Source organism: Phytobacter palmae, from assembly GCF_039409775.1.
GTDB lineage: Bacteria > Pseudomonadota > Gammaproteobacteria > Enterobacterales > Enterobacteriaceae > Phytobacter > Phytobacter palmae.
Genome location: NZ_JBCIVJ010000012.1, coordinates 1 through 115,343, shown reverse-complemented (window position 1 = coordinate 115,343; position 115,343 = coordinate 1). Strand labels below are relative to the sequence as shown.

Genomic DNA, 115,343 nt, shown 5'->3' with positions numbered 1-115,343 from the left:
CGGGTCATCATAAGCGGTGCCCGGCTCTGCCATTGAGCGCAACCCCTTGCCATTGATACCTGCGGCTAATAGACCTTCGCCGATAATCCAGTCCGCCTCTTCTGCGGTCTGTTTGTGCAGATACTGTTTCACCAGCGAGCCAAACACATCGGACAAGGATTCATTTAGCGCCCCGGACTGTTCAAAATAAATCAGCCCGGCTTCTGTTTCCGTTACCCCGTGGCTAAGTTCATGGGCCACAATATCCGGTGCGATAGTGAAACGGTTAAAGATCTCGCCGTCACCATCGCCAAATACCATCTGTTGACCATTCCAGAAAGCATTCTGGTATTCGCGGCCATAGTGAACGGTACCGATTAGCGTCAGACCTTTATTATCCAGTGAATCACGTTGATAAATTTTCCAGAAAAAATCATGCGTCACTCCCAGATATTGCCATGCTTCATCCACGGCGACATCGCCATTTGATGACTGCCCTTCAAAGCGCACCAGAGTTCCGGGCAGCTCCTGAGTCTGTTTCGCATCATAAATGTCCCGCTGCAACATGCCAGCTTTCGCAACATGCGGCGCAGCAGGTTTGCCCGGCGTATGTGCCATGAGCGTCTGGACATGGGTCAGAGTCTGGCGGGCGCACTTTTGTTGTACTTCGGAGCCGTTATCAATAATGCGGCGCAGGATGTAGGGCGGGATAACATTGTGAAGTCGTGTCGCTGTCATACTGCTCTCCTGATTGTTGGCAAGGCTGACTACAAGTTTATGTGACATTCGGCTTTTTTACCCCCTTAGCGGCAAAACTGTCGGTTTCGACCATCATTAATTGCTCTGTCAGAAATGAGGGTCTGGTGTGGATAAAACGATTTCAACGCTTGCGATAACCGGGTTTTGGCTTATTGCCGTGACGTATGGCATGGCGCGTTTCGCCTGGGGTCTGATGCTGCCGTCGGTAGGACAGGATATTGAACTGAGCTCACGGGCGGCGGGTGTTATCGCCGCCTGTAGCTATATTGCTTACTGTTTTTCTTCGATCGGGGCTGCATGGGTCATCGGGCGTTATGGCGCTCGTATCACCGCGATCGTGTCGGCATTCTGCGCTGCATTCGGCTTATTGCTCCTTGCGTGCGCTGCGGGGGTGGTACACATTGCGCTGGGGCTGTTTATCGCCGGGTTAAGTTCAGGACTGGCGTCGCCATCACTGGCTGCGGCCGTAAGCCTGGCGGTGGCAGAACGCCGACAGTCCACCACTAACACCTTTATAAATGCCGGTACTGGCGGCGGCATTATTCTTTCCGTACCGATACTGCTTTTCATCCCCTTCGGGTGGCGCGGAGCCTGCGTTGCGTTCGCGGTATTTGCGCTGCTTTGCCTGCTACCAGTGACGCGCTATTTACCCGCATCCCGTTCGCAGGGGGCGAAAAATGAACAATCCTGGCGGCAGCTCTTACAGGCACGGGCAATGCGGCGGCTGGCGCTGATTGCGTTTATCTGCGGAATCGCGAGCGCTGCCTGGTGGAACTTCGGACCCGATATCCTGCAAAATCATCTGCATGTTGCAAAAGAGACGACCAGTATGCTGTGGCTGGTAAGCGGTGGAGCGGGGATTGCTGGTGTCTTTACCGGCGCGCTGGCCGCCCGGACAGGCTGGAACCTGGTTTACTGGCTGTCGCTGCTTTTTATGGCTGCGCCGCTGGCGCTACTGGCGGTAAGTCATGGTTATAGCGGGTGGCTGATTCCGGCGGCTGCCCTCTGTGGCGTAGGTTATATCACGCTTTCTGGCGTACTGCTGGTCTGCGGCGCAGCCGCCACAGCGAATGCCCCCGCCGCAGGGGTGGGCATCGTCTTCTTTATGCTGGCGGTAGGGCAGGTTGCGGGGGCAATAATTTTTGGACAACTCTATGCATTACTGGGGGCGGCATGGTCGCTTTTGATTTTTGCCGGGCTAGCTCTTTTCACCATGTTTCTGACCCCGACGAAGCTGTGAATTAGCCTGCGCTGCGTGGTTTAGACGCGCGCGTTTTTTTCGCGGGCATGACCCTTTTCACTTCACTTTCTACCCAGCCATCTGTGAGACGGGTAGTAAGTGTATCGCCCGTTTTCACCTGCTTCGCCTGTTTCAGCACATTGCCATCGGCAGCAGTGGTGACGCTATAACCGCGGGCCAGCGTGGAGAGCGGGCTGACCGCCTCCAGGTGAGTCACCGCCTTGCCAAAACGCTCTCGCATCACGCCCAACTGCGCACGGAGGTTTTCCGCCAGTCGGTATTCAAGTTGCTGAATTCGGGTCTGCGCGCGCCAGATTCGCGGTTGCGGGTTTTGCTGATTCAGACGCTGGACGACGCGGCGTTGACGCTGCGTCGCCTGTTTAAGCTGGTTGTCCAGGGCGACACGCATCCTCTGGCGAAGTTTTTCCAGTACGGTTTGCTGACGGGCGAGGCGCAGTTGTGGATGCTGCTGTTGCAGCCTGTGGTTAAGTTGCGTAAATCGCCGGGTGCGGTTAGCAATGAAAAAGTCCATGGCCATCTCAAGACGTTGCTGAGAAGACTGGATCTGGCGCAGTAGCTCCGTCTGGTTGCGACTGACGATTTCCGCTGCGGCAGAAGGCGTAGGGGCACGTAAATCCGCGACAAAATCCGCAATAGTCACGTCGGTTTCGTGGCCGACGGCGCTGACCACCGGAATGCGGCTGGCAAAAATAGCGCGCGCAACGCGTTCGTCGTTAAAACTCCATAAATCTTCCAGCGAACCACCGCCGCGCCCGACGATCAGCACATCACACTCCTGGCGCGCGTTCGCCAGTTCTATGGCGCGCACAATTTGCCCCGGCGCATCGTCACCTTGTACGGCGGTGGGGTAAATGACCACCGGCAAAGAGGGATCACGTCGTTTCAGAACGTGGAGGATGTCATGCAGCGCAGCGCCGGTTTTTGAGGTGATGACGCCAATACAGTGGGCCGGTTGCGGAAGCGATTTCTTGAACTGCTGATCGAAAAGCCCTTCCGCTGAGAGCGCCGCTTTCAGTTGTTCATATTTCTGTTGCAGCAACCCTTCACCGGCGGGCTGCATGCTTTCAACGATTATCTGGTAATCGCCGCGCGGGTCATAGAGCGTGACGGAGGCGCGAACCAGCACCTGTTGACCATGCTGCGGACGGAAGGTCACGCGACGGTTGCTGTTACGGAACATCGCACCGCGAACCTGCGCCGTGTCGTCTTTAAGCGTGAAATACCAGTGACCAGAGGCAGGCTGCGAGAAATTGGAGATTTCACCTGTGATCCAGACCTGGCCCATTTCACGTTCCAGCAGGCTACGTACTGTCTGATTCAGGCGACTAACGGTAAAAATTGCGGGGCTTTGAAGAGATGACATGTGAGCTGGATCAAATTCCAAATCAGCAGGTTATTCAGTCGATAGTAACCTGCTCAGAGATGAGTGCAAGTATTTTTCGCAAAAAAATGTGGAAGCAATCGGTTACGCTCTGTATAATGCCACGGCAATATTTAACCACCCAGGTCAGAGATATTGCCCATGCTACGTATCGCTAAAGAAGCCCTGACGTTTGACGACGTCCTCCTCGTTCCCGCTCATTCAACCGTTCTGCCGAATACTGCCGATTTGAGTACTCAGCTCACTAAGACCATTCGTCTGAATATTCCGATGCTCTCCGCAGCAATGGACACCGTTACGGAAGCGCGCCTGGCAATTGCCCTGGCACAGGAAGGCGGCATTGGCTTTATTCATAAAAACATGTCCATCGAACGCCAGGCTGAAGAAGTTCGCCGTGTTAAAAAACATGAGTCCGGCGTGGTTAAAGATCCGCAAACCGTTCTGCCAACCACTACCCTGCGCGAAGTGAAAGAACTGACTGAGCGTAACGGTTTCGCCGGTTACCCGGTGGTTGCCGAAGATAATTCACTGGTGGGCATCATTACTGGTCGTGACGTTCGCTTTGTCACCGACCTGAACCAGCCTGTTAGCGTATACATGACGCCGAAAGAGCGTCTGGTCACTGTTCGCGAAGGTGAAGCGCGTGAAGTTGTGTTTGCGAAAATGCATGAAAAACGCGTTGAGAAAGCGCTGGTTGTCGACGATAAATTCCGTCTTCGCGGCATGATCACCGTGAAAGACTTCCAGAAAGCGGAACGTAAACCTAACGCCTGTAAAGATGAGCAGGGCCGTCTGCGCGTAGGTGCTGCGGTTGGCGCAGGTGCAGGCAACGAAGAGCGAGTGGATGCGCTGGTTGCGGCAGGCGTTGACGTTCTGCTGATTGACTCCTCTCACGGCCATTCCGAAGGTGTTTTGCAGCGTATTCGTGAAACCCGTGCAAAATATCCGGATCTGCAAATCATTGGCGGCAATGTCGCGACGGGCGCAGGCGCACGTGCGCTGGCGGAAGCCGGTTGCAGCGCTGTAAAAGTCGGTATCGGCCCTGGCTCCATCTGTACCACGCGTATTGTTACCGGCGTGGGTGTTCCGCAGATTACGGCTGTCTCTGACGCGGTTGAAGCGCTGGAAGGAACCGGCATTCCGGTTATCGCTGACGGCGGTATCCGCTTCTCTGGTGATATTGCCAAGGCGATTGCTGCTGGCGCGGCAGCGGTGATGGTCGGCTCTATGCTGGCAGGTACCGAAGAATCACCGGGCGAAATCGAACTCTACCAGGGTCGTTCCTACAAATCTTACCGTGGTATGGGGTCTCTGGGCGCGATGTCCAAAGGTTCCTCTGACCGTTATTTCCAGACCGATAACGCCGCAGACAAACTGGTGCCAGAAGGTATCGAAGGTCGCGTGGCATATAAAGGTCGCCTGAAAGAGATCATTCACCAGCAAATGGGCGGTCTGCGTTCCTGTATGGGTCTGACTGGCTGTGGTACCATCGACCTGCTGCGCACCAAAGCGGAATTCGTGCGTATCAGCGGTGCGGGCATTCAGGAAAGCCATGTCCACGATGTGACCATCACCAAGGAATCCCCGAACTACCGTATGGGCTCCTGATTTTTCTTCGCCCGACCTCGTGTCGGGCAATTTATTTAATCTGTTTCACTTGCCTCGGAATTAGCGTCAATGACGGAAAACATTCATAAACATCGCATTCTCATCCTGGACTTTGGTTCGCAGTACACTCAGCTGGTGGCGCGTCGCGTACGTGAACTGGGCGTTTACTGTGAACTGTGGGCGTGGGATGTCACGGAAGCACAGATTCGCGAATTCAATCCAAGCGGCATCATCCTGTCCGGCGGCCCGGAAAGCACCACTGAAGATAACAGCCCGCGCGCGCCGCAGTATGTATTTGAAGCTGGCGTGCCCGTATTTGGCGTCTGCTATGGCATGCAGACCATGGCGATGCAACTGGGCGGCCACGTAGAAGGCTCCAGCGAGCGTGAGTTTGGCTATGCGCAGGTTGAAGTGGTTAACGACAGCGCCCTTGTGCGCGGTATCGAAGACTCCCTGACCGCAGACGGCAAACCGCTGCTGGACGTGTGGATGAGCCACGGCGACAAAGTCACCGCTATCCCGTCTGACTTCGTGACCGTTGCCAGCACCGAAAGCTGCCCGTTTGCCATCATGGCTAACGAAGAAAAACGCTTCTACGGCGTGCAGTTCCACCCGGAAGTAACCCATACCCGTCAGGGGATGCGCATGCTGGAGCGCTTCGTGCGCGACATCTGCCAGTGTGAAGCGCTGTGGACTCCGGCAAAAATCATCGACGACGCCGTTGAGCGTATCCGCCAGCAGGTTGGTGATGACAAAGTGATCCTCGGCCTCTCCGGCGGCGTGGACTCCTCTGTGACCGCAATGCTGCTGCACCGCGCCATCGGTAAAAACCTGACCTGCGTCTTCGTGGACAACGGCCTGCTGCGTCTGAACGAAGCTCAGCAGGTTATGGACATGTTCGGCGACCACTTCGGTCTGAACATCGTTCACGTGGAAGGCGAGCAGCGCTTCCTGGACGCGCTGAAAGGGGAGAACGATCCGGAAGCGAAACGTAAGATCATCGGTCGCGTGTTTGTGGAAGTGTTCGACGAAGAAGCGCTGAAGCTGGAAGACGTGAAGTGGCTGGCGCAGGGCACCATCTACCCGGACGTGATCGAATCTGCCGCATCCGCTACAGGTAAAGCACACGTGATTAAGTCTCACCACAACGTGGGCGGCCTGCCGAAAGAGATGAAGATGGGCCTCGTTGAACCGCTGCGTGAGCTGTTTAAAGACGAAGTGCGTAAGATCGGTCTGGAACTGGGCCTGCCGTACGATATGCTTTACCGCCATCCGTTCCCGGGGCCAGGCCTTGGCGTTCGCGTTCTGGGCGAAGTGAAGAAAGAGTACTGCGACCTGCTGCGTCGCGCAGATGCCATTTTCATCGAAGAGCTGCGTAAAGCTGACCTGTACAACAAAGTCAGCCAGGCATTTACCGTCTTCCTGCCAGTACGCTCCGTCGGTGTAATGGGCGATGGACGTAAGTATGACTGGGTTGTCTCCCTGCGTGCCGTTGAAACCATCGACTTTATGACCGCGCACTGGGCGCACCTGCCGTATGACTTCTTAGGCCGCGTGTCTAACCGCATCATCAACGAAGTGAACGGTATTTCCCGCGTGGTATATGACATCAGCGGTAAGCCGCCAGCCACGATCGAGTGGGAATAATGCCCCTGTAAGAAAGTCAGGCATTAACAAACACTAAATGATATCTAAGCCCGCGTAATAGCGGGCTTTTTTGTTTTTAGCTTAGCCACTTTTGGCAATGTCTGGTAACGTCAAGCTTGATGGGTCAGAATTTTAAATTTTATATCTGTATGTTTTATAAATATTAATCCCTAATGATTTAGAGTTTTTTAGCGGTGGTGGTTTACTGAATTTGGCCAGCTTCACAGAGATGGGCCGAGTGAATAAGTGAATGTTATTCAAAGATCCCTTAAATTTGATCGAATGCCTCTATTGAGTTTACGCATGATCAAATCAAAGCCCCGGAAAATAGCTATAAGCTCGTCCAGCGAGTAAAATGCGGGGCGTGGATAGGGCGGTGTTCGGCTTTCACAGCCAGAGACTTGCAATAAGTCTTTGCAGAGAATGGCGAAAGATCCCTCTTGAGTAATTCCATCAGCGTCAATTCGAAAATGTGTCTCGACGATCTGACGCCCTTGAATAATAAAATTCAAACCGACACCATCAGGTAATGCCAGTAGCTTATAAACCGAGCCAGGGCCGGACAATTTTTCCAGCGGAATGAGTCCGGACGTTGCCGCCATAATGTTTTTAGCAGAAGTTTCGATCCGGGGAGCTTCGGAACGAAACGGATAAGCATCGCAAAGGGCGTAATATGACTCGTGTGTGCCGACTTCAATGGCAGTCTTGAAAAACTGGGACACGTTAACTCCTTCGGTCATTAATGTTACGGTGCATTGTCTGTCTGGAGGTAAAGGCACTCAAACTTTAATCTTCGGCGCGATGGTAAATCGCCGCTCAGGCCAGGAGGCTATCCGTTTCAACGACAAGGAAATTCTCTCTGTTATTCCTCTCCATCTTATTTTTATCGCTTTGATGCGCAAAGAAAATGTCGGATATAAAATAATCGAGTGGGAATGAGCGCTTAAGCATCTGCTTATAAGCGGTGAAATCAAAGACACCATGCCGGTATTTTTTTACAGGCGTACGTTACGTTATCGGGTGAAAAGGGAAGATGCGCTGCATCATTTAACGCGCCTGTTGACTGGACATTTTAAAGCGTGCCGTTATATACCAAAATAAATATTTGAAGACCGGGGGCGTGCTGTATGCAGTCTGTATGTTTAATGGGCGATGGATATGAACCTCATGTGGAGCAATTGGGCGAGCAGCTGAGCTATTCATTGCCTGTCGACTCCGGATTTCTCAGCTTTAGTTTCACCTTCGTTATCCACCGGGCCGATCTCGATGTCCTGCTTTCTGACGACTACCGACGTGCGGTACTGGAGGTCATTGCACATACGCTGCTCCAGCGTTCAACCCTCCCCGGCAATGCTCGTTTTACCCAAAGCGATTTCGATACTCTTGTTGCAGATACGCTCCATTCATCGCGCGATTGTCTCGAAGCTTTCATCGAACAGGTGAGCCACGAAAATCACATTGTGATTAAAAAATATGTGCACGATATTTTGCACAGGCGCTTAAACCTGCAACCGTCAGACTCCTGACCCCACTATTCCAGGCATTAGACGAGGCAGGCATTTTATGCCAACCTTTTGGCTTTGTGTGTCCTGGAGCGGGAACTTTGCTGACAATCTGGCAAAAGTGTTTGCTAAGCATGGTGATGATGACCGTGCCGATGAATTGCTCTGGCAGATTATCGAAGCCGATCCAAATTCCGGTAACGGGTTGCTCTGGTCTATGAGTATGAAGCAGGCGCGTGAAAGGGAAGAGGGATATGTCGTGAGGCTGGGGGACCGTTGTGGCGCTGCCCGAAGCCTGGTTATGCACGACGACTCTGGCTGTGGAAGATACGACGGCCCTTACACTGCCGATCTGGTATAACGGGCTGAGTATGCCGACAGGCTTTTTGAGTTCAGCGCCGGGCAGCAACATGTACCTGCGCAAACCAGTCTGGCCTATACTGAGTGGCTTACTCGCATTGCTGAAAAGTTGCCGTGTCGAAGATAAGAATAAGGTAAGGAGGAGGGAGAGATGACAACGCGGGATATTGAACAACGCTTCTGGCGCTCTCCGCTTGTACCGTGGATTGAATGGCGTTCTACCGCACATAGTTCGCAGGCCTACAAACTGCACCAGCACCCTCAGTTCTCCATTGGCGCGATTATCGATGGTGAGACCGTCACATGTTGCAGTGGCCGTGAATATCACCTTTATCAGGGTGAGATGGTGCTCATCGCTCCCCGTGAAGCGCACAGCTGCAACCCGGCCGGTAATCGTTCGCGTAGCTATCATATGTTGTACCTTGATGAGGCGTGGTGTCTGCAACAATTGGGGTTTGCGCCGGGAGAACATCTTCACTGTACACAGACGGTATTACGCAGTCCCTCGTTCTTCACAGCTTTTATGCACATTATCTCCCTGATGGAAGATAGCCGGACTGAGGCATTACAGGAGGCGGTACGTGCACTGCTTGTCAGCCTGCCCGGCCTGCAGACTGCGGAGAAACCTGCTGAATTTTGCAACCATATGCAAACGACGTTACTGGCCGATATTCAACAACCCCCCTCTCTGGATTGCCTGGCGCAGCGGTACACGCTGCGTAAAGAGACGCTGATTCGCCAGTTCAAACTGGCAACAGGACTTACGCCCGCTGCCTGGGTCAATAATGCCCGCGTGGAATTTGCCAAAGCACAGCTGCGGGCGGGCAATGAAATTGCGGATGTAGGCTATGAAAGTGGTTTTGCCGATCAAAGTCATTTTCATCGTACGTTCGTCAGTTTTACCTCTTCCACTCCCCGGCAGTATGCGCAGGGGCGATCAATATCAGACAATAAGTAAGTCCGCTAACGCCATAAAGTGAGCTCGTCTTTTACTGATGAGGTCGCTATGTCTCTGTTACCCGAATTTATTCCCGCTGCGTTTCCACTGCTCGCGCTTTCACACTTTGTGGCCCTGGTCAGCCCAGGCCCGGATTTCTTTTTGCTTGCCGGTTATGCCATCCGTTATCGCCTGCGGGGAAGCGCCTGGATTGGGCCGGGGATCGCCCTGGGAAACGCGGTCTATATTGTGGTGGCGATGTGTGGCTGGCGGTTGTTACAGGATTATGGGTTGCTGTTTCGCCTGATTGAAGTTGCCGGTGCGCTGTATTTAATCTGGATTGGCGGGCATCTGTTGCGTAGCCGTAAGCAGGTTCTGGCGCTCAACGCTACCCGGATGGCGTGCCCGTCATGGCGAAAGCAATTTCTGCTTGGGCTGGGTTCTGCATTGCTTAACCCCAAAAATGCGCTTTTTTACCTGGCATTAATGACCTCAATCCTTGGCGCAAACGTCACGTTTCCACAGCAGATCTTTTCCGGCGCATGGATGAGTCTGGCGGTGCTTGTATGGAATCTGGCCATCGCAGCATTGATTGGTTTGTCTGCTGTGCAGATGCGTATCACATCATATGTGCATATTATTGAGCGCGTAGCCGGAGCCATTCTCGCCGGATTTGGCGTGGTGATGATCCTGACGATGGTGCGTCATGCTGTGATGTGACAAATCCCACGTAAAGACGTGTGCGAATAAAAACAGTACGTTAGCGTTGTGCAGAGGAATCGATAGTCTGGCTTACTTGCTGTGACTGGAGCTTATCCTGATGATGATACCAGGCACCAATTGAGGAATAGATAAAACGACCAAAGAAAAAGATAAAGCTGATAAGAAGTACGATACGGGTCATGCGACTGTCAAATCGATGTCGTTTTCGCATAGGGGTTGCCTGACTCACAAAAGGTTCCTTAAGGTTTACCCTGAATAAAGGGCGACTGTCACATTAAGGCACAGAGTGCGGATAAGGTCAATTCTTCGCCAGATAAAATTTCATAAGCAGAAAATATTAATCAATTTTATACAAAATAAATTAAGTATTTAAGCTATGAATGCTAATCTGCATCTCTTTTTAAAAAGCGTAAAAATTAATTAATTCGGCGAGTTTTATTTGATGTGCATCAATCACTAGTTGACCTACAGAACTAAAATTCACGCTCATTTGCTATTTACACGCGTACAGTCAGGTTGGATGCCTGCCTGAAATACCCATCGGGATTCTGGGTTTTTTTGTCGAGCATCTATGACTCCGTTGAAAAAATATCATCAGCATAAAGATAAATGGTGGGCATTACCGCTTGTACTGCCATGTTTTTTGCTGCCACTGTTTAACCTGGCAAATACCTATACGCATGTCGCAGGGGAAACGGTTGTACTTTTCTCTCTGCCAATGGCGCTGATGTTCAGCCTGATGGTGGTCTTTGGCTGGGCAGCCCTACCCGGTATGGTTCTTGCGCTGGTACTGAATATCGGCATGCATGATATCTCTGAACTTGTCGCGCAAATCTTTCATTTAGTTATTCCCGTGGTAATCAGTTGGGGCGGTTATCGTGTTTTCGTTACGCGTCGGCAAAATATTGCCTACGGAAATGCCGCCTTTATTGCCCAACGCATGTTCTGGCAGGTCTTTTGCCCGGCAACGATTTATTTGATTATTCTCGAGTTCGTTATCTGGCTGGCGTTGTATGAAACGGATTTTAGTAAGACTGATATATTGTCGTTAAATATTCATTTACTGATTGATTATCAGGCATTACTGGTCGGTACGATGACCGGCATTCCGCTCTGCTATTTGGTTGTTCGTATCATTCGCCATCCACGTTATCTGCGTAGCTGGTTATCGCAACTGCGGCATGAATTCGATCCGAAAGTGACTCGCTTTGAGATGGTTATATGGCTGAGTATCCTGACTGGACTGGTCACACTCCTGCTCATGCCACTGAATGAAAATAGCTCCATTTTCAGCACCAACTATACACTCTCTCTGGTGTTACCTGTCATGCTGTGGGGAGCGTTGAGCTATGGATACCGGTTTGTCTCGGTGATCTGGACGCTGCTATTGATTGTCTCGGTACACTATTTTTATCACTATCTTCCCGTCTACCCGGCTTATGAAATTCAGTTGGCTATCGCTTCGTCGAGCTACCTGGTTTACTCGTTTATCATTCTTTGTGTATCGGTACTGGCAACCCGGCAACGGCATGTTCACGCCCGTGCTCGTCGTCTTGCCTATCTTGATCCCGTTGTTCAGATACCCAATCTGCGCGCCCTTAATCGCGCGCTGGCGGGTTCGCCCTGGTCTGTGCTCTGCTATTTATCTGTGCCAGAACTGGAAGTCCTGGGGCGTAACTATGGCGTGATGCTGCGCATTCAGTACAAGCAAAAATTGTCAGACTGGCTTAAAAACAGGCTTGATGATGATGAACGTGTCTACCATCTTTCTGGTCATGATTTGGCTATTCGCCTTAACGCACAGTCGCACCAGAGCCGTATAGACGCGCTGGATGCCCATATTAAGGCGTTTCGTTTCTTCTGGGATGATATGCCGCTGCAGCCACAGGTAGGTATGAGCTATTGCTATGTACGCTCACCGGTGCAGCATCTCTACTTGCTGCTTGGTGAATTGAGTACCATTGCGGACTTGTCCCTGGCGACAAACCATCCGCAAAGTCTGCAGCATCGTGGGGCGGCTAATCTCCAGCGTAGCCTCAAGGATAAAGTGGAAATGATGAACCGCCTGCAGCTGGCGCTTGAGGAGAATCGCTTTAGTTTGCTGGCGCAGCCCATCGCCGGGATGCGCGGCGACAATTATCATGAAATTCTGCTACGAATGAATGAAGAGAATGGCCAGTACATTACGCCGAATGATTTTCTGCCTGTAGCCCATGAGTTCGGCCTGTCGTCACGTATCGACCTTTGGGTTGTGGAGCATGTTCTGAGTTTTATGTCTGCTCATCGCGCAATGCTACCTGCGCAACGTTTCGCTATTAATCTCTCGCCTGCCTCCGTGTGCCGGGGGAAGTTTTCTCTGGAAGTGGGCCGCCTGTTAAATAAATATGGCGTTGAGGCATGGCAGTTGATCTTCGAAGTTACCGAAAGTAACTCGTTAACGAATATCGAGCAGGCAAATCAAACCCTCGGCCAGCTGCAAAAAATGGGCTGTAGCGTAGCGATAGACGATTTTGGCACCGGCTATGCCAGCTATTCGCGGCTGAAAAATGTGAATGCCGACATCCTGAAAATTGACGGTAGTTTTATCCGCAATATCGTTTCAAATAGTCTGGATTACCAGATTGTCGCCTCTATTTGTCATCTGGCGCGCATGAAAAAGATGCGGGTTGTGGCGGAGTTTGTCGAGAATGAAGAGATACGCAGCGCAGTGGTTGCGCTGGGTATCGATTATTTACAGGGATATTTGATTGGCAAACCAGAGCCGCTGGAAAATCTGCCAGAGCAGATCCAGGCGGCCTGATTTTATGCCGCCACGCCTGGCGATTGTTCTTCTTCGACTTTGAGTCGCCAGCCGGTGACGGCCTCCCAGTATTCCTGTTCCCGTTCCAGATCGAACAGAACCAGTGCATTCTGGCTGAACCAGTCATGCGGGAAGCTCAGTGTCCAGTGGCTATCATCGGTCTTAAGGCGTAGCGTCGGCGGCGTCGTTGTCGCCTGACGCTGGTTGTTAAGCAACACCCCAAGGCGCAAAAGCTGAATTAACGGCAGGTAGTGTTTTTTCTTGAATAACGCGAAGCGCGGTAAATCATCCAGCTTGATCGCCTTACGATGATAGCGCACCAGTGTTGCCATCATCAGCTGCTGCTCCTGGTTATAACCGGGCAGATCGCTGTTTTGCAGGATATAAGCCGAGTGGCGATGCATACCGCTGTGGTTAATATTTAAACCGACTTCATGCAGCATGGCTGCCCATTTCAGTAGCGCCGCCAGTTGCGGGTTGACGAGCTTCGGATTTTGCGCCTGCCACTGATCGTACATATGCATGGTGGTTTCCAGTACGCGACGCGCCTGTTCACGATCGATGTTGTACTGATTGGCAAGGCTCTGCGCCGTGCGGCTGCGGATATCCTGATGGCGAAAACGGCCTTCCATTTCATACAGCACGCCTTCGCGCAGCGCGCCGTCTGAGAGGCGTAACTCATTAATCGCCAGCGCGTCAAATACCCCGCAGAGAATGGCCAGACCAGGGGCAAAGACCGCTTTACGCTCTTCAGAAAGACCGGGGACATTCAGTTCGCTAAAGTTTTTGAACTTCACGACTTCGGCAACCAGTTTTTTGAGGCGCTCAGGGGTGATAGAACCATCCTTCTCCCCTAATGCCAGCAGAACTTCGTGAGCCGCTTTAATGGAGCCAGAAGCGCCAAGCGCGACATCCCAGCCCTGAATTCGGAACTGCCAGGCCAGTGTCTCCAGTTTCTGCGTTGCCGCAACGCGGGCGCGCTGGAAATTTTCCGCATTGATGGTTCCGCCAGGGAAGTAAAGCTGCGCGAAGCTGACGCAGCCCATACGACGGCTTTCCACCAGTTTGGGCTCAAAATCTTCGCCAATGACCAGTTCAGTTGAACCGCCGCCGATATCAATAACCAGCTTGCGGCCTTTTTCCGGCTGCGTGTGTTCGACACCCATAAAAATCAGGCGCGCTTCTTCGTTACCAGAGATGATTTCAATAGGGTAGGGAATAACCTTTTCCGCCCGTTTGAGAAATTCCGGTGCGTTGAGCGCCTGACGTAACGTGTGGGTCCCTACAATACATACGCTCGAAGGATCAAAACCCTGCAGGCGTTCTGCGAACAGCGACAGACACGCGAGACCGCGCTCCATAGCCTCTTCACTCAGCATATTATTGCTGTCTAGGCCATCCGCCAGATGGACGCGTTGTTTCAGACGGCCAATGATCTGCATTGCGCCATCAACAACGCGGGCAATCACCATATGAAAACTGTTCGAACCCAGGTCGACCGCAGCAAATTCCTGCGGTCGTGCTGTCTTTTCGTTTATCGGCATAGATTAGTCAGACTGTTCAAGTGATGTCAGATATTCATGAATCGCGAGCTGTGCGCGTACTTTACGGCGGTTGCCGCGCGGCACGTATCGATTACTCAGCTCTTTATCAACGTAGCGTGCTTTGACGGTATCACTGAACAGAAGATCAATGATATCCAGTACCTGCTGTTTAAGGCGCGGATCGAGCAACGGCGCCGCTACTTCAATACGGTAATCGATGTTTCGCGTCATCCAGTCAGCAGACGACAGATACACTTTTTTATCGCCGCCATTCTCAAAAATATAGATGCGATCGTGTTCAAGGAAGCGGTCAACAATGCTAATTACACGAATATTATCGCTGATACCTTCCAGTTGAGGGATAAGCGAGCACATACCGCGCACCAGTAAATTGACCGGCACGCCAGAACTGGAGGCCGTATACAGCCGATCAACCAGACCTTTATCTACCAGGTTGTTGATTTTAAGAGTAATTCCTGACGGATTGCCTTTCTGGGCATTAGCAATTTCGGTATCGATCATTTTGTACAGTAAGTCGCGCGAGTTTTGCGGAGATACTAACAAATAATCGAAATTCACCGGACGGTACGGGTTCTCAATAAAGTTAAACACCCGGCGCACTTCATTGGTGATACGCGCATCGGCGGTCAGCAACGAATAGTCAGTATAGATACGTGCGGTCTTTTCATTAAAGTTGCCGGTACCGATGTGAGCGTAACGCACCACTTCGTCGTTTTCCATACGCGACACCAGGAATAGCTTGGCGTGAATTTTCAGACCTGGCGCCGAGAAGATAACCTGCACGCCGGCTTCAGTCAGACGCTTCGCCCAGTGAATATTGGCTTCTTCATCGAAACGAGCCTGTAACTCTACCACCACAGTCACTTTCTTGCCGTTATGGGCGGCGTGGATCATAGAGTCGATAATGCGCGAGTCTTTCGCCACACGGTAAATGTTGATTTTTATCGCCAGTACGCTGGGGTCAAACGACGCCTGGCGCAGCAGCTCAAGCACATGCTCAAAGGTATGATACGGGTAATAGAGCAGCACATCGCGCTCGCGAATGGCATCAAAGCCGTTGCGGAACTTATCAAACCAGACATGGCGCAGGCGCGGCAACGGTTTGTTCACCAGGTTCGCTTTCCCGACGTTCGGGAAGCTGATGAAGTCTTTAAAGTTATGGTAGCGGCCGCCCGGAATAATGGAGTCATAGCGGGAAATGGTCAGCTTCTCACGCAGCATCTCAACCATGGCATCGGGCATATCACGCTGATACACAAAGCGTACCGGCTCTGCTGTCAGACGTTGTTTCAGGCTTGAAGACATGAGCTCCATCAGGCTCGATTCCATCTCGTGCACCAGATCATATTCGGCGTCACGGGTCATTTTCATCGAGTAGGCGTTCAGCGCGTCATAATCAAAGAAGCCTTTGAAGATATCATCCAGGCAATAACGCAGAATGTTATCCAGCAAAATCATTGGCTTGCGGCGGCGCGGCGCTTCCGGCGGCAGGTTCACGAAACGCGGCACTTTATCGGACGGAATCTCCAGCAGGGCGTAGCGAATATCATCGCCACGGATAATTTCCACAGCCAGATAGGTATAGTCGTCTTTTAAGAAGCGAATCAGATTGGTTTCGCGATTAATCAGTGTCGGCGTGATGTGCTGGCGCAGGTACTGTCTGAAGTAGTGGCGCAGCCAGTTTTGCTGATTGGCGGAAAGCTGGCGTTCGTTAATCAAAAAGATTTGATTACGCGCCATTTCCAGCAGTAACTCGTTATACAGACCGTCAAATTCCTGATCGGCTTTCAGTACGCGAGACTGGATTTTACCCAGCAGGTGGCGTGAATGGGTGTTGGTTCCTTGTCCTTGTTCTTCGCTAATAATGATACGGCGTTTAAGTTCAGCGAAGCGAACTTTATAAAATTCATCAAGGTTGTTGGAGTAAATTCCTAAAAAGCGCATACGTTCGATGAGCGGGTTACTCTTATCCGCCGCTTCCTGCAGAACGCGCTCGTTAAAGCACAACCAACTTAGTTCTTTTTCCAGATATAGTTTTTCCTGACCCATTACAACTTACACTCCGGTTAACTCTCGGGACACGGCAATTCCTTCTCGTTATGGCAGTGTCCTCGTGTGCAGGTAAACGTGTTGGCGTTCGTTTGAGTGACACCCATATTATGGCGAGCTTTGCCATTAGATGTCCAACTGTGACAGATAAGTATGACAGTAATCCGGTTTTACCCGCAGAAAGGTGTTGCGCGCAACGCTATGTTACGCGCAGGCAAAGAAAAGACAGGATTACTCGGCTGCGTAGCCCTGTTCTGGCAGGCAAACGCCATCAAGCCAGGCTTTATTTTCTTGCATAGACAGACGGCCATCGACGAACCAGCTCACGACCAGTGGGTAAATCGCATGCTCCTGAGTCTGGACGCGGGCGGTTACGTCTTCTTCGGTATCGCCCTCAAACACCGGCACCTGCGCCTGTAAAATCACCGGGCCGCCGTCCAGTTCGTCAGTAACAAAATGCACGGTGGTGCCGTGAACTTCATCACCGTTCTCCAGTACCTGGCGGTGGGTATGTAAACCGGGATATTTAGGCAGCAGGGAAGGGTGGATATTGATAAGGCGACCGGCATAATGCGCCACGAAAGCCGGGCTGAGGATACGCATGTAGCCAGCCAGCACAACGAGATCCGGAGCGTAAGCATCAATCTCCTGCATCAGTTCGCGGTCGAATGCTTCGCGACTGGCAAACTGAGAGGCAAGAAGCGCATGGGCGGGAATATTCGCTTCCCGCGCGCGCTCAAGGCCGAATGCGTCGGCCTTGTTACTGAATACTGCCCGGATGGTGCCATTTATTTTCTTCTGCTTACAGGCATCTATTATCGCCTGCAAATTGCTTCCGTTGCCGGAAATGAGCACCACAATGTTTTTCATTCGATGACCACGCGTTCACTGGAATCGGATGCTTTGATAATACCGATTTTCCACGCGTTTTCACCTTTGTCATTGAGGAATGCGATGGCCTTATCTGCTTCATCAGCAGGCAGAGCGATAACCATACCGACACCACAGTTAAAGGTGCGATACATCTCATGACGGCTGACGTTGCCTGCCGTTTGCAGCCAGTTGAAGACCGCCGGCCATTGCCAGGAGGACTCGTCGATCACGGCCTGGGTGTTGTCCGGGAGTACGCGCGGGATATTTTCCCAGAAGCCGCCGCCGGTTAGATGCGCGATGGCATGCACGTCGACATTTTCAATCAGTTCAAGGATCGATTTCACATAGATACGGGTCGGGGTCAGCAGGTGATCGGCCAGGGATTTGCCTTCAAGCTGCGTGGTTTCCGGGTCACAACCGCTCACTTCGATGACTTTACGTACCAGAGAGTAGCCGTTGGAGTGCGGACCGCTGGACGCCAGTGCAATCAGGACATCACCGTCGGCTACTCTGGAACCATCAATAATCTCTGATTTTTCAACGACGCCGACACAGAAGCCCGCCACGTCATAATCTTCGCCGTGGTACATGCCTGGCATTTCAGCGGTTTCGCCGCCCACCAGCGCACAGCCTGATTGCAGACAGCCTTCCGCGATACCATTGATTACGCTTGCGGCGGTGTCGACATCCAGTTTACCTGTAGCGTAATAGTCGAGGAAAAACAGCGGTTCTGCGCCCTGAACGACCAGGTCATTCACGCACATGGCCACCAGGTCGATACCGATGCTGTCGTGACGTTTCAGATCCATCGCCAGACGCAGTTTGGTACCTACGCCGTCAGTGCCGGAAACCAGTACTGGCTCACGATATTTTTGCGGCAATGCGCACAGCGCGCCGAAGCCACCCAGACCGCCCATGACTTCCGGACGACGGGTTTTCTTCACCACACCTTTGATTCGGTCAACCAGAGCATTGCCTGCGTCAATATCAACACCGGCATCTTTGTAGCTAAGAGAGGTTTTATCGGTCACTGCTTGAGTCCCCACGCGTTTGCTTGCGGTTCACCCGTCATATTTCAGGCTGTTACCCGAACTAATCCGGTTTTGGAAATAAAATTCGGCGCAATTCTAACAGTGAAGGCAAACGTTTGCGAGTCCATTATTTCAGGCCGCCGAGGATTCTTACGGTATACTCTTTTCCAGTCTGTTTGATCCGGATCAACGCCGCACCTGTAGCATGGCGGAAAAAAAGCGGTATAATCCGGCGATTTTTTTTGTGGCTGCCACCGTTTTGGGGAAGGAGAAGAGTATGAAGGTCGTGGAAGTAAAACACCCACTCGTCAAACACAAGCTGGGCCTGATGCGTGAAAATGACATCAGCACCAAACGCTTTCGTGAACTCGCCTCAGAAGTCGGTAGTCTGCTGACCTATGAAGCGACTGCTGATCTGGAAACTGAACGTGTGACTATCGAAGGCTGGAACGGCCCGGTAGAAGTCGAACAAATCAAAGGCAAAAAAATCACCGTAGTCCCTATCCTGCGTGCCGGTCTGGGCATGATGGAAGGGGTGCTGGAACACGTTCCGAGCGCACGCATCAGCGTAGTGGGTATCTATCGTAATGAAGAGACCCTGGAGCCGGTGCCCTACTTCCAGAAACTGGTTTCTAACATCGACGAGCGTATGGCGCTGGTCGTTGACCCAATGCTGGCAACGGGTGGTTCTATGATTGCCACCATCGACCTGCTGAAAAATGCAGGCTGCCACAGCATCAAAGTGCTGGTGCTGGTTGCTGCCCCGGAAGGCCTCGCTGCGCTGGAGAAAGCGCACCCGGACGTTGAACTGTATACCGCGTCCATTGACAAGGGCCTCAATGAGCACGGATACATTATTCCGGGCCTCGGCGATGCCGGCGACAAAATCTTTGGTACGAAATAAATGCTTTAAAAATCAAAAGCCGACTTTGAAAGTCGGCTTTTTTTTGGCGTAAACCAGAACAGAATCCGCCTGATTGCATTACGCAGTCCACAAAACTGCGGGATGCGTGATGAGCGGAACATATACCCTGAACAATTCGAGTTGCAGATGGTGGCAAGCGAGCGAACCCTGATTATCTTACGCAGGTAAGTGATTCGGGTGGACGAGTACGGTCAACGCATCTGCGGCCAGAAGTGTAACGGGGATAAACAACAACACTCAGAGGAAAACACTATGACGCGCCGTGCTATCGGGGTGAGTGAAAGACCGCCGCTTTTACAGACAATCCCGCTTAGTTTGCAGCACTTGTTCGCTATGTTTGGCGCAACCGTGCTGGTGCCAATCCTGTTTCATATAAACCCGGCCACCGTACTGTTGTTTAACGGTATCGGAACGCTGCTTTATCTCTTCATCTGTAAGGGCAAAATTCCGGCTTACCTGGGATCGAGCTTTGCGTTTATTTCGCCGGTACTGCTGCTTCTGCCGCTGGGCTACGAAGTGGCGCTGGGTGGTTTTATCATGTGCGGCGTGCTGTTCTGCATTGTTTCTTTCATTGTGAAGAAAGCAGGTACCGGCTGGCTGGACGTGATGTTCCCGCCTGCGGCAATGGGCGCAATCGTTGCCGTCATCGGTCTGGAGCTGGCCGGTGTTGCTGCCAATATGGCCGGTCTGCTGCCTGCGGAAGGCCAGTCTGCTGATTCCAGAACCGTACTTATCTCACTGGTAACCCTGGGCGTTACCGTGTTTGGTTCCGTACTGTTCCGCGGTTTTATGGCGATAATCCCGATTCTTATCGGTGTGCTGGCTGGTTATGCGCTCTCATTTGCCATGGGTGTGGTTGATACCACGCCGATTGCCAATGCGCACTGGTTTGCGCTGCCAACCTTCTACACGCCGCGCTTCGAATGGTTTGCTATCTTCACTATTCTGCCTGCGGCGCTGGTGGTGATTGCTGAGCACGTGGGCCATCTGGTCGTTACCGCAAACATCGTGAAACGCGATCTGATCCGTGATCCGGGTCTGCACCGTTCCATGTTTGCCAATGGCTTCTCAACCATTATTTCCGGTTTCTTCGGCTCAACCCCGAACACCACTTACGGTGAGAACATTGGCGTTATGGCGATCACCCGCGTATACAGTACCTGGGTTATCGGTGGCGCGGCCATCATCGCAATTCTGCTCTCCTGCGTGGGTAAGCTGGCGGCGGCAATTCAGATTATCCCGGTACCCGTGATGGGTGGTGTTTCTCTGCTGCTGTACGGGGTAATTGGTGCATCGGGTATTCGCGTGCTGATCGAATCCAAAGTGGATTACAGCAAAGCGCAAAACCTGATCCTGACGTCCGTTATCCTGATCATCGGCGTCAGTGGCGCGAAAGTACACATCGGCGCGGCTGAACTCAAGGGTATGGCGCTGGCGACCATCGTCGGTGTTGCGCTGAGCCTGATCTTCAAACTGATCAGTGTCCTGCGTCCGGAAGAAGTGGTACTGGACGCCGAAGACAGCGAAGCAAATCAGCATTAATCGTTGCTCTGCAAACCGGGCGTCACGCCCGGTTCAAACGCGGTAAAGTTTTATGATAAACTTACCGCGTTTTGTTAAAGCCCTGTTGAGGTACGTCTGAACACACCGGCGCAACTTTCCTTGCCACTCTATCTTCCTGACGATGAAACTTTTGCGAGTTTCTGGCCGGGCGATAACCCTTCTTTGCTGGCGGCGTTGCAAAATGTCCTGCGCCAGGATCATAGCGGATACATCTATTTCTGGTCGCGTGAAGGGGCAGGACGTAGCCATCTGCTTCATGCTGCCTGTGCTGAGCTTTCACAGCGTGGTGATGCGGTCGGCTATGTGCCGCTCGATAAACGTACCTGGTTTGTGCCGGAAGTGATTGAAGGGATGGAACATCTCTCGCTGGTCTGCATTGATAACATAGAGTGTGTCGCAGGCGATGAACCCTGGGAGATGGCAATTTTCAATCTCTATAACCGTATCCTGGAATCAGGCAAAACGCGGCTACTGATCACTGGCGATCGTCCTCCGCGTCAGTTGAATCTGGGTTTGCCCGATCTGGCTTCGCGCCTCGACTGGGGGCAAATCTACAAGCTGCAACCGCTCTCGGACGAAGATAAAGTACAGGCGCTACAGCTACGGGCGCGCCTGCGCGGGTTTGAGTTACCGGAAGATGTAGGACGTTTTTTACTCAAGCGGCTGGATCGCGAAATGCGCACGCTCTTTGATACGCTCGATCAGCTCGACCGCGCGTCAATTACCGCCCAACGTAAGCTGACTATTCCCTTCGTAAAAGACATTCTGAAGCTGTAGGCCCGGCAAGCATCGTACCTCCGGGCCTGTGGCGTTAGTAGACGATCTCAAGGACCTGCTCTGGCGGACGACCGATACGCGCCTTCCCGTTCGCCACAACGATCGGACGCTCCATCAGTTTGGGATTATCAAGCAGCGCCTGTAACAACGCCTCTTCTGAAAGATGGCTATCTCCCAGCCCAAGTGATTTATAGAGATCTTCTTTCTGGCGCATCAGTTCCCGCGCGCTGGTCATCCCCAGCATCTTCAACAGCGCTTTGAGCGTGTCGGCATCTGGTGGTGTCTCCAGATACAGGACAACCTGCGGATCAATGCCATTGGCTTTCAGCAAGCTGAGGGTGTCGCGGCTCTTGGAGCAGCGAGGATTATGGTAAATTTTCACCGCGTCTGTCATCGGTTCTCCTTGTTACATCTTCTGATACGGGCGGAATGTTTTCTGCAACTGACGAAGCTGGTCGATACGCGCATCGTAACGGGCTTGCTGCAGACTGCCCAATTTGACCTGCGAACTGGCGCTTCCGAGTAATGTAATGGCCTGATCGAGCTTGCCCGTCAGCGCCAGCCCTTCGGCGCGCGCCGCCAGCTCTTCATCACGATGGCCTAATGTGGCCTCCGTTTGTGCCAGCAGCTCCCAGCCATTGACATCATCCTTCCAGTTAAAGGTGTAACGGTTGAGTATCGCCTCTGCTGCTGCAGCCTGACCGCCGGTCAGATAGGCGTTTGCCAGGTTGAGCTGCAATACCGGGTTGGTTTTGATCTCTGCTGCATTTTTGAGACGGTTAATCGCTTCGGTGCTTTTGTTCTGCCCTAAATCAATGTCGGTCGCCAGATCGAGATACCAGGCATTTGTCGGATTGGCACTCAGCAGGGGTTGCAGGGTTTTAGCCGCATCGGCGAAGTTCTTCGCCTCCATAGCCTGTAGAGCGCGACCATATTGCGCGGCATGCTGTTCACGCACATTGCCTTTCGCCCAGGCATCTAACAGATCGCTGGTGAGCTGATTACGCCCCGAGTTATACATACCCAACGCTCTGGCTTTGGCCAGGTAAAACTCTTCAGAGGATTGCACGACCACCGGGCGCATCTGATTGGCGCGGTTTCGGGCGTCGGCAAGACGGCTTTCCGGTAACGGGTGCGTCAGCAAAATTTCCGGTGGGCGTGAAGCGTAACGGGACTGATCAAGAAGCTTTTCCAGGAATGTCGGCATTGCCTGCGGATCAAAGCCGGAGCGTTGCAAAACCTGAATCCCGATGCGGTCCGCTTCCTGTTCGTTCTGCTGTGTAAAGGTAATCATACCCTGCTGTGTACCGGCCAGCGTGCCGGTGAGCGCTGCCATCCCGGCCTGCGGGCTTGCCATGGCTAACAAAATGGAACCCAGTGCGCCAGCCCAGGTCAGGGGAGCGCTACGTTTCTGGTCTTCCATAGCCCGTGCCAGATGGCGTTGGGTCACGTGGGAAATTTCGTGCGCCATTACCGACGCCAGCTGGCTTTCGTTATCCGCATAGCGAAACAGCGCCGAATGCAGTACTACGTTGCCGCCGAAGAAGGCAAAGGCGTTGATTTCGTCATTATTGACTAAGTAGAAATGAAACGGGGTCTTTACCGAATTTGCATGTGAGACCAGGCGCATGCCCAGTCCGTTGATGTACTGAACCAGTAAAGGGTCGTTGATCAGCGGCGCGCTGCCGCGCAACTGGCGAACATAATAGTCGCCCATCTGCATTTCCTGGCCAATGGACAGAGTGCTTCCTGCGGAGGTTCCCATATCGGGCAGACTGTCTGCAGAATCCGCAAACGCGGGGATCATCTGGCCGAGCGTCAGCGTGGCGATAAGGGTTGCGACCAGCGTTTTTTTCAACTGCCTGAACATAACCTCAATCCTGTAATTTTTGGGGTAATCATTTGACCTGAGGCGCCGGGGTTCGTTCCGGCGAAATAAAACAGAGAGTTTATCCGCCCTGATGAGGGAATGACACTGTTTTACCCGCTCACCATGTTTCCTGTAAAGGCGACGAAAAGCGAAGTCTTTTTTGTGTCATTTCGATACAATTCCTGAACTCACACCGGTCAATCCGGCTCCTGGAAGGAACATATGCTTGAATTGTTGATGCAGTGGTATCGCCGTCGCTTTAGCGACCCGGAAGCGATCGCGCTGCTGGTCATTTTAGTGGCAGGTTTTGTCATTCTCTTCTTCTTTAGTGGTCTTCTCGCCCCGCTGCTGGTCGCCATCGTGCTGGCTTATCTTCTCGAATGGCCAACCGTTCGTCTGGAAAGAATCGGTTTCTCCCGCCGCTGGGCAGCAACAATGGTACTGCTGCTGTTTGTCGGCATCCTGATGATTATGGCCTTTGTTGTGATGCCGGTTGCCTGGCAGCAGGGGATGAATCTGATTCGCGACATGCCAGGGATGCTCAATAAACTGTCCGATTATGCCGCCACGCTCCCCCGACGTTATCCGATGTTAATGGATGCGGGCATCATTGATGCCATGGCAGAAAACATGCGCGCCCGAATGCTGGGCCTGGGGGATTCGGTAGTGAAATACTCCCTTGCATCCCTTGTCGGATTGCTGACGCTGGCGGTCTATCTCGTTCTGGTACCTCTGATGGTCTTCTTCCTGGTGAAGGATAAAGAACAGATGCTCAATGCGGTGCGCCGCGTGTTGCCGCGTAACCGTGGGCTGGCGGGGCAGGTCTGGAAAGAGATGAACCAGCAGATAACCAACTACATTCGCGGCAAAGTGCTGGAGATGGTTGTCGTCGGTGTGGCGACATGGTTAGGTTTTCTGCTCTTTGGTCTTAACTATTCATTGCTGCTGGCGGTACTGGTGGGGTTCTCGGTGCTGATCCCTTACATCGGCGCATTTGTGGTCACCATCCCGGTGATTGGCGTGGCACTGTTCCAGTTTGGCGCGGGCACCGAGTTCTGGAGCTGTTTTGCCGTCTACCTGATAATCCAGGGGCTGGATGGAAACCTGCTTGTGCCGCTGTTGTTCTCCGAAGCCGTTAACCTGCACCCGTTGGTCATTATCCTGTCAGTGATTATCTTTGGTGGCCTGTGGGGATTCTGGGGCGTATTTTTCGCCATCCCGCTGGCGACGCTGGTGCAGGCAGTCATTCACGCATGGCCGGATACCGTGGTGGTTGATGACCATCACGTCTGATCTGGTATCTTCCCCGCTGGCGCTATGCTTAGCGGGGCTCCCCCCCGTAGCCCGGATAGACGCAGCGCTATCCGGGGCGCGTTTAGTGCGCGTTATTTTGATTACGTAAATAGATAATCCAGTAGGTAATCCCAACCAGCAGTCCGCCGCCAATAATATTACCGATAGTCACCGGAATCAGATTGGCAGTGATAAAATTGCTCACCGTTAATGCCGGAAAATTTTCCGGACTGGAATGAATACTGGTCCAGAATCCTTCGGGTGCAAAATAACGAATAACAACAGAAAGCGGGATTAAAAACATATTCGCAATGCTGTGCTCGAAGCCGCTGGCGACAAACATGCCGATCGGCAACAGCATCGCCATGATTTTATCGGTTAGCGTATGTCCGGAATAACTCATCCATACGGCCAGACACACCATTAAATTACATAATGTCCCCAGGCAGACGGCTTCAACGAATGTATGATGCATTTTATGGTCAGCGGTCTGTAATACATTTAATCCCCAAAGACCGTTGCCACTCATATATTGACCAGCAAACCAAATCAGGGCGACAAAAAAAAGCGCACCGACAAGGTTACCCAAATAGACGATTATCCAGTTGATAATTAACTGTCGCCAGCTTATTAACCCGCTGGCTTTTGCCATTACCGTCAATACTGTCGATGTGAACAAATCAGCGCCACAGACCACAACCAGAATGAGGCCCAGCGAGAAGCAGACGCCGCCCGCCAGTTTTGCCAGTGCGGTTGCCGGGGCAGGCCCGGTCGTAACGGTAATATAGAAAACGAACGCGATGGAAATAAATACACCAGCCGTGACCGCGAGAAAGAATGACAACTCTTTCTTCTTGCTGACTTTATATAAACCTGCCTGTTCGGCGACCTTTGCCATTTCTGCGGGAAGGCGCAGATCAAAAGCATTGCTGGTATCCATGAGAATCTCCTGAGTCTATACATAAATGTGGGAGCTATATCGAGACCCGCATTTATATGCATAGGGCGTACCAGCTATATTGCTGGTATCGCCTGTAAAGCGTTAATTCGCTCACAATTAAACTCAGGAGTAAAATTACAATACTTCCCGCACGCTAATACCCAGACGCTGCATACGTGATAATAGCGTGGTGCGTTTCATTCCTAATTTTGACGCTGCGCCGCGCGGCCCGGCGACAATACCGTTTGTTTCCCGCAATACCTGAATAATGCGCTGACGTTCCTCTTCATCGTTTTCCGGCGGTTCGGTATGCATCATTTCCGCCACGCGGGGGAGGGGAAAAGGAAAAGGATCATGGGCCACGGGCTGTACCATGCTGCTGGGTTGCGCATTTAAATGCAGGCTCAGCGTATTATCGCGTGAGAGCAACACCGCACGTTCCAGGATATTTTCCAGTTCGCGCACATTGCCGGGCCACTCGTAGCGCATCAACTGACGCATTGCATCGGCAGGAATGGTGTCGATTTGACGGTTCAAACGGCGCGCCAGCTTTTGCGTGAAATACCTTACCAGCAGAGGGATATCCTCCGGGCGATCGCGCAGCGGCGGCAACACCAGCGGGAAGACATTCAGGCGATAGAACAGGTCGTTGCGAAACTCCCGGTCGATGACCATCTGTTTCAGGTCGCGGTTAGTCGCGGCAATGACCCGGACGTTAACGGGAATGGTGCGGGTGCCGCCAATGCGCTCGATCTCTCGCTCCTGGAGCACACGCAGTAATTTAGGTTGCAGTTCAATCGGCATATCGCCGATTTCATCAAGGAACAGCGTCCCCCCATCCGCCATTTCAAAGCGTCCACGGTGAGTGTTGATCGCCCCGGTAAACGCCCCTTTATCGTGACCAAACAGTTCGCTTTCCAGCAGGGTTGATGGAATAGCGGCACAGTTGATTTTCACCAGCGGTTTATCTTTACGCAGACTCATCTGGTGAATGGCGCGGGCGATAACCTCTTTCCCTGTACCGGTTTCGCCAAGGATCAGCACTGTACTGTCACTCAGGGCAACAATATTGACCTGCTGGAGCACATCACGCATGGCGTCGCTCTGATAAATAATGTCGCCAAAGCTCTGACTGGAAAGAATTTGCTCGTTAAGTTTGTTGTTCTCGTTTTTAAGATTTTCTTTCAGATGCGTCACTTTGCGATAGGCATCGGCATTATCGACAGCAATGCCAATTCTGTCGGCAATCTGTCGAAGTAATCGACAGTTTTGCGCGTTAAAAATCGACAAATCCCGATGCGCCAGCACCAGCACACCGGTGGACTGATGGCTAAAGGCCAGCGGCAGAATAAAAACCGTCTCCAGACCTTGCGCATCGAGTTGTTGCAACAGGGGATCAGTTAGCCACTTTTGCGGCTCGTCTTTTTTTTGCAACAGGGTTGCATGATTTTCATTGAGCGCTGTATGCAGCAACTGGCTCTCACTGCGTAACAGGTAGTGCTGGCTTTCCGGCGGTTGCACCTTGAAATCCGTCGCGTTCCACATAAGCTGGCGCGAGCGCAGGGCATCACGAAGCACCATTGCGACCGTATCCACGCCAAAGAAGCGGTGAATTTCACGCGATACATCCGCTACCAGTTCATCGATATCCAGATGCGACAGCACTGAGTTGGTGATATCGACCAGCACCCGGTCATGGTCAAGTTCCTGGCGCAACAGCGAAACGGATTGTTCCAGCTTGTCGCGTTCGATATCGCCCTCTAAACCTTGCGCCGCGAGGCGTGCCAGCCAGGCAAACATGGTGCTGTCTTTTTCGCAAAATTTACCGCCATCGGTGCGCACAAAGCGCAACTCGGCCATGGTTTCCCCGGCAAGTAAAATCACCTGTTTTGAGCTGTCGCTGATTGAACCGGCATATTCACTGGTGCAGAACTCAACGCTTCCGTCATCAAAACAGCGGTAGAATCGCGAATTACTCAGGCGAAGTTCGACAAACTGAATGGGGCTGAACGGAGGGGGTAGAGGAATGAACGCCCGCAGGACGGACGCCTTATCTTTCTGTTCCAGCAAATGCTGTAAAATCATGGATACTGCATCCTTCCAGAATCAATTGTGCAGAAAAGCAGACAGAAACAGCCATAAATCAACATAATGTGACTTCCTTATCCGTTTTTTCATATCAAGTGATTGTGCTTCGGTAAGAGAGCGGGCCACCCGGTATACTACTATATCCCCTTATTTTGTAGTGTTACCCGCTTCACGTATAGCTAATTGTCATACGAATTGACGTTTTATTGATATCACTAATGGTTAATCCAGTCGCCGTACCATCAGATAGATCGCCGGCTCACCGGCAATATCCTTCAATTGTTGCAATATGAGCTGGCTCCAGCCGCGCCAGGGATCATCCGCTTCTTCCACCAGTTTAGCAAATGCCGGGGCCAGTTTATTGACGTGACTGGCATCAATGATGATTTCGCCAAACGTCAACAGCCCCTGCATTTTCTTGCGAGCGCCCTCTTCCAGTAGCGCAAGCCAGCGCTCGTAGTCGGCAAGCGGACATTCCAGTACCACGTTGAGGCAGTCGATTACCCCCACATGGTGACCAATGGCCAGTGAGTAGTACATCACCTGGCGACTCTTTTCCTCGATATTGACGCTGTCATCAACAAATTTCTGCCGCAGCGTCCAGAACATCACTTTACTGCCCTTCTCAGACATGCTTTCCCTCCATCTCGGCCCGCAGTTGCTGCACGATGGTGTCCAGGCGCGGGTCGGCAGCCTGCTGCAGCCAGGCATTAATTCGCGCTGCGCTTTCGCGCGGATCGCCTTCGGTCAATAGCGCGAAAAAGTGATCGGCAATTTCACGTCCCTGGCGATAGCCTGCCAGACGACGCGCCAGACGTTCGAGGTTGACGCGCATTGCCAGCGGTACAGCAGGCCAGCGGACGGTCGCCGTTTCATTTTCAGCCTGGTGGTGATCTTCTGCGTGCAGTTTCTGCTCCAGCAGGCCGAGCGCGACGGCGAAACCATGCACCGTTGCCGCCGGGGTCGGCGGGCAGCCTGGGATCCATACGTCAATGGGCACGATGGTATCGCTGCCGCCCCAGACGCTATACAGATCGTGAAAAATACCGCCGCCGACGCCACATGCGCCATAGGAAATCGCGATTTTGTGGTCAGGAGCGGAATGCCACGCACGCAGCGCGGGCATACGCATGGCGCGGGTGACCGCGCCGGTAAACAACAAAATGTCGGCATGGCGCGGCGATGCAACGACTTTAATGCCGAAGCGTTCGGCATCGAACAGCGGGGTAATCGCGGCGAAGATCTCAATTTCACAGCCGTTACACCCCCCGCAGTCCACGCGGTAAACATAGGCAGAACGTTGAATATCGCGAAGCAGCACTTGCTTGAGTTTTTGCGCTTGTTCATCCAGCGTTATGGGCTGACTGACATGCTGCTTTAACGTCAGGGAATGGGCGCTCATGCTTGCTCCTCAATATAATAATGAACGTTGGTGCTACCACGATGCTCCAGTGCTGCCCGACGTTTGCATGCCGGGCAGACATTCGCCTGGGCGCGCAGTGTTTCCACCTGTGCCGGGTTCGATTGGTGAAGCGCCAGCAATTCAGCCGCCAGGGCGACAGATTTTTCCGGCGCAAACGGTGCATGGCACTCACTGCAGTGCTGTAACCGAAAGGTCGCGCGCACATAGAGATCTTCTTTGCGGGTCACCGCCAGCTCAAACTCTTCTGACAGGCGAATGGCGTGCGTTGGGCACACCTCTTCGCAGCGGCCGCAATAGATACAGCGGCCGATAAACAGTTGCCAGACGCGGGCGTTGTCATCCGGATGGGTTTCCATCGTCAGCGCGTTGGCCGGGCAGGCGGTGGTACAAGCGCCGCAGGCGATACACTGCTCGGGATTGAGTTCGGGTTTCCCACGAAATCCAGGGCAGACATCCAGCGGCGCAAACGGATATTTCACCGTGACTTCGCCCGCTCTGATAATGGTTTTCCACAATTTAAGCATCGTATCTTCCTTATCTCAGCGGCGAATTGCGACGTTCAATACTGTAACGCTCGATCTCTTTGTACGGTACGGTTGTGGACTTGCGCTTACGCACATCCACCAGCGTGACGCGGTCCGTACAGGAATAGCAGGGGTCGAGGCTACCGATAATCAATGGCGCATCGGAAACGGTATTGCCGCGCAGCATGTAGCGCAGCACCGGCCAGTTGGCATAGGTCGCCGCACGGCAGCGCCAGCGGAACAGTTTCTGGTTGTCGCCGAGCATGCTCCAGTGCACATCCTCGCCGCGCGGCGCTTCCACGTAGCCCAGTGCGAATTTATGCGGCTTGTAGCTGAATCCTTCGGTCAACAGCGGGGTATCCGGCATATTGTCGAGGGCAAATTCAATCATCGAAAGAGAGTCAAGCGTCTCTTTGATACGCACCATCACGCGTGAGAAAACATCCCCCGCAGGCCAGCTAAACAAGGTTTTCGGCAGATTACCGTAGTCGGCATAAGGATGATCAAAGCGCAGGTCACGATGAAAACCACTGCCGCGGATCAGCGGGCCGACCGGGCTATAATCGCGCGCAATCTGAAGGTCCAGCACCCCGACCCCCTGAGTACGCTGTGCCATATTCGGCGTAGAGAGCAGCATATCTACCAGTTGGATCACTTCCGCGCGCATCTCTTTTACCAGTTGGATGGTTTTAATGCGCTGCTCTTTAAGGATGTCGCGCCGCACGCCGCCTATCAGGTTCAGGCCGTACGTTTTACGCGAACCGGTGAGCAGTTCAGCCATAGTCATCGATTTTTCGCGGATGCGGAAAAATTGCATAAAGCCGGTATCGAAGCCGACAAAGTGGCTGGAAAGGCCAATGTTTAACAGGTGGCTGTGCAGACGTTCCACTTCCAGCAGCACCGAGCGAATGGTGTGCGCGCGTTGCGGTACGACAATGCCCAGCGCGTTTTCCACCGAGGTGGTGTAAGCCACGCTGTGGGCGAAGCCGCAAATCCCGCAGACACGGTCTGACAGGAAGGTCACTTCGTTATAACCCATGCGTGTTTCCGCCAGTTTTTCCATACCGCGGTGAACGTAGAACAGGCGGTAATCGGCATCGACAATACGCTCGCCATCAACGAACAGGCGAAAGTGTCCCGGTTCGTCCGAGGTGATATGCAGCGGGCCGATGGGCACGATACGCGCCGAACTATCGCCATCATTGATAAACGGATAGTTTTCCGAATCACTGGTCGGTTCCGGGCGAAGACGATAATCCATGGTGTCTTTACGCAGAGGATGTAAATCGTCCGGCCAGTCGTCCGGCAGTACCAGACGGCGCTGATCCGGCAAGCCCACCGGAATCAGACCGTACATGTCGCGAATTTCACGCTCGCCCCAGACGGCGGCAGGTACCTTCGGGGTGACGGAGGGGAATTCACGCGTATTGGCATCAACCAGCGCTTTTACCACAATCCAGCATTTCTCCGTCCCTTCCATGGAAAGGGCGTAGTAGACCGCGTAATGACCATTAAGAGTACGTTCATCGTTACCGAATAACACCGGTAACCAGCCGTCATGCTGGTAATAGAGATAATGAACAATATCCGGCAGCAGATTGAGTTTTACCGTAATGGTGGTCTGTTCAAAGGTTTGCCGCTCTTCTTCAAGAATGGCACCGGGAAATTGCGCGTTTAACGCCGCAAGGCAGGCACCGCCACGAGGGGCATCGAGACTGACACTCTCTAAATAACTCACTTTAACTCTCCCTGAACCCGCGCGGGTGTTGCGGTTGCGGCGGTGGTGTCAAACGACGCCCACAGCCAACTGAATTGTGTTGATTGTTCATCATTACCGGACATCACAATGGCCGAGGCATTTGCCAGCATTTTGCTTACCGGTTGCGGAATATGGGTCCCCATCACCAGCATCATTACCAGCAAAATGACCATTGGCAGCGTGGTAAGCCAGCCCAGCTCACCGCTGGTGACTTCCTGAGGCGGCGCGGCAAACAGCGCTCTGGCGACCATACGCACCAGTCCACCAAGTACAATCGTCAGCAACAGCAGCAGAACGATGGTTACCAGCAGATGATCGGCTGCCAGCCCGGCGGTGACGGTCATAAACTCGCTGAGGAAAATATTGAAAGGGGGCATTCCGCCCAGTGCCAGTGCGCCGCCGCCAAGCAGGACAGCGGTAAACGGCATGACTTTCAGCATGCCGCACACCACATCCAGATTGCGGGTGCCGTATTTCAGCAGCACGTTGCCGGAACCGCAGAACAGCAATGTTTTGGCCAGACTGTGGTTCATCGTATGCAGCAGGGCGGCGAGAATACCCAGCGGGCCACCGATACCGAGCGCCACCGCCACCAGCCCCATGTTTTCCACACTGGAGTAGGCAAGCAGACGTTTCATATCCTGCTGGACAAGGATAAAGAACGCCGCCACTGCGACAGAGAGCAGGCCAAAGATCATCAGCAACGTATTGGGGAACGTGCTGCCGATGGCGTGGCAGATGATGATGTAATAGCGAATCAGCACCAGCAGTGCGCAGTTCAGCAGCACCGCTGAGAGCAGGGCGCTTACCGGACTTGGTGCTTCACTGTGGGCATCCGGTAGCCAGGCGTGCATCGGGAACAAGCCGGTTTTAGTACCAAAACCGATCAGCACGAAGACGAATGCCAGCACCATCAACGTTGGATCGAGTTTGCTGCTCTCTTTAAGGACTTCGGTCCAGAAAATCGCGTGATCAGGCTCAGCCATAAAGCTGGCAGCGTTGGCGTACACCAGTACAGTACCAAACAGACCAAATGCGACACCCACGGTACAGATGATGATGTATTTCCATGCGGCTTCCAGCGAGGAACGTTGGCCGTAAATCCCCACCAGAAACGCTGAACTCAGTGTGGTGGCCTCAATGGCTGCCCACATGACAATCAGGTTGTTACTGGTGACTACCAGCAACATGGTGAAGAGAAACAGATGGAAGAAACCGTAGTAGTTGCACAGGGTACCGACGATAATTTCCCCGTGATCGACTTCATGGCGCATATAGCCAATGGAGTACAACCCGGTGATAAAACCGATAATCCCGAGAAGCGACAAGAACAACCCGCTTAAGCTGTCGATATGTAACCAGCGATGGGCGGCAAAAATCTCGCCCGCAGTCACGGCCTCTGCGACCGTCCACAGCGCCACGACCATCAGCACGGCGATACCGACGAAATGGACGGCGGTGACCAGACCGCGCGCGGCATTTCCTCCCATACGGCACAGGAAGCAGAGTGCGGAAATGACCAGCGGCGTGAGCAACAGCAAGGTGAACATCAATGCGTGACTCATGTTGTTATCCTTTCAGCGCCGTAAGGTTATTAACGTCCAGCGTGCCGTGGGTACGCCAGATTTTTCGCGCCAGTATTGTCATTACGATCACCGCGAAAATGGCGTCGGTGGCGATACCGATTTCAACCAGCTCCGGCGCACGCCATGCCAGCAGCGCCAGCACCAGATGCGAGCCGTTCTCCATCAGACAGTAGCCAAACACCTGGCGCAGGATATTGCGCTGGCTAATGATGCACAGCAGCCCCAGCAGGAAGTGACCGAGCGCCACCGCCAGCGCGGGCTTAAGTTGCGCGACCAGCGGCAACTGCACCGGACGCACCACAAACCAGCACAGCAACACAATTGCTGCGGCCATCAGCACCAGTGCGGCAGGGCCAAACAGGCGTTCCCCCTGGCCCTCTGGCGCCATTTTGCGAAACGCATAGCCCATAATCAGCGGCACCATCAGAACCTTAGTGAAGAAGGCGCTGATGGACCATATCCGCAGTTGTTCTGCATCCAGCAGCTGCGCAAGGGTGAAAAATATCGACACCAGCACCAGTGATTGCAGGGCGTACAACCAGCAGGAGACGGTGTAGCGTCTGGCGCAAGTGACCAACAACGAGGTGAACATCATCAGCCCCGCCAGATTGTTAACGATCAATGTTCCCGTCATCTTCGACTCCCTTTATCCAATCCACGCTGCGGCAATGACGCTTGAGCACAGCGACATCACCACCAGAATCACCAGTACCAGTTTCATGGCATAAGGCAGCGGTGCCGCCTGTGCCACCTCTTCGCTGGGTTCCCCCGGCACTACGCGCCCGAACCAGTAGATAAACCAGCCGAAGCTGGCGACCGATTCCACCAGCGCCAGGATCATTACCGCGAGCAGAATAGGGTGCTGATCGGAGAGGGCGAACCCGGCGGCAAACAGGGGAAACTTGCTGAAAAAACCGTTGAACGGCGGGACACCAGTAATGGCGAGTGCCGCAACGCAAAAGCCGATCCCGGCAATGGGCAGCGTGCGCATTACGCCACGAAGACGTGGCAGCATACGCGTCCCGCAGCTGTAGCTGAGTGCCCCGGCCACCAGGAAGAACAGGCTCTTGGCGAAGGCGTGGTTAAAGATGTAAACAATCCCTGCGTTGAAGGCCATTTTCGAACCGAAAATCGACATCGACAGGGCGAGGAAAATCCATGCCAGTTGAGAGATGGTCGACCAGGCGAGCAGACGCTTCATATCTTTTTGCGGCAGGTACATCAGGAAGCCGTACACCAGAGTGATTGTCGCCATCGTAACGCCGACCCAGCCAATGATATGCGGGATCTGCCCACCTTCTGAAATGGCGCGGGCAAAGATGTAAACCCCCACTTTCACCATTGACGCAGCGTGCAGGTATGCACTGACCGGCGTCGGCGCTTCCATCGCATCCGGTAGCCAGGCCTGCAAGGGCAGTTGCGCTGATTTACCCCAGGCGGCGAACAAAATCCCGCCGTAGACGATTAATGCGGCGCTACCGTTTAACTGGCTCATCGCGCTGAGCGCAAAGGTGCCGGTTTGCAGGAACAGCGTTGCCGCTGCCAGATACAACCCCAGCGAACCGACGTGGGTGATAAGCAGCGCTTTCATCGCCGAACGTTGGGATTTCTCAGACTGGTAATAGCTGATGAGCGCCCAGGAGCAGCCACCGGTGATTTCAAAAAACAGCAACTGGCCCAGCAGTGTGGAGGAGAGCACCAGACCGGACATTGCGCCGATGAAAATCAGCAAAAATGCGTAGTAGCGATTGCTGCCGTCATGCGGGTGCTCCTTATTACCACGGGTCAGATATCCCGTGGAATAGAGCGATACCAGCAGGCCGAGGAAGACCACCACAAACAGTATCAGGGTACTGATTTTGTCTACCGTCATGCCGAACAACGCTATCTGTCCGGCGCTAAGCAGTGGGATCTCTACGACCTCGCTGCCGGCGGCATGAAAGCCCGCTGCCAGCGATACCGTGGCGATAGTTGCCAGCAGTGCAAACAGCGTGGCCAGCATGGGGGCGGTCTGTCTGGGGGCCAATGAGACGACCAGCGCGCCGATAAACGGCAGCAGCAGGGTCGTCAGGGCTAGAGTTTCCATAGTAATTCAGCGCTCCTTACAGACCGGTTAACCAAAGAACATATGACAGCGCGGCGAGACTAAAACCGAGCCAGGTAAGGTGGTGTGTCAGTAAAAAGCGCCCGCGAGCGAGCGAGTTTTCGACCACTGACGCAATAACAAACACCACCAGTAATTTGACCAGCGTGAGGACCAGCGAGAGCAGCATGGCCCCGATAGTCAGCGAGCCGGCATTGCCGAACGGGAAGAAGAGCGCCACGAACAGCGAGGCCATCACCACCTGTTTCAGACCGATCCCCCATTTAACCAGCGCCAGCCCGGCCCCGGAGTATTCGGTCAGCGGCCCTTCCTGTAACTCTTGTTCCGCCTCTGCCACATCGAAGGGGATTTTGCCCATCTCGATAAAACAGGCGAATCCGCAGGCGAGCATCGCCAGCAGCGTGGCAACCGGGGAGACCCAACCGGCCGCCAGCGTGGTGCTGATAGCGCCGATATTGGTCGACCCTGCCAGCAGCGCCAGCACCAGCAGCGAGAGAATCAACATCGGTTCCACCAGGATGCCGAGTGTCAATTCGCGGCTGGCGCCAATGCCGGAAAACGGACTGCCGGTATCGAGGCCGGAGAGGGCAAAGAAGAAACGGAATAAGGCGAACAGATAAATCAGGGTGATTAAGTCGCCCGCACCCGCGAAAGGCGAGGTACGCACAAACAGCGGTAGTGTCATTGCCACCACCAGCATGCTGCTCAACAGCACCCAGGGCATGACGCGGAACATCATGCCGGACGAGGCCGGAGCCACCTCCTGGCGCTTAAGCAATTTTTGTAGATCGCGGTAGTCCTGTAAGAGGCCCGGACCCTGGCGAGAGTGCATCCGCGCGCGGATCTGCCGGGAGATCCCGGTAAATAGTGGCGTTAGTGCCAGCAGAAACGCCGCCTGGCAGAGGGCAAACAGACCCAGTGACCAGTCAGGGGTTGGTTGTATCATCTTCTCTCCCTCCTTAGACGGCGATAGTCAGCAGCAGGATCACCAGCGCGGCAATCACATACAGGCAATAGAGACGGAAGTCGCCGCTTTGCAGATACTGCACCGCACGGGCAATACGTTTGGTTATCCCGACCAGAGGCAGGATGATTTTGTCGTCCCAGAACGGCTCTGTGCAGGTCGCAGCAACAGTCACACCGTCCAGGCTGCGCTGTAGCGGCTGGGCAGGATCGAGCTGTTTACGCATGCGATACAGCGGGCCAAAGACCACGCGCAGGGGCTGTGTAAAGCTACCGGCAGACGGCGCCATGCCTTTTTCCCAGGCGTAACCGCATGCCCATGCATCACCGGTGCGCCGGAAATTGCCACGGGTGTGACGATTGATATACCAGAACAGGCCCGGCAGCACGGGCATCGCGATAAGCAGCAGGAAGACCACCGATGGCGTCAATACTGCCTGCTGCGCGTCGCCTGGCATCAGCGTTGCGCCTTGCGCCACGGCCAGCGTTTCCTGAGAGGAAAGCGACTGGGCAATGTGCAACAGGTGTGGTGCAACGAGATTTGCCCCGACACCTGCCAGTACGCAAAACAGCGCCAGCAGACACATGGCAATCACCATCGGCCAGGGCACTTCCCGGGCATGGTCGGCTTTTTCGCTGCGGGCGTTACCGCAAAAACTCACACCGTAGACTTTGACGAAGCACATCGCGGCCAGCGCGCCAGTGATAGCCAGCATAACGATGGCGATGGGGCCTGCCAGCCGGGGAATAATGGCGTCCACGCGGGTGAGGGAGAAAAGCGACTGGTAGGTATACCATTCACTGATAAAGCCATTGAGCGGCGGCATGGCGGAAATCGCCAGACAGCCAATCAGGAATGCACCTGCGGTCCACGGCATCCGTTTGGCCAGTGCGCCCATTTTTTCCATATCCCGCGTGTGCAGGCGGAAAATAATCGCTCCGGCGCCGAGGAACAGCAGCCCTTTAAACAGCGCGTGGTTGAGCAGGTGGAACAAGGCGCCCAGCAGACCCACGGCGGCGATAACCGGATGATGGAGCGCAATGCCAGCCATGCCGACGCCAACGCCCATCAAAATGATGCCGATGTTTTCAACGGTGTGCCAGGCAAGCAGGCGTTTAATGTCATGCTCTGCCAGCGCGTAGAGGACACCCAGCACCGACGACACTGCACCAAAGGCCAGTACCACCACACCCCACCACAGCGGAATACCGCTATGCCCGAGCAGGTCGATACCGACTTTGATAATCCCGAAGATGCCGATTTTGACCATCACACCCGACATTAATGCCGACGCGTGTGACGGCGCTGCCGGGTGTGCGCGCGGCAACCAACTGTGCAATGGCAGCATCCCCGCTTTAGCGCCAAAACCAAAGAACGCCAGCAGGAAGACTGCGGAGGCAACACCCGGTGACAGCGACAGTTCGCGGAAACTGGCGAAATCCAGGCTGTTGCTCTGTCGCCACATCAGGAAGAAGGCAACCATAATCAGCACCGAACCAGCGTGGGCGATAAAGAAATAGAGCAGGCCGGCGTGAATGGATTCGTCGTCCTGCTCGGTGATGACCAAAAACCAGGAGGCCAGCGACATCATTTCAAACAGCACGATGAACCAGAATGCGTTGTCCATCACCACCAGGCCGACCATCGATGCGATGAACAGATTCATAAAGAAGCCCATCGCGCCGACGCCTTTGCCGACATACTCGCGCACGTAGGAGAGCGAATAGAGGCCGCAGACGGTCACCAGCAGGGAAATCACCAGCACCATAAAGGCGGCGAGGCTGTCCATGCGCACGATAAAGTGGGCAAATGCGAAGGGGCCGATGGCCTGCCAGTGCAGCGTTTCCGTACCCGTTAACGCAGTGACGGCGCTCGCCAGACCGAGTAATCCGCCGGCCATTGCCGACAGACCGGCCACCTTAATCGCCAGTTCTTCTTGCCGGGCCAGTAACAATGACGCGACGCCGCCAGCGACATATAACAAGATTGACCACATCAATAATTGCAGGGCATCCATTAGCGTTGCTCCGGCGTGGGTGAAGAAGAGTCGAAGGTCATATCCGTCGTGTTGAGCGCGGCCAGGAGCCTGCGTGCTTTCAACTGTTTGTTGATTGCATCTTCCTGCACCAGATGCAGCGCATGTGTCGGACAGGATCTGACGCAGGCGGGGCCTTCTGGAAGGAAGTGGCAGAGGTCGCATTTGACGGCGATGGTCTGCACGCCCGCGTTCCAGCGCAAAAACGGCTGCATGGTTTGCGGACTGGCAGGAACATCCCGGAGCTGTTCTTCCGGAACGAAGTTTTCGTAGCGTGCAGGAATATTGACCGGGCGGCTTCCTGACGGGGTAATCGCACCGAACGGACAGACCAGACCGCAGAGTTTGCAGCCGATACAGAGCGTTTCGTTGAGATAGACCGCGTCATCCTTAAAGGAAATCGCGTTTACCGGGCAAACCTGTTTGCAGGGGGCATCGTCACAGTGTCGGCACATGACCGGCGCGGTTTTGGTGTCCGTTTTAACCAGCGTTAATCGTGGGTGGTACTGCAACCCTTCAATCTTATGAACATCCGAACACGCAGCAAGGCAGGTATTGCATCCTATACACCACTCGGGATTTGCAATCACAAAGCGGTTCATGTCGGCTCCTTGAGAAGAAAGCAAGAAAATCGTTGAGCCTTCTTAAGCACAAGTCATGCCAGATGTTAAAATCTTTATTTATCAGATGGTTGTTATAATTTCAGGTGGCGAGTCAACAAAAGTGATGGTCAGGGCTGAACGAGAAGTAACCCGTTGTCGGCACTAGTGTCGAAATGAATGATAAAGTGTGATCAACTTCAAATAATTGCCGGGGAAGGCAAAGGCGAGAGGCAGGGAAAAAGGGCGGCCATAGACGGGACGCCCGAAAGAGTGGTGGCGCAATATGAGCCCGCTCAGGGGTTCTCTTTCAGCCAGTTGAGCACGATGTCGTGATGATTGCTGGTTTTGAAATCATCAAAAACATGCTCGACTTTGCCATCCGCGTCGACAAGGAAACTAATGCGGTGAATGCCGTCGTAGGTTTTGCCCATAAAGGACTTCTCACCCCAGACGCCAAACTGTTCGCAAATTTGGTGATCTTCATCGGACAGCAGCGTGAAGTTCAGCAACTCTTTTTCGGCGAAACGGGAAAGTTTTTCCGGTTTGTCAGTGCTGATACCCAGTACTTCAACGCCCGCTTTCTTCAAATCATCCATGTTATCGCGCAGGCCGCATGCCTGTACGGTACAGCCTGGCGTCATAGCTTTCGGGTAGAAATACACCAGAACACGCTGTCCCTGGAAGTCGGCCAAATTTACTTGTTCTCCGTCTTGATCCGGCAAGCTAAATTTCGGTGCGATATCACCGGCTTTCAGTGGATTCATTACTTAACTCCATCCTGTTCATCATGCTGTGAATAGTTGACCACGTTTATACTGCCTTGTGCATTCAATTCTGTACATAGGGCTTTGAATGCCTGGTCAATGTTTGATGCGTCCTGCGACGCAGGACTGTGAGCGGTTATCTGAATAAAAAGCTGCGCGGCCCTGGTGTCGTCACCCGGTTGTGTGCGGGAGACCAGCTCAGCGATGTTCATCTGAAAGGTGTCGAACAAGGCAGTAAAACGCTCAATCAGATGCGGCGAATCAGGCACTTCCACCTGAACCCAGACGGTGGCAGGCATGGCAGGACGGGGGCGAGCGGCGGTACGCTTCATCACGATCAATAAATCCAGCTCCGCGCCTTTAAGCGGCAATGTTGATTCAATCAGCGTAATGGCATTCCAGGAGCCAGAGAGCAGCATAATAAATGTGAACTCTTCCCCCAGCATGGCCAGACGACTGTCTTCAATATTGCAACCGCAACTGCTGACGTGGCGCGTGATGGTATTAACGATACCCGGCCTGTCGGCACCCAGCGCAGTAATAACCAGAAAATGTTGTGATGAGGCAGTCAAACCTGTGCTTCCTGTCAAACCTGAGATAATCATAAGGAAAGCATAAAAAAAACCGGCATACAACCGCCGGAACGCCTCACGTCACTTGCTTTTATTACAGCACCACACGTACCATTGAGATTCTTGTTTGCACAGAGGATGGCCCATGTTCACGGGAAGTATAGTCGCGCTTGTTACGCCAATGGATGATAACGGTAAAGTCTGTCGGCCAAGCCTGAAAAAACTGATTGATTACCATGTCGCCAGTGGAACATCGGCGATTGTTTCTGTAGGAACGACCGGGGAATCCGCCACGCTCAGCCATGAAGAGCATGGGGATGTGGTGATGATGACGCTGGAACTGGCAGACGGGCGTATTCCTGTCATCGCAGGTACTGGCGCAAACGCCACCGCGGAGGCCATCAGCCTGACTCAACGTTTCAATGACAGCGGCATTGTGGGCTGTCTGACAGTAACCCCTTATTACAACCGTCCGACACAGGAAGGCCTGTTCCAGCACTTCAAAGCCATCGCTGGACACACCGATCTGCCCCAGATTCTGTATAATGTGCCATCGCGCACCGGCTGCGATTTGCTGCCGGAAACCGTGGGTCGTCTGGCGGAAATCAAAAATATTATCGGTATTAAAGAAGCAACCGGGAACTTAAGTCGCGTTCATCAGATCAAAGAGCTGGTTTCAGATGACTTTCTGCTGCTCAGCGGCGACGATGCAACCGCGATGGACTTTATGCAACTCGGTGGTCACGGCGTTATTTCCGTTACCTCGAACGTGGCGGCACGTGACATGGCCGACATGTGCAAACTGGCAGCGGAAGGGCAGTTCGCCGAAGCGCGCGTGATCAACAAGCGCCTGATGCCGTTACATAACAAACTATTTGTCGAACCCAATCCTATCCCTGTGAAATGGGCATGTAAGGAGTTGGGGCTTGTGGCAACCGATACGCTGCGCCTGCCGATGACACCGATCACCGATCACGGTCGTGAAGTGGTTCGCTCCGCGCTTAAGCATGCCGGATTGCTGTAAAGTTTAGGGAGATTTGATGGCTTACTCAGTACAGAAGTCGCGCCTGGCGAAGGTGGCGGGAGTTTCATTTGTGATGTTACTCGCTGCCTGCAGTTCGGATTCACGCTACAAACGTCAGGTCAGTGGTGACGAGTCCTATCTGGATGCCGCGCCGCTTGCGGAACTTCATGCGCCTGCTGGCATGATCCTGCCGGTGCAGAATGGCGAATATAACATTCCTGCCACTAACGGCAGTGGTGCTGTGGGTAAAGAGCTGGATATTCGTCCGCCGGCACAGCCGCTGGCGCTGGTAACGGGTGCGCGCACTCAGTTTACTGGCGATACGGCAACCCTGTTGGTTGAAAATGGCCGCAACACAAACCTGTGGCCGCAGGTTGTCAGCATTATTCAGGCGAAAAACTACGCCATCGCGAAGCGTGACGACGCCAGCCAGACCTTAACGACTGACTGGGTTGACTGGAACCGCCTCGATGAAGATCAGCAGTATCGTGGCCGTTATCAAATCTCGGTGAAACCGCAGGGTTATCAGCAGGCGGTGACCGTTAAACTCGTAAACCTGGAGCAGGCGGGTAAGCCGGTTGCAGATAGCGCATCGTTACAGCGTTACAGTACGGAAATGCTGAACGTTATCTCCCAGAGCCTGGATAAAACATCCACTGACGCACAGGCAGCTGCCGAAAACCGCAGCGTGAAGTCGCTTGATGTTCAGTCTGGTGCGGATGATACCGGTCTGCCGATGCTGGTGGTGCGCGGTCCGTTCAACATCGTATGGCAGCGTCTGCCGACAGTGCTGGAAAAAGTGGGCATGAAGGTGACCGACAGCACGCGCTCTACCGGCAGCGTTGCGGTAACCTATAAACCGCTGTCCGATAGCGCATGGCGCGATCTGGGCGCGCGTGACCCGGGCCTGGCGTCTGGCGACTACAAACTGCAGGTAGGTGATCTGGATAACCGCAGTAGCCTCCAGTTTATCGACCCGAAAGGACATACGTTAACCCAGTCGCAAAACGATGCCCTGGTGGCAGCGTTTGAGGCCGCGTTTAACAAGTAAGAATAAGGGCCGGAAATTTCCGGCCTTTTTTTATTTGGCTGACGCAAACGTGTGCGTCGGTGTAAAATAGCTTTTTTTAGTTAAATCATCACACCTGGAGTGACAAAGATGCAAAAGCAAGCTGAGTTGTATCGTGGCAAAGCGAAGACCGTATACAGCACGGAAAACCCGGACCTGTTGGTGCTCGAATTCCGCAATGATACGTCAGCAGGGGACGGCGCGCGTATCGAGCAGTTCGAGCGTAAAGGCATGGTTAACAACAAATTCAACCATTTCATTATGAGCAAACTGGCAGAAGCGGGCATCCCGACTCAGATGGAAGCGTTGTTGTCCGATACCGAATGCCTGGTGAAAAAGCTGGACATGGTACCGGTAGAGTGTGTGGTGCGTAACCGTGCTGCGGGTTCGCTGGTAAAACGTTTAGGGATTGAAGAGGGGATCGAACTGAACCCGCCGTTATTCGATCTGTTCCTGAAAAACGATGCCATGCATGACCCGATGGTAAACGAGTCCTACTGCGAAACGTTTGGCTGGGTGAGCAAAGAGAACCTGGCGCGCATGAAAGAGCTTACTTACAAAGCGAACGATGTGTTGAAAAAACTGTTTGATGACGCAGGCCTGATCCTGGTCGACTTCAAACTGGAGTTCGGTCTGTTCAAAGGCGAAGTGGTTCTGGGCGATGAGTTCTCTCCGGACGGTAGCCGTCTGTGGGATAAAGAAACGCTGGCAAAAATGGACAAAGACCGTTTCCGTCAGAGTCTGGGCGGCGTGATTGAAGCATACGAAGCCGTTGCCCATCGTCTGGGTGTTAAACTCGACTAAGCGATAATACGTTGTAAGCCAGAGGGTGTCCGCATCCTCTGGTTCCCGCCTCTTTTTCTTATGGTAATCCTCCCCGCAACCGCCTACGATCATTATTAATACGTTAGATAATGAGGTGGTTATGCGCTGGCAAGGGCGTCGTGAAAGTAACAATATTGAAGATCGGCGCGATGAATCGGGTGGACCCGTTATTCGGGGGCCAGGATTTCGCCTGCCGGGCGGTAAGGGCGGCATTATTCTGTTGGTGATTGTGATTTTCGCCAGTTACTACGGCGTGGATTTAACGGGCCTAATCACCGGGGAACCGGTTAATACCAGTTCTCAGCAGCGCTCCATCAGCCCGCAAGAAGATGAAGCGGCGAAATTCACCAGTGTTATCTTTGCGACGACCGAAGACACCTGGGGACAGCTTTTTGAAAAAATGGGGCGCCATTATCAGCAACCCAAACTGGTTATGTACCGTAACCGGATTACAACAGGCTGCGGTACCGGGCAATCCGTCATGGGGCCGTTTTATTGCCCTGCCGACAGTAAAGTCTATATTGATCTCTCCTTTTATGACGACATGAAGCACAAACTTGGGGCGAACGGTGATTTCGCTCAGGGATATGTTATTGCTCATGAAGTCGGACATCACGTGCAAAAATTACTCGGTACTGAGGCTAAGGTACGCCAGCTCCAGCAAAACGCGTCGCAAACCGAGGCCAATGCGTTATCGGTACGTCTGGAATTGCAAGCCGATTGCTACGCCGGGGTCTGGGGACACAGCATGGAGCAGCAAGGCGTGTTAGATGCAGGCGATCTGGAAGAGGCGTTGAATGCGGCCACCGCAATGGGTGACGATCGCTTACAGAAACGCAGCCAGGGGCTGGTTATCCCCGATACGTTCACACATGGCACCTCTGAACAGCGTTATAACTGGTTCAAACGCGGAATGGACAGCGGCGAACCGGCTCAGTGCGATACGTTTAGCGGTAAGCTGTGATATTGCAAGCCAGGACATGTGAATGTCATTAGCAGCCTTATGCGCCCGCATGGCAGACGAGGGGATCCGACGTTTGCTGGTTATCGCGGATGAGGATGAGGTGTGTCTGCAGCAGGCTAATGATCTTCGGGTTTTATTACCCGGCGACTGGCTGTGGGTGGGTGAAGCAACCGACTGGCCTCTCCACTGCGCGCCGCGGGCGCTAACCACACTGCTTGGCCGCGAATTCACCCATGCCGTGCTGGATGCCCGTTACGGTTTTGATGTCGCCGCGCTGGCAGCGCTCAGTGGTACGCTGAAACCGGGCAGTTTTCTGGTCTTGCTTACACCGCCGCTGGATGCATGGGCGCAACGGCCTGATAACGACAGTTGTCGCTGGAGTGATACCGCCGAGCCGATTGCCACACCGCGCTTTGTTGAACACTTTTGTCGGGCACTGCGCCAGGACGAAAATGTCATTCTCTGGTCACACTCATATTCATTCTCTTTGCCTGCGTTTTCTGCGCGTCCTGCCTGGCACGCAGCGACAGGCGCACCCGAACGGGAACAGGCGGAGGTTCTGGCTGAACTTGCCGCTATGCCGCCAGGCGTTATGGTAGTGACGGCACCGCGCGGGCGAGGGAAATCAGCACTGGCGGGTATGCATCTTGCGCGTCTGGCGACGCAGGCCATCGTTACCGCGCCGGGGCGTGCTGCAACCGATGTACTGGCATCCTATGCCGGAGAGATTAATTTTATGGCTCCGGATGCCTTACTGGCACACATTATCCATGGTCAGCCTCTGGCCGACTGGTTAATTGTCGATGAGGCGGCGGCCATTCCTGGGCCGCTGCTGACAACGCTCGTTTCAGCTTTCCGTTATGTATTGTTAACCACCACGGTACAGGGTTACGAAGGTACCGGGCAGGGCTTCTTACTGAAATTCTGTGCTGGTTTTCCTCATCTCATTCATCGCGAGTTGCATACACCACTGCGCTGGGCAGAAGGCTGTCCACTGGAAGCGTTTATCAGCACGGTATTGTTGTTTGACGATGCGTCGGCGCTGGCGCAACCGGTGGGCGAGGCGACGACCCTTTCGCTCGAACAATCTGCGTGGTCTACGCAACCCTCGCTTCCGGCGGCGCTCTATCGCCTGCTTACCAGCGCCCATTACCGCACCTCTCCTCTGGATTTGCGTCGTATGATGGATGCGCCGGGGCAACATTTCTGGCTCACGAAAACCCCTGGTGCATTACTGGCAGCGCTCTGGCTGGTGGAAGAGGGGGGATTGTCCGCCGGACTCAGTCGGGCGGTCTGGGCGGGATTTCGTCGTCCTCGCGGTAATCTGGTGGCGCAGTCGCTGGCAGCCCACGGTGGCAGTCCGCTTGCGGCGACGTTGCGCGGCTTACGCGTGAGCCGTATTGCGGTCCATCCGTCACGTCAGCGGGAAGGGCTGGGGCAGGCATTAATTGCGCATGCCCGTCAGCATGTGACGGGTTGTGATTATCTCTCGGTGAGTTTCGGCTACACGGCCGCGCTGTGGGATTTCTGGCAGCGATGCGGCTTCCACCTTGTCAGACTTGGCAGCCATCGGGAGGCCAGCAGTGGCTGCTATACCGCCATGGCCCTGCTACCGCTGACGGCAGCAGGGCAGGCACTGGTAGACAATGAGCAGCGCAGACTGGCGCGGGATTTACCCTGGCTTGATGCCTGGAGAGGGGAAAAGTTACCGCTGGCCGTCAATCCACAGACTACCCTTAATGATGATGACTGGCTGGAGCTGGCCGGGTTTGCGTTTGCCCATCGCCCGCTTTCTTCGGCAACAGGGGCGTTGCAACGATTGCTGGTGCAGGTTGATTTGCCCCTCAACGCATTACGGATGCAGCTTACTGAGAAGCGCAGTGAGGCAGATATCTGTCGTGTACGGGGCCTTTCGGGGCGTAAAGCCTTACTTGTAACGCAGCGCCAGGAGGCCGCTTCGGCGCTGTCTTTACTCGACCCTGAGCAGACAATTTTGCTGAAAGAGCAGGTTCGCCAACTGCAATTTTTTTAACTAACTCATTCAGTTAAATGGCATGGTGATTATTCCTCCCCGGCGTAAACTGCAGGCAACGAATTAAGGAGACCGCCATGAAACATGACCATTTTGTTGTTCAACAACCGGAAAGCGCCGCGAAACAATTATTGCTGTTCTTTCATGGCGTTGGCGATAACCCGGCGAACATGGGGCAGATAGCCCGCTACTTCGCGCCGCTGTTTCCGGAAGCGATGATTGTCAGCGTCGGGGGGACAGAACCCTGTGGACCGACCGGACGTCAGTGGTTCTCTGTGCAGGGTGTTACCGAAGAGAATCGTCAGGCGCGTATTGATGCCATCATGCCGGTATTTATTGAAACGGTTCGCTACTGGCAACAGCAAAGCGGCGTCAGCGCACTGGCCACCGCCCTGATTGGTTTCTCGCAAGGCTCCATCATGGCACTGGAAGGGGTTAAAGCGCAGCCCGATTTGGCATCCCGCGTAATCGCTTTTAATGGTCGCTACGCCAGCCTGCCGCAAACGGCCTCGACGGCATCGACTATCCACCTGATTCACGGTGGTGAAGACCGTGTTATTGATTTGGCGCATGCGGTTGCCGCTCAGGAAGCGCTACTGCGTGCAGGCGGCGATGTGACGCTCGATATTGTTGAGGATTTAGGGCATGCGATAGACGATCGTAGTTTACAGTTCGCCCTCGACCATCTGCGTTATACCGTACCTAAGCACTATTTTGATGAAGCGCTGAGCGGCGGTAAACCGGACGATGATGACATTATTGAATTGATCTAATTAAAACATGCCCGGCGCGCACTGCGGCCGGGCAGATCAGGCGGGGTTACTTTTTCTGGTCTTTTTTTGGCCAGTCGTCCTCATCATCCCACTTATCGTTAAAATCACGATGCGGCGGTAGATCGGGTTTGTTGGCGAGAAATTTTTTGTGATCGACACGTTTGAGATCTTTGATCACATTCAGCAGTACGCCGAGTAAAAAAACCAGCACCAGAATCCACCAGTATTTCGCTAGCCAGTCCATGCGTCCCTCCCCGTCAGGCGATGAGTTGTTCCATAATGCGTTGATACATACGCGCGAGCAGCTGTAAATCGGCAGCGTTCACACATTCATTGATTTTATGAATAGTAGCGTTAACCGGCCCCAGTTCCACGACCTGTGCACCCATACGCGCAATAAAGCGACCATCTGATGTACCGCCAGTGGTTAACAGCTGCGGTTTAATCTCATTATAGTGCTCAACGGCGTTAACCACCGCATCCACCAGCTTGCCGCGACCGGTAAGGAAAGGCTGACCAGAAAGCCACCAGTCAATGGTGTAGCGTAACTGATGCTTCTCCAGCAGTGCGGCAACGCGTTCTTTGATCATCGCATCGGTAAGCTCGGTGCTAAAGCGGAAATTAAACTGCAGGTAAAGATCGCCCGGAATTACGTTGTTGCTGCCGGTGCCTGCCTGAATATTCGCGACCTGCATGCTGGTCGGCGGAAAATATTCATTCCCCTGATCCCATTCGATCGCCACCAGCTCATTGAGCATCGGCGCCGCGCGATGTACCGGGTTATCGGCCAGATGCGGATAGGCGACATGGCCCTGCACCCCGTGAATGGTTAAGTTACAGGTCAGCGACCCGCGACGGCCATTTTTGACCACATCGCCCACCACTTCGGTACTGGATGGTTCGCCCACCAGACAGTAGTCCAGGCGCTCGTTGCGCGCCATTAAGGCTTCAACCACTTTCACCGTGCCGTTTGCAGCGCTGGCCTCTTCATCAGACGTGATGAGAAACGCCAGACGGCCTTTGTGATTTGGGTGAGTCGCAACAAAACGTTCAGCGGCGACAACCATGGCCGCCAGTGAGCCTTTCATGTCGGCCGCGCCGCGACCAAACAGCATGCCATCGCGGATGGTCGGTTCAAACGGTGGATTGATCCAGCGGTCTGCATCACCGGAAGGCACAACGTCAGTGTGTCCGGCGAAGGCCAGCGTTTCACCTTGTCCACGCCATGCCCAGAAATTCAGTGTGTCGCCAAAATTCATCGGCTCAATGGTAAAACCGATGGCGCGAAGACGTTCGATCATTAACGCCTGACACCCTGCGTCATCGGGGCTCAGAGAAGGGCGACGAATAAGCTGTTGCGTCAGCTCAATAACCGGGCACGACATAAACTACACCTCGTTGATAAACGTCTCATAACTGGATTCATTGAAACCCAGCAGCATAGGCTTACCGGGCGCGCAGAGCAATGGGCGTTTGATAATTGCCGGCATTTCTAACATCAGCGCGGCTGCGGAATCCGCGTTTGTAATGGTTGCGCGCAGCGATTCATCCAGTTTGCGCCAGGTGGTCCCCCGGGTATTCAGCAACGCTTCCCACCCCAGTTCTGCAATAAATTGCTGCAATAGATCGGCATCAAGGCCGTCTGCGCGGTAGTCATGGAACCGATAATCGACCTGATGCGCTTCCAGCCAGCGACGGGCTTTTTTGATGGTGTCGCAATTTTTGATGCCAAACAGAGTGAGCATAGTGAATCCTTTTGTCTTATCTTTGGTTAATTGCCCAATAAATTAGAATAATGTTGGGCGAAGAAACATATAATATCATTTCATTCGCAGGGTAATCATACTTCCGGTTATTAAATTTAGCCGCCAGGGTTTGCCATCAGCAATATGTACTAGTTTGAAGAAATACTAAGGGTGATAATTAATATCGTAAAAATGATCTCATCCGAAAGCCTAACCAGGTGGTTAAATAAACAAAAAATTCACCTGATGGCAAAAAATCATCTAATTGGCTACTCCAGAGATACATTCTGACTACAGCGTAATGACGCTGTGGCCCAGCGTACATCAGGGGTGAGGCGAAATGTTTCTGAATGTTGCTATTGCTCACATTAAATAGCCGAATATTGGTGCATAGTTATTTCGTCGATGCAAATACTATGAGAGGCCAATCAAAGTAATTGGCTGAAATATCTTCACAGCGATGTCGGGTTCTCGTAGAATACGCATAATAATAAGAGAGGTAGTTATGATTGAACGTGAACTGGGGAACTGGAAAGACTTTATCGAAGGCATGCTTCGTAAATAATTTCCAGAGGAATCATAAAAGCAGTGATTGCTTAAAACGATAAAAGTGTGAAATTAATCACGCAGTAAAAGGCGACCTCATCAGGTCGCCTTTTTATTTGATCATTATTCCTGACGTTCTTTCAGCGGGAAGCGCCGTCTGACCAGCACAAAGAACAGAGGAACAAAGAAGATAGCCAGCACGGTTGCTGAAATCATCCCGCCCATTACCCCGGTGCCCACTGCATGCTGGCTACCGGAGCCTGCGCCTGTACTGGTTGCCATTGGCAAAACGCCAAAGACGAAGGCCAGAGAGGTCATCAGGATAGGGCGCAGACGCTGACGGCAGGCATGCAGTGTGGCAGAAAGCAGATCCTGACCTTTCTGGTTCATTTCGTTGGCGAACTCGACAATCAGGATGGCGTTCTTCGCCGACAGTCCGATAACCGTCAACAGACCCACCTGAAAGTAGACGTCATTTTCCAGCCCACGCATCCAGGTGGCGAGCAGAGCACCAATGACCCCGAGCGGCACGACCAGCATCACCGAGAAGGGCACTGACCAGCTTTCATACAGCGCGGCCAGACAGAGGAATACCACCAGCAGAGAGATAGCATAAAGCGCCGGTGCCTGTGAGCCTGATAAACGCTCCTGGTAGGACATTGCCGTCCACTCCAGACCGAAGCCTCCGGGAATCTGGCTAACCAGTTTTTCCATGGTATCCATGGCCGTACCGGTACTGATGCCTGGTGCCGCTTCACCCACAATCTCTACTGCCGCATAGCCGTTGTAGCGTTCCAGACGCGGAGAGCCGGTTTCCCAGTGTGACGAAGCAAAGGCAGAGAAGGGCACCATACCGCCGCTGCTGTTGCGTACATACCAGAGGTTAATGTCACCCGGCAGCATGCGGTATTTTGCTGCTGACTGGACGTAGACTTTCTTCACGCGGCCGCGGTCCATAAAGTCATTCACATAACTCGAACCCCAGGCGGTTTGCAGCGTGTCATTGATATCATCAATTGAAACCCCCAACGCCTGCGCTTTACGTTGATCAATATCTACCTGTAATTGCGGGCTGTCATCGAGGCCGTTGTGACGCACGCGAGTCAGCATCTTATTGCTGTCGGTCATTTGAATCAGTTTGTCGCGCGCCGCCATCAGCGCGTCGTGCCCGGCCCCGGCGTGATCCTGCAATTCCATATCGAAACCAGCAGAGCTGCCCAGCCCACTGATTGCCGGAGGGCTACTGGCAATGACACGGGCCTCCTTGATATCGCGAAACGCTTTGGTGGCACGTTCAATGATGGCAAAGGAGCTTCCTGTTTTTGGATCGCGTTCATCCCAGTCTTTCAGGCGTACAAACATACGTGCGACGTTCTGGCCGTTACCACCAGGGCCTGAACCGACGGTGGCGAACACGGAGGCGACATTGTCCTTCTCGTGTCTGAAGAAGTAATCTTCAACCTTTTGCACCACCTTGAGTGTCTGCTGCTGCGTTGCGCCGCTTGGCAATTGGATGGATGCCAGAAACATCCCACGATCTTCAAGCGGTAAAAAAGACGTTGGCAGGCGCAGGAATAAAAACACCATTGCGCCCAGCAAAAAAACGTAGAGCAGGATCCAGCGCAGGCTACGATGCAGAATTTTCGCTACGCCATTTTCGTAACGATCGGCATTGCGGTTAAACATGCGGTTAAAGGCGCCGAAGAAACCTTTTTCCCCATGGTGCTCGCCTTTATGCAAAGGTTTTAGCAGCGTGGCACACAGGGCGGGCGTGAGGATCATCGCCACCAGTACCGATAGCACCATGGCTGAAACGATAGTAATGGAGAACTGACGATAAATCGCCCCGGTGGTACCACCGAAGAACGCCATGGGGACAAATACCGCCGAAAGAACCATTGCGATGCCCACCAGAGCACCCTGGATTTGCCCCATCGATTTTCGTGTCGCTTCCCTGGGCGAAAGGCCTTCCTCGCTCATGATACGTTCAACGTTTTCCACCACCACAATTGCATCATCCACTAACAGGCCGATGGCGAGGACCATCGCAAACATGGTGAGGGTATTGATGCTATAGCCAAAGCCGTAGAGAACGGCGAATGTCCCCATCAACACCACCGGGACGGCAATGGTAGGAATGAGCGTCGCGCGGAAATTCTGCAAAAACAGATACATCACGAGGAAGACCAGCGCGATAGCTTCAAGCAGCGTTTTCACTACGTCGATGATAGATTCTTTAACGAAAGAGGTTGTCTCGTAGGCGACACGGTATTCCAGGCCATGCGGAAAATATTGCGACAGTTCATCCAGCCGTTTCAGCACTAATTCCGAGGTCGCCATCTCATTCGCACCGGAGGCCAGCTTAATCCCAAGTCCGGAGGCGGCGAGACCGTTAAAGCGGCTCAGGAAGTCATACTTCTCCGCGCCCAGTTCAACCTCTGCGACATCGCCAAGGCGGACTTCTGAACCATCCTGATTGACCCGCAACGTGATATTACGAAACTGCTGCGGTGTCTGGAGTAGCGATTGTGAGTTAATCGAGGCGTTCAGCGCCTGACGGTCTACCGATGGTGATCCGCCAAGCTGACCAACAGCGACCTGGGCGTTCTGGGATTTAATCGCGCTGGTCACATCGTCGGTGGTCATCTGGTAGCTGTTAAGCTTCGCTGGATCGAGCCAGATACGCATAGCATACTGCGAACCGTAGGCGTCGATATCGCCAACACCATTCACACGGCTTATGGGATCCTGAATATTACTGGCGACATAGTCAGCGATATCTTGTTTATCCATCGAGCCGTCGGTGGAGACAAACGCCAGCGTCAGGATGTTGGTATCTCCGGTTTTTCGTACCGTCACCCCCTGGTTCTGCACTGCCTGAGGTAGCTTACGCAGGGCAGATTGCAGCTGGTTTTGTACCTGCTGCACGGCCTCATCGGGGTCTGTGCCGGCGGTGAAACTGAGTGTAATCGTGGCCTGCCCGGCGCTACTACTCTGTGATGACATATACATCAGATTATCGAGGCCGGTCATGTTCTGTTCGATAACCTGCGTTACGGTGTTTTCCAGCGTCTGGGCTGAAGCGCCTGGGTAGTTTGCGGTAATACGGACATTAGGCGGGGCCAGGTTAGGGTATTGCTCTACCGGCAGAGAAATAATGGCAAGGGTTCCGGTCAAACAGATCAGGATCGCCAGTACCCACGCAAAAATGGGGCGATCAATAAAAAAATTCGCCATCAGAAACAAGACCTCGTTGTTTTGCTGCGCATTGTTATTTTGACATTGCTGGAATCAATGAGTGTGTGCTCAATGTAGCGGGAAGAGATAAAGCAAACGTGGAGAAAAAAAGGAGAAAATGTAAATTATCATTCTTTTTCAAGGCACAATTATGCAGAGTACCTTTCATCCCCGTTTTGCCTCTTCCATTTCTGGAATTCTTTTCTTTTCCTTACGTTTGCTGACTTTTAAGACTGCGTGGTGCCGGGAACCGAAGCTCGACTAATGTCCCACCGCCGGGCGGGCGCGTAAAGGTCAATGTGCCACCAAGGCGGCTCGCTCGCTCGCGCATTATGTTCAGTCCGTAGTGTCCCTGAGGCTCATCAGTACTGTCGATTCCCTTGCCGTTGTCGCGTATATAAACCGAATACTGACCGTCCGGGTCAGTAACGCAACTAACGGTAATGGTAGTGGCATCTGCATGCTTAATCGCGTTGATAACCGCCTCGCGCACTATCTGCAGGATGTTGACCTGCTGTTGGGCATCCAGCATAAGCGTTGGCAGGCGGCAATCAAGTTCGAGCTTCGCAGTGGTCTGGCTCTGCAGGAGTTCCATTGCTTCATTCAGTACGGCGGGCAGATCGCTTTTGGATACCGTCAGGCGGAAGGCCGCCAATAATTCCCGCAGTTGACGCCAGGCATCGTTCAGGGCACGTGAAAAATCGGCGATGATGGTCTGGGCGGGCGCGTTTTCCGTGGGCACCGCTCGTTTGAGCAATGCCAGTTGAATACGCAGGTAAGAAAGCACCTGTGCAAGGGAATCATGAAGTTCCATGGCGATGGTGGCACGTTCTTCCATCAACATCAGTTGCTGCTGCTGTTTTTGCGCCTGATTAAAATAGAACCCGCGCCCCATAATAGTAGCTACGCTTTGCAGTAATGGCATAGAGGCCTGAACATTGACGCTTTGCCAGCGTAATTCGCCAAAAATGTTGTCCTGCATGCCGACCGGTAACGCGTTAAGCGGAAGGTCTTCCTGCGCCTCGCCGTGATGAATAGACCAGTGATCGCCCATCGTTAATTCCAGATAGCTTGCCGCTTCGTGCTCGTAGACTATTTGCAGAATGTGACGAAAACACATCACGTCGATCTGGCTGGTATTTAGCGCCTGCGAACATTGATACAAGACTTCGAGGCGTTGATGGGCTTCCTGCAGGTCATGCGTCTTTTCTGCGACCTGTGCTTCTAGTGTGCGGTAGAGTTTGTGCAATTCACCAGACATTCGGTCAAAAGTGGATGCAAGGAGCCCCAGTTCGTTATCCAGATGGGTATTAAGTAATGGATAAGTAAAATGCCCTTGCTGAATCTCCTGGCTTGCCACCATCAGTTGCGTAAGCGGTTTTACTACCTGCTGGCGAATACGGCGTAGCGTAAAAAAGACCAGCAAGAAGATCCCCATTGCACCCATGAGCGAAATACCCAGCACCAGCAACATTTTTCGTTCCGAATAGTGTTGCAACGCCAGAACAAACTGGTCGATGTTATCGACATATTGCTGAATATTATGCTGATACCATGCGGTGTCTCCTGCGCTTAATCGCTCATCCATCTCCTGCCAGCTTTCCTGCAATTGCGCATAGCGTTGCCCAACAATATCAGGCACATACCAGTGGTTTAACTTGCGTAATACCGGTGAGTTCAGTGATTGCCGATAGATTTGGCGATGGGCATTTAATTCTGCGGCGCCACGTTCCAGGTCATATCCCAGGCGATAGCTTTGCATACGCAGAGAACCGGCAATATTGACGGCTTCTGCGTCGCGAAGGCTGCTGGCAAGCGTCAATAACGCCGCTCCCGTTGAGAGTAGCGAAAGCAGGACGATATAAAAAAAGGCTCTGGCAAGGCTGGATGAAACAGGTCGTTTTACAGTCACAACAGCAGTTCCCGCTATCCAAGTGTGTCGGACGAAGTGGCATCGCCGGGCGGCTCATCAAATGAGAAAAATTTTTATTTATGCCACGATAAATTGATCTGCAACATGCCCGTGACAATTAAGTAACGCTTCTGGGCAAATGTACATTGCCTGCGCCGAATAGCCCAGGTAAATACATTGGTCATATTAAAAATAAGGTTTATTAAACCAGAAAAGAAGGTTGCCATGAATCGTTTTATTATGGCTAACAGCCAGCAATGTATAGGGTGTCGAGCCTGTGAAGTGGCGTGTGTAATGGCGCATAATCAGGAACAGCACGTTTTAAGTCACGAACATTTTCATCCCCGAATTACGGTCGTAAAGAATAAACGCCAGCGCAGCGCGGTAACATGTCATCATTGTGAAGCCGCCCCCTGTGCCCGCAGTTGTCCGAACGGCGCAATTAGTCGTGTAAATGATTCGGTGCAAGTTAACCAGGATAAATGCATCGGTTGTAAATCCTGTGCGGTGGCGTGCCCCTTCGGCACCATGCAAATCCTCGTCACCCCGGTCGGGAATGGCATGGTAAAGGCCACAGCACACAAATGTGACCTCTGTGTTGATCGCGCCGAAGGGCCCGCCTGCGCACAAAATTGCCCGGCACAGGCCATTCAGGTGATAAGTCGTCATGATCTGGCGGACCTCGCGAAAACGCGCCGTTTACGCGCGGCCAGCCAGGAAGCACAGCCGTGGCACAGTATGGCGGCCCTGGTCCCGGCATTTAACGATCGCAAGGTCAAACAGATGCTCAAAACGCCGCCGCGTGGTGAACCCGATAAGCTGGCGCTGGCGGCTCGCAAAACCGGTTTTGCTGAAATCTATCTGCCATTCCGTACCGATCAGGCGCAGCGGGAAGCGGAGCGCTGTCTGAAATGCGGTGAGCACAGCGTTTGTGAATGGACCTGCCCGCTGCACAATCATATTCCCCAGTGGATTGAACATGTAAAAGCCGGAGATATCACGGCGGCTGTTGAGTTATCCCATCAGACCAACTGCCTGCCCGAAGTCACCGGGCGCGTCTGCCCGCAGGATCGTCTGTGCGAGGGGGCCTGTACCGTTCGTGACGATTACGGTTCGGTCACTATCGGCAATATTGAACGCTATATTTCCGACCAGGCGCTGGCAAAAGGCTGGCGGCCTGATCTTAAGCATGTGGCTGCGGTAGATAAACGCATTGCGATCATTGGCGCGGGGCCTGCCGGGCTTGCCTGTGCGGATGTGCTGGCGCGTAACGGCGTGAACGCCACTGTGTTTGATCGCCACCCGGAAATCGGTGGTCTGCTGACTTTCGGTATCCCGGCTTTCAAACTCGATAAATCACTGCTTGCACGCCGTCGGGAAATTTTCAGTGCGATGGGCATTCGCTTTGAACTCAACTGTGAAATTGGTCGGGATATTACCCTGGCGACCTTACTTGATGAGTATGACGCCGTATTTGTCGGCGTCGGTACGTACCGGTCGATGAAAGCGAATTTACCGAATGAAGATGCGCCTGGTGTCTATGACGCGCTGCCGTTCCTCATCGCCAACACTAAGCACCTGATGGGACTACCAGATTCGCCTGAGGAGCCATTTATCAATACCGCCGGGTTGAATGTGGTGGTGCTGGGTGGCGGCGATACGGCGATGGATTGCGTACGTACATCGCTGCGTCATGGAGCCAGCAAAGTGACCTGCGCCTACCGTCGCGATGAAGCCAATATGCCGGGTTCGAAAAAAGAGGTAAAAAACGCCAGGGAAGAGGGGGCTGAGTTCGAGTTTAACGTCCAGCCGGTCAACCTTGAGCTGGATGAATCGGGCAAGGTCACGGGGGTTCGTCTGCTGCGAACGCAGTTGGGTGAAGCGGATGCTAAGGGACGTCGCCGTCCGGTGCCGATCGAAGGCAGTGAATTTGTAATGCCAGCAGATGCCGTCATTATGGCGTTTGGTTTCAATCCGCACTCCATGCCGTGGCTGGAAACGCACGGCGTACAGGTCGATGACTGGGGGCGTATCGCGGCTAATGTCAACAGCGCCTACCGTTACCAGACCACCAATCCGAAAATCTTCGCCGGTGGCGATGCGGTTCGCGGTGCTGATTTAGTGGTGACGGCAATGGCAGAAGGCCGCCATGCTGCACAGGGGATGATGGACTGGCTGGGTGTTAAAGCGCCGCAAGGTCACTGATTACCCGTCGCGACAAAACAGACTTCGCAGCGTAATATGAGAGTGACCGTATTACGCTGTGGAGTCGGTATGTCGTTCAACATTAAAGTCATTAAAGATAAAGTCCTTTCAGATAACTATTTTATTCTTCGCAATATTACCTACGATTTGACCCGCAAAAATGGTGACGTGATCCGCCATAAACGCGAAGTTTATGACAGGGGAAATGGCGCCACGATCCTGCTGTATAACCCGGATAAAAAGAGCGTGGTCCTCATTCGCCAGTTCCGTGTCGCAACCTGGGTTAACGGTAACGAAGATGGCCGTTTGATTGAAACCTGCGCCGGCCTGCTGGACGACGATGAACCGGAAGTCTGTATTCGCAAAGAGGCCGTTGAAGAGACGGGATATGCGGTGAGTGAGGTTCGCAAAGTATTTGAACTCTATATGTCTCCTGGTGGCGTCACCGAAATCGTACATTTCTTTATCGCTCGCTATGATGACAGCATCCGGGCCAATAGCGGCGGCGGCGTGGAAGATGAAGACATTGAGGTACTTGAACTCCCCTTTGCACTGGCTCTTGAAATGATGAAAAGCGGCGAGATACGAGATGGCAAGGCGGTGATTTTACTGCAATATTTGCACTCTTCTGGCCTAATGGATTGATTTTATTAGGGTTAAAAAATAAATTTTAGATAAATCTATCCGACAAATCCGATTGAGCGACAGACGCGGGAACATGAAGATACGCAGGTTGTGTGTTGCGATTCTCTTCCGGGGCTGTTTTGTTCATGCGTTACCGCGTTTTGCTTGCTTTCATTCTGGGTGTGTGCCCGATAACGTTTCTGTGGGCTGCACCCGCACAGCAGGCTTTTTCCGACTGGCAAGTAACCTGTAATAATCAAAATTTCTGCGTTGCCAGAAACACAGTCGAGCATCATGGTCTTGTGATGACTCTGGGGCGCAGCGCCGGGGCGCAAACCAGCGCCGCTCTGCGCATTGATCTGGGCGGCAAAGAACTTCCCTCCTTAAAAGAAGCGCCAATTGCGCCGCGTCTGCGCCTGGATGGTAAGCCGCTTGCGCTTGCCGCCCAACGCTGGCAAATCACTCCGTGGCATTTAAAGACCGATAACGCAGAGACGATTACGGACTTTTTGCAAACCATCCAGGAAGCCCAGGCGATCACTCTGCAAGACGGGAAGGGGACAATTTCCCTGGTTGGGTTAAAAGCGGCATTGCTGTTTATCGACGCCCAGCAAAAACGCGTCGGTAGCGAAACGGCGTGGATTAAAAAAGGGGACGATCCCCCGCTGAGCGTACCACCGGCCCCGGCCCTTAAAGAAGTTGCACTGACTGCCTCCAGCCCCTCACCCTTGACGCAGCAAGAACTCAATGACTTACTCGATTATGGCAACTGGCGAATGAATAATAGCCAGTGCTCGCTTGATCCTATGCGCCGGGAAGTTCGGGTCACTGCGTTAACGGATGATAAAGCCTTGTTGATTATTGATTGTGAAGCAGGCGCCTATAACACGGTGGATTTAGCCTGGATGGTATCGCGGGAAAAACCGTTCTCTTCACGTCCGCTACGTCTGCACCTGCCGTTTACCCCTTCGCGCGGGACAAATGAACTGGAATTGATGAACGCCAGATTTGATGAGAAAACCCGCGAATTGACTACGCTTGCCAAAGGACGCGGGTTAGTTGATTGCGGTGTAATGACGCGCTGGCGTTTTGATGGCCAGCGCTTTCGCCTGACGCGTTACGCCGAAGAGCCGGAATGTGATAACTGGCATGGGCCAGATGCCTGGCCCACCCTGTGGATCACGCGTTAAGTACGCGTTTGGCTTTTTCGACCACATTCTCAACGGTGAAACCGAAGTACGGGAAGAGCTTATCGGCAGGTGCGGATTCACCGTAGCCTGTCATGCCGACAATTGCGCCTTTCAGCCCGACATATTTGTACCAGTAGTCGGCAATACCGGCTTCGACGGCGACGCGTGCGCTTACCTCAGAAGGCAGAACCGACTCGCGGTATTGCTCATCCTGAGCATCAAAAATATCGGTTGAAGGCAGTGATACCACGCGGACTTTATGCCCCTCCTGAGTCAGTTTTTCCGCTGCTTTTACCGTGATTTCAACCTCAGAACCGGTGGCAATCAGAATGATATCCGGCGTACCCTCGGCGTCTTTCAGGATATAACCGCCTCTGGCAATAGCCTTCACTTGTTCTGGCGTCCTGTCCATTTGCGTCAGGTTTTGTCGGGAAAGAATTAATGCCGTCGGGCCAGTATGACGTTCTACCGCCAGTTTCCAGCCAACCGCGGCTTCCACCTGGTCACAAGGTCGCCAGGTGCTGAAATTCGGTGTCAGGCGCAGGCTGGCCAGTTGTTCCACCGCCTGGTGAGTGGGACCATCTTCCCCCAGACCAATAGAGTCATGGGTATAGACCATGATTTGTCGGGCTTTCATCAGCGCCGCCATACGTGCCGCGTTGCGCGCATACTCCACAAACATCAGGAAGGTGGCGGTGTAGGGCACAAAGCCGCCATGATGGGCAATACCGTTGGCGATCGCGGTCATGCCGAATTCACGCACGCCATAGTGGATGTAATTCCCGGCGGGATCTTCTTTTAATGACTGCGAGCCCGACCAGATGGTCAGATTACTGGGGGCAAGGTCGGCGGAACCACCGAGCAGTTCCGGCAGCACCGGACCAATCGTATTCAGGGCATTTTGTGACGCTTTACGGGTGGCGATTTTTGCCGGTTCCGCCTGTAGCTTCTCAATATATGCCTGCGTGGTTTGTTCCCAGTTTTCTGGCAAGCCGCCGCTCAGGCGACGTGTAAATTCCGCAGCCAAATCCGGATAGGCCTTTTCATAGGCCGCAAATTTCTCTTTCCACGCCTGCTGCGCTTTTTCGCCGCTTTCACGCGCGTCCCAGGCTTTATAGATCTCTTTTGGGATCTCAAATGCCGGGTATTTCCAGCCCAGTTTCTGACGGGTTAACGCCACTTCCTCTTCACCAAGAGCAGCCCCATGGGATTCCTCTTTCCCCGCTTTATTAGGGGAACCGAAACCGATGACCGTGCGGCAGATAATCAGTGACGGTTTATCCTTAACGCTTTGTGCTTCCAGAATGGCCTTTTTCACGGCCTCAGGATCGTGACCGTCGATTTCATGTACCACATGCCAGTGATAGGCCTCGAAACGTTTAGCCGTATCATCGGTAAACCAGCCTTCGGTTTCGCCATCGATTGAGATACCGTTGTGATCGTAAAAACCGATCAGTTTGCCCAGCCCCAGCGTGCCCGCCAGTGAGCTGACTTCATGGGAAATCCCCTCCATAAGACAACCATCGCCCATAAAGACGTAGGTGTAGTGGTCGACAATCTCATGATCAGGACGGTTGAACTGTGCGGCGAGAGTACGTTCGGCAATCGCCAGCCCGACAGCATTCGCCAGCCCCTGTCCCAGCGGACCGGTGGTGGTTTCGACACCTGGCGTATAGCCAATCTCCGGGTGACCCGGGGTTTTCGAATGCAACTGACGGAAGTTTTTTAACTCATCCAGCGACAGGTCATAACCGCTTAAGTGCAACAGGCTGTAGAGCAGCATGGAGGCGTGGCCGTTAGACAGAATAAAGCGGTCGCGATCGTACCAGGTCGGGTCTGTCGGATTATGTTTTAAGAAATCGTTCCAGAGTACTTCGGCAATATCCGCCATTCCCATCGGTGCGCCAGGGTGGCCGGAATTCGCTTTTTGTACTGCATCCATACTCAGGGCGCGAATTGCATTGGCGAGCTCTTTACGAGACATAACTCTCTCCTTGCTAAGGGTTAAAATTTGGCGGCGATCAGATCTTCGAGTTTGCGCTGGTCAACGGCGAACTGGCGGATGCCGTCCGACAGTTTCTCCACCGCCATTGCGTCCTGATTATGTTCCCAGCGGAACTGCGCTTCGGTCAGGGGTTCCGGGCGCGGGAAAGTTTGCGACGGCGGAACCAGTTTACGTTCAACAGTACCTTCCTCAGCATGCAGGGCTTTGAGCACATCAGGCGAGATGGTCAGCCTGTCGCAGCCTGCCAGCGCCAGCACCTGTTCCGTACGACGGAAGCTTGCGCCCATTACGATGGTCTCGTAGCGATGTTGTTTGAAATAATCGTAGATATTTCGCACGGACTTCACGCCGGGGTCCTCATCCACCACGTAAGGGTCCATGGGTTTACGTTGCTGATACCAGTCGTAAATACGTCCCACAAAGGGGGAGATTAAAAACACCCCGGCTTCGGCACAGGCACGGGCCTGGGCGAAGGAGAACAGCAGCGTCAGGTTGCACTTGATCCCCTCTTTTTCGAGGGTTTCCGCCGCGCGGATGCCTTCCCAGGTCGAAGCCAGTTTGATAAGAATACGTGATTTATCAATACCTAACTCTTCATAGAGCTGAACCAGCTTGCGGGCTTTGGCGATACTTTTTTCTTTATCGTAGGAGAGACGGGCGTCGACTTCGGTTGAGACGCGTCCGGGAATGCTTTTCAGAATTTCTTGACCAAAATTAACCGCCAGCTTGTCACAGGCTTCTGCTACCTGCTGTTCCTGGGTTTTTCCATGGCTTTTGCCATAGACAATAGCGTCTTCAATCAAGTGCTTAAAGTGGTCCAGCGCGGCTGCTTTCAGCAGTAGCGAGGGGTTCGTGGTGGCATCTTCGGGTTGATAATGTCGAATTGACTCAATATCGCCGCTGTCGGCTACCACGGTAGTGAATTGTTTGATGCCGTCTAAATAATTCATGAAAAATACTCCTTAAAAAGCAAGGTGTTATATGAATGACTTCGAGACTGTTGTTGTCGGAATCGTGTTGTGCATAACCAAAAAGCATAGCAGACCAGGAGTGTCTTGCTTTCAACGGGTTGTAACATTGGTGTTATGAATTGATAGTAATTTTTGTTATGGCATGGTCAGAGTTTGGTTGTGTTCAAAGTTTGCAGGTGCGGCTGAGGGCATACTAGGCGGCGCATCAGGACGGTTATCACGCTTCAATTATCTGAAAGATACGCGTAAAGGAACAGCAAATGGACGACCAACTCAAACAAAGTGCCCTCGATTTCCACGAGTTCCCCCATCCGGGGAAAATTCAGGTGTCGCCAACGAAGCCCCTGGCCACACAGCGCGATCTGGCGCTGGCCTACTCGCCGGGTGTTGCGGCGCCGTGTCTTGAAATCGAGAAAGATCCGCTGGCAGCCTACAAATATACGGCGCGTGGCAACCTGGTTGCCGTTGTCTCAAACGGCACCGCCGTACTTGGGCTGGGGAACATTGGCGCCCTCGCCGGGAAACCGGTGATGGAAGGAAAGGGCGTTCTGTTTAAGAAATTCGCTGGCATTGATGTCTTTGATATCGAAGTCGACGAGCAGGATCCGGACAAGCTGATCGATGTGGTGGCGGCGCTGGAGCCGACCTTCGGTGGCATCAACCTGGAAGATATCAAAGCGCCAGAGTGCTTCTATATTGAAGCGAAACTGCGCGAACGCATGAACATTCCCGTTTTTCACGATGACCAGCACGGGACGGCGATCATCAGTACCGCAGCTATTCTAAACGGCCTGCGTGTGGTGGAGAAAAACCTCTCTGACGTACGCATGGTGGTTTCCGGGGCAGGGGCGGCGGCAATCGCCTGTATGAACCTGCTGGTGGCGCTGGGCATGCAGAAGCACAATATTGTGGTATGTGACTCCAAAGGGGTTATCTACAAAGGCCGTGAAGCCAACATGGCGGAAACCAAAGCGGCGTATGCCGTTGAAGATGACGGTAAACGCACGCTGGCAGATGTGGTTGATGGCGCGGATATTTTCCTCGGCTGCTCCGGGCCGAAAGTGCTGACGTCGGAGATGGTTAAAAAAATGGCGCGTCAGCCGTTGATTCTGGCGCTGGCGAACCCGGAACCGGAAATTCTGCCACCGCTGGCGAAAGAGGTTCGCCCGGATGCGATCATCTGTACCGGTCGTTCCGATTACCCTAACCAGGTCAACAACGTACTCTGCTTCCCGTTTATTTTCCGTGGTGCGCTGGATGTGGGTGCAACGGCGATTAACGAAGAGATGAAGCTGGCGGCAGTGCATGCGATTGCCGAGCTGGCGCATGCCGAGCAGAGTGAGGTGGTGGCCTCCGCCTATGGCGATCAGGATCTGAGTTTTGGCCCGGATTATCTGATCCCGAAACCGTTTGATCCGCGTTTGATTGTTAAGATCGCCCCCGCCGTGGCAAAAGCGGCAATGGATTCCGGCGTCGCAACCCGCCCGATCGCCGATTTTGACGCCTATGTCGATAAACTCACCGAGTTTGTTTACAAAACAAACCTGTTTATGAAGCCTATCTTTTCGCAGGCGCGTAAAGAGCCAAAACGCGTTGTGCTGACAGAAGGGGAAGAGCCGCGTGTGCTGCACGCGACGCAGGAACTGATTACTCTTGGACTGGCGAAACCGATTCTGGTGGGGCGTCCGGGGGTTATCGAAATGCGTATCCAGAAACTGGGGCTGCAAATTCGACCCAACGTTGACTTTGAAATCGTCAACAATGAATCGGACCCTCGCTTCAAAGAGTACTGGACCGAGTATTTCAGCATCATGAAACGGCGCGGTATTACTCAGGAACAGGCGCAGCGTGCGGTGATCAGCGATACCACGGTGATTGGCGCGATCATGGTTCATCGCGGTGAGGCGGACGCGATGATCTGCGGCACTATTGGTGATTATCACGAACACTTTAGCGTCGTGCAGGAGATCTTCGGCTACCGCGAAGGCGTACATGCGGCCGGGGCGATGAACGCGCTATTGCTGCCCAGCGGGAATACCTTTATCGCTGATACCTATGTGAACGAGGACCCGAGCGCTGAACAACTGGCGGAAATTACCTTGCTGGCGGCAGAAACCGTGCGCCGCTTTGGTATTGAGCCTAAAGTGGCGCTGTTGTCCCATTCGCAGTTCGGTTCGTCGAAATCGCTTGCCGCGCTGAAAATGCGCGAAACCCTCGACCTGGTACGTGAACGTGCGCCAGAACTGATGATTGACGGTGAGATGCATGGGGACGCCGCACTGGTGGAGAGTATCCGTCATGAACGTATGCCGGACAGTCCGCTGAAAGGTTCAGCAAATATCCTCATTATGCCAAACGTCGAGGCGGCGCGTATTAGTTACAACTTACTACGGGTATCCAGCTCCGAAGGTGTGACGGTGGGGCCGGTGCTGATGGGGGTATCGAAACCAGTCCATGTACTGACGCCTATCGCCTCCGTAAGGCGAATCGTCAATATGGTGGCGCTGGCGGTGGTAGAAGCACAAACGCAGCCGCTGTAAACAGGCGCCAGGGACCCCGGATGCGGCGTAAACGCCTTATCCGGGCTACGGGTTAATCCAGTCCCGAACCTGTATAAAGTCATTTAAGGCGGCCTCCGGGCTGCCTTCTTCTGGCTGGTAGTTGTATTCCCATCGCACCAGCGGCGGCATAGACATTAAAATCGACTCTGTACGCCCGCCGGTTTGCAGGCCAAACAGCGTGCCACGATCCCACACCAGATTAAACTCCACGTAACGTCCGCGACGATAGAGCTGGAACGCGCGCTCGCGCTCGCCAAAGGGCAGCGCTTTACGGCGCTCGACAACCGGCAGATAAGCATCGGTGTACCCTTTGCCAACGGCCTGCATAAAGGCGAAGCAGGTGTCGAAATCCGGCGTATTCAAATCATCGAAAAACAGCCCGCCAATCCCGCGCTGCTCGTTACGGTGTTTAAGAAAGAAATAGTCATCGCACCATTTTTTATAGCGCGGATAGACATCGTCCCCGAAAGGCTGGCATAAGTCATACGCCGTCTGGTGCCAGTGAATGGCATCTTCTTCGAAGCCGTAGAATGGCGTCATATCAAAGCCGCCACCAAACCACCAGACCGGGTCGGCATCTGGTTTTTCGGCAATAAAAAAGCGCACATTGGCATGACTGGTCGGCACATAGGGGTTGCGTGGATGGACTACCAGCGAAACACCCATGGCTTCGAAACTGCGCCCGGCCAGCTCCGGGCGATGTGCTGTTGCCGAAGCGGGCATTGCGCTGCCAGTGACATGAGAAAAGTTTACCCCCGCCTGCTCGAAAATAGCGCCATCACGCAACACCCGGCTGCGTCCACCGCCGCCAGCATCGCGCTGCCAGTCATCTTCAACGAAAGCGGAACCATCCAGCGCAGTAAGCTGTTGGCAAATGTCATCCTGCAATGTCAGCAGAAAGGATTTTACGTCGCGGGTATCCGGTATGGTCATCAGCGTTTCTTCGAATGGGCTTTATGGTTATCGAACCAGTTAAAGTAACTGATAATACCGTCCGCAATCGCGTTGGCTATCTTTTGGCGAAACGCGGTCGTGCCGAGAAGCTTCTCTTCCTGAGGGTTGGTGATAAACGACGTTTCCACCAGTACCGAAGGGATGGATGGCGATTTCAGCACCACAAATGCCGCTTGTTCCGTATTCCGGCTGTGCAGGCGATGCACGGGTTTAATCTGGCGCAGAATGTGCGACCCAAGCGTCAGGCTGTTTTTGATGGTATCGGTCTGAACGAGATCAAACAGCACCTGTTGTAGCAAATGATCTTTATCTTTTGCTTTCTTGCCTGCGAGATCATCGGCGGCGTTCTCGCGATCGGAAAGATATTTCGCCATCGCGCTACTGGCGCCACGGTTGGACAAGGCAAAGACCGATGCGCCTGCCGCGCTGGGGTTGGTAAAACCATCCGCATGAATAGACATAAACAGATCGGCGCCGTGCTGGTGGGCAATTTCTACGCGGTCATAAAGCGGGATAAAGGTATCCCCGGTGCGCGTTAAGCGCGCATCAATGCCCCGGTTACGCAGAATGGTGCGGACGATTTTGGCGATGGCGAGAACAACATGTTTCTCTTTCGAACCATTGCCGCCTATCGCGCCGGTATCAATGCCGCCATGGCCCGGATCGAGCATCACGATACGCCGGGAACCGGCCTTTTTTGCTTTCGGCTGGCTATGACCATTGCTGGTTTTAAGGGATGAATCGTCTTTTGCGATGGCCCGCGACATGCCTGAAAGCGTTAAAGCGGCAAGGCCAGCTTTCAGAACCTGACGACGCGAGGTGAATATTTTTAAGGGTTTGAAAGTGCTCATACAGCCTGTTCTTTTTATCCGTAGTCCCTGGAGTTATATCGTATTGAGTTTGCCGTTACGACAGTCCTTACTAAGAAATGTTTTACTTTTCATTTCAATACGTGACAGAGTGACATTATGCCATTTTCCTGCTGCGATTTCGCCGCATATTGGCTACGGCGGCTGGTCGCGCGATAATCTCTCTTTGACCGTAAAAAAGGGCAGGTAACACTATGGAAATACGCGTTTTTCGCCAGGAAGATTTCGAAGAAGTCATTACCCTGTGGGAGCGCTGCGAACTGCTGCGCCCGTGGAACGATCCGGAAATGGACATTGAACGTAAGATCAATCACGACGTCAGCCTGTTCCTGGTCGCGGAGGTCAATGGTGAAGTCGTCGGCACCGTAATGGGCGGTTATGATGGCCACCGTGGCTCAGCCTACTATCTGGGGGTTCATCCGGAGTTCCGCGGACGCGGTATTGCCAACGCATTATTAAGCCGCCTGGAGAAAAAGCTGATTGCCCGTGGCTGCCCCAAAATCAACATCATGGTACGTGAAGACAATGACGTGGTGCTGGGAATGTATGAACGCCTGGGCTATGAGCATTCAGACTCACTGAGTTTAGGTAAGCGTCTGATAGAAGATGAAGAATATTGAGTTAACGCCTGCCGATTTTGACAGTCATGGCCGTTTGCGGCTGCCGTTTTTATTCTGGTGTGTATTGTTATTACAGGCGCGAACCTGGGTATTATTTGTGATTGCTGCAGCGTCGAGAGGGCAGGGCGATGCGCTTTTAAACCTGTTCTATCCCGATCGTGACGCTTTTTGGCTGGGCCTGTTGCCTGGTATTCCGGCCGTATTTACCTTTTTACTGAGCGGCCGCAGGCATCTCTTGCCGGGTATCTGGCGTCTGATGCGTCTGTTGCTGATTATCGCGCAAGCCACGTTATTACTCTGGCAGCCGCTGCTTTGGTTCAACGGAGAGGCGATAACCGGCGTCGGGCTGGGACTCGTTGTGGCTGACATTATTGCGCTCGTGTGGTTGCTGAGTAATCCTCGCTGTCAGGCCTGTTTTCAACCGGGTAATCATTAACGGGCACTTTTTACTGTTCCGGCACTCCAATAGCCGTCAAGTTAACAAGAAAGGATGTAAAGATGAAATCCCTGCGTATAAGCGTTTGCGCGCTGGCCCTGGCATTGTCCGGTTGTTCAACGCTCTCTTCGGTCAACTGGTCTGCAGCCTTGCCCTGGAACTGGTTTGGCTCATCCATCGAGGTGAGTGAACAGGGCGTTGGGGGGATCGCGGCGAATACTGCGCTTGATGAAAAAGCGATCAACGATGCGCTGAACGGCAATTATCACCTGCGCAGCGGGATGAAAACCGAGAAAGGCAAAATCGTCCGTTATTTTGAAGCGTTGAAAGATGACAAGGTTGCGCTGGTGGTGAATGGAGAAAACGGTACCGTAAGCCAGGTGGATGTCCTTGACAGCAGTATTGAAACGGCTAACGGGGTCAAAACGGGCACCGCATTTAGTGGACTTTACGATAAAGCATTTGGTAACTGTGTCGCCGCAACGGGTGACGATATCAAAGGCGTTGAGTGTAAGGCTCCGGGCAGTTCACATATTAGCTATGTGTTCACCGGCGACTGGCATGGGCCAGAAGGGTTAATGCCGTCTGATGACGCGCTCAAAAACTGGAAATTAAACAAAATTATCTGGCGTCGCTAATTTGATCCCACGCGCCGCGTCCTGAACAAAAAACGGGTACAATGCGCCCATCAATGCCACGGTCGCGTGGCATCTTTTTTTCAGGAGGAGTGATGTCTCAGGTTCAGAGCGGCATATTGCCAGAACATTGCCGTGCGGCGATTTGGATTGAAGCGAATGTTACGGGTGACAAGCGTAACCTGCGTGAAGGCTGTCGGGTCTTTATCGATAAACTGGCTACGCTGCAGGCAACGTTTCCGGATGCGGCCCTCGGCGCGGTTGTGGCGTTTGGGCATGATACCTGGCGCGAGCTGAGCGGCGGTGAAGGCGCGCAAGAGCTCAAGAATTTTACACCGCTGGGTAAAGGTCTGGCGCCTGCCACACAGTGCGATGTGCTCATCCATATCCTTTCTTTGCGTCATGACGTCAACTTTTCCGTCGCGCAGGCCGTGCTGGCCGCATTTGGCGACACGCTTGAAGTGAAAGAAGAGACTCACGGTTTTCGCTGGGTTGAAGACCGCGACCTGAGTGGTTTTGTCGATGGTACTGAAAACCCGGCCGGTGATGAAATACGTCGCGATGTCGCCGTTATCAAAGAGGGTGTGGATGCAGGCGGCAGCTATGTGCTGGTGCAGCGCTGGGAACATAACCTCAAACAGCTTAATCGTATGAGTGTGGGCGACCAGGAGATGATGATTGGCCGCACCAAAGCGGCGAACGAAGAGATTGATGGCGATGCGCGTCCGGTCACTTCGCACCTGACACGCGTTGATTTAAAAGAAGACGGCAAGGGGCTGAAAATTGTGCGCCAGAGCCTGCCGTACGGCACAGTCAGCGGAACGCATGGCCTCTATTTCTGTGCCTATTGCGCGCGTTTGTATAATATTGAGCAGCAGTTGTTGAGTATGTTTGGCGACGCTGACGGTAAACGCGACGCGATGCTGCGTTTTACCAAACCGGTGACCGGCGGTTACTATTTTGCTCCTTCTGTAGAGCGTCTGCTGTCGTTGTAATCTTTTCGCCCTTCCTCTGTCACTCACCGGAATACGGGGAGCGTGGGGGAGGGCAGTCTACCCCGAATTGCTTATTCCCTTTTCAACTTCCAAAGCACCAAACGGTATATAAAACCGTTACTGGTTTCATACGCGTTATAAATAAACTGATGGTTGTATCGTCATCATCTTATAAGGGTGCGCAATGGCCGTTAACTTACTGAAAAAAGGATATCTGACGCTGGCAGCGATGAGCTTATTGGTCTCCCAGGCGCAGGCAACGGAGTTGTTAAACAGTTCCTATGATGTTTCACGCGAGCTGTTTGCCGCCCTCAATACCCCGTTTGAGCAGCAATGGGCGAAAGATAATGCAGGCGACACGTTGACGATTAAACAATCTCACGCGGGCTCCTCTAAGCAGGCGCTGGCGATTTTACAGGGCCTGAAAGCCGACGTCGTGACTTACAATCAGGTGACTGACGTGCAGATCCTGCATGACAAAGGCAACCTGATCCCGGCGGACTGGCAGAGCCGTTTGCCGAATAACAGTTCACCGTTTTATTCCACCATGGGTTTCCTGGTGCGTAAGGGCAACCCCAGAAATATCCACGACTGGAGCGATCTGGTGCGCCCGGACGTGAAGCTGATTTTCCCGAACCCGAAAACCTCCGGTAATGCCCGATATACCTATTTAGGCGCATGGGGCGCGGCGGACAAGGCGGACGGCGGTGATAAAGCAAAAACCGAACAGTTCATGACCCAGTTCCTGAAAAACGTCGAAGTATTTGACACTGGCGGCCGCGGAGCGACCACGACGTTTGCCGAACGTGGCCTGGGTGATGTGCTGATAAGCTTTGAATCGGAAGTGAACAACATCCGTAAGCAATATGAAGACCAGGGTTTTGAAGTGGTGATTCCGAAGACCAATATTCTGGCGGAATTCCCGGTGGCATGGATTGACAAAAACGTCGAGGCGAATGGTACTGAGAAGGCAGCGAAAGCCTACCTTAACTACCTCTACAGCCCTCAGGCACAGACCATCATCACCGACTTCTACTACCGCGTGAATAATCCGCAGGTAATGGACAAACTCAAAGATAAATTCCCGCAGACCGATCTGTTCCGTGTGGAAGACAAGTTCGGCAGTTGGCCTGATGTGATGAAAACACATTTTGCCAGCGGCGGTGAGTTAGACAAGTTGTTGGCGGCGGGGCGTAAGTAATGTTTGCAGTCTCCTCCAGACGTGTGCTGCCCGGTTTTACCTTAAGCCTCGGGACCAGCCTGCTGTTCGTCTGCCTGATTTTGCTGTTACCGTTAAGCGCGCTGGTGATGCAGCTGGCGCAAATGAGCTGGTCGCAGTACTGGGACGTCGTCAGTAACCCGCAGGTTGTCGCGGCCTACAAAGTAACGCTGTTGTCTGCACTGGTGGCATCGCTTTTCAACGGCGTGTTTGGCCTGCTGATGGCATGGATTTTGACCCGTTACCGCTTTCCGGGACGTACGCTGCTGGATGCGCTGATGGACTTGCCGTTTGCATTGCCCACGGCCGTTGCAGGCCTGACGCTGGCTTCGCTGTTTTCAGTCAACGGTTTTTACGGCGAGTGGCTGGCAAAGTTCGATATCAAAGTGACCTATACCTGGCTCGGTATCGCAGTGGCAATGGCCTTCACCAGTATCCCGTTTGTGGTGCGTACCGTTCAGCCTGTTCTGGAAGAACTTGGTCCTGAATACGAAGAGGCGGCTGAGACGCTCGGGGCGACCCGTTGGCAGAGCTTTAGCAAGGTCGTATTACCAGAACTTTCTCCGGCCCTATTGGCGGGCGTGGCGCTCTCTTTTACCCGTAGCCTTGGCGAATTTGGCGCGGTGATTTTTATCGCCGGGAACATTGCGTGGAAAACCGAAGTGACCTCGCTGATGATTTTTGTGCGTCTGCAGGAGTTTGATTACCCGGCGGCCAGTGCGATTGCGTCAGTCATTCTGGCGGCCTCGCTGCTGTTGCTGTTTTCTATCAATACGCTGCAAAGTCGTTTTGGTCGACGTGTGGTAGGTCACTAATGGCGGAAGTTACTGAATTGAAACGCTATGACAGCCCCCGGATTAACTGGGGGAAATGGTTTCTGATTGGCATCGGGATTGTGGTCTCCGCATTCATTCTTGTGGTGCCGATGGTCTACATTTTTGTGCAGGCTTTTAGCAAAGGGTTGCTGCCGGTATTACAGAATCTCGCCGATGCAGACATGCTGCACGCCATCTGGCTAACGGTTCTGGTTGCGTTAATATCGGTTCCGGTGAACCTGGTATTCGGTACGTTACTGGCCTGGCTGGTGACACGCTTTGATTTTCCGGGGCGCCAGTTGCTGCTCACCCTGCTCGATATACCGTTCGCGGTTTCGCCTGTGGTGGCGGGACTTGTTTACCTTCTCTTTTATGGCTCCAATGGCCCGCTGGGTCCGTGGCTTGATGCTCATAACCTGCAAATTATGTTTGCCTGGCCGGGCATGGTACTGGTGACTGTCTTCGTGACCTGTCCGTTTGTGGTGCGTGAGCTGGTGCCTGTCATGCTAAGTCAGGGTAGCCAGGAAGATGAAGCTGCGGTCTTGTTAGGCGCCTCAGGCTGGCAGATGTTTAAGCGTGTAACATTGCCAAACATCCGCTGGGCGCTGCTCTATGGTGTGGTACTGACTAATGCGCGCGCTATCGGTGAGTTTGGCGCGGTATCGGTGGTGTCAGGCTCCATCCGTGGTGAGACGCTTACACTACCGCTGCAAATTGAATTACTCGAGCAGGATTATAATGCGGTGGGTTCATTTACCGCAGCCGCCCTGCTGACACTGATGGCTATTTTGACGTTGTTTTTAAAGAGTGCGCTGCAATGGCGTTTGAACAATCAAGAAAAACGCGCGCAGCAGGAGGGAAATCATGAGCATTGAGATTGCCAATATTAAGAAGTCGTTTGGTCGCACCCAGGTGCTGAATGATATCTCGCTGGATATTCCTTCGGGTCAAATGGTCGCGCTGCTGGGGCCGTCTGGTTCCGGGAAAACTACGCTGCTGCGCATTATCGCCGGCCTCGAGCATCAGACCAGCGGTCGTATTCGTTTTCACGGTACTGATGTGAGCCGCATTCACGCGCGCGAGCGCAAAGTCGGGTTTGTTTTCCAGCATTATGCGCTGTTCCGCCATATGACCGTGTTCGACAATATCGCTTTCGGTTTAACCGTACTGCCGAGGCGTGAGCGTCCTGATTCCGCAACCATCAAAGCGAAAGTCACCCGGCTGCTGGAGATGGTCCAGTTGGCCCATCTGGCAGATCGTTTTCCTGCCCAACTTTCCGGCGGGCAAAAACAGCGCGTTGCGTTAGCGCGCGCGCTGGCAGTAGAGCCGCAAATTCTGCTGCTTGATGAGCCTTTCGGTGCACTGGATGCGCAGGTGCGTAAAGAACTCCGTCGTTGGCTGCGCCAGCTCCACGAAGAGCTGAAATTTACCAGCGTTTTTGTGACCCACGATCAGGAAGAGGCGATGGAAGTCGCGGATCGCGTGGTGGTGATGAGCCAGGGCAATATTGAACAGGCCGATGCACCTAACCAGGTGTGGCGCGATCCTGCTACCCGCTTCGTGCTGGAATTTATGGGTGAAGTTAACCGCCTGAAAGGCACTATCAGCGGTGGACAATTTCATGTGGGTGCGCACCGCTGGCCGCTGGGTTACACACCGGCACATCAGGGGGAGGTCGATCTGTTTTTGCGCCCGTGGGAGGTCGACATCAGCCGCCGTACCAGCCTGGATTCCCCACTGCCGGTACAGGTGCTGGAAGCTACCCCTAAAGGTCACTACACGCAACTGGTGGTACAACCACTGGGCTGGCATGACGAACCCTTGAGTGTGGTTCTGACCGGGAATGACGCGCCAGAACGCGGCGAACGCCTGTTTGTTGGTTTGCAGAATGCGCGCCTCTACTCGGGTAATGAGCGGATCGAAAACCGCGAGGAGCTTGCTCTCGCAGAATCTGCCTGATAGGTTATTGCATCTGAAATTGTTGCCGGGTGGCACTATGCTTACCCGGCCTACACGGTAAATGCAAAACAACCTTCGGGCTGTTTATAGTGTTTGCGCCCTCTTTCGCAGGGAGAGGGATGGAGTAGTGCATCAGAACGCACTCACCCGTAGGCCCGGTAAGCGAATACGCGACCGGGCTTTTTTATTGGACAGGGTGAGTGAACAATACATTAGAGCAAACCATCGGCAACACGCCGCTGGTTAGATTGCAACGTCTTGGGCCCGATAACGGCAGCGAGATCTGGGTCAAGCTGGAAGGGAACAATCCGGCAGGCTCGGTAAAAGACAGAGCCGCGTTATCCATGATTATGCAGGCTGAAAAGCGCGGCGAAATCAAACCGGGCGATGTCCTCATTGAAGCGACCAGTGGCAACACAGGTATTGCTCTGGCAATGATTGCTGCGCTGAAAGGCTATCGCATGAAACTGCTGATGCCAGACAATATGAGTCAGGAACGTCGCGCCGCGATGCGTGCTTATGGCGCCGAATTGATTCTGGTCACCAAAGAACAGGGCATGGAAGGTGCACGCGACCTGGCGCTCTCTATGTCTCAGCGCGGTGAAGGCAAACTGCTGGATCAATTTAATAATCCCGATAATCCCTACGCACACTACACGACCACCGGGCCAGAAATCTGGCAACAAACGGCCGGGCGAATTACCCATTTTGTTTCCAGCATGGGCACGACCGGAACCATCACCGGCGTATCACGTTTCCTGCGCGAGAAAGAAAAAGCGGTCTCTATTGTTGGTTTACAGCCGGAAGAGGGAAGTAGCATTCCGGGCATTCGTCGCTGGCCTGCGGAATATATGCCGGGCATTTTCAATGCTTCGCTGGTGGATGAAGTGCTGGATATTCATCAGCGTGACGCAGAGAATACCATGCGCGCGCTGGCGGTACAGGAAGGTATTTTCTGTGGTGTGAGTTCGGGCGGTGCGGTTGCCGGCGCACTGCGGATTGCGAAAGCAAATCCGGGAGCGGTCGTTGTTGCTATCATTTGCGATCGTGGCGATCGTTATCTCTCAACTGGCGTATTTGGCGAAGAAAGCTATTCACAGGGAGCAGGGATCTAGTATGGAAATGATCTTATTCCGGGACACAACCCGTGCGCAGCAGACTGATATCGTTGCTGTACAGTCGCAGGTCGTGTATGGCAGCGTAGGCAACAGTATTGCGGTACCCAACATCCGCCAGCATCGTCTGAGTGTGACGGCAGTGCCTACTGTGCTTTTTAGTAATACCCCACATTACGATACCTTTTATGGTGGCATCATTCCCGACGAGTGGTTCAGTGGCTATTTGCGGGCGCTGGAAGAGCGCGATATCTTGCGCGAACTGAAAGCGGTAACAACAGGCTATATGGGCAGTGCCAGCCAGATTGCGCTTCTGGCGCAGTGGTTGACAGCGCTAAAAGAAAAGCATCCACATCTTCCGGTGCTTGTCGACCCGGTAATCGGCGATATCGACAGCGGTATGTACGTGAAGCCTGAAATCCCCGAAGCCTATTGCCGCCATTTGTTACCACTGGCGCAGGGGATTACGCCAAATGTCTTCGAACTCGAAATTCTGAGCGGCAAACGGTGCCGTGATATGCAAAGCGCGGTAGAAGCAGCGAAAGGGCTGCTTTCTGACACGTTGCAGTGGGTCGCGATTACCAGTGCACCAGTCCCTTCTGCTGAAAACTGCATTCATGTGGTTCTGGTGACGAAGGAGAGCGTCGAAATAAGCTCTCATCCACGTATTGCGGCGGATTTAAAAGGGACCGGGGATCTTTTCTGCTCTGAACTGGTCAGCAATATTGTTCAGGGAAAACCCCTGGCTGAGGCGGTTGACAGGGCGGGGGCGCGCGTGACTGACGTTATGCGCTACACACTGGAGAAAGGCTACGATGAGCTGATTCTTCCGGCGTAACAAACAAAAATGGCACCGCAAGGGTGCCATTTTTATATGCATCAAGAATTACTTCTTAATACGAATAACCGGGGTTTCACCAACGGTCACGCTACCGGTCAGTTTAATCAGTTCTTTGATTTCGTCCATATTGGAGATAACGACCGGTGTCAGGGTAGACTTGGCTTTCTCTTCCAGTAACGGCAGATCGAATTCAATAACCGGGTCGCCGACTTTTACGCGCTGACCTTCTTCCGCGATACGTTTGAAACCTTCGCCTTTCAGTTCAACGGTGTCGATACCGAAGTGAACGAACAGCTCAATGCCGCTATCGGATTCGATAGAGAAGGCATGGTTGGTTTCAAAGATTTTGCCGATAGTACCGTCAACAGGCGCTACCATTTTGTTGCCAGTTGGTTTGATGGCGATGCCATCACCAACGATTTTCTCAGCGAATACAACATCCGGAACATCTTCAATGTTGACGATTTCGCCGGAAAGCGGAGCAACAATCTCAATGGTTCCAGTGTCTTTTTTATCATCAGAAACCAAAGATTTCAGTTTATCGAACAAACCCATGATCTTCTCCTAAGCAGTAATTTGGGCCGCATCTCGTGGATTAGCAGATTGTTTTTTCTTCAATGAACTTGTTAACCAGCGTCATTAACTCGTCCGTTGTCGGTTGGGCAAGAGCCTGCTCTGCTAAAACCTTCGCATCTTCGAAGTTAGTATTACGAATAATCTTCTTAATGCGCGGGATAGAAATGGCACTCATACTGAATTCATCCAGACCCATCCCCAGCAACAGAAGTGTAGCACGTTCGTCGCCTGCAAGCTCACCACACATACCGGTCCACTTACCTTCTGCATGAGATGCATCAATAACTTGCTTGATGAGAGTCAGTACAGACGGCGACATCGGCTGGTAAAGATGTGAAATCATATCATTACCACGGTCAACTGCCAGAGTGTACTGCGTTAAATCATTGGTACCGATACTAAAGAAATCAACTTCTTTGGCTAAATGACGTGCAATCGTGGCTGCGGCAGGGGTTTCGACCATCACGCCAACCTCAATTGTCTCGTCAAAGGCTTTGCCTTCGTCACGCAGTTCCTGTTTGTAGATTTCGATCTCTTTTTTCAGTGCGCGCACTTCTTCAACAGAGATGATCATCGGGAACATGATGCGCAGCTTACCGAAAGCGGAAGCACGCAGAATTGCACGTACCTGATCGCGCAGGATCTCTTTGCGATCCATGGCGATACGCACTGCACGCCAACCCAGGAACGGGTTTTCTTCTTTCGGGAAATTCATGTATGGCAGCTCTTTGTCACCGCCAATGTCCATGGTACGTACGATTACGGCCTGAGAACCACAGGCTTCCGCTACCGCTTTGTATGCAGCAAACTGTTCTTCTTCAGTCGGCAGAGACTCGCGGTCCATGAACAGGAATTCTGTACGGTAGAGACCAACACCTTCCGCGCCGTTACGCTCAGCGCCTGCGACGTCGCGCACGGTACCGATGTTGGCACAGACTTCTACCTGATGGCCGTCCAGCGTGATGGCTGGCAGGTCTTTGAGTTTAGCCAGTTCGGCTTTCTCTTCGGCTACCTGAGCCTGCGTGCTGCGCAGCGTCTCAATCTCTTCGTCGGTCGGGTTAACATATACTTTGTTATTAACCGCATCGAGAATCAGATAGTCGTCATTTTTTACCTGAGAGGTAACACTGCCGGTACCCACAATCGCTGGCAGTTCCAGTGAACGTGCCATGATAGAGGTGTGGGAAGTACGACCACCCATGTCAGTAATGAAACCGAGAACCTTGTTCAGGTTCAGCTGTGCGGTTTCTGACGGGGTCAGGTCAGCGGCAACCAGAATAACTTCGTCCTGAATAGCGCTCAGGTCGATGATAGGCATACAAAGAATATTGCGCAGCAGACGTTTACCGATATCACGTACGTCAGCCGCACGCTCTTTCAGGTATTCATCGTCCAGCTCTTCAAGGGCAGTCGCCTGACCTTCGATAACTTCATGAGCCGCCGCGTCTGCAGTCATGTGCTTATCTTTAATCAGGGCTATGATTTCCTGCTCCAGCTCCTCATCTTCGAGCAACATAATGTGGCCTTCGAAGATGGCTTCTTTTTCTTCACCGAAAGTTTCGCCAGCTTTCGTTTTGATCGCTTCAAGCTGCGCTGATGCCTTGGCACGACCGCTCAGGAAACGCTCAACTTCCTGGTCAACCTTATCGGCAGAAATTTTTTTCCGGTCAATGACGATCTCGTCTTCTTTCAGCAGAAGTGCTTTGCCAAAAGCGATACCCGGGGATGCTAAAATGCCTGAAATCATAACCCTACCTTACTTGTGACTGATTTTTAAAAGAACCCGGAAAGTTACTCGAGCTCTGCCATCAGTTTAACCAGATGTTCAACTGCTTTTTGTTCGTCTTCGCCTTCTGCGGTTAACGTCACAACAGTACCCTGAGTCAGGCCCAGAGTTTGCAGTTTGAACAGGCTTTTTGCGCTGGCGCTTTTGCCGTTGGAAGTCACAGTGATCTCAGAAGTGAAGCCTTTAGCTTCTTTTACAAACTGAGCAGCAGGGCGGGTGTGCAGACCGTTCGGAGCGGTAATGGTAACTTCTTGCTGGAACATTGTATTTCCCCAACTTATAGGTTTAGTGTTGTGGAACTAAAGTCTAGCCTGGCGGCTGGACTTTAGCCTGTATCGTTAGCGCCGGCGTTACGGTATACGACTCAGAAGCGTGGAAAACACGATCCGGTGCTGGCGCTTCTGGCCGTTGACGTTTCGCACGTCATTAAACATTATGCAGCGAAAGCGAGAATTGAACCAAATCATAAAATCGATTCAGCTTCGTGAAATCAGAAACCGATTAATTTCGCGCATCAAAATAAATGTGATGGTTAAATACCAGACCCGAGGAGTCGAATCAATGCCAGGAGGGGTGAAACTTTGATGTGCTCCACAAAAAAGCACCTTCTCAGGTGCTTTTTTGCGCTATTTTAACATTCTGGCATCACTGTTGCAGTTCTTTTTCCGTGAATAGATCGGCAAACAACGCGGTGCTCAAATAACGCTCACCAGAGGACGGAAGGATAACCACAATATTCTTGTTCGTAAAGGTTTCGTCTTCCTGTAGTTTCAGTGCAGCTGCGACGGCGGCACCGGAAGAAATACCCGCAAGAATACCTTCTTCTTCCATCAGACGGCGTGCAGTGCTGATCGCTTCATCGTTGGTAATTTTTACCACTTTATCGATCAGTTTTAAATCAAGGTTACCCGGAATGAAACCTGCGCCAATCCCCTGGATTTTGTGCGGACCAGGTTTCAGTTCTTCACCTGCCAGCGCCTGGGAGATTACCGGGGAGTCGGACGGCTCAACCGCTACGGTGATCAGATCAGATTTGCCTTTTGTGCCTTTAATATAGCGAGACACGCCCGTCAGCGTACCGCCGGTACCCACGCCAGAGATAAATACATCCACTTGACCGTCGGTATCTTCCCAGATTTCCGGGCCGGTGGTTTTTTCATGAATTTCCGGGTTAGCCGGGTTGCTGAACTGCTGCAGCAGCAGATATTTAGATGGATCGCTGGCGACAATTTCTTCTGCTTTCTGAATGGCGCCTTTCATCCCTTTTGCGCCTTCGGTCAGAACAAGATTCGCGCCCAGTGCTTTGAGCAACTTACGGCGTTCGATGCTCATCGTTTCCGGCATCGTCAGGGTCAGTTTATAACCGCGCGCTGCGGCAACATATGCCAGAGCGATACCGGTGTTACCGCTGGTTGGTTCAACCAGTTCAATACCCGGTTTCAGCACACCCCGTTTTTCGGCATCCCAAATCATATTGGCACCGATACGGCATTTAACGCTGAAGCTCGGGTTACGGGATTCTACCTTTGCCAGAATGCGTCCATTACCGATACGGTTCAGTCGAACCAGCGGCGTGTGACCGATAGTCAGCGAGTTATCTTCAAAAATCTTACTCATGGCCTGTCCTTAACTGTATGAAATTTGGGAACCACCCCAGCATACCCGCTTACTGTCCCTGGGGAAGTAAGGAATTCGCATATCTATATGCTGAGCCGAAATAATGGTAACCAGTATGGAATAAGAACCGGAATAATTCCTTTAGCGCCAGGCGGCGTTTTTATCGCGATAACAATCGACCCACATTGCCGTTGCGCCGCAGACGGCAACTGGCATCACAACCAGATTTAACACCGGAATAAGGGTGAACAGGCTGGTGAGTGCGCCAAACTGCATATTCGTTACCTTACGTGTGCGCAAAGCAACGCGCATCGCTTTGAAGGGTACTTTGTGATTATCAAAAGGGTAATCGCAGTACTGGATGGCCAGCATCCAGGCGCTGAACAAAAACCACAGCACGGGCGCGATGGTCTGACCGATACCGGGAATGAAATAGAGCAACAGTAAAACGATCGCGCGTGGCAGATACCAGGCGAGCTTCTGCCATTCGCGTTTCATTATGCGCGGGATATCTTTAATGATGGCGGTCAGGCCGGCATCCGGCGGCGTTGCACCTGTTAAGCGAGCCTCAAGCTGTTCGGCGAGCAGGCCATTGAACGGCGCGGCAATCCAGTTAGCAATAGTCGAGAAGAAGTAGCTGAACACCAGCAGGATTGAAATAACCGCAATTGGCCAGAGCAAATAGCTGAGCCACTGTAGCCAGCCTGGTACATGGCTCATGAGCGCGGGGATCCAGGTGTCGAGGCGGGTAAATAACCATGCAAAAGCGCCTCCCATCAATACGATATTGACCAGAAGCGGCAAAATAACGAAACGGCGAATACCCGGCAGCGTGATGAGCTTCCAGCCTTGAGAAAAATAAAAAACGCCGCTGCGTGGAGAGGTTGGGGAAGATGAAAGCATAGCCGGGCAATACTCCTTTTATTACAGCCAGAAAAGCAAAAAACTATATTATCTGTTCGCAGGTGAAAAAACCCGTTCGGAAATGTTCGAAAAAACAGCAAAAAGCACAATTTCGTTCATCTTTATGCTGCGAAAGGCATGTGTGCACTTGCACTTGACGTAATCGGCAAATACTCTTAGTGAGTAAATGTTTGCCGTGTTGGCAAGGTGTTAGAACAACAGAGAATATAATGATGCAGGATTTGCGTCTGATATTAATCATTGTTGGCGCGATCGCCATAATCGCTTTACTGGTTCACGGTTTCTGGACCAGTCGTAAAGAACGTTCCTCAATGTTCCGCGATCGACCGTTAAAACGTATGAAGTCGCGACGTGATGACGACGATGACGCTTACGACGAGGATGTCGAAGAAGATGACGACGGCGTAGGCGAAGTCCGCGTTCATCGGGTAAACGCGCCGCCAAAAGCGGGAAGCGAACCTGAGGCTCCGCGTCAACAACCACAGCATCAGTATCAACCTCCGTACGCGTCGGCTCAGCCTCGCGCAACCGCCCCTGCCCAGCATGAAGAGCGCCATGTGCAACAGCCTGCTCAGCCGGTACAGCGAGCGCCGCAGGTAGAACCACAGCGGCCCGTAGAGGAGCCGCGTGAGCGTGAGTTTACTCAGCCTGTAGCACCGGCACATACGCAGCCTCAGCAACCTGTGTTTACATCAGCGCAGCCGTCGCATCACGAGCCTGTCGCGCAGCCTGAACCTGAACCCGAACATATTGAAGAAGCCCCGGTTGCCGAAAAACCGCAGCGGAAAGAGACGGTCATTATTATGAACGTCGCGGCGCATCAGGGAAGCGTGTTGCAGGGCGAGTTGTTGCTCAACAGCATTCAGCAGGTTGGGTTTAAATTTGGTGATATGAGCATCTTCCATCGCCATCTCAGCCCGGATGGCAGCGGTCCAACGCTGTTTAGCCTGGCCAATATGGTGAACCCGGGAACATTTGATCCAGAGCGCATGAGTGAGATCACCACGCCTGGTATCACCATGTTTATGCAAGTACCGTCCTATGGCGACGAGCTGCAAAACTTCAAACTGATGCTGCAAGCCGCGCAGTACATCGCCGATGAAGTTGGTGGTGTTGTGCTTGACGATCAGCGTCGAATGATGACACCGCAGAAGCTGCGTGAGTATCAGGACAGAATCCGTGAAGTCAGGGACGCAAACGCGTAACGGCCACGGTTATCTCGTTTTTCCCCAGAACCCCCGCAAGTCGGGGGTTTTTTATCATTGATGGTGCGACATGGAATCAATTGAACAACAACTCACTGAACTACGAACCACTCTTCGCCATCACGAATATCTTTATCATGTCATGGATACGCCTGAGATCCCGGATGCGGAATATGACAGGCTGTTGCGTGAACTCCGTGAACTCGAAGCGCAGCATCCTGAACTCATCACGCCGGATTCCCCCACACAGCGTGTTGGGGCCGCACCGCTGGCCTCATTTAGCCAGGTGCGCCATGAAATCCCAATGTTGTCGCTTGATAACGTCTTCGATGAACAGGGTTTTATTGCCTTCAATAAACGTGTGCAGGACAGACTGAAAAGCACCGATGCGCTCATCTACTGTTGCGAGCTGAAACTTGACGGGCTGGCTGTCAGTATCCTCTATGAAAATGGCGTTCTGGTGCGTGCCGCAACGCGTGGCGATGGCACTACCGGTGAGGACATTACCACCAATGTACGTACGATCCGCGCTATTCCGCTGAAACTGCGTGGCGATAATATTCCGGCGCGTGTGGAAGTGCGTGGCGAAGTTTTTCTGCCACAGGCCGGGTTTGAAAAAATTAACGAAGAAGCTCGTCGCACCGGCGGCAAAGTGTTTGCTAACCCACGTAATGCGGCGGCTGGCTCTTTGCGCCAGCTTGACCCGCGTATTACAGCGAAGCGACCACTTACTTTCTTTTGTTACGGCGTGGGCGTGCTTGAAGGCGGTGAATTGCCGGATACCCATCTTGGGCGCTTGCTGCGCTTTAAAGAGTGGGGTTTACCGGTCAGCGACAGGGTGACGTTATGCGACTCGCCGGAGGCAGTGCTGGCTTTTTATCACAAGGTTGAAGAGGACCGTCCGACGCTGGGCTTTGATATTGATGGCGTGGTGATTAAGGTCAATTCACTGGCGCTCCAGGAACAGCTTGGTTTCGTTGCCCGTGCGCCGCGCTGGGCGGTGGCTTTCAAATTCCCGGCCCAGGAACAAATGACGTTTGTTCGTGATGTCGAATTTCAGGTGGGCCGTACGGGGGCGATTACACCTGTGGCTCGCCTGGAGCCGGTACATGTCGCAGGCGTGCTGGTGAGTAATGCCACGCTGCATAATGCGGATGAAATCGCCCGTCTTGGTCTGCGAATTGGTGACAAGGTCGTGATTCGTCGCGCGGGTGATGTCATTCCCCAGGTAGTGAATGTGGTGGAATCGGAGCGTCCTGATGGTACCCGGGAAATCGAATTTCCTGCCCACTGTCCGGTGTGTGGCTCGGACGTAGAGCGCGTGGAAGGCGAGGCGGTAACTCGCTGCACGGGAGGCTTGATTTGCGGCGCACAACGCAAAGAAGCGCTGAAACATTTTGTCTCCCGTCGGGCGATGGATGTTGATGGCATGGGCGATAAAATTATCGATCAACTGGTTGAGAAAGAGTATGTCCATACCCCTGCCGATCTCTTCCGCCTGACGGCTGGTAAGCTAACCGGCCTGGATCGTATGGGGCCAAAATCAGCGCAAAACGTGGTCACGGCTTTAGAAAAGGCAAAAGAAACCACCTTTGCCCGTTTCCTGTACGCGCTGGGCATCCGGGAAGTCGGCGAAGCCACAGCGGCAGGGCTCGCGGCGTATTTCGGTACGCTGGAGGCGCTGGAAGCGGCTTCCATTGAAGAACTACAAAAAGTGCCCGATGTAGGCAAAGTTGTCGCGGCACATGTCTTTAACTTCTTTGCCGAAGAGAGTAACCGTGATGTGATCGGCCAATTGCTGGCCGAGGGTGTGCACTGGCCTGCGCCGGTAACCATCAACGCCGATGAGATAGACAGCCCGTTTGCTGGTAAAACCGTGGTGCTGACCGGTAGTCTGAGTCAGATGTCCCGTGATGATGCCAAAGCCCGGCTGGTTGAGCTTGGCGCGAAAGTGGCAGGCAGCGTGTCGAAAAAGACGGATCTGGTTATCGCCGGTGAAGCCGCAGGTTCTAAGCTGGCTAAAGCGCAGGAATTGGGCATTGCGGTGATTGATGAAGCAGAAATGTTACGCCTGCTGGGTGCATAAATGGATAAAGAACAGCTCATTGAGATTGCAAATACAGAGATGCCATTCGGAAAATATCAGGGGCGTAAGCTGATTGATTTACCTGAGGAGTACCTGTTGTGGTTTGCCCGTAAGGATTCGTTTCCTGCCGGGCATCTGGGCGAACTTATGCAGCTGGCTTTGCTGATTAAAACGGAGGGGCTGACGCATCTGGTACAGCCCCTGAAACGCCGTTAGGCTTTAGCCGTTTCCTGCGCCTGCAGTTTTTCTGTCTGGCGTTTGTAACGACGTGCCATCACCGCACAGACCATCAATTGAATCTGATGGAAAATCATCAGCGGTAGTACCATCATCCCAATCACTGATGTCGGGAACAGAATGTTGGCCATCGGAATACCGTTGGCCAGGCTTTTCTTGGAGCCGCAGAACACGATGGTAATTTCATCCGCTTTATTAAATCCGAGTTTGCGGGCCGCGAAGATATTAATAGCGATAACAATCGCCAACAGAACAATGCTGAACACCACGATAAACAGCAGTGAACCTACGCCTACCTTGTGCCAGATCCCGTTCACTACGGCTTCGCTAAACGCCGAATAGACCACCAGCAGAATGGATGTCTGGTCGGTTTTCGAAATCCACTTTTTATTTCGCGCCACCCATGCTCCCGTCCAACGACGTGACAGATGACCAAGAACAAATGGCAGCAATAGTTGCAGCATAATTTTGCCAACCTGTTCCAGGCTGCCGTTAGCCCCATGCAGATTCATTAACAGACCAACCAGCAGTGGAGAGAGGAAGATACCTAACAGGCTGGAGGCGGAGGCGGAACAGACCGCGGCCGCGACATTTCCCCCGGCAAGCGAAGTAAAAGCAATAGCCGATTGTACGGTTGCAGGCAGAATGCACAGATAAAGGAAACCGGTGTAGAGTTCCTGGCTTACATTGACAGGGGACCACCAGACAAACAGCACCCCTAAGACGGGAAATATAATGAATGTGCTGCACATCACCCACAGGTGCAGTCGCCAGTGGCTACCCCCGGCGATAATCGCTTCACGGGACAGTTTCGCACCATGCATAAAAAACAACAACGCAATTGCTGCGGTCGTCAACCCTTCAAAAAAGGGAACAAAACCGCCACGGGCCGGAAAGAACGTGGCCAACAGAACAGTACACACCAGCGTCAAAGTAAAAGGGTCAAGGACACGAAAAAGTTTCATAAGCGCTCCTGAAATTCGGTGCCAACAGTTTGCGTTTTTTGTTTTGAGAAATAAAATTGATTTATTGCATTCATATATGAATTTATTAGATGAATTACTCTTTACGACAGCTTCGCGTTTTCGTCACGGTAGCGCACGCCCGGAGTTTTAGTCGGGCAGGGGATATCATAGGGTTGAGCCAATCGGCGGTAAGCCACAGTGTGAAAGAACTGGAGCTGCAGACTGGTGTCCGGTTACTCGATCGTACTACGCGCGAAGTGGTGCTGACAGAGGCCGGGCAGCAGCTCGCAGCCAGACTGGAAAGATTGCTTGATGAACTGAATAATACGCTGCGTGACGCAGGCCGCGTGGGTCAGCAGTTGTCCGGCACTGTGCGTGTGGCGGCAAGTCAGACGATTTCGGCACATTTGATCCCGCAATGTATTGCACAGAGTAATCGTCTCTATCCGGAGATCGATTTTATGCTGCATGATCGACCCCAGCAGTGGGTACTTGAGAGTATCCGCCATGGTGAAGTGGACTTTGGCATCGTTATCGATCCCGGTCCGGCGAGTGATTTACAGTGCGAAGAGATCCTGCAAGAGCCATTCTTTCTACTTTGCCGCCGCGACCACGCCTGGGCAACCTGGCAAAATATACCCTGGTCTGCGCTGCAAAATTCACGTCTTGTGGTTCAGGACTACGCCTCCGGTAGCCGCCCATTGATTGATGCCGCTCTGGCACAATTTGGTATCACGGCCACTATCGTGCAGGAGATAGGTCATCCGGCCACATTATTTCCTATGGTGGAGGCGGGGATTGGGATTAGCATCATGCCCGCCCTGGCGTTACCGTTGCCACAGGGGAATCAGCTGTGTGTGAAACGCTTAAAACCTGAGATTCAGCGTAAGATTATGCTGGTGCAGCGAAAAAATCGCTCACTTTCAGGCGCCGCACAGGCGCTATGGGATGTGGTGCGTGAACAGGCCCGGTGTTTGACCCAGGCCCGCGAAGAAGACCCACTGTTTAATCAGATGTAAATATCGATCTGGTTGCTATCGGAAGGGATGTTAATACCTTCTGCTTTGGCAGCGGACTGAGTCTGTTTTTCTTCAGCTTTTTTCTGCGCTTCCTCTGCCTGTTTATACTCCAGCTGGGCCAATTGCGCTTGTAGCTGCTTGATCTCAGCCTGTAGCAGTTCCCTTTGTTTCTGGCTGTCGGTATCGGAACTGCCCGAAGTCGCAAGATCTTTCAATTGCTGAGTCAATTTAGAAATTTGCTGCATGATGTTATTGATCTGCGAAGCGATATCATTGTTTGAGGAAGATGAGCTGCTGCTGGCGCTACTGGTGCTGCTTTTGCCACCGCTGATGCTGCCTGAAATCACCGTCGATGTGGTTGCCTGAATTGTTGTCATGTTTTTCTCCTCTCTTGCCCAAAACACCTTCACGGTGAAAAAAGTACCGCTGGAATATGCGGATCCGTGCCGCCCTCAGGACATTATATCTCCATATTAAGCATAAATTATGGAAAACGTTACCACTCCTGCCTGTAGGTAACTTAATGGTTTTATTGTTTTTTCTGTATGGGATAGGTCAGTTTTATTGACTGCTTTATTGTGGTTTTTTCGGGTTTATTATCGTGAAAGGTGGGGCGAGGCTAATGGTTTTTTATTCTTCGTGTTCATGGGGTCGGAGAGAAAAGAACGAAGTACGTGTGGGGCGGGTTTTATATATCGCAATCGCAGATAGCAAAAAAGCGCCGCCAGCGCCATTTTTGCATTGGTGGGTCGTGCAGGATGACTCACTTCGCTCGCCCTTTGGGCCGTCGCCGCAGGCGGCTCCGTTGTCTCACTTCGTTCGACCCGAACCTGCAGCAGGTTCGAATCATACAAATCGCAGATAGCAAAAAAGCGCCTTTAGGGCGCTTTTTTACATTGGTGGGTCGTGCAGGATTCGAACCTGCGACCAATTGATTAAAAGTCAACTGCTCTACCAACTGAGCTAACGACCCGAAGTGGTGGGTGATGACGGGATCGAACCGCCGACCCCCTCCTTGTAAGGGAGGTGCTCTCCCAGCTGAGCTAATCACCCACTTCGGTACTTCACATATTGTAAGAAATCCAGCTGGCGAGAAAGTGGTGGGTGATGACGGGATCGAACCGCCGACCCCCTCCTTGTAAGGGAGGTGCTCTCCCAGCTGAGCTAATCACCCACTTCTCAATTTCTTACATTACACGGCGGAGACTACCTGAGTAGTTGGTGGGTGATGACGGGATCGAACCGCCGACCCCCTCCTTGTAAGGGAGGTGCTCTCCCAGCTGAGCTAATCACCCCCGCTGTGTGGAGTCGCATTATAGGGAGAGTTGAAAATGAGTCAACGCATTTTCAAAAGAAATTGTTCGTTCGTCGTAAAATTAAACAAACCGCTGTTGAATCGAGCGTGGACGCATGATTTATATACAAAATACATATAGAAGCTGGTGATTGTGGCAACAACATTGAGGAATCACCCCACAGTGATAGAATATTGCGACCTCAATTTTCCAGGATTTGCCGGTTGTCGGCATTTTTATCAAACGTAAGGCCTTTTCATGAAAATCAAAACTCGCTTCGCGCCAAGCCCGACTGGCTATCTGCACGTCGGCGGTGCGCGTACTGCTCTTTACTCCTGGCTGTTCGCACGTAACCACAATGGTGAGTTTGTGCTGCGTATAGAAGACACCGATCTTGAACGCTCAACGCCAGAAGCTATTGAAGCCATCATGGATGGTATGAACTGGCTAAATCTGGAATGGGATGAAGGTCCGTATTTTCAGACCAAACGTTTTGATCGCTATAACGCGGTTATTGATGAGATGCTGGAAGCCGGTACGGCTTATAAATGCTACTGTTCCAAAGAGCGCCTTGACGCTTTGCGTGAAGAGCAGATGGCGAATAACGAAAAACCGCGTTATGACGGGCGCTGCCGTCACGATCACAGCGAACATGCTGCTGATGAGCCTTGTGTGGTGCGTTTTGCCAACCCGCAGGACGGTTCCGTTATTTTTGACGACCAGATCCGCGGGCCGATTGAGTTCAGCAACCAGGAACTCGATGATCTGATCATTCGCCGTACGGATGGATCTCCGACCTATAACTTCTGCGTAGTTGTCGACGACTGGGATATGCAGATCACGCACGTTATTCGTGGTGAAGACCATATAAACAATACCCCGCGTCAGATCAACATCCTGAAAGCGCTGAACGCGCCGGTGCCGGTTTATGCGCATGTATCCATGATTAACGGTGACGACGGTAAAAAGCTCTCCAAACGTCATGGCGCGGTCAGCGTTATGCAGTACCGCGACGATGGCTACCTGCCGGAAGCGCTACTTAACTATCTGGTTCGCCTGGGCTGGTCCAGCGGCGATCAGGAAATTTTCTCCCGCGAAGAGATGATCAAGCTCTTTTCACTTGGCGCGGTGAGTAAATCAGCAAGTGCGTTTAACACCGATAAACTGCTGTGGCTGAACCACCACTATATCAACACGCTGGCACCAGAGTATGTGGCGACCCATCTGCAGTGGCATATTGAGCAGGAAAATATTGATACCCGCAATGGCCCGCAACTGGCGGATCTGGTGAAACTGTTGGGCGAACGTTGCAAAACGCTGAAAGAAATTGCGGCAAGCTGCCGCTATTTCTACGAAGATTTCGCTGAGTTTGATGCAGATGCTGCGAAAAAACATTTGCGTCCGGTCGCGCGTCAACCTCTGGAAGTGGTGCGCGATAAACTTGCCGCACTGACTGACTGGACTGCGGAAAACGTGCATCATGCGATCCAGGCAACTGCTGATGAACTGGAAGTAGGCATGGGGAAAGTAGGTATGCCTCTGCGCGTTGCCGTAACGGGAGCAGGTCAGTCTCCTGCGCTTGACGTTACCGTGCATGCGATAGGTAAATTCCGCAGCATTGAGCGTATCAATAAGGCGCTGACTTTTATTGCTGAACGCGAAAGCCAGCAGTAAGACGACAGATAAACACGAAAACGGCAGGATTAACCTGCCGTTTTTTATTCCGCATCTATCACTGTAATGCCAAGTCTTCGCAAAAAGCCCTGAATTCCTTCGCGTGCAAGCAACACCGCCAGCCGCTCTTGTTCATGCGGTGTCATGTTTTGCAGCACACTATTAATTTTCAAGAGTGCCGAAGTCTGTTTATCAGCCATATATTGCGGAAAGGGTTCTGCCAGCGCGGCCGGAGAGTGGCGTTGACGCATGGTGGGAGTTTTCATAATAAAGTGACGAACGTTCTTATCAATATGTATAAGACGTGCGCGACCGCCTTTTACCCCGGGCAAATTCTCCGTGGACCACTTTTGCTCGCGGATCCAACGATTCACCGTCTGTTTTGCCACGCCGAGAAAATCCGCCAATTCCTCAGTCGTCATTTTATCAGGTAGTTTCATCTTATTTATGTTCACGAATACCCAGACGAGACAGCAAGCCGGTAATGCCGTCGCGAAGTAACAAAGAGGAAAGCTGTTTTTGCTCGGGAATAGTCATCTCTTTAGCCAGCGTCAGAAGCAGTGTTTCCAGAGAAGGATCTTTAGCAGTAAGAGAAGAGAAGGTTATTTCCTGGGCTGAGCGTTGGGCATTGCGAATAAATTCACGAACTTGTTCATTAACATGCACCAGTCGGGCTTTTCCACCCTGCACGCCTGGTTTAGGGGAGGTGACCCAGCCTTCTTTACGCACCCATTTGTTGATGGTCTGGCGGCTGTAGCCGGTAAGCTGCGCGAGCTCTTCCGGGGTCATTCGTTCCTTGAGCATGTTATTTCCAGAGTGGTTGTAGGGATAATTAGTGAATAATGTTATAGCATCATTTTATGCGAAAATGTGACATGTTTAACTACTGGGTGCGAGATGTTTCGCAATGTCTTTCATTTGCATGCTTTTTCAGCGATTGATTGCGACCACATAATTTTGCCGTTGACACCTGGCGAGGGAATTCATATTATGCCGCCCGTCAACACGACACGCTTTACGCGATGGGGCTATAGCTCAGCTGGGAGAGCGCTTGCATGGCATGCAAGAGGTCAGCGGTTCGATCCCGCTTAGCTCCACCAAATTATCCACCCAGGTGGTTTGGTGCGTAAAGAACAATATGGGGCTATAGCTCAGCTGGGAGAGCGCTTGCATGGCATGCAAGAGGTCAGCGGTTCGATCCCGCTTAGCTCCACCAAATTTGAACCCTCGCTACGGCGGGGGTTTTTTATTTCTGTTTTGTCTCCTTATCTAAAAGCTTTTCAGGTTTAGCCAGAAATTTTGGACTTACTTTGTGCCTGTGTTCCGTTAGTTCTCACCATGCGTAATTATCAATTCAAGCAATATCGCCCGTAATACTTGTGATGATACTTTTATTTGGTCGTCACGTTATCCTGCCCATTATTATCCGTTTTGCTCTTGTTAACGCATGGCTACTCTCTGTGCCATTTAATCAGACTGTTCGCTGGAAAACAGGTATATGCTGGCATTAAGGCGTTGCGAATAAAAAAGGGTGCTGGATACGGTTTTTCATCCCGGCAGAAATAAATTCCCGATGCATATGGCGGGTCAGTGGTTCGCATTTCCGGTTCGCCTGGCGAGTTGCTTTGGTTCTGCGACAGTAGCCTGTTCTATTGTTTATATTCGCATCGCTGATTTTCACGATGAGGGTTTATTATTCGTTGAAGGTGATTGCCAGTCCGTTTTCAAAAACGCCATTGATGACTTTGGTGCTGGGTTTGCCAGATTCGCGCGCTTAAAGCGTCCGCAAGCGGATATCATCAAGATGGATGGCTACTTTATGTAGGATATCGCCCACGCCCCGCAGGAACAGCGCGCTTTGCGGTTAACTGTCAGGAGGATTGGGGATTATCAGCGGGGATGCTTGCTGGCGAAACCGCAGTCGTTAATCGCAACCAGGAAGGAATAAACCGGGGTTGCCCCCGGTTTATCTGAATTACAGTACCAGTGCCGCGATAGATGCGGACAGGACGCTCACCAGCGTTGAACCGTAAACCAGTTTCAGACCGAAGCGGGATACCACGTTACCTTGCTCTTCGTTCAGGCCTTTGATCGCGCCAGCGATAATACCGATAGAGGAGAAGTTAGCGAAGGAAACCAGGAAGACGGACAGAATACCTTCCGCGCGCGGAGACAGGCTGGATGCGATTTTTTGCAGATCCATCATGGCCACGAATTCATTGGAAACCAGTTTGGTTGCCATGATACTTCCCACCTGCAGTGCTTCTGAGGACGGTACACCCATTACCCAGGCGATCGGGTAGAAGATGTAGCCCAGAATACCCTGGAAGGAGATACCGAGGATGGCTGCAAACAGGGCGTTCAGACCAGAAATCAGCGCGATGAAACCAATAAGCATCGCCGCAACGATAATCGCGACTTTGAAGCCCGCCAGAATGTACTCACCCAGCATTTCGAAGAAACTTTGCCCTTCATGCAGGTTAGACATCTGCAGGTTTTCTTCACTCTCATCGACACGGTACGGATTGATCAGGGACAGCACGATAAAGGTGCTGAACATATTCAGAACCAGGGCCGCGACCACATATTTCGGTTGCAGCATGGTCATGTACGCACCAACGATCGACATAGATACGGTAGACATCGCGGTTGCCGCCATGGTGTACATGCGGTTACGTGACATTTTTCCGAGAATATCTTTATAAGCGATGAAGTTTTCAGACTGACCCAGAATCAAGGAGCTGACTGCGTTAAACGATTCCAGTTTGCCCATGCCGTTGATTTTGGACAGGACGGTACCGATAGCGCGAATAATAATTGGCAGTACGCGGATATGTTGCAGGATACCGATCAGCGCAGAAATAAAAACAATCGGGCAGAGCACTTTCAGGAAGAAGAATGCCAGACCTTGATCATTCATTTTGCCGAAGACGAAGTTTGTCCCTTCATTGGCAAATCCGAGCAGTTTTTCAAACATCTCGGAGAAGCCTTTCACAAAACCCAGACCCACGTCAGAGTTCAGGAAGAACCAGGCAAGCAAGACTTCGATCACGAGCAGTTGGACAACAAAGCGAAGGCGGATTTTTTTGCGGTCACTGCTTACAAGTAATGCAAGCAACGCGACAACAGCAAGCGCCAGAACAAAGTGCAGAACGCGGGACATATTTGCTCCAAATATGAGACGGGTAGAAATTTCGTGCACATTCTATGTAACAAGCGGAAAGAAAACGAGATCAAACACACAGTATATTAATGACCTGTGACCAGACTCAAAAATAGTGATCCACCATACATTTCTGTTATGTTAAGTAAAAGAGTGAAAAGTTGCATTGAAATGCTAGACTCTTAACAAGATGGTGTGATTTGTATCTCACTGTCCCTGTCTAAAAAACATCCGGCCCGTCATCGTTTCTGTCTATCGAAGAAATCAATAGAATGTACTCTAAATGAACTTGATAATCATTCTCATTTTGATGGCATGAAACATAGCAAAGGCTATATTTAGGGGCAAGAAATGAACAACAGTCGCGTTGAGAGTAGCAGTGGGCGTACAGCGCGCAAGTTAAAGCTCGCGTTAATGGGACCTGCGTTCATTGCAGCGATCGGGTATATCGATCCGGGCAACTTTGCCACTAACATCCAGGCCGGGGCCAGCTTCGGTTATCAGCTGCTTTGGGTAGTTGTCTGGGCAAACCTGATGGCTATGCTGATCCAACTGCTGTCAGCTAAATTGGGGATTGCTACGGGTAAGAATCTCGCGGAACAAATTCGCGACCATTACCCGCGTCCTTTGGTCTGGTTCTACTGGGTGCAGGCGGAAATTATCGCCATGGCCACCGATCTCGCCGAGTTTATCGGTGCCGCTATCGGTTTTAAGCTGATCCTCGGCGTGTCGCTGCTGCAAGGTGCCGTATTGACCGGGATTGCTACCTTTTTAATTCTGATGCTGCAACGTCGCGGACAGAAACCGCTGGAAAAAGTGATTGGCGGGCTGCTGCTGTTTGTTGCGGCGGCTTATATTGTTGAGCTGGTTTTCTCACGTCCTGAACTGGCACCGCTCAGTAAAGGTATCTTCATCCCAACTCTGCCGGGTACCGAAGCTGTATTCCTGGCCGCCGGTGTATTAGGCGCGACTATTATGCCGCACGTGATTTATCTTCACTCTTCATTAACCCAGTATCTGCATGAAGGAACACGCCGCGAGCGGTATTCCGCGACGAAGTGGGATGTGGGCATTGCGATGACTATCGCTGGTTTTGTTAATCTGGCGATGATGGCGACGGCGGCTGCGGCATTTCACTTCAATGGGCATACCGGCATTGCCGATTTGGATGAAGCCTATTTAACGCTTGAACCGTTGCTCAGCCATGCGGCGGCAACCGTATTTGGTCTTAGCCTGGTGGCTGCCGGACTCTCCTCCACCGTGGTAGGGACGCTGGCGGGTCAAGTGGTGATGCAGGGGTTTGTACGTTTCCATATTCCATTATGGGTACGCCGGACCATCACTATGATGCCCTCATTTGTCGTTATCCTGATGGGTCTTGATCCCACACGCATTCTGGTGATGAGCCAGGTACTGCTCAGTTTCGGCATTGCTCTGGCACTGGTGCCATTGCTGATGTTTACCAGTGATCGCGCATTAATGGGGGAACTGGTGAATACGCCGACTGTCAACCGCGTTGGCTGGCTGATTGTTATCCTGGTTGTGGCATTAAATGGCTGGCTGCTGGTGGGAACCGCCTTAGGGGTGTAAACCGGAAACGTAGTCAAAGAAAAAGGAGCGCATGCGCTCCTTTTTACTTAAAGCCTGTCTATTAACGCCAGTGACCATGGCCGTGGCCACGTCCCGGGCCGCGATGATCGTCGCGATCCCTCCAGCCTTCACGGTAACCGCGTTCGTATGCGTCACGCTTATCCCAACCACGGTGGTAGCCACGATCATGCATACGCCAGCGATGGTCACGCCATTCGTAATTACGATGCCAGTAGTCGCGGTCACGCCAGCGTCCGCCGTCCCAATAATTGCCGTAATTGTCGCGATCGCCAATTTGCAATTTTACAGAAGGCAGCAGTGTTATTTCGCCAGCGTTAGCGACCAGCGGGGCACATGCCATTAATACTGCTGCGAGAATCAGTGACCTGAACATAGTTTTCTCCTTCACGATCGGGTCTGTTGCAGCAATATTATGTAACGTTTATGTCCACATCTTCGGCGGAACTCCTAAATGCACAACGGCAGCACTTTTTGCTAAAAGCGCTGTTATTTTGAGCTATTCAGTATGGCGTCAATCCCGGCGCATTCCTCTTCGCTGAACTGGCGATTGCTCAGCATGCCGACGGCATCATCAAGCTGACTGGTTTTACTGGCGCCAATCAGCACAGAGGTTACTTTATCCCCGCGCAGAACCCAGGCCAGCGCCATTTGCGATAATTTTTGCCCACGGCTAATGGCCATCGCATTGAGTTTGCGGACTTTTGCCAGTTTTTCATCAGTAATTTGGTCGGGATTGAGGAAACGGCTGCCGCTGGCGGCACGCGAGTCTGCCGGAATACCATTGAGGTAACGGTCAGTAAGCTGTCCGCCTGCCAGCGGTGAAAACGCAATACTGCCGACCCCCTCTTGTTGCAGTACCGTCAAGAGTTCGTCTTCTACCCAACGCTCGAACATAGAATATTTGGGCTGATGGATGAGGCAAGGCGTCCCCAGATCGTTGAGTATCCCAATAGCCTGGCGCGCCAGTTCGGCCGGATAATTCGACAGGCCAACATACAGTGCCTTGCCCTGGCGGACAATGTGATCCAGCGCCCGCATGGTCTCCTTTAGCGGCGTTTCAGGGTCCGGACGGTGGTGATAGAAGATATCGACATAATCCAGCCCCATCCGGCGCAGGCTTTGATCGAGGCTGGCAATCAGATACTTACGTGAACCCCAGTCGCCATAGGGGCCATCCCACATGGTATAGCCTGCTTTGGTGGAAATAATCAGTTCATCCCTGTAAGGCAAAAAATCTTCTTGCAGGAGACGACCAAAATTGCGCTCGGCAGAGCCGGGAGGTGGCCCGTAGTTATTGGCGATATCGAAATGGGTTATCCCCAAATCGAAAGCATGTCTGAGTAACTGACGGCTATTTTCAATGAGCGTGGCATCGCCAAAGTTATGCCACAGTCCCAGAGAAACTGCCGGAAGCTTAAGACCACTGTCACCGCAGCGGCGATATTCCATTTGCTGATAGCGATCCCCGGAGGCCAGATAAACCATACATATGCCCTTAATGTCAGTGTATACGCTTACACAAGTGATCTTCGAGCTTACAACAGCTTGCCGGTTCTCGCTGATTTCCTCTGAAAAACTCTGCCGTTACGCACTATTTTTTGCGCGGGGCGATCATGACTGGCTTTCCTGCCAGCAGCAGCCAGGCGGGTAACATTACAATGCACAGTAATGGCAGCAGAGTGGTATCCGGTACGACGGCGGCCGCCATAAACAGGCTCAGCCAGGCGTCGCGGGTAACGACCAGCACCATTCCGAGAATGGCACAGGAGATAGTGATGGCTGCCGGAACGGCGTCGACGTGTTCATGCAGCATCAGGCCGAGAGCGACGCCGACGAATACGGCCGGGAAGATGCGACCACCGCGAAAACCACAGGCCGCAGCCACCACCAGCGCCGCCAGTTTTATTACTGCAAACAGCAGGTAATCCGTCACGCTAAAGATCCGGGAAAATGCCATTTGCTGCATTTCATCCAGACCTTTAAACAGGGTGATATTGCCGCCAATTACGCCAAGCACACCCAGAATAAAACCGCCGATGCCAAGCATTAATACAGGGCTTTTCAGGCGGTGCATGAGTTGATGCAAACGCGGCAGGCACCAGACCGCCACCATCCCAAGAGCAATAGCAATGGCGCAGACGACCGCACCGCTGATGACATCCACCAGGTGCATCTGTGGATAATGCGCAACAGGCAGGGCGAAGTGCGGATGGAAAAATAGCCCGGTGGTCAGTGCGCCTGCAGCGGCGGCCATCAGTGGGGCGAAAAGGCGATCCCACAGCGGCAGATCGGTACTTGAATTTAGCGTCTGGGAGAAAATCAGTGCGGCTGCGACAGGAGTGCCAAACAGTGCGCCAATGGTTCCGGCAGACGCGAGAATAGTCCAGTCGAGTGGGGCGACACGCGGAAACAGTTTTCCACCGAGTGCAACAGCCAGCGCAATATTGATCACCATAACCGGATGCTCCGGTCCAAGACTGACACCTCCGGCCAGGCCAAGCACCAGGGCAACCAGCAGGCCGGGCAGGGCAGAGAAATGCACCGGAGCACCAATTAGCGGCTCGGTTGCCGGATCCGGGCCGCCGTGTCCGGCGCTGTAACGGATAACCACCCCCACCGCCAGGCCTGTCAGGGTCAGTATCATAATCACCCAGAAAGGAGAGTCAGGGTTAAAACCCAGACGATAAGGTAGCCCATTCCAGAGAATCAATTGCAGAACGGCGGCAACTTTCATGATCAGCAATAACACCAGACTGGATGCGACGCCGATAATGAGCGCGGGAAGCGCCAGCAGCAGCATCGTTCTGGCTCGCGGATGGAGCATGTTCATTTCCTTTTAACAGAGCACAGGGTTACAGCACGCTCGTGGAAAATATCCGCTGAGTGCAAACCTTGCTGAAACCATAACGTTAATTTGTGACGAAGATCGATAATCCCGGGGCACTCATGCTATGTTCGTTGTCGTTACAGCGCCTTGAATTTACAGTGTGCCAAAGATTTATTCTGACTTTAGCGGAGCCGTAAAAGAATGACAAAATATGCTTTAGTAGGGGACGTGGGCGGCACGAACGCACGCTTAGCGCTCTGCGATCTCAGTAGCGGAGAGATCTCCCGGGCCAAAACCTATTCCGGTCTTGATTACCCCAGCCTTGAGGCGGTGGTACGCGTGTACCTCGATGAGCATAAGGCGGAGGTAAAAGATGGCTGTATCGCCATCGCTTGCCCTATTACCGGTGACTGGGTGGCTATGACCAACCATACCTGGGCCTTCTCTATTGCTGAGATGAAAAAGAACCTTGGCTTCGCACATCTGGAAATCATTAACGATTTCACCGCTGTTTCTATGGCGGTGCCGATGCTTAAACAAGAGCACCTGACCCAGTTCGGTGGCGGTGAGCCGGTTGAAGGCAAACCTATCGCGGTGTATGGCGCGGGCACGGGCCTTGGCGTCTCACATCTGGTACATGTCGATAAGCGCTGGGTCAGCCTGCCGGGTGAAGGTGGACACGTGGATTTTGCGCCGAACAGCGAAGAAGAGGGCATTATTCTGGAAGAGCTGCGCGCAGAAATAGGTCATGTTTCTGCCGAACGTGTTCTGTCTGGTCCGGGGCTGGTAAATCTCTACCGCGCGATTGTGAAATCAGACGGACGGCTGCCAGAGAATCTGCAGCCGAAAGATGTAACCGAGCGTGCTCTGGCGGATAGCTGTATTGATTGTCGCCGCGCGCTGTCGCTGTTTTGCGTGATTATGGGGCGTTTTGGCGGCAACCTGGCGCTGAATCTCGGCACGTTTGGCGGCGTTTATATCGCAGGAGGCATCGTACCGCGCTTTCTGGATTTCTTCACCGCCTCCGGCTTCCGTGGTGGTTTTGAAGATAAAGGTCGTTTCAAATCCTACGTTCAGGACATCCCGGTCTTCCTGATCACTCACGATAATCCAGGGCTGTTGGGCGCTGGCGCGCACCTGCGCCAGTCGCTGGGATATTATCTCTAAAGATGCATTAACTGCCTGAACTCTTTTACCTTACTGCGGCTGACGGGCACCTGAAAATCCAGGTCTCGCAGCCGCACGATATAGGTATTGTTGAACCAGGGCTCAATTTCGCGAATTTTATCCAGATTGACGCAGTAAGAGCGATGGCAGCGGAAAAAGTGCGCAGCCGGGAGCTTGCTGCAAAACTCCGTAATATTCATCGGCATGACATAGGATTCACGTTTGGTGTAGACAAACGTCATCTTTTCATGGGCTTCTGCGTAATAGATATCATGAATACTGGTGACGATAATGCGCTCATCTTTCACCAGATTGATTGTCGCATTTTCCCGTGGAGCAGGGCTGGCGCTGCTACCCGTTTGTTGCTGCCAGGCCGTTTCCAGTTTTTGCAACATGCTGATAATCCGCGACTCCTGGTAAGGTTTGAGAATATAGTCAAACGCTTCCAGCTCGAACGCTTCTACCGCATGTTCTTTCCAGGCGGTAATGAACACAATAAAAGGTTTATGGGCGAACTGGCTGATATTCTGTGCCAGCAGGACTCCGTCCAGTGAGGGAATATTGATATCGAGGAAAATGGCGTCGACTTTGTTGTGCTGCAAATATTTCAGCACGTCGAGACCGTCCTCAAATGTACCTACAATGTCCATCTGGCTGTGCGTTTTGATAAGCCAGCTCAACTCCTGTTGCGCCAGAATCTCATCTTCAACAATGATGACCTTCATTCACTTCTCCCGTTAAGGCAACAGCGTGGCCGGAGTGGTCACAGGTGTGGTGTACAAGGGCACATAAAACGCAATCTCCGTACCGGGCGTTAGTCGCCGGATATGCAGCCCCTCGCCATACAGCAACTTCACGCGCTGGTGGACATTGAGCAAACCGATTTTATTGCCCGGCATTTCGTCGGCTTCCACGCGGGCTATCATCTCGGGCGCAATACCATTCCCTGTATCACGTACGGCAATACGCACGCGGTTGCCACACTCCGCTACGCTGATGGTCACCACCCCTTTTCCCTTACAGGGCTGTATACCATGGACGATGGCATTTTCTACAAGAGGCTGAATCAGCAGGCTCGGAATGACGCAGCTTACCTCTTCGTCAATGTCATAAATAACCGTTAACTTGTCACCAAAACGGGCCTGTTCAATGGCGATATAGTCTTTGATTTGATAGAGCTCTTTTTTGATATCAATCTGCTCATCGTCTTTTAGTTCAATGTTGTAGCGCAGGTAGCGCGACAGATTGAAAATCAACTGACGGGCGGTATCCGGATTGAGGCGGATAGAGGAGGAGATCGCATTGAGGGCGTTAAAAAGAAAATGCGGGTTGATCTTGCTTTGCAATGCACGCAATTCCGCTTTATTGGCCATCTCGCGTAGCTGCTCGGCACGGGAAACTTCTAATTGTGTGGAGATAATTTGCGACAGGCCTACGGCCATATCCTGCAGCGAGGAGGTGATTTGATGCGCGTGACAATAATAAATTTTAAGCGTGCCGGTGACGATCCCCTTTTCCCATAACGGGATCACCAGCATTGAGTGGATCTGCGGTGTCCTGTGGGCTTCATCATTGTTTTTAATGATAATCTCTCCGGTATCAATCGCCTGACGTGTCGTTGGGCTGATGATATCGTCGCTGTCCCGGTAGTTGTCTTCTCCGACGCCGACATAGGCCAGCACATGGTCGGCGTTAGTGATGGCGACGGCGTCGGCATTAATATCGCGGCGAATGATGTCGCATACCTGGCGCAGGGATTCACTATTTACATTGCGAAACAGCGGCAGGGTTTTATTGGCGATATCCAGCGCCAGTTTGGCCTGCCGTCCGGCAATGGCCTCTTTTTCACCTTCCACGCTTTGTACCAGCAAAACGATAAAGCCTACACAGACGCTGCCCAGAATCATCGGTACGCCAATTTTTGACACAATATCAAGGCCAAGTGCGGTCGTCGGCGCCCAAAGAACCACCAGCGTCATCGTCAGGGTTTCGCACAACATCCCGGCGATGATGCCAACGCTCCAGTGCTTTTGCTTAGGAATTTTGCGATTTATCCAGCCGGAAAGAACACCGGCAATAATACTGGTAATCAGGCAAGGTACGGCCGTTACCCCACCGATATCAATCAGGTAGCGATGTATCCCGGCGATCACCCCGGTAATAATGCCGACCCAGGGGCCAAATAAGATGCCGCCGGACATCACGGCGATGATACGCACATTCACCAGCGAGCCTTCGACGGGGACGCCGGACCATGTGCTGAACAGCGCAAACATTGAGAAGATAGCAGTAACGGCGAGTAGCTCTTTTGGCGTGTGTGCCGTTTTATGCAGCAGCTCGCGGAACAGGCGGATGCGGATCAGGAAAAAAAGGCAGATCAGCATCAGCGCCGCGCGATCAAATACCGCCAGCAGCATGTTGAATATCTCGTGCACGGGAATGCTCATGTAAAAGGCGTGAAAAAGCTATGATAAAAAACATCGCCGCCAATGACCAGTCAGGTGCGCGTATTTGGCAATGAGGAAAAACCTCGTTATTAAAAGGGGATTGATGCTGGTCGGAAGAATTTTCGCTACAACTGAAAAAATGCCTCCTGACAACGTAATTTCATTGATATCAGGTTGTTAAATTTAAGAGTGTGTTTTTTCTATCCTCGGCAGAATTTTCTTTTGCGCATTTTTTTGACTTCCTCTTTTTGGGGCGTAAATTTTTTTCACGTTTCCTCTCGACAGCAGGTTTTTTTTCAGGCTATTTTCAGGACATGCCACAATCGTGGCGGCGTCGCTCGGACGGTCCGGGCGCTAACGTTAATCTGAGGAAGTTATGGCTGAATTCAGTCCTGAACGCCGTTTTACGCGTATCGATCGTCTCCCCCCTTATGTTTTCAATATCACTGCTGAACTGAAAATGGCTGCGCGTCGGCGCGGTGAAGATATTATCGATTTCAGCATGGGTAACCCAGATGGTGCGACACCTGCCCACATTGTTGAAAAGCTCTGTACTGTTGCCCAGCGTCCGGATACACACGGTTATTCCACTTCGCGTGGTATTCCGCGTCTGCGTCGTGCCATTTCGCGCTGGTATCAGGAGCGTTATCAGGTCGAAATTGACCCGGAAAGTGAAGCGATTGTTACCATCGGCTCAAAAGAGGGGCTGGCGCATCTGATGCTGGCAACGCTTGATCATGGTGACACGGTTCTGGTGCCTAACCCGAGCTACCCGATTCATATTTATGGTGCGGTGATTGCTGGTGCCCAGGTGCGTTCTGTGCCGCTGGTGGAAGGGGTCGATTTTTTCAATGAGCTGGAGCGGGCGATTCGCGAAAGCTACCCGAAACCGAAGATGATGATTCTGGGTTTCCCCTCCAACCCCACAGCTCAGTGCGTAGAGCTGGAGTTCTTCGAAAAAGTGGTCGCCCTGGCAAAACGCTACGATGTGCTGGTGGTACACGATCTGGCCTACGCGGATATCGTCTATGACGGCTGGAAAGCGCCGTCGATCATGCAGGTTCCCGGTGCTCGCGACGTGGCGGTCGAGTTTTTTACGCTCTCCAAAAGTTACAATATGGCGGGATGGCGTATCGGCTTTATGGTCGGCAATAAAACGCTGGTCAATGCTCTCGCTCGTATTAAAAGTTACCACGATTACGGCACCTTTACGCCGCTACAGGTGGCCGCGATCGCCGCGCTCGAAGGCGACCAGCAGTGCGTGCATGATATTGCCGCACAGTACAAGCGTCGCCGTGATGTGCTGGTAAAAGGCCTGCATGAAGCCGGGTGGATGGTAGAGATGCCGAAGGCATCAATGTACGTCTGGGCGAAAATCCCTGAACCTTACGCCGCTATGGGCTCGCTGGAGTTTGCCAAGAAGCTGCTGCAGGATGCCAAAGTTTGCGTGTCGCCCGGCATCGGGTTTGGTGATTATGGGGATACGCATGTGCGTTTTGCCCTGATTGAAAACCGCGATCGCATTCGTCAGGCGGTAAGGGGCATCAAAGCGATGTTCCGTGCCGATGGCCTGCTTCCCACCACGACAAAATCCACGGCGGAAGACACAGAGCAGTAAGACTACTGCACAAATGAAAACAGGAGCCAAATGGCTCCTGTTCTTCTTTTCGTTCTACGAACGTTGCTCAGATCATCAGGGCAAATGTACCGGCCCAAACAATGACCATCACCGAAATGCCCATAAAGAAATATTTCACGCTTCATCGCTCCGCATACACAAGTATGCATTCATGACCAGATCAGGACTGAGTATAGAGAGGTGAAACTACGCCAAATTGAAAATGGGAATTTTCTCCCTTTCGGCCACAGCTCCATCTCAGAATTCTTGATGCCTGTCGCACCAAACGGGGCTAATGTACGCCTAAATTTTGTGCCTTACAAGAGGCATTTTTTTAAATATTTTCCGCAACTTACAGGGTGTCGGGCTTTGGCGACAGATTGATTTCTTTCCGAAATAAATGCCAGTTGAGCGACGCGTTGTCACAGGGTTGTAACCTGTAATTTCACCGTTGAATTACAAGGTTATTTTTGTGATCGTTAGCACACTTACTGTTGAGAAGGGGGCTGAAAAGCGAACCGATACGGCACGGGGAGCGGAAATTTTTTGCCATAAGGTGTGCATTGTGGAAAAGAGAAAGAATGATTTTTCTGCACAGAAAAAGCGAGCAGTTTTTTTAGGCCTGCTTTGTTATAAGCCGAAAAATTGCGATGTCTCTCATTTTTGCCATAAAACTACGTATAACATCATTTTTAAGTTTAACAGCCTGTGAATAAGATGATAGTAATTTGCTATCAAAATGAAATTACATAATTAGTGGAGTTTGATTTGCAGGCTAATTGTTCTGGCTGCAACTGAATATCAAAGAAGTATTTATCTGACATAAATTTAGCGGTGCGAGAAAAAATATCTTTCAAATAATTCAATTAAATAAATAAACAGTCAGACTAAAGTCAAATTTAATTTCTGTTTCACTTAAACTTATCAATACCCAGGGGGCGCTATGGACTCTTTTGTTGCCAGACAGCCGATATTCGACCGTGACTTGCATACCGTAGCCTATGAACTTCTGTTTCGTTCTGGAATGAATAACTTTTTTCCAAACGTGCCGGCCGATTATGCTACCAGTCAAATGATCTCCGACCAGTTTTTGGGCATTCCAACTTTTCGGTTTGTTGGAGAAAATATTTCCTTTATTAATTTCCCTTATCAAATGATTGTTCAGGGGATGGCTGACATCTTACCCCGTGAACGCGTCGTCATTGAAATACTTGAAGATGCTGTCCCTGATGATGCGTTGTTCGAGGCCGTACGCTATCTCTTCGCCTCCGGGTACACATTGGCGTTAGATGATTTTGCGATGGACGATTCATGGGATCGTTTTTTGCCCTATATTACTATCCTGAAATTTGACGTTAAGGCAAATACGTTTGACGAGATCAATGGCTTTCTGAAACGCCATGAGTTGCAGTTAAGTACAAAAAACCTGCTGGCGGAAAAAGTGGAAACTTATGATCAGTTTCAACAATATAAAGATCAGGGTTTTCATTTATTTCAAGGGTATTTTTATAGTAAGCCGGAAATTATTCAGAGCAAGCGCCTGCCACACAATGCTGCACATCTCTTCCAGTTGATGAGTGAAGTGAACGCACCTGAGTTAAATTTTGATAAAATTGAGCATATACTGGAACATGATTTGTCGTTGACATACAAGATCTTAAAATATGCCAGAAATATTGTGCATCGCGTTAGCGGCATAAACGGTGCCGATAACTTAACCCTTAAAAAAATTGCCATCTATTTAGGCAGAAGTGAGTTAACGCGTTTTGTTTCGGTGATTTGTCTGGCCAATCTCTCTAATAAAGATACCCGGGAGCTTTATCATCTCTCCCTTTCCAGAGCGAAGTTTTGCGAAATCATTGTCGAACGTACCCTTTCCACGTGTTGCGCACAGGGCGCGTTCTTATGCGGATTGTTTTCATTACTGGATACTATGCTGGAGATTCCGCTAGAGGAGATTTTCGAGCAAATCGCGCTCCCTTCATCTGTTCGCGATGCGCTGGTACATAAACAGGGTACACTTTATGACGTCCTTAGCCTTGTACAAAGTTATGAACGTCGTGAGTGGGAAGCGGTACAGCAACAGGCAAAAAAACTGAATATTCCAGGCTGGGCTGCTGTTGATGCAATGGGGGACGCTCTCGCCTGGGCTGATGAAACCGTCTCATGATATACCAGCCAAAGATGGTACATTTTCACACTGCACATTACTCATTTGACGCAGGAATGCGGGCGCAATCGCGAAACAGGCAGGCGATATTTCGTACTGTTGAGATAACGTTTAGGTTAAGGTGATATATTTTTAATCACCACAGTCTTTATGGTTATTGGCTATTACAGAAACAGTAAAAGGAATTTCTGCATTGGATATCCCCCGTATTTTCACGATTAGCGAAAGCGAACACCGCATTCATAACCCCTTTACGGCAGAGAAAGTCGCCACACTCGGTGCAGCCCTGCGACTGAAACCGGGTATGCGCATACTCGATCTTGGCAGCGGTTCGGGTGAAATGCTCTGTACCTGGGCACGTGATTATGCCATCACGGGTGTTGGCGTTGATATGAGCCAGCTTTTCAGCGAACAGGCAAAACAGCGTAGCGAAGAGCTCGGCGTGAGCGAAAACGTGACATTTATTCATGGCGATGCGGCAGGTTTTGTCGCGGATGAAAAATGTGATATTGCGGCCTGTGTTGGCGCCACCTGGATCGGCGGTGGCGTAGCCGGGGTTATCGCGCTGTTGCAAAAAAGTCTTCGCCCCGAAGGGATTATCCTGATTGGCGAACCCTACTGGCGGCAGTTACCGCCGACACAAGAGGTAGCCCAGGCCTGTTTTGCCAGTGCGATAGCAGATTTTCATACGCTACCTGAGCTTGTCACCTCATTTGATGAGCTTGGCTACGACGTTGTCGAGATGGTACTGGCAGATCAGGAGGGGTGGGACCGGTATGAAGCGGCGAAGTGGCTGACGATGCGCCGCTGGCTTGAGGCCAACCCTGAGGATGATTTCGTGCCAGAGATTCGTGCGACGCTCACGGCAGCGCCAAAACGCCATGTTACCTGGACGCGTGAATTCCTCGGCTGGGGTGTCTTTGCGTTAATGCCGCGTTGACAGTCTCGCCATAACACTCCTGCCAGGCGGGGTATCTTCGCGGATATCCCGTTTTCCTGATTATCTGTACGATGAGATGTCCGAAAGCGAGAGTGCTTTCGACCACGCCGCTTCGTTGCTAAAATAACCGTCCGGCAGACTTACACTTATCCGCAGGAATGAGGGAGGGGCAGTGGTGGATCGGATTGATTATGAGATCGAAAAATATAGCTTCACCGAACTGAATGAATCTCCCCGCATTGCTCGCCAGTGGGCAGACACGCTTGATGAGTGTCGCCAGTCGCAGGCAAATGCCGAAGAACGACTACGCATTGCGCTGCTCAACGTAGATTACGTGACCAGTTTTGAGCTTCCTTTTCGCTTATTGTTAATTCGCGCGCCGCAGTTGATTGCCAGCCTGCGCGATGAGCTGCAAATAGGTCAGAAAAATGTCATTTTCAACGGCAAACGTTTTGGCTGCGTCTACAGCCTGAAAACCGATTTAAGCGACATCCCGGATGCATTCCAGTATCGTCTTTCAACCCGCATCCGGCGGGTTGACGCCTCAGGGTCAGTGGCCACGCCGTATCAGCAAATCGCCAAAGAGGTCAAAGCCCCGCGCGAACGGTTAAAAATGGCGCTGGAAAGAGGACTGCCGGTCACGGCGCTTGACGGGCTTTTCTGGTTTGGCATCCAGCGTATTGCTGCCGATGTGCAAAGGTTGCGAAAAACCGGTATGGCGATCGCTACTGCGGAAGTCGATATCTTCGATAACCTTACGGGTACCACCCGGCGGGTCCCGGTTTATCGCCGCGTGGAGTAAATTCGCGCCCCCGTGTTCATCTAACCGATTTAAAAACCCACTTTACTTTTTTCAGCAAGCGTAGCCTGACTGCGTTTGCTCTTTCGCGTGGCGCGGCAGTGATATCTCTCTTTCATATATTCGTATTTATATGATTACCCTTCATTAACTTAAATTTTCAGGCATATTAAATAAAAGTTTCCGTTAGGGTTGGTTTTAATATTTTTTTTATAATCTCCTTAATTTGTTCATCTTTCAGGCATTACTATTTCTACTGTTTCGCTTAAGGATGAATCGAATGAAAATAATTGGATTGGATGAATATCGCAGTTTACGTGGGAATGGCGCGCTTAAATACTTCGAACTCGAAGGTGTACCGAGTGACGAATGGGCGCGTATTTTTCAAAGCCACTTTGTCGGTCAGGATATAAAAGTCTGGATTGAAGGATATTGCATTGTCCTGCAGTGCCAGACTGAAGATATCCCGAAGTACCGGGAGCTTTTACAGACTAAGTGCGATGAAATCACAGCACAATTAATGCCTTAGGGACTTATAGCCCGTCAAACAGGCAATAAGTGTCAGACCATAAATAAACTGCATCTGAAAAGTGGAATATCCACCGTGTAAGATGCTTTTTTATGCCTGATTTACACTCGCGCTAAAGCATTCACTAAGCGACATGGTCAGCCTGCATTCATTATTGACAGTCTGTACACGCCAGCCTGCGCCAGTTTCTCCTTCACGAATAACAGGCATTCCTTGTTGTGTCAGCTGTGTAAGCAGCGCTGAAAACTCTGCCTCGTTCACCGGGCGCGGTTGCCAGAAGGTCTTTTTATTGTCAGTAAATATGGGCAGCAACTGAATTTGCGGTTCTCTGTTTCCCACTAACAGACGGACGATAAAGCCGTAAGCTGGCATACCGCGTTCCTGATATTCGCCGTTACTGTTAAATACCGCGTTTCCGATGCTGTAAATCACCAGGCTTTGATCCAGGTGCGCGGCCTCGCCTGCCATATGCGGCCCGGAGCCAATAATCAGATCGGCACCGGCATCGCTCAGTTGCCTGGCCAGCGTGCGCTGCCCGGACGTAGTCCAGCGGTAGTCCAGTCCCCAGTGGGCAAGAACAATCAGAGTGGCAGGGTTAGCGCTCGCTTTCTCCTGACGCAGCTGTTCAGTCAGTCCACCACTGATACAGGCAACGCCCGCGCGACGCGGGCGGGCATAAAAGGCGCACTCTTCTTCCATATAGCGTCGATACCAGTAGGCGCTGAAAATCTTGTACGTCCGCCCGGCTACTGTGACGACCAGCGGCGCTTGCGCCTGTTGCGCATTAAACCCGGCGCCTATACAGGCAATACCTGCTTCGCGAAAGGCCGTCAGCGTGCTGTGCAAACCGGGTAACCCGGCATCCATCGCGTGATTGTTGCCCAGCGCCACCGCGTCGATACCCTGTTTGCGCAGGGCGGCGACAGAGGCAACCGGGTCGCCTGTCAGGCAGAACGGTTTCCGGCCATCAAGACTGGCACTGAGATCGGTGGTCAGTGCCGCTTCAAAATTGGCGAGCGTAACATCGCTATTGCGAAGAAGGGGGGCGATAGCCGCAAAACTATAGTCATAGCCGTGGCGCTGGAGCGCGTCATCAATGCCGCGGGCTTTGCGTCTTTCTGTGTACCACTCACCGAAATAGGTATCACCCAGAAATGTTAGCGTCGCTGTCGGCGAGTCAATCTGGCGGAAAGAGGGGGCACTGACGGCAGGTTGGGGGACGGTGTCGGCCCGCGCCAGCAATTCATCCAGGAGATAATCAAGGTGGAAGGCATCATCTGCACCCGCCGCGCAAGCCAGCCAGAGATCGCCTGCAAACCATTGCAGCGCGAAACCCCAGTTTCCGGCACTGAATTGCCCCCACGCGCTACCGTCGCTGTGCAGATTGCCGGTTTTGCGATAGACGCGCTCGCCGATAACGGCTTCCTGTTCGCAAAACCACGGCAACAGGTGCGGAAAACGCTGGTAAAGATGGCGCACAAGCCTGACGATGTCCAAAAGCGCGGTTCGCTGCCCCGGACGAGCGCGGCCAGAGACAGTATTGATGTGCGTGTGAGACATGCCGATTGCAGCGCTCAGTTCCCGCAACTGGCCGAGCGCTTTTGCACTGCTACCAGCCAGATGTTCTGCAAGATTAATCGCGGCGTCGCAGGCGTTATGCAGCAACATTCCTTGTAGAAGCGATTTCACCGTCAGTTTGTCACCCCGCTTTAGAGAGAGCGCCGGGTTACCTTTCAGGATATCCGACGCTATCTCCCGCACGGTAATGGCGGTCTCCAGGGTGATTTTTTTACTTAACAGGCGATCGGCGATACAACAGGTCAGCAGTAACTGGCTGAGGTAGTGCGACGCGAAGGGACTGTCGGCCTGTTCAGTGACGCGCTGCTCACCGGTGGAGAGGTTGATCAGCAGGCGCGCGACATGACCTCTGCCCGGCACGGGCAGGGTAGCGAGTCGGGTTTTCAGTAGACTGACAACCTGCCTGAAATCAGAATTTCGCACGCTGCCTTTTACCAGCACGATATCGCCGGATCGCAGGATGGGGGCGGCGGCATCAACCAACGCCTGCGCCGTCAGAAAATGGCCGCCCCGCGCCGCTTCCGGCAGTGCCTCATTTAAAGCCGCCATCTTCTCGCCGTGCAGAAAAGCGCGCTGGCACCCGGCCTCCAGCAAGGGCGTCGCCAGAGAACGGTGAATGGCCTGACTCTGATCGCCGAGATTCACAATCCGCCCCAGCAGGGCGATGATGCGCCCGCCGTTTGCCTGGGCTCGTTGTGCCGCCACCGCAAAGGCATTGAGCATGGAAAGATATTCGGCGTTGTAACTGTCATCAATCAGGGTGGCTGTGCCGCCGCCGGGCAGTGCCAGCGGGGTAACAGACAGATGCTGATCATCACCGCGATAGCCCTCAAGGCCTGTGATAATCTCTGGCAGGCTAACGCCCAGCAGATCGGCGGCAATCAGCGAAGCCACCGAATTGAGCGCGCCGCCGTTACCGGGTACGGACAGCCGGTAGCTGATGACTTGCTGATGAAAAACGATGGTGACCCGGCTTGCGTCATTATCTGGTGTTATCCCGGTGATACGCACATCCGCGTCCGGGTTGAACCCGTAACTGATAATCCGTGCGCCGTCGCGCTCAACGCTTGCCGCCACCGTCGCATACTCAGCCATATCGCGGTGCAAAATGGCATAACCGCCGGGGATAAGACCATGACTGATGCGCGCCTTATAACGCGCCACGTCATTGAGGGTGCTTACATTCTTGCCCACCTGTGTCATGCCGATTTCGGTAATGATAACGATGTGCGGCTTTATGCGATGGCCGACGCCCCCGTTACGCATCCAGAGTGCAGAGATCGCCACTTCCATCACGACGGCCTGCGGGTTCGATATCGCTCGCGCCAGCGTGACGGACGCGCCAGTACGGGTGTTGTGGTTGCCGCGACTGGTGACCACCGACACGTTAGCGGCCAGGATCGTCTCCAGCATCTCTTTGGTCGAGGTTTTACCGACAGTCCCCGTGATCGCCACCAGTTTGCCGTCAAACCGCCGCCGTGCTTCTTCGGCCAACAAGTGGAGCACCTGATAACTGTCGCCCACCACCAGTTGTGGAAAGTCCGGCGGTAACCCAGTCAATGTTCGCTGGACAATCGCCCCGCAGTAGCGGGAAGCATGCTCTGGCAATAGGGTGTGGGTATCCTTCCAGCCCGCGTAAATGCCGGTATTACCTGAGCCCTGCAACCAGGTATCGGTGTCGATAGCAACAAACAGACAAGGGCGGTCATACTGCGTGTTGTCATGCAAAATGGCGATGTCACCTGCAAGCCAGCTGGCATCCGGACGGTTGTGCCAGATACTGCCGGGCAGCAATTGCGTAAGATCAGCGGCGGTCCAGCCTGGCGTGTCGGTGCCAGTATTGCGCGAACGAGGTGGTTTCTGGCGCATGGTTGTATCCTTACTCAATCAGGGCTGAGCCGTGGTGCGGGCAAAGGGCAATCGCACTCACTCCCGGATTGCCCTGTAAATCATGGTACTCTGGCGCAACGGCGGGGCGCTCAAGTTGCTTCACCTGATGGCCATGTTCTTGCAAAGCCTGTGCGAACTGGGTCTGGAGATCGAACGGCGTGTTGCGATCCTGCCGGTTGCCGATCACCAGGATTAACCGGGTGGGATCGTTTGCGATATCTGCTATGTGGTCGAGTGGGTCCCAGGGATTAGCAAGCCCGGTACCGTCCAGTTCTGGCGCCGGGGCCTCGCCACGTTCTTTGCGCATTCGTTCGGCCCGTTCCAGCAGCCCCCACGCACCCGAGGTCAGCACGGCGCAGTCAATATCCCGGCGTCCAGACGTGAGCAACGCCGATGCGGCGGTTGCACCGCCGCTGTGTCCGCTGAGGATAAAACGCGCAATACCGTATCGTGCTTTGATGGCATCAACGGCGGCATTCAGCGCGAGAAACTCTTCTGCCTGGCGGCGGCGATAATGGTTGCCGCTGGAACCATAGGTTCCCGGACGAGCAACAATCAATGTTGGTAACCCACTGCGCTGAAAAATAGCCTGCGCCTGATGACGTTGCGCGTCGGCCGTATTGGCGGGAATCTCCTGTGGTGGGCGCTTAATCAGCGATACCCGATCGCCTTTAAATATCACCAGCGCCAGGGGCGCATCGCGCAGGACACCCGCACTAAAATAACGAATACAAGCTGCGCCGCCCGCGTATTGCACCCATACGGCATCATCGCCAACCGGACATGTCCGCTGGTTCGCGGGCTGGTTCCACAGTAGCGGCGTTTCGGCATGCGCAACCACACCGACAAGCAGCAATAAAAAAAGGGCGTAAAAGGGCCTCACAGCACCGCCTCAACGGCAAAGATATAGATGTACAGAATACACAACCAAGTATTCATAATGTTATTATGATACAAGGATTTTCAGGACTGGGGATGCCCGGGAGCAATTAAGGAGTCAAATGTCGCTCAGCCACTTACTTGCGCAAACCCGCCCGGTGATGGAAACGCTGGATGTTGCGGCGAAACCGTCTCTGTGCCCGTCCTGGGTCATTTTCTTTAGCGTGTCCGACAGCAAAAGCCGTGCCCACGTTGTACGCGGCTGCGGCGAGTCATTCGACAAGGCCTGGCAGCAGGGAACGCAGGCGCTGCAACAGTGGCGTAAAAAGAGCGGTCTTAAGGCCTGCTGGCTGCGGGTTGACCTGGTCGACAAGGTCGAAGCGCTACGCTGGGATACGCTGCAGGCGCGTCTGGCTAAGACCAAACGCAACTATTTTCGCTTCGGATTGAGCCTCGATCCGGCATTTTGTTATGCCATGCTGGAGCAAGAAATCGCCGCCAACGCGCTGCTCTATAACGGCGATCACGGCGTTGCCACGCCTAATGCCAGTAACCTTGCCCACTATTCTCGCCGACGCTTTGGCGCGGTGCTGAACTGGCCTGAACGTCCCGACCAGACACTGTGGCGTTTCACTACTCGCGCACTGTTTTGCGATGGCGAGCAGCTTTTTCCCATTGAATCAGACGGACGTAACAGCGGCTACCGGCAGTTGCCCGAGTGGCAGAAGAGTGCCCTGGAGCCGATGATTGAATCAGCGACGGATTACCTTGCACGGCAGGTAACGTCTTGCGGACGTTATCACTACGGCTGGTTTCCCTGTTTTGATCGCGCTATTCCAACCTACAACGCCTTGCGTCATGCCAGCTCAACCTACGCGTTGCTGGAAGGGTGGGAAGTAACACAACAGCCCGCCCACTTTGCGGCCATTGAGCGGGCGCTGGATTCTCTGTGTACCACGTTTATTCGTACCTTTTCATTGCCCGATGGCAGCGAAGCCGACTTCCTGGTGGATACGGGGGATGAGATAAAACTGGGGGGCAATGCGGTCTGTATTCTGGCAATGGCTAAATATACAGAGCTGACCCGGGATAACCACTATCTGGACGCGATGGCGAGGCTGGCGGCGGGCATTGGTTTTATGCAAAACGCACACAACGGTGGCTTCGTGCACGTGCTCAACGCCGCAGACTTATCGCTTAAGGCGGAGCACCGCATTATCTATTACGACGGGGAAGCCGCCTTTGCCCTGATGCGACTCTATGGTTTGACAAAGACACCGCGTTGGCTGGAGATGGTCGAGCGGGCAATGGACTATTTTATCGAACAGAAGCACTGGCAGGCCCATGACCATTGGCTCAGTTACTGTGTTAATGAACTGACGCTCTATCGGCCGCTGGAGCGTTATTACCAGTTCGGCCTTGATAACGTGCGCGGTCATCTCGATTTTGTGCAGGAACGTATTACCACATATCCCACACTGCTGGAGTTGATGATGGCGGCCTCGCGGATGATAGAACGGCTTGCCGTTTCGCCGTATCAACACCTGTTAACGGATTTTGATATGACCGTGTTCAACCAGGCGCTGGAAACCCGGGCCCGCTACCTGGCAAATGGTTTTTTCTGGCCTGAACTGGCTATGTTTTTTAAAAATCCGCCGCGCATCGTCGGCAGCTTTTTTATTCGTCACCATAGCTACCGGGTGCGAATCGACGATGTTGAACATTACCTTTCCGGCTATGTCGCGTACCGTAAACGCTGGCATACGCTGTCTGACGAGAAGTGAGCGCGCCATGCAACTGACTCTCCTCGTTAGCAACTTTACCCGGACAGGCTGAATTATGCGCCGCCCCTGCAGTCCTTTGTTATGCGCAACACTGCGCCGCGGGTTATCTTTTGCGCTGGCGGTGTTGCTGATCATTTCTCCTGGACTGGGCGCAGGCTGGGACTTTAGCGCCATCTCAACGCAAACTGAACGGCTATACGGCCCGGCGACGCCGGCTGCCAGGCAGCGCATTGATGAGTGGGCCGCCTTGCTTAAAAATCCGCCACAGGGCACGATTCAGGATAAATTAAATCAGGTAAACCGGTTTTTTAACGTCCGAATGGCTTTCAAAGATGACATTGTCGTCTGGAAGCAGCAGGATTATTGGGCAACACCGATTGAATTTTTGCGTAAAGGGGCAGGGGATTGCGAAGATTTTGCGCTGGCGAAATATTTTACGCTGCGTGAAATGGGGGTTCCCGCCAACCAGTTGCGTATTACTTACGTTAAAGCACTTCAGCTGAACCAGGCGCATATGGTGGTGACATGGTATTCCACCCCTGATGCGATCCCGTTAGTCCTGGATAACCTGAAAACCGCCATCTTGCCTGCCACACAGCGTACGGATCTGCTCCCGGTTTATGCTTTTAATGGGGAAGGGCTGTGGTTGCCGCAATCCGGCGGTACTAAACGCGTGGGGGACAGTAAACGACTCTCCCGCTGGCAGGATCTTCTCACCAGAATGCGTGCAGAAGGATTTGAAATTAATGAATAGGATGTGGCCATGTCCCTTTATAAGCAGCTACTGATCGGCATCTGTTTATTTACGCTCGTCATTTTCTGCGGCAACTTTTTTGTTTCTCTGGAGGGGTCCAGAGAACAATACCGGAATCAGCTCAGTGCCCATGCGCAGGATGCGGCAACGGCGCTGGGGCTGTCGCTTACTACCCATATTGATGATCCGGCAATGACGGAGCTGATGGTCAACTCCATCTTTGACAGCGGTTATTTTTACCGTATTCGGGTAATTGATATTAAAACCAATAAACCCATCATTGAGCGCACCGATAACCCACAAAGCGCCAGTGTGCCGAACTGGTTCGTGCGCATGGTAAATCTGAGCCCCGGAGAAGGCGACGCCATTGTTACCGATGGCTGGACGCAGGTTGCCAGGGTTGAGGTGGTCAGCCATCCGATGTTCGCCCTGGCGCGTCTTTGGGACAATATGGTCGCCAGCTTTTTGTGGCTTATCGGCTGTAGCCTGTTATGTATTCTCGGTGTGACCCTGTTGCTGCGCCGCCTTCTGCGACCGCTTAACTACATTGTCGAGCAGGCGATGGCTATTTGTCGTCGCGAGTTTTTGAATGTTCCCGCGCTGCCGAAAACGCCGGAACTGCGTCGGGTCGTTGAAGCAACCAACCTGATGGTGACGCAACTTGAGGTGTTGTTTGGCGAGCAGGCGCAGCGCACCGAATCCTTGCGCCGGGAGGCTTACCACGACAGCCTGACGGGGCTGAATAATCGCCGTGCTTTTGATATGCAATTGCAGTCGCGTCTGAGCGACGAAGAGAATGACTCGGGGCATCTGATACTGTTGCGGGTTCAGGATCTTATCGGCCTTAACCAGCGTCTTGGTGGTGCGAAAACCGATAAGCTGCTGATAGCAGTGGCAGATATTCTGAACGGTCTGCAAAAACATTATTTCCGTAATGAAGGTTTTCTGGCCCGCGTGCGCGGCGGGGAGTTTGCTATTCTTGCCCCGCAGTTCCTGCATAATGAACTCGATAACCTGACGAACACCCTCAGTACCCGGCTTAAGGCGCTGTCTGAAACGGGAATGAGCGACGTGACGCCGGTTGCCCATTTTGCCCTGGTCCCTTTCCATGTGGGCGATAAGCCACAGACGATACTGATGCAGGCGGACCAGGCGCTGGCGATGGCGGAAACCGAAATGCGCTTTTTTGCCAACACGGAAACGGCAACAGGCGATAGCGAAGAGGATCACCACAGCTGGTATACCCGTCTGGATACGGTGCTGACAGACGGTGCGTTCGAGCTTTTCTCGCAGCCTGTGTATGAGTGCAACAATGCACATGTCGTATTGCATCATAAAGTGCTTGCCCGTATCAGAACGGCGGAAGGCGAGCTGATACCGGCAGGACGTTTTATGCCGTGGATCCACCGTCTCGATCTCAGTCGCCGCATGGACATCGTAATGTTGCAGCAGACGCTGCGTGAGATGGAAAAATCAAACCGGCCACTTGCACTGAGTATTAGCGGTGCCAGCGTTGCCGATGATCGAAGCCTTCAGGCATTGCTCCAACCCTTGATAAACGCGCCACAGCTGGCTTCCCGCCTGACGCTGGAACTGGATGAAAACGAGCTGCCCGACGCTGAGCGGGTCAATATTCTGGTCAAACGACTTAAAGCGCTGGGCTGCCGTTTAGGGATCCAGCATTTCGGCGGCCGGTTTCACCTTATCGGAAATTTACCGCAGTGGGGACTCGCCTGGCTCAAAGTGGACGGTAGCTACATTCGCAATATTGATAGCGAAGAAGATAAAAAATTGTTTATTGAAGCCATTTATTGGGCAACCCGACAAATTAATTTGCCACTGATTGCTGAGCGTGTGGAAACAGCAGGCGAACTGGCGATTCTCGAAAATATTGGCCTGTATGGCGCAATGGGACGCTATTTTGCTGACGCCAGCACACTGGGCGCAAATTAACCATTCAGGCTAAAAAGAGGCTGAAAATGTACTACATAGAACGCGATGAACAGGGACGTATTATTCAGGTGGAACTTGCCCCTTTTCATGCCATGACAGAACAAAGTGACGTCAGTACAGCGGAAATAGATGAATGGATGCGGCAAAGAGAAATACGTGAGGCATCGTTACTGCAATTGCGCCAGAGCGATCTTGAGATGGTTCGCGTGCTGGAAGACCTGATTGAAGTCCTGATGAGTAAAGGCGTCATCAGCATTACCGATCTGCCGCCTGTCGCCCAGACAAAGCTCACCAACCGTGCACAGGCGCGTCGTTCGTTAAGTGGGCTGGAAGGATTAATTTCCGATGATGACGATGAGGGATTTATATAATTCGTCATTTTTATTTACGCAATATATATCATGTACGACACAGGGACTATTGACAAAGTCCCTTTTTTTTAACCTAAATCCCCGCCCGGGCTACTATTCATTCACGTCATCTATTAATATAAGGTCTTTAAGCGAAACGGCATCAATAAATCCTCTGCCGGAACGTGCTTTCATTACCTTTGTGACATGTTGCATTACAAAAACTAATTAAATTCTCTTTTAGCATTCTACGCCTGGTCAGTGGATGAATTGGGCGAGAACAGGATCGAGGGAACTACACATGAGCGGCGTCTCTGGGATCGTCAAAGCGGTAATAGGGCAAGTGTTTGCAGTAGCACCTGATGGCAGCCAGCGTTTATTGGCTGAAGGTGACAGGATCCTCGAAGGAGAGCAGGTCGAGACCGGGGCTTCTGGTGCAATCACGTTGTCTTTGTCAGATGGTAAGCAGCTGGACCTTGGCCGTGACAGCCACTGGGACAGTACGGGAAGCGTGACCACTGAGCCTACGGCTACCCAGCAACAAGATGTTGCCGCCATACAACAGGCGATCGCTGATGGGCAGGATCCGACGCAAACCCTTGAAGCGCCGGCAGCGGGTCCCCAGGCTGAGGGCACTGGTGGCGGTGACGCTGGCGGTAGCGGCGGCGGATCGCATACTCATGTGGTCCTCGATTTAACCGGTCAGGTTGTTGACCCCACAGCCGGATACCCAACGATTGGCCTTGATTTCCCTGATGCCGAACGCCCACAAGAATTAACGTTACTTAACCCTGACGTTGCTACAGCGACAACGCCCGCCGATCCCAATACGAATCCACCCGACGATTCAGATGCAGATGCCGATTCTGATGCAGATGCCGATGCCGACGCGGACGCCGATGCAGATTCTGATGCCGATGCAGATTCTGATGCCGACGCGGACTCGGATGCTGACGCCGATGCCGATGCCGACGCCGATGCCGATGCGGACGCCGATGCAGACGCCGACGCAGATGCAGATGCGGATGCGGATGCAGATGCTGATTCCGATGCAGATGCAGACGCGGATGCGGATGCAGATGCAGACGCCGATGC

General features: G+C 52.7%; 101 protein-coding genes, 6 tRNA genes, 1 other RNA gene and 1 pseudogene (1 of these 109 running past the window's edge). 53 read left to right on the top strand and 56 right to left on the bottom strand.

Annotated features, from left to right (window positions below):
• On the bottom strand, positions 1–717 hold the 5' portion of the coding sequence (locus AAIG39_RS15710; protein WP_090086178.1) for a M4 family metallopeptidase. It extends 309 nt beyond the left edge of the window; the window shows 717 of its 1,026 coding nt (coding positions 1–717); its start codon is at positions 715–717; its stop codon lies beyond the left edge, outside the window.
• Between the two features lie 127 nt (positions 718–844).
• Between AAIG39_RS15710 and AAIG39_RS15705 the strand changes: the two genes are divergently transcribed.
• Complete coding sequence (locus AAIG39_RS15705; RefSeq protein ID WP_343194235.1) at positions 845–1,978, top strand: MFS transporter; 1,134 nt, start codon at positions 845–847, stop codon at positions 1,976–1,978.
• Position 1,979: 1 nt separating this feature from the next.
• On the opposite strand, the gene xseA is transcribed toward AAIG39_RS15705, so the two are convergent.
• On the bottom strand, positions 1,980–3,362 hold the full coding sequence (xseA, locus tag AAIG39_RS15700; RefSeq protein WP_343194234.1) for an exodeoxyribonuclease VII large subunit: 1,383 nt from the start codon (positions 3,360–3,362) through the stop codon (positions 1,980–1,982).
• A 159-nt stretch (positions 3,363–3,521) separates the two neighbouring features.
• On the opposite strand from xseA, the gene guaB reads away from it, so the two are divergent.
• Positions 3,522–4,988 carry an IMP dehydrogenase gene (guaB, locus tag AAIG39_RS15695; protein ID WP_090086182.1) on the top strand — a complete coding sequence of 489 codons (1,467 nt, stop codon included), beginning with the start codon at positions 3,522–3,524 and terminating at the stop codon, positions 4,986–4,988.
• 69 nt (positions 4,989–5,057) lie between these two features.
• The gene (guaA, locus tag AAIG39_RS15690; RefSeq protein ID WP_090086183.1) at positions 5,058–6,635 is read left to right on the top strand and encodes a glutamine-hydrolyzing GMP synthase; all 1,578 of its coding nucleotides are present in this window, start codon (positions 5,058–5,060) and stop codon (positions 6,633–6,635) included.
• A 257-nt stretch (positions 6,636–6,892) separates the two neighbouring features.
• On the opposite strand, the gene AAIG39_RS15685 is transcribed toward guaA, so the two are convergent.
• Positions 6,893–7,357 carry a hypothetical protein gene (locus AAIG39_RS15685; RefSeq protein ID WP_343194233.1) on the bottom strand — a complete coding sequence of 155 codons (465 nt, stop codon included), beginning with the start codon at positions 7,355–7,357 and terminating at the stop codon, positions 6,893–6,895.
• 405 nt (positions 7,358–7,762) lie between these two features.
• Between AAIG39_RS15685 and AAIG39_RS15680 the strand changes: the two genes are divergently transcribed.
• The 4 genes from AAIG39_RS15680 to AAIG39_RS15665 all read left to right on the top strand — a co-directional run bounded on the left by AAIG39_RS15680 (position 7,763) and on the right by AAIG39_RS15665 (position 10,154).
• Positions 7,763–8,161, top strand: coding sequence for a hypothetical protein (locus AAIG39_RS15680; RefSeq protein WP_090086187.1), 399 nt, complete (start codon positions 7,763–7,765; stop codon positions 8,159–8,161).
• 37 nt (positions 8,162–8,198) lie between these two features.
• Positions 8,199–8,498: a hypothetical protein gene (locus tag AAIG39_RS15675; protein ID WP_343194232.1), complete on the top strand. Its 300-nt coding sequence runs from the start codon at positions 8,199–8,201 to the stop codon at positions 8,496–8,498.
• A gap of 150 nt (positions 8,499–8,648) precedes the next feature.
• The gene (locus AAIG39_RS15670) at positions 8,649–9,455 is read left to right on the top strand and encodes an AraC family transcriptional regulator (protein WP_343194231.1); all 807 of its coding nucleotides are present in this window, start codon (positions 8,649–8,651) and stop codon (positions 9,453–9,455) included.
• Positions 9,456–9,503: 48 nt separating this feature from the next.
• The gene (locus AAIG39_RS15665; RefSeq protein ID WP_249569587.1) at positions 9,504–10,154 is read left to right on the top strand and encodes a LysE family translocator; all 651 of its coding nucleotides are present in this window, start codon (positions 9,504–9,506) and stop codon (positions 10,152–10,154) included.
• 40 nt (positions 10,155–10,194) lie between these two features.
• Here the strand turns inward: AAIG39_RS15665 and AAIG39_RS15660 are convergent, their stop codons facing one another.
• Positions 10,195–10,386: a YfgG family protein gene (locus AAIG39_RS15660; protein WP_090086194.1), complete on the bottom strand. Its 192-nt coding sequence runs from the start codon at positions 10,384–10,386 to the stop codon at positions 10,195–10,197.
• A 342-nt stretch (positions 10,387–10,728) separates the two neighbouring features.
• Between AAIG39_RS15660 and AAIG39_RS15655 the strand changes: the two genes are divergently transcribed.
• Positions 10,729–12,957, top strand: coding sequence for a sensor domain-containing phosphodiesterase (locus AAIG39_RS15655; RefSeq protein WP_343194230.1), 2,229 nt, complete (start codon positions 10,729–10,731; stop codon positions 12,955–12,957).
• 2 nt (positions 12,958–12,959) lie between these two features.
• Here AAIG39_RS15655 and ppx read toward each other — a convergent pair whose 3' ends face one another.
• The 4 genes from ppx to purM form a co-directional block, all read right to left on the bottom strand.
• Positions 12,960–14,501 (bottom strand): exopolyphosphatase, encoded by a 1,542-nt coding sequence (gene ppx, locus AAIG39_RS15650; RefSeq protein WP_090086197.1) that lies wholly within the window; start codon positions 14,499–14,501, stop codon positions 12,960–12,962.
• Between the two features lie 3 nt (positions 14,502–14,504).
• Positions 14,505–16,571, bottom strand: coding sequence for a polyphosphate kinase 1 (ppk1, locus tag AAIG39_RS15645; protein ID WP_090086198.1), 2,067 nt, complete (start codon positions 16,569–16,571; stop codon positions 14,505–14,507).
• Positions 16,572–16,802: 231 nt separating this feature from the next.
• The gene (gene purN, locus AAIG39_RS15640; protein ID WP_090086200.1) at positions 16,803–17,441 is read right to left on the bottom strand and encodes a phosphoribosylglycinamide formyltransferase; all 639 of its coding nucleotides are present in this window, start codon (positions 17,439–17,441) and stop codon (positions 16,803–16,805) included.
• Entirely contained in the window at positions 17,438–18,475 is a 1,038-nt protein-coding gene (gene purM / locus AAIG39_RS15635) for a phosphoribosylformylglycinamidine cyclo-ligase (RefSeq protein ID WP_343194229.1), read from the bottom strand. Before purM ends, purN begins: the two co-directional genes overlap by 4 nt.
• 277 nt (positions 18,476–18,752) lie before the next feature.
• Here purM and upp point away from each other — a divergent pair, with 277 nt between their 5' ends.
• The 3 genes from upp to AAIG39_RS15620 all read left to right on the top strand — a co-directional run bounded on the left by upp (position 18,753) and on the right by AAIG39_RS15620 (position 21,740).
• On the top strand, positions 18,753–19,379 hold the full coding sequence (upp, locus tag AAIG39_RS15630) for a uracil phosphoribosyltransferase (protein ID WP_039079688.1): 627 nt from the start codon (positions 18,753–18,755) through the stop codon (positions 19,377–19,379).
• 273 nt (positions 19,380–19,652) lie between these two features.
• On the top strand, positions 19,653–20,942 hold the full coding sequence (uraA, locus tag AAIG39_RS15625) for a uracil permease (protein ID WP_090086205.1): 1,290 nt from the start codon (positions 19,653–19,655) through the stop codon (positions 20,940–20,942).
• 96 nt (positions 20,943–21,038) lie between these two features.
• Complete coding sequence (locus AAIG39_RS15620) at positions 21,039–21,740, top strand: DnaA inactivator Hda (protein ID WP_343194256.1); 702 nt, start codon at positions 21,039–21,041, stop codon at positions 21,738–21,740.
• A gap of 34 nt (positions 21,741–21,774) precedes the next feature.
• On the opposite strand, the gene arsC is transcribed toward AAIG39_RS15620, so the two are convergent.
• Positions 21,775–22,134: an arsenate reductase (glutaredoxin) gene (gene arsC / locus AAIG39_RS15615; protein ID WP_039079691.1), complete on the bottom strand. Its 360-nt coding sequence runs from the start codon at positions 22,132–22,134 to the stop codon at positions 21,775–21,777.
• Positions 22,135–22,146: 12 nt separating this feature from the next.
• Positions 22,147–23,610, bottom strand: a complete 1,464-nt coding sequence (bepA, locus tag AAIG39_RS15610) for a beta-barrel assembly-enhancing protease (protein ID WP_090086206.1) — start codon at positions 23,608–23,610, stop codon at positions 22,147–22,149.
• 222 nt (positions 23,611–23,832) lie between these two features.
• Between bepA and AAIG39_RS15605 the strand changes: the two genes are divergently transcribed.
• Entirely contained in the window at positions 23,833–24,903 is a 1,071-nt protein-coding gene (locus tag AAIG39_RS15605; RefSeq protein WP_090086208.1) for an AI-2E family transporter, read from the top strand.
• Between the two features lie 82 nt (positions 24,904–24,985).
• Here AAIG39_RS15605 and focA read toward each other — a convergent pair whose 3' ends face one another.
• The 14 genes from focA to AAIG39_RS15535 all read right to left on the bottom strand — a co-directional run bounded on the left by focA (position 24,986) and on the right by AAIG39_RS15535 (position 40,264).
• Positions 24,986–25,843, bottom strand: a complete 858-nt coding sequence (gene focA, locus AAIG39_RS15600) for a formate transporter FocA (protein WP_090086210.1) — start codon at positions 25,841–25,843, stop codon at positions 24,986–24,988.
• 135 nt (positions 25,844–25,978) lie between these two features.
• Entirely contained in the window at positions 25,979–27,928 is a 1,950-nt protein-coding gene (locus AAIG39_RS15595) for a sigma 54-interacting transcriptional regulator (protein ID WP_343194228.1), read from the bottom strand.
• Positions 27,929–28,153: 225 nt separating this feature from the next.
• Entirely contained in the window at positions 28,154–28,564 is a 411-nt protein-coding gene (locus tag AAIG39_RS15590) for a formate hydrogenlyase maturation HycH family protein (protein WP_343194227.1), read from the bottom strand.
• A complete protein-coding gene (locus AAIG39_RS15585; protein WP_343194226.1) occupies positions 28,557–29,333 on the bottom strand; it encodes an NADH-quinone oxidoreductase subunit B family protein in 777 nt (258 codons plus the stop codon). The genes AAIG39_RS15590 and AAIG39_RS15585 overlap by 8 nt, the downstream gene beginning before the upstream one ends.
• Positions 29,330–29,878: a hydrogenase 4 subunit H gene (gene hyfH / locus AAIG39_RS15580; protein WP_090086216.1), complete on the bottom strand. Its 549-nt coding sequence runs from the start codon at positions 29,876–29,878 to the stop codon at positions 29,330–29,332. The genes AAIG39_RS15585 and hyfH overlap by 4 nt, the downstream gene beginning before the upstream one ends.
• Before the next feature lie 10 nt (positions 29,879–29,888).
• A complete protein-coding gene (locus tag AAIG39_RS15575; RefSeq protein WP_343194225.1) occupies positions 29,889–31,616 on the bottom strand; it encodes a hydrogenase large subunit in 1,728 nt (575 codons plus the stop codon).
• Complete coding sequence (locus AAIG39_RS15570) at positions 31,613–33,202, bottom strand: hydrogenase 4 subunit F (RefSeq protein ID WP_343194224.1); 1,590 nt, start codon at positions 33,200–33,202, stop codon at positions 31,613–31,615. Before AAIG39_RS15570 ends, AAIG39_RS15575 begins: the two co-directional genes overlap by 4 nt.
• Before the next feature lie 4 nt (positions 33,203–33,206).
• The gene (gene hyfE / locus AAIG39_RS15565) at positions 33,207–33,857 is read right to left on the bottom strand and encodes a hydrogenase 4 membrane subunit (protein WP_090086223.1); all 651 of its coding nucleotides are present in this window, start codon (positions 33,855–33,857) and stop codon (positions 33,207–33,209) included.
• Between the two features lie 12 nt (positions 33,858–33,869).
• A complete protein-coding gene (locus AAIG39_RS15560) occupies positions 33,870–35,309 on the bottom strand; it encodes a hydrogenase 4 subunit D (RefSeq protein WP_090086225.1) in 1,440 nt (479 codons plus the stop codon).
• A gap of 16 nt (positions 35,310–35,325) precedes the next feature.
• Positions 35,326–36,273, bottom strand: coding sequence for a respiratory chain complex I subunit 1 family protein (locus AAIG39_RS15555; RefSeq protein WP_343194223.1), 948 nt, complete (start codon positions 36,271–36,273; stop codon positions 35,326–35,328).
• A gap of 13 nt (positions 36,274–36,286) precedes the next feature.
• Positions 36,287–38,308: a hydrogenase 4 subunit B gene (gene hyfB / locus AAIG39_RS15550; protein ID WP_343194222.1), complete on the bottom strand. Its 2,022-nt coding sequence runs from the start codon at positions 38,306–38,308 to the stop codon at positions 36,287–36,289.
• Positions 38,308–38,928 carry a 4Fe-4S dicluster domain-containing protein gene (locus AAIG39_RS15545; protein WP_090086231.1) on the bottom strand — a complete coding sequence of 207 codons (621 nt, stop codon included), beginning with the start codon at positions 38,926–38,928 and terminating at the stop codon, positions 38,308–38,310. Before AAIG39_RS15545 ends, hyfB begins: the two co-directional genes overlap by 1 nt.
• Positions 38,929–39,221: 293 nt before the next feature.
• Entirely contained in the window at positions 39,222–39,692 is a 471-nt protein-coding gene (bcp, locus tag AAIG39_RS15540) for a thioredoxin-dependent thiol peroxidase (RefSeq protein WP_090086232.1), read from the bottom strand.
• Entirely contained in the window at positions 39,692–40,264 is a 573-nt protein-coding gene (locus tag AAIG39_RS15535) for a glycine cleavage system transcriptional repressor (protein ID WP_249569580.1), read from the bottom strand. Before AAIG39_RS15535 ends, bcp begins: the two co-directional genes overlap by 1 nt.
• Before the next feature lie 145 nt (positions 40,265–40,409).
• On the opposite strand from AAIG39_RS15535, the gene dapA reads away from it, so the two are divergent.
• The 6 genes from dapA to ypfH all read left to right on the top strand — a co-directional run bounded on the left by dapA (position 40,410) and on the right by ypfH (position 46,951).
• The gene (dapA, locus tag AAIG39_RS15530) at positions 40,410–41,288 is read left to right on the top strand and encodes a 4-hydroxy-tetrahydrodipicolinate synthase (protein WP_071193403.1); all 879 of its coding nucleotides are present in this window, start codon (positions 40,410–40,412) and stop codon (positions 41,286–41,288) included.
• Between the two features lie 16 nt (positions 41,289–41,304).
• The gene (gene bamC, locus AAIG39_RS15525; protein WP_090086234.1) at positions 41,305–42,339 is read left to right on the top strand and encodes an outer membrane protein assembly factor BamC; all 1,035 of its coding nucleotides are present in this window, start codon (positions 41,305–41,307) and stop codon (positions 42,337–42,339) included.
• Positions 42,340–42,447: 108 nt separating this feature from the next.
• On the top strand, positions 42,448–43,161 hold the full coding sequence (gene purC, locus AAIG39_RS15520; protein ID WP_047369331.1) for a phosphoribosylaminoimidazolesuccinocarboxamide synthase: 714 nt from the start codon (positions 42,448–42,450) through the stop codon (positions 43,159–43,161).
• Positions 43,162–43,282: 121 nt separating this feature from the next.
• Complete coding sequence (ypfJ, locus tag AAIG39_RS15515; protein ID WP_343194221.1) at positions 43,283–44,146, top strand: KPN_02809 family neutral zinc metallopeptidase; 864 nt, start codon at positions 43,283–43,285, stop codon at positions 44,144–44,146.
• A gap of 22 nt (positions 44,147–44,168) precedes the next feature.
• On the top strand, positions 44,169–46,178 hold the full coding sequence (locus tag AAIG39_RS15510; protein ID WP_343194220.1) for a tRNA(Met) cytidine acetyltransferase TmcA: 2,010 nt from the start codon (positions 44,169–44,171) through the stop codon (positions 46,176–46,178).
• 77 nt (positions 46,179–46,255) lie between these two features.
• A complete protein-coding gene (gene ypfH, locus AAIG39_RS15505; protein WP_090086240.1) occupies positions 46,256–46,951 on the top strand; it encodes an esterase in 696 nt (231 codons plus the stop codon).
• A 46-nt stretch (positions 46,952–46,997) separates the two neighbouring features.
• Here ypfH and AAIG39_RS15500 read toward each other — a convergent pair whose 3' ends face one another.
• The 3 genes from AAIG39_RS15500 to AAIG39_RS15490 are packed head-to-tail and all read right to left on the bottom strand — an operon-like array spanning position 46,998 to position 48,696.
• On the bottom strand, positions 46,998–47,195 hold the full coding sequence (locus AAIG39_RS15500; RefSeq protein ID WP_047369335.1) for a YpfN family protein: 198 nt from the start codon (positions 47,193–47,195) through the stop codon (positions 46,998–47,000).
• 13 nt (positions 47,196–47,208) lie between these two features.
• Positions 47,209–48,336: a succinyl-diaminopimelate desuccinylase gene (dapE, locus tag AAIG39_RS15495; protein ID WP_090086242.1), complete on the bottom strand. Its 1,128-nt coding sequence runs from the start codon at positions 48,334–48,336 to the stop codon at positions 47,209–47,211.
• 3 nt (positions 48,337–48,339) lie between these two features.
• The gene (locus AAIG39_RS15490) at positions 48,340–48,696 is read right to left on the bottom strand and encodes an ArsC family reductase (RefSeq protein WP_090086244.1); all 357 of its coding nucleotides are present in this window, start codon (positions 48,694–48,696) and stop codon (positions 48,340–48,342) included.
• A gap of 505 nt (positions 48,697–49,201) precedes the next feature.
• On the opposite strand from AAIG39_RS15490, the gene ypfM reads away from it, so the two are divergent.
• Positions 49,202–49,261 carry a protein YpfM gene (gene ypfM / locus AAIG39_RS15485; protein ID WP_015572204.1) on the top strand — a complete coding sequence of 20 codons (60 nt, stop codon included), beginning with the start codon at positions 49,202–49,204 and terminating at the stop codon, positions 49,259–49,261.
• 104 nt (positions 49,262–49,365) lie between these two features.
• Here ypfM and acrD read toward each other — a convergent pair whose 3' ends face one another.
• Together acrD and narQ are read right to left on the bottom strand one after the other, a co-directional pair.
• The gene (gene acrD / locus AAIG39_RS15480; protein ID WP_090086246.1) at positions 49,366–52,479 is read right to left on the bottom strand and encodes a multidrug efflux RND transporter permease AcrD; all 3,114 of its coding nucleotides are present in this window, start codon (positions 52,477–52,479) and stop codon (positions 49,366–49,368) included.
• A gap of 211 nt (positions 52,480–52,690) precedes the next feature.
• Positions 52,691–54,391 (bottom strand): nitrate/nitrite two-component system sensor histidine kinase NarQ, encoded by a 1,701-nt coding sequence (gene narQ / locus AAIG39_RS15475; RefSeq protein WP_343194219.1) that lies wholly within the window; start codon positions 54,389–54,391, stop codon positions 52,691–52,693.
• A 225-nt stretch (positions 54,392–54,616) separates the two neighbouring features.
• Between narQ and aegA the strand changes: the two genes are divergently transcribed.
• The 3 genes from aegA to AAIG39_RS15460 all read left to right on the top strand — a co-directional run bounded on the left by aegA (position 54,617) and on the right by AAIG39_RS15460 (position 58,410).
• Positions 54,617–56,596, top strand: coding sequence for a formate-dependent uric acid utilization protein AegA (aegA, locus tag AAIG39_RS15470; protein ID WP_343194218.1), 1,980 nt, complete (start codon positions 54,617–54,619; stop codon positions 56,594–56,596).
• Between the two features lie 69 nt (positions 56,597–56,665).
• Complete coding sequence (nudK, locus tag AAIG39_RS15465) at positions 56,666–57,241, top strand: GDP-mannose pyrophosphatase NudK (RefSeq protein ID WP_343194217.1); 576 nt, start codon at positions 56,666–56,668, stop codon at positions 57,239–57,241.
• A 125-nt stretch (positions 57,242–57,366) separates the two neighbouring features.
• Positions 57,367–58,410 (top strand): DUF1176 domain-containing protein, encoded by a 1,044-nt coding sequence (locus tag AAIG39_RS15460; protein WP_343194216.1) that lies wholly within the window; start codon positions 57,367–57,369, stop codon positions 58,408–58,410.
• Here AAIG39_RS15460 and tkt read toward each other — a convergent pair.
• Both tkt and tal read right to left on the bottom strand, forming a co-directional pair.
• A complete protein-coding gene (tkt, locus tag AAIG39_RS15455; protein ID WP_249569571.1) occupies positions 58,400–60,394 on the bottom strand; it encodes a transketolase in 1,995 nt (664 codons plus the stop codon). The genes AAIG39_RS15460 and tkt overlap by 11 nt on opposite strands.
• A 20-nt stretch (positions 60,395–60,414) precedes the next feature.
• The gene (gene tal / locus AAIG39_RS15450; RefSeq protein ID WP_343194215.1) at positions 60,415–61,365 is read right to left on the bottom strand and encodes a transaldolase; all 951 of its coding nucleotides are present in this window, start codon (positions 61,363–61,365) and stop codon (positions 60,415–60,417) included.
• A 281-nt stretch (positions 61,366–61,646) separates the two neighbouring features.
• On the opposite strand from tal, the gene maeB reads away from it, so the two are divergent.
• Positions 61,647–63,926, top strand: coding sequence for an NADP-dependent oxaloacetate-decarboxylating malate dehydrogenase (gene maeB / locus AAIG39_RS15445; RefSeq protein WP_343194214.1), 2,280 nt, complete (start codon positions 61,647–61,649; stop codon positions 63,924–63,926).
• Between the two features lie 45 nt (positions 63,927–63,971).
• On the opposite strand, the gene hemF is transcribed toward maeB, so the two are convergent.
• Together hemF and amiA are read right to left on the bottom strand one after the other, a co-directional pair.
• Positions 63,972–64,880 (bottom strand): oxygen-dependent coproporphyrinogen oxidase, encoded by a 909-nt coding sequence (gene hemF / locus AAIG39_RS15440; protein WP_249569569.1) that lies wholly within the window; start codon positions 64,878–64,880, stop codon positions 63,972–63,974.
• On the bottom strand, positions 64,880–65,752 hold the full coding sequence (amiA, locus tag AAIG39_RS15435) for an N-acetylmuramoyl-L-alanine amidase AmiA (protein ID WP_039079725.1): 873 nt from the start codon (positions 65,750–65,752) through the stop codon (positions 64,880–64,882). The genes hemF and amiA overlap by 1 nt, the downstream gene beginning before the upstream one ends.
• A 212-nt stretch (positions 65,753–65,964) precedes the next feature.
• On the opposite strand from amiA, the gene AAIG39_RS15430 reads away from it, so the two are divergent.
• The 10 genes from AAIG39_RS15430 to pdxK all read left to right on the top strand — a co-directional run bounded on the left by AAIG39_RS15430 (position 65,965) and on the right by pdxK (position 74,402).
• Positions 65,965–66,390, top strand: a complete 426-nt coding sequence (locus tag AAIG39_RS15430) for a GNAT family acetyltransferase (protein WP_039079726.1) — start codon at positions 65,965–65,967, stop codon at positions 66,388–66,390.
• The gene (locus AAIG39_RS15425) at positions 66,377–66,826 is read left to right on the top strand and encodes a DUF2919 domain-containing protein (protein ID WP_343194213.1); all 450 of its coding nucleotides are present in this window, start codon (positions 66,377–66,379) and stop codon (positions 66,824–66,826) included. The genes AAIG39_RS15430 and AAIG39_RS15425 overlap by 14 nt, the downstream gene beginning before the upstream one ends.
• Before the next feature lie 62 nt (positions 66,827–66,888).
• Positions 66,889–67,464, top strand: a complete 576-nt coding sequence (locus AAIG39_RS15420; protein WP_090086266.1) for an RpoE-regulated lipoprotein — start codon at positions 66,889–66,891, stop codon at positions 67,462–67,464.
• Positions 67,465–67,556: 92 nt separating this feature from the next.
• Positions 67,557–68,456, top strand: coding sequence for a Dyp-type peroxidase (locus AAIG39_RS15415; protein WP_343194212.1), 900 nt, complete (start codon positions 67,557–67,559; stop codon positions 68,454–68,456).
• Between the two features lie 184 nt (positions 68,457–68,640).
• Positions 68,641–69,657: a sulfate ABC transporter substrate-binding protein gene (locus tag AAIG39_RS15410; RefSeq protein ID WP_343194211.1), complete on the top strand. Its 1,017-nt coding sequence runs from the start codon at positions 68,641–68,643 to the stop codon at positions 69,655–69,657.
• Entirely contained in the window at positions 69,657–70,490 is an 834-nt protein-coding gene (gene cysT, locus AAIG39_RS15405) for a sulfate/thiosulfate ABC transporter permease CysT (RefSeq protein WP_047369353.1), read from the top strand. The genes AAIG39_RS15410 and cysT overlap by 1 nt, the downstream gene beginning before the upstream one ends.
• On the top strand, positions 70,490–71,365 hold the full coding sequence (cysW, locus tag AAIG39_RS15400; protein ID WP_343194210.1) for a sulfate/thiosulfate ABC transporter permease CysW: 876 nt from the start codon (positions 70,490–70,492) through the stop codon (positions 71,363–71,365). Before cysT ends, cysW begins: the two co-directional genes overlap by 1 nt.
• Positions 71,355–72,449 carry a sulfate/thiosulfate ABC transporter ATP-binding protein CysA gene (gene cysA, locus AAIG39_RS15395; protein ID WP_090086273.1) on the top strand — a complete coding sequence of 365 codons (1,095 nt, stop codon included), beginning with the start codon at positions 71,355–71,357 and terminating at the stop codon, positions 72,447–72,449. The genes cysW and cysA overlap by 11 nt, the downstream gene beginning before the upstream one ends.
• Before the next feature lie 200 nt (positions 72,450–72,649).
• A complete protein-coding gene (cysM, locus tag AAIG39_RS15390; RefSeq protein WP_343194209.1) occupies positions 72,650–73,564 on the top strand; it encodes a cysteine synthase CysM in 915 nt (304 codons plus the stop codon).
• Position 73,565: 1 nt separating this feature from the next.
• A complete protein-coding gene (gene pdxK / locus AAIG39_RS15385) occupies positions 73,566–74,402 on the top strand; it encodes a pyridoxine/pyridoxal/pyridoxamine kinase (RefSeq protein WP_090086277.1) in 837 nt (278 codons plus the stop codon).
• 48 nt (positions 74,403–74,450) lie between these two features.
• Here pdxK and crr read toward each other — a convergent pair whose 3' ends face one another.
• The 5 genes from crr to cysZ form a co-directional block, all read right to left on the bottom strand.
• Positions 74,451–74,960 (bottom strand): PTS glucose transporter subunit IIA, encoded by a 510-nt coding sequence (gene crr, locus AAIG39_RS15380; RefSeq protein WP_039079736.1) that lies wholly within the window; start codon positions 74,958–74,960, stop codon positions 74,451–74,453.
• Positions 74,961–75,000: 40 nt separating this feature from the next.
• Complete coding sequence (gene ptsI, locus AAIG39_RS15375; RefSeq protein WP_090086279.1) at positions 75,001–76,728, bottom strand: phosphoenolpyruvate-protein phosphotransferase PtsI; 1,728 nt, start codon at positions 76,726–76,728, stop codon at positions 75,001–75,003.
• Positions 76,729–76,772: 44 nt separating this feature from the next.
• Positions 76,773–77,030 (bottom strand): phosphocarrier protein Hpr, encoded by a 258-nt coding sequence (gene ptsH / locus AAIG39_RS15370; protein WP_039079738.1) that lies wholly within the window; start codon positions 77,028–77,030, stop codon positions 76,773–76,775.
• Between the two features lie 382 nt (positions 77,031–77,412).
• Positions 77,413–78,384 carry a cysteine synthase A gene (gene cysK / locus AAIG39_RS15365; RefSeq protein ID WP_047369359.1) on the bottom strand — a complete coding sequence of 324 codons (972 nt, stop codon included), beginning with the start codon at positions 78,382–78,384 and terminating at the stop codon, positions 77,413–77,415.
• 141 nt (positions 78,385–78,525) lie between these two features.
• Positions 78,526–79,287 (bottom strand): sulfate transporter CysZ, encoded by a 762-nt coding sequence (cysZ, locus tag AAIG39_RS15360; protein WP_343194208.1) that lies wholly within the window; start codon positions 79,285–79,287, stop codon positions 78,526–78,528.
• 230 nt (positions 79,288–79,517) lie between these two features.
• Here cysZ and zipA point away from each other — a divergent pair, with 230 nt between their 5' ends.
• The 3 genes from zipA to AAIG39_RS15345 all read left to right on the top strand — a co-directional run bounded on the left by zipA (position 79,518) and on the right by AAIG39_RS15345 (position 82,815).
• Positions 79,518–80,513 (top strand): cell division protein ZipA, encoded by a 996-nt coding sequence (gene zipA / locus AAIG39_RS15355; protein ID WP_249569562.1) that lies wholly within the window; start codon positions 79,518–79,520, stop codon positions 80,511–80,513.
• Positions 80,514–80,583: 70 nt separating this feature from the next.
• The gene (ligA, locus tag AAIG39_RS15350) at positions 80,584–82,599 is read left to right on the top strand and encodes an NAD-dependent DNA ligase LigA (RefSeq protein ID WP_090086285.1); all 2,016 of its coding nucleotides are present in this window, start codon (positions 80,584–80,586) and stop codon (positions 82,597–82,599) included.
• Positions 82,600–82,815 carry a DUF3820 family protein gene (locus AAIG39_RS15345; protein ID WP_090086286.1) on the top strand — a complete coding sequence of 72 codons (216 nt, stop codon included), beginning with the start codon at positions 82,600–82,602 and terminating at the stop codon, positions 82,813–82,815. It abuts the gene before it with no gap.
• Here the strand turns inward: AAIG39_RS15345 and AAIG39_RS15340 are convergent.
• On the bottom strand, positions 82,812–83,801 hold the full coding sequence (locus AAIG39_RS15340) for a bile acid:sodium symporter family protein (RefSeq protein ID WP_343194207.1): 990 nt from the start codon (positions 83,799–83,801) through the stop codon (positions 82,812–82,814). The genes AAIG39_RS15345 and AAIG39_RS15340 overlap by 4 nt on opposite strands.
• A gap of 89 nt (positions 83,802–83,890) precedes the next feature.
• Here AAIG39_RS15340 and AAIG39_RS15335 point away from each other — a divergent pair, with 89 nt between their 5' ends.
• On the top strand, positions 83,891–84,820 hold the full coding sequence (locus AAIG39_RS15335) for a LysR family transcriptional regulator (RefSeq protein WP_090086289.1): 930 nt from the start codon (positions 83,891–83,893) through the stop codon (positions 84,818–84,820).
• On the opposite strand, the gene AAIG39_RS15330 is transcribed toward AAIG39_RS15335, so the two are convergent.
• The 6 genes from AAIG39_RS15330 to AAIG39_RS15305 form a co-directional block, all read right to left on the bottom strand.
• Positions 84,811–85,197: a FlxA-like family protein gene (locus AAIG39_RS15330; protein WP_090086291.1), complete on the bottom strand. Its 387-nt coding sequence runs from the start codon at positions 85,195–85,197 to the stop codon at positions 84,811–84,813. The genes AAIG39_RS15335 and AAIG39_RS15330 overlap by 10 nt on opposite strands.
• Positions 85,198–85,562: 365 nt before the next feature.
• Positions 85,563–85,688, bottom strand: a non-coding RNA gene (locus tag AAIG39_RS15325) — RtT sRNA.
• A gap of 29 nt (positions 85,689–85,717) precedes the next feature.
• Positions 85,718–85,793 (bottom strand) — tRNA-Lys (locus AAIG39_RS15320).
• 4 nt (positions 85,794–85,797) lie between these two features.
• Positions 85,798–85,873 (bottom strand) — tRNA-Val (locus AAIG39_RS15315).
• Positions 85,874–85,918: 45 nt separating this feature from the next.
• Positions 85,919–85,994, bottom strand: a tRNA-Val gene (locus AAIG39_RS15310).
• Between the two features lie 45 nt (positions 85,995–86,039).
• Positions 86,040–86,115, bottom strand: a tRNA-Val gene (locus AAIG39_RS15305).
• Between the two features lie 258 nt (positions 86,116–86,373).
• Here AAIG39_RS15305 and gltX point away from each other — a divergent pair.
• A complete protein-coding gene (gltX, locus tag AAIG39_RS15300; RefSeq protein WP_343194206.1) occupies positions 86,374–87,789 on the top strand; it encodes a glutamate--tRNA ligase in 1,416 nt (471 codons plus the stop codon).
• Between the two features lie 44 nt (positions 87,790–87,833).
• On the opposite strand, the gene AAIG39_RS15295 is transcribed toward gltX, so the two are convergent.
• Both AAIG39_RS15295 and AAIG39_RS15290 read right to left on the bottom strand, forming a co-directional pair.
• Positions 87,834–88,229 (bottom strand): YfeC-like transcriptional regulator, encoded by a 396-nt coding sequence (locus AAIG39_RS15295; RefSeq protein ID WP_090086295.1) that lies wholly within the window; start codon positions 88,227–88,229, stop codon positions 87,834–87,836.
• A gap of 1 nt (position 88,230) precedes the next feature.
• Positions 88,231–88,593, bottom strand: coding sequence for a YfeC-like transcriptional regulator (locus AAIG39_RS15290; RefSeq protein WP_090086297.1), 363 nt, complete (start codon positions 88,591–88,593; stop codon positions 88,231–88,233).
• A 220-nt stretch (positions 88,594–88,813) separates the two neighbouring features.
• On the opposite strand from AAIG39_RS15290, the gene AAIG39_RS15285 reads away from it, so the two are divergent.
• The 3 genes from AAIG39_RS15285 to AAIG39_RS15275 all read left to right on the top strand — a co-directional run bounded on the left by AAIG39_RS15285 (position 88,814) and on the right by AAIG39_RS15275 (position 89,614).
• A tRNA-Ala gene (locus tag AAIG39_RS15285) sits at positions 88,814–88,889 on the top strand.
• Between the two features lie 40 nt (positions 88,890–88,929).
• Positions 88,930–89,005 (top strand) — tRNA-Ala (locus AAIG39_RS15280).
• Positions 89,006–89,362: 357 nt separating this feature from the next.
• The gene (locus AAIG39_RS15275; protein WP_343194205.1) at positions 89,363–89,614 is read left to right on the top strand and encodes a hypothetical protein; all 252 of its coding nucleotides are present in this window, start codon (positions 89,363–89,365) and stop codon (positions 89,612–89,614) included.
• Between the two features lie 150 nt (positions 89,615–89,764).
• Here AAIG39_RS15275 and AAIG39_RS15270 read toward each other — a convergent pair whose 3' ends face one another.
• Positions 89,765–90,952 (bottom strand): NupC/NupG family nucleoside CNT transporter, encoded by a 1,188-nt coding sequence (locus AAIG39_RS15270; protein WP_090086300.1) that lies wholly within the window; start codon positions 90,950–90,952, stop codon positions 89,765–89,767.
• A 351-nt stretch (positions 90,953–91,303) separates the two neighbouring features.
• Between AAIG39_RS15270 and AAIG39_RS15265 the strand changes: the two genes are divergently transcribed.
• Positions 91,304–92,542, top strand: a complete 1,239-nt coding sequence (locus AAIG39_RS15265) for an Nramp family divalent metal transporter (RefSeq protein WP_090086302.1) — start codon at positions 91,304–91,306, stop codon at positions 92,540–92,542.
• Positions 92,543–92,603: 61 nt separating this feature from the next.
• Here the strand turns inward: AAIG39_RS15265 and ypeC are convergent, their stop codons facing one another.
• The 3 genes from ypeC to AAIG39_RS15250 all read right to left on the bottom strand — a co-directional run bounded on the left by ypeC (position 92,604) and on the right by AAIG39_RS15250 (position 95,387).
• On the bottom strand, positions 92,604–92,936 hold the full coding sequence (gene ypeC, locus AAIG39_RS15260) for a DUF2502 domain-containing protein YpeC (protein WP_090086304.1): 333 nt from the start codon (positions 92,934–92,936) through the stop codon (positions 92,604–92,606).
• 113 nt (positions 92,937–93,049) lie between these two features.
• Positions 93,050–94,048: an L-glyceraldehyde 3-phosphate reductase gene (gene mgrA / locus AAIG39_RS15255; RefSeq protein ID WP_249573066.1), complete on the bottom strand. Its 999-nt coding sequence runs from the start codon at positions 94,046–94,048 to the stop codon at positions 93,050–93,052.
• A gap of 106 nt (positions 94,049–94,154) precedes the next feature.
• The gene (locus AAIG39_RS15250) at positions 94,155–95,387 is read right to left on the bottom strand and encodes an ion channel protein (RefSeq protein WP_343194204.1); all 1,233 of its coding nucleotides are present in this window, start codon (positions 95,385–95,387) and stop codon (positions 94,155–94,157) included.
• Positions 95,388–95,591: 204 nt separating this feature from the next.
• Between AAIG39_RS15250 and glk the strand changes: the two genes are divergently transcribed.
• Positions 95,592–96,557, top strand: a complete 966-nt coding sequence (gene glk / locus AAIG39_RS15245; RefSeq protein ID WP_090086309.1) for a glucokinase — start codon at positions 95,592–95,594, stop codon at positions 96,555–96,557.
• Here glk and AAIG39_RS15240 read toward each other — a convergent pair.
• Together AAIG39_RS15240 and AAIG39_RS15235 are read right to left on the bottom strand one after the other, a co-directional pair.
• Positions 96,554–97,282, bottom strand: a complete 729-nt coding sequence (locus AAIG39_RS15240) for a LytR/AlgR family response regulator transcription factor (protein WP_090086311.1) — start codon at positions 97,280–97,282, stop codon at positions 96,554–96,556. The two genes, glk and AAIG39_RS15240, sit on opposite strands and share 4 nt — an antisense overlap.
• Before the next feature lie 12 nt (positions 97,283–97,294).
• Entirely contained in the window at positions 97,295–98,992 is a 1,698-nt protein-coding gene (locus tag AAIG39_RS15235; RefSeq protein ID WP_090086313.1) for a LytS/YhcK type 5TM receptor domain-containing protein, read from the bottom strand.
• Positions 98,993–99,380: 388 nt separating this feature from the next.
• Between AAIG39_RS15235 and alaC the strand changes: the two genes are divergently transcribed.
• Positions 99,381–100,622, top strand: coding sequence for an alanine transaminase (alaC, locus tag AAIG39_RS15230; RefSeq protein ID WP_090086315.1), 1,242 nt, complete (start codon positions 99,381–99,383; stop codon positions 100,620–100,622).
• Positions 100,623–100,689: 67 nt separating this feature from the next.
• Here alaC and ypdK read toward each other — a convergent pair whose 3' ends face one another.
• Positions 100,690–100,761: a membrane protein YpdK gene (gene ypdK / locus AAIG39_RS15225; protein WP_099458783.1), complete on the bottom strand. Its 72-nt coding sequence runs from the start codon at positions 100,759–100,761 to the stop codon at positions 100,690–100,692.
• 804 nt (positions 100,762–101,565) lie between these two features.
• On the opposite strand from ypdK, the gene AAIG39_RS15220 reads away from it, so the two are divergent.
• The 4 genes and pseudogenes from AAIG39_RS15220 to AAIG39_RS15205 all read left to right on the top strand — a co-directional run bounded on the left by AAIG39_RS15220 (position 101,566) and on the right by AAIG39_RS15205 (position 105,060).
• Positions 101,566–102,792, top strand: a complete 1,227-nt coding sequence (locus tag AAIG39_RS15220; protein WP_090086317.1) for an EAL and HDOD domain-containing protein — start codon at positions 101,566–101,568, stop codon at positions 102,790–102,792.
• Positions 102,793–102,985: 193 nt separating this feature from the next.
• A pseudogene (locus AAIG39_RS15215) lies at positions 102,986–103,732 on the top strand (SAM-dependent methyltransferase); the annotation flags it as partial.
• A gap of 172 nt (positions 103,733–103,904) precedes the next feature.
• Positions 103,905–104,534: an ECs1377 family protein gene (locus AAIG39_RS15210; RefSeq protein ID WP_090086320.1), complete on the top strand. Its 630-nt coding sequence runs from the start codon at positions 103,905–103,907 to the stop codon at positions 104,532–104,534.
• Between the two features lie 277 nt (positions 104,535–104,811).
• Entirely contained in the window at positions 104,812–105,060 is a 249-nt protein-coding gene (locus AAIG39_RS15205) for a hypothetical protein (protein ID WP_090086322.1), read from the top strand.
• 90 nt (positions 105,061–105,150) lie between these two features.
• Here the strand turns inward: AAIG39_RS15205 and AAIG39_RS15200 are convergent, their stop codons facing one another.
• Entirely contained in the window at positions 105,151–108,507 is a 3,357-nt protein-coding gene (locus tag AAIG39_RS15200) for a CapA family protein (protein WP_343194203.1), read from the bottom strand.
• A gap of 10 nt (positions 108,508–108,517) precedes the next feature.
• Positions 108,518–109,411, bottom strand: coding sequence for an alpha/beta hydrolase family protein (locus AAIG39_RS15195; RefSeq protein WP_343194202.1), 894 nt, complete (start codon positions 109,409–109,411; stop codon positions 108,518–108,520).
• Positions 109,412–109,529: 118 nt separating this feature from the next.
• Here AAIG39_RS15195 and AAIG39_RS15190 point away from each other — a divergent pair, with 118 nt between their 5' ends.
• The 5 genes from AAIG39_RS15190 to AAIG39_RS15170 form a co-directional block, all read left to right on the top strand.
• Entirely contained in the window at positions 109,530–111,191 is a 1,662-nt protein-coding gene (locus tag AAIG39_RS15190; protein ID WP_343194201.1) for a Mur ligase, read from the top strand.
• A gap of 55 nt (positions 111,192–111,246) precedes the next feature.
• A complete protein-coding gene (lapG, locus tag AAIG39_RS15185) occupies positions 111,247–111,945 on the top strand; it encodes a cysteine protease LapG (protein ID WP_249573058.1) in 699 nt (232 codons plus the stop codon).
• A 9-nt stretch (positions 111,946–111,954) separates the two neighbouring features.
• On the top strand, positions 111,955–113,898 hold the full coding sequence (gene lapD, locus AAIG39_RS15180; RefSeq protein WP_090086330.1) for a cyclic di-GMP receptor LapD: 1,944 nt from the start codon (positions 111,955–111,957) through the stop codon (positions 113,896–113,898).
• A 26-nt stretch (positions 113,899–113,924) separates the two neighbouring features.
• Entirely contained in the window at positions 113,925–114,269 is a 345-nt protein-coding gene (locus AAIG39_RS15175) for a tryptophan synthase subunit beta (protein WP_090086332.1), read from the top strand.
• Between the two features lie 280 nt (positions 114,270–114,549).
• On the top strand, positions 114,550–115,343 hold a 794-nt coding region (locus AAIG39_RS15170; protein ID WP_343194200.1), incomplete at its 3' end, for a retention module-containing protein.

Coding starts and splice junctions, on each gene's coding strand:
- xseA (WP_343194234.1), bottom strand. CDS start 3,362: ATGTCATCTCTTCAAAGCCCCGCAATTTTTACCGTTAGTCGCCTGAAT.
- guaB (WP_090086182.1), top strand. CDS start 3,522: ATGCTACGTATCGCTAAAGAAGCCCTGACGTTTGACGACGTCCTCCTC.
- guaA (WP_090086183.1), top strand. CDS start 5,058: ATGACGGAAAACATTCATAAACATCGCATTCTCATCCTGGACTTTGGT.
- AAIG39_RS15680 (WP_090086187.1), top strand. CDS start 7,763: ATGCAGTCTGTATGTTTAATGGGCGATGGATATGAACCTCATGTGGAG.
- AAIG39_RS15675 (WP_343194232.1), top strand. CDS start 8,199: ATGCCAACCTTTTGGCTTTGTGTGTCCTGGAGCGGGAACTTTGCTGAC.
- AAIG39_RS15670 (WP_343194231.1), top strand. CDS start 8,649: ATGACAACGCGGGATATTGAACAACGCTTCTGGCGCTCTCCGCTTGTA.
- AAIG39_RS15665 (WP_249569587.1), top strand. CDS start 9,504: ATGTCTCTGTTACCCGAATTTATTCCCGCTGCGTTTCCACTGCTCGCG.
- AAIG39_RS15655 (WP_343194230.1), top strand. CDS start 10,729: ATGACTCCGTTGAAAAAATATCATCAGCATAAAGATAAATGGTGGGCA.
- ppx (WP_090086197.1), bottom strand. CDS start 14,501: ATGCCGATAAACGAAAAGACAGCACGACCGCAGGAATTTGCTGCGGTC.
- ppk1 (WP_090086198.1), bottom strand. CDS start 16,571: ATGGGTCAGGAAAAACTATATCTGGAAAAAGAACTAAGTTGGTTGTGC.
- purN (WP_090086200.1), bottom strand. CDS start 17,441: ATGAAAAACATTGTGGTGCTCATTTCCGGCAACGGAAGCAATTTGCAG.
- upp (WP_039079688.1), top strand. CDS start 18,753: ATGAAGGTCGTGGAAGTAAAACACCCACTCGTCAAACACAAGCTGGGC.
- uraA (WP_090086205.1), top strand. CDS start 19,653: ATGACGCGCCGTGCTATCGGGGTGAGTGAAAGACCGCCGCTTTTACAG.
- arsC (WP_039079691.1), bottom strand. CDS start 22,134: ATGACAGACGCGGTGAAAATTTACCATAATCCTCGCTGCTCCAAGAGC.
- bepA (WP_090086206.1), bottom strand. CDS start 23,610: ATGTTCAGGCAGTTGAAAAAAACGCTGGTCGCAACCCTTATCGCCACG.
- AAIG39_RS15605 (WP_090086208.1), top strand. CDS start 23,833: ATGCTTGAATTGTTGATGCAGTGGTATCGCCGTCGCTTTAGCGACCCG.
- focA (WP_090086210.1), bottom strand. CDS start 25,843: ATGGATACCAGCAATGCTTTTGATCTGCGCCTTCCCGCAGAAATGGCA.
- AAIG39_RS15595 (WP_343194228.1), bottom strand. CDS start 27,928: ATGATTTTACAGCATTTGCTGGAACAGAAAGATAAGGCGTCCGTCCTG.
- AAIG39_RS15590 (WP_343194227.1), bottom strand. CDS start 28,564: ATGTCTGAGAAGGGCAGTAAAGTGATGTTCTGGACGCTGCGGCAGAAA.
- AAIG39_RS15585 (WP_343194226.1), bottom strand. CDS start 29,333: ATGAGCGCCCATTCCCTGACGTTAAAGCAGCATGTCAGTCAGCCCATA.
- hyfH (WP_090086216.1), bottom strand. CDS start 29,878: ATGCTTAAATTGTGGAAAACCATTATCAGAGCGGGCGAAGTCACGGTG.
- AAIG39_RS15570 (WP_343194224.1), bottom strand. CDS start 33,202: ATGAGTCACGCATTGATGTTCACCTTGCTGTTGCTCACGCCGCTGGTC.
- hyfE (WP_090086223.1), bottom strand. CDS start 33,857: ATGACGGGAACATTGATCGTTAACAATCTGGCGGGGCTGATGATGTTC.
- AAIG39_RS15560 (WP_090086225.1), bottom strand. CDS start 35,309: ATGGAAACTCTAGCCCTGACGACCCTGCTGCTGCCGTTTATCGGCGCG.
- AAIG39_RS15555 (WP_343194223.1), bottom strand. CDS start 36,273: ATGATACAACCAACCCCTGACTGGTCACTGGGTCTGTTTGCCCTCTGC.
- hyfB (WP_343194222.1), bottom strand. CDS start 38,308: ATGGATGCCCTGCAATTATTGATGTGGTCAATCTTGTTATATGTCGCT.
- AAIG39_RS15545 (WP_090086231.1), bottom strand. CDS start 38,928: ATGAACCGCTTTGTGATTGCAAATCCCGAGTGGTGTATAGGATGCAAT.
- bcp (WP_090086232.1), bottom strand. CDS start 39,692: ATGAATCCACTGAAAGCCGGTGATATCGCACCGAAATTTAGCTTGCCG.
- dapA (WP_071193403.1), top strand. CDS start 40,410: ATGTTCACGGGAAGTATAGTCGCGCTTGTTACGCCAATGGATGATAAC.
- bamC (WP_090086234.1), top strand. CDS start 41,305: ATGGCTTACTCAGTACAGAAGTCGCGCCTGGCGAAGGTGGCGGGAGTT.
- purC (WP_047369331.1), top strand. CDS start 42,448: ATGCAAAAGCAAGCTGAGTTGTATCGTGGCAAAGCGAAGACCGTATAC.
- ypfJ (WP_343194221.1), top strand. CDS start 43,283: ATGCGCTGGCAAGGGCGTCGTGAAAGTAACAATATTGAAGATCGGCGC.
- AAIG39_RS15510 (WP_343194220.1), top strand. CDS start 44,169: ATGTCATTAGCAGCCTTATGCGCCCGCATGGCAGACGAGGGGATCCGA.
- ypfH (WP_090086240.1), top strand. CDS start 46,256: ATGAAACATGACCATTTTGTTGTTCAACAACCGGAAAGCGCCGCGAAA.
- AAIG39_RS15500 (WP_047369335.1), bottom strand. CDS start 47,195: ATGGACTGGCTAGCGAAATACTGGTGGATTCTGGTGCTGGTTTTTTTA.
- dapE (WP_090086242.1), bottom strand. CDS start 48,336: ATGTCGTGCCCGGTTATTGAGCTGACGCAACAGCTTATTCGTCGCCCT.
- AAIG39_RS15490 (WP_090086244.1), bottom strand. CDS start 48,696: ATGCTCACTCTGTTTGGCATCAAAAATTGCGACACCATCAAAAAAGCC.
- acrD (WP_090086246.1), bottom strand. CDS start 52,479: ATGGCGAATTTTTTTATTGATCGCCCCATTTTTGCGTGGGTACTGGCG.
- aegA (WP_343194218.1), top strand. CDS start 54,617: ATGAATCGTTTTATTATGGCTAACAGCCAGCAATGTATAGGGTGTCGA.
- nudK (WP_343194217.1), top strand. CDS start 56,666: ATGTCGTTCAACATTAAAGTCATTAAAGATAAAGTCCTTTCAGATAAC.
- AAIG39_RS15460 (WP_343194216.1), top strand. CDS start 57,367: ATGCGTTACCGCGTTTTGCTTGCTTTCATTCTGGGTGTGTGCCCGATA.
- tkt (WP_249569571.1), bottom strand. CDS start 60,394: ATGTCTCGTAAAGAGCTCGCCAATGCAATTCGCGCCCTGAGTATGGAT.
- tal (WP_343194215.1), bottom strand. CDS start 61,365: ATGAATTATTTAGACGGCATCAAACAATTCACTACCGTGGTAGCCGAC.
- maeB (WP_343194214.1), top strand. CDS start 61,647: ATGGACGACCAACTCAAACAAAGTGCCCTCGATTTCCACGAGTTCCCC.
- hemF (WP_249569569.1), bottom strand. CDS start 64,880: ATGACCATACCGGATACCCGCGACGTAAAATCCTTTCTGCTGACATTG.
- amiA (WP_039079725.1), bottom strand. CDS start 65,752: ATGAGCACTTTCAAACCCTTAAAAATATTCACCTCGCGTCGTCAGGTT.
- AAIG39_RS15430 (WP_039079726.1), top strand. CDS start 65,965: ATGGAAATACGCGTTTTTCGCCAGGAAGATTTCGAAGAAGTCATTACC.
- AAIG39_RS15425 (WP_343194213.1), top strand. CDS start 66,377: ATGAAGAATATTGAGTTAACGCCTGCCGATTTTGACAGTCATGGCCGT.
- AAIG39_RS15420 (WP_090086266.1), top strand. CDS start 66,889: ATGAAATCCCTGCGTATAAGCGTTTGCGCGCTGGCCCTGGCATTGTCC.
- AAIG39_RS15415 (WP_343194212.1), top strand. CDS start 67,557: ATGTCTCAGGTTCAGAGCGGCATATTGCCAGAACATTGCCGTGCGGCG.
- AAIG39_RS15410 (WP_343194211.1), top strand. CDS start 68,641: ATGGCCGTTAACTTACTGAAAAAAGGATATCTGACGCTGGCAGCGATG.
- cysT (WP_047369353.1), top strand. CDS start 69,657: ATGTTTGCAGTCTCCTCCAGACGTGTGCTGCCCGGTTTTACCTTAAGC.
- cysW (WP_343194210.1), top strand. CDS start 70,490: ATGGCGGAAGTTACTGAATTGAAACGCTATGACAGCCCCCGGATTAAC.
- cysA (WP_090086273.1), top strand. CDS start 71,355: ATGAGCATTGAGATTGCCAATATTAAGAAGTCGTTTGGTCGCACCCAG.
- pdxK (WP_090086277.1), top strand. CDS start 73,566: ATGGAAATGATCTTATTCCGGGACACAACCCGTGCGCAGCAGACTGAT.
- crr (WP_039079736.1), bottom strand. CDS start 74,960: ATGGGTTTGTTCGATAAACTGAAATCTTTGGTTTCTGATGATAAAAAA.
- ptsI (WP_090086279.1), bottom strand. CDS start 76,728: ATGATTTCAGGCATTTTAGCATCCCCGGGTATCGCTTTTGGCAAAGCA.
- ptsH (WP_039079738.1), bottom strand. CDS start 77,030: ATGTTCCAGCAAGAAGTTACCATTACCGCTCCGAACGGTCTGCACACC.
- cysK (WP_047369359.1), bottom strand. CDS start 78,384: ATGAGTAAGATTTTTGAAGATAACTCGCTGACTATCGGTCACACGCCG.
- cysZ (WP_343194208.1), bottom strand. CDS start 79,287: ATGCTTTCATCTTCCCCAACCTCTCCACGCAGCGGCGTTTTTTATTTT.
- zipA (WP_249569562.1), top strand. CDS start 79,518: ATGATGCAGGATTTGCGTCTGATATTAATCATTGTTGGCGCGATCGCC.
- ligA (WP_090086285.1), top strand. CDS start 80,584: ATGGAATCAATTGAACAACAACTCACTGAACTACGAACCACTCTTCGC.
- AAIG39_RS15345 (WP_090086286.1), top strand. CDS start 82,600: ATGGATAAAGAACAGCTCATTGAGATTGCAAATACAGAGATGCCATTC.
- AAIG39_RS15340 (WP_343194207.1), bottom strand. CDS start 83,801: ATGAAACTTTTTCGTGTCCTTGACCCTTTTACTTTGACGCTGGTGTGT.
- AAIG39_RS15335 (WP_090086289.1), top strand. CDS start 83,891: ATGAATTACTCTTTACGACAGCTTCGCGTTTTCGTCACGGTAGCGCAC.
- AAIG39_RS15330 (WP_090086291.1), bottom strand. CDS start 85,197: ATGACAACAATTCAGGCAACCACATCGACGGTGATTTCAGGCAGCATC.
- gltX (WP_343194206.1), top strand. CDS start 86,374: ATGAAAATCAAAACTCGCTTCGCGCCAAGCCCGACTGGCTATCTGCAC.
- AAIG39_RS15295 (WP_090086295.1), bottom strand. CDS start 88,229: ATGAAACTACCTGATAAAATGACGACTGAGGAATTGGCGGATTTTCTC.
- AAIG39_RS15290 (WP_090086297.1), bottom strand. CDS start 88,593: ATGCTCAAGGAACGAATGACCCCGGAAGAGCTCGCGCAGCTTACCGGC.
- AAIG39_RS15275 (WP_343194205.1), top strand. CDS start 89,363: ATGCATATGGCGGGTCAGTGGTTCGCATTTCCGGTTCGCCTGGCGAGT.
- AAIG39_RS15270 (WP_090086300.1), bottom strand. CDS start 90,952: ATGTCCCGCGTTCTGCACTTTGTTCTGGCGCTTGCTGTTGTCGCGTTG.
- AAIG39_RS15265 (WP_090086302.1), top strand. CDS start 91,304: ATGAACAACAGTCGCGTTGAGAGTAGCAGTGGGCGTACAGCGCGCAAG.
- ypeC (WP_090086304.1), bottom strand. CDS start 92,936: ATGTTCAGGTCACTGATTCTCGCAGCAGTATTAATGGCATGTGCCCCG.
- mgrA (WP_249573066.1), bottom strand. CDS start 94,048: ATGGTTTATCTGGCCTCCGGGGATCGCTATCAGCAAATGGAATATCGC.
- AAIG39_RS15250 (WP_343194204.1), bottom strand. CDS start 95,387: ATGCTCCATCCGCGAGCCAGAACGATGCTGCTGCTGGCGCTTCCCGCG.
- glk (WP_090086309.1), top strand. CDS start 95,592: ATGACAAAATATGCTTTAGTAGGGGACGTGGGCGGCACGAACGCACGC.
- AAIG39_RS15240 (WP_090086311.1), bottom strand. CDS start 97,282: ATGAAGGTCATCATTGTTGAAGATGAGATTCTGGCGCAACAGGAGTTG.
- alaC (WP_090086315.1), top strand. CDS start 99,381: ATGGCTGAATTCAGTCCTGAACGCCGTTTTACGCGTATCGATCGTCTC.
- AAIG39_RS15220 (WP_090086317.1), top strand. CDS start 101,566: ATGGACTCTTTTGTTGCCAGACAGCCGATATTCGACCGTGACTTGCAT.
- AAIG39_RS15205 (WP_090086322.1), top strand. CDS start 104,812: ATGAAAATAATTGGATTGGATGAATATCGCAGTTTACGTGGGAATGGC.
- AAIG39_RS15200 (WP_343194203.1), bottom strand. CDS start 108,507: ATGCGCCAGAAACCACCTCGTTCGCGCAATACTGGCACCGACACGCCA.
- AAIG39_RS15190 (WP_343194201.1), top strand. CDS start 109,530: ATGTCGCTCAGCCACTTACTTGCGCAAACCCGCCCGGTGATGGAAACG.
- lapG (WP_249573058.1), top strand. CDS start 111,247: ATGCGCCGCCCCTGCAGTCCTTTGTTATGCGCAACACTGCGCCGCGGG.
- lapD (WP_090086330.1), top strand. CDS start 111,955: ATGTCCCTTTATAAGCAGCTACTGATCGGCATCTGTTTATTTACGCTC.
- AAIG39_RS15175 (WP_090086332.1), top strand. CDS start 113,925: ATGTACTACATAGAACGCGATGAACAGGGACGTATTATTCAGGTGGAA.